107 protein-coding genes, 2 tRNA genes, 1 pseudogene and 1 riboswitch (2 of these 111 running past the window's edge) are annotated in these 112,662 nt (G+C 70.4%); of the genes and pseudogenes, 47 read left to right on the forward strand and 63 right to left on the reverse strand.

The window, feature by feature from the left end; all coding sequences use genetic code 11:
• Together purE and AQJ46_RS17030 are read right to left on the reverse strand one after the other, a co-directional pair.
• Positions 1-305: the 5' portion of a 5-(carboxyamino)imidazole ribonucleotide mutase gene (gene purE, locus AQJ46_RS17025; RefSeq protein WP_208612891.1), read on the reverse strand. Its footprint begins 217 nt before the window's first position; the window shows 305 of its 522 coding nt (coding positions 1-305); the start codon lies at positions 303-305; the stop codon falls past the left edge of the window.
• Complete coding sequence (locus tag AQJ46_RS17030) at positions 302-1,441, reverse strand: 5-(carboxyamino)imidazole ribonucleotide synthase (RefSeq protein ID WP_059206406.1); 1,140 nt, start codon at positions 1,439-1,441, stop codon at positions 302-304. The genes purE and AQJ46_RS17030 overlap by 4 nt, the downstream gene beginning before the upstream one ends.
• A 165-nt stretch (positions 1,442-1,606) precedes the next feature.
• Here AQJ46_RS17030 and AQJ46_RS17035 point away from each other — a divergent pair, with 165 nt between their 5' ends.
• The gene (locus tag AQJ46_RS17035; RefSeq protein ID WP_059206407.1) at positions 1,607-2,125 is read left to right on the forward strand and encodes a GtrA family protein; all 519 of its coding nucleotides are present in this window, start codon (positions 1,607-1,609) and stop codon (positions 2,123-2,125) included.
• Positions 2,126-2,288: 163 nt separating this feature from the next.
• On the opposite strand, the gene AQJ46_RS17040 is transcribed toward AQJ46_RS17035, so the two are convergent.
• Both AQJ46_RS17040 and AQJ46_RS17045 read right to left on the reverse strand, forming a co-directional pair.
• A complete protein-coding gene (locus AQJ46_RS17040) occupies positions 2,289-3,563 on the reverse strand; it encodes an ATP-binding protein (protein WP_059206408.1) in 1,275 nt (424 codons plus the stop codon).
• Positions 3,564-3,592: 29 nt separating this feature from the next.
• Positions 3,593-4,270 (reverse strand): response regulator transcription factor, encoded by a 678-nt coding sequence (locus tag AQJ46_RS17045; protein WP_057611579.1) that lies wholly within the window; start codon positions 4,268-4,270, stop codon positions 3,593-3,595.
• A gap of 296 nt (positions 4,271-4,566) precedes the next feature.
• Between AQJ46_RS17045 and AQJ46_RS17050 the strand changes: the two genes are divergently transcribed.
• Positions 4,567-6,111, forward strand: coding sequence for a peptide MFS transporter (locus tag AQJ46_RS17050; RefSeq protein WP_059206409.1), 1,545 nt, complete (start codon positions 4,567-4,569; stop codon positions 6,109-6,111).
• Positions 6,112-6,209: 98 nt separating this feature from the next.
• Here AQJ46_RS17050 and AQJ46_RS17055 read toward each other — a convergent pair whose 3' ends face one another.
• The 5 genes from AQJ46_RS17055 to AQJ46_RS17075 all read right to left on the reverse strand — a co-directional run bounded on the left by AQJ46_RS17055 (position 6,210) and on the right by AQJ46_RS17075 (position 10,716).
• Positions 6,210-7,529, reverse strand: coding sequence for a hypothetical protein (locus tag AQJ46_RS17055; RefSeq protein WP_404828447.1), 1,320 nt, complete (start codon positions 7,527-7,529; stop codon positions 6,210-6,212).
• Between the two features lie 2 nt (positions 7,530-7,531).
• Entirely contained in the window at positions 7,532-8,623 is a 1,092-nt protein-coding gene (locus AQJ46_RS17060; protein WP_059206411.1) for a hypothetical protein, read from the reverse strand.
• 164 nt (positions 8,624-8,787) lie between these two features.
• Positions 8,788-9,483 carry an LPXTG cell wall anchor domain-containing protein gene (locus tag AQJ46_RS17065; protein ID WP_059206412.1) on the reverse strand — a complete coding sequence of 232 codons (696 nt, stop codon included), beginning with the start codon at positions 9,481-9,483 and terminating at the stop codon, positions 8,788-8,790.
• A gap of 132 nt (positions 9,484-9,615) precedes the next feature.
• A complete protein-coding gene (locus AQJ46_RS17070) occupies positions 9,616-10,110 on the reverse strand; it encodes an ATP-binding protein (protein WP_057611584.1) in 495 nt (164 codons plus the stop codon).
• 225 nt (positions 10,111-10,335) lie between these two features.
• Entirely contained in the window at positions 10,336-10,716 is a 381-nt protein-coding gene (locus AQJ46_RS17075; protein WP_059206413.1) for an STAS domain-containing protein, read from the reverse strand.
• A gap of 250 nt (positions 10,717-10,966) precedes the next feature.
• Between AQJ46_RS17075 and AQJ46_RS17080 the strand changes: the two genes are divergently transcribed.
• Both AQJ46_RS17080 and AQJ46_RS17085 read left to right on the forward strand, forming a co-directional pair.
• Entirely contained in the window at positions 10,967-11,869 is a 903-nt protein-coding gene (locus AQJ46_RS17080) for an RNA polymerase sigma factor SigF (protein ID WP_107104841.1), read from the forward strand.
• A 166-nt stretch (positions 11,870-12,035) separates the two neighbouring features.
• Entirely contained in the window at positions 12,036-13,547 is a 1,512-nt protein-coding gene (locus tag AQJ46_RS17085) for an RICIN domain-containing protein (protein ID WP_059206414.1), read from the forward strand.
• 27 nt (positions 13,548-13,574) lie between these two features.
• Here AQJ46_RS17085 and hutI read toward each other — a convergent pair whose 3' ends face one another.
• From hutI to hutU, 4 genes are read right to left on the reverse strand one after another with little or no spacing between them, the layout of a single operon-like run.
• Positions 13,575-14,864: an imidazolonepropionase gene (gene hutI / locus AQJ46_RS17090; protein WP_059206415.1), complete on the reverse strand. Its 1,290-nt coding sequence runs from the start codon at positions 14,862-14,864 to the stop codon at positions 13,575-13,577.
• Positions 14,861-16,198: a formimidoylglutamate deiminase gene (locus AQJ46_RS17095; RefSeq protein WP_059206416.1), complete on the reverse strand. Its 1,338-nt coding sequence runs from the start codon at positions 16,196-16,198 to the stop codon at positions 14,861-14,863. The genes hutI and AQJ46_RS17095 overlap by 4 nt, the downstream gene beginning before the upstream one ends.
• Positions 16,195-17,397: an allantoate amidohydrolase gene (locus AQJ46_RS17100; RefSeq protein ID WP_208616954.1), complete on the reverse strand. Its 1,203-nt coding sequence runs from the start codon at positions 17,395-17,397 to the stop codon at positions 16,195-16,197. Before AQJ46_RS17100 ends, AQJ46_RS17095 begins: the two co-directional genes overlap by 4 nt.
• Positions 17,398-17,453: 56 nt before the next feature.
• Positions 17,454-19,118, reverse strand: a complete 1,665-nt coding sequence (hutU, locus tag AQJ46_RS17105; RefSeq protein ID WP_057611591.1) for a urocanate hydratase — start codon at positions 19,116-19,118, stop codon at positions 17,454-17,456.
• Between the two features lie 168 nt (positions 19,119-19,286).
• Between hutU and AQJ46_RS17110 the strand changes: the two genes are divergently transcribed.
• The 5 genes from AQJ46_RS17110 to AQJ46_RS17130 all read left to right on the forward strand — a co-directional run bounded on the left by AQJ46_RS17110 (position 19,287) and on the right by AQJ46_RS17130 (position 23,135).
• A complete protein-coding gene (locus tag AQJ46_RS17110) occupies positions 19,287-20,657 on the forward strand; it encodes a type III PLP-dependent enzyme domain-containing protein (RefSeq protein ID WP_059206418.1) in 1,371 nt (456 codons plus the stop codon).
• A 169-nt stretch (positions 20,658-20,826) separates the two neighbouring features.
• Complete coding sequence (locus tag AQJ46_RS17115) at positions 20,827-21,243, forward strand: hypothetical protein (RefSeq protein WP_059206419.1); 417 nt, start codon at positions 20,827-20,829, stop codon at positions 21,241-21,243.
• Positions 21,240-22,181 (forward strand): hypothetical protein, encoded by a 942-nt coding sequence (locus AQJ46_RS17120; protein ID WP_059206420.1) that lies wholly within the window; start codon positions 21,240-21,242, stop codon positions 22,179-22,181. Before AQJ46_RS17115 ends, AQJ46_RS17120 begins: the two co-directional genes overlap by 4 nt.
• Positions 22,182-22,215: 34 nt before the next feature.
• Positions 22,216-22,740: a roadblock/LC7 domain-containing protein gene (locus AQJ46_RS17125; protein WP_059206421.1), complete on the forward strand. Its 525-nt coding sequence runs from the start codon at positions 22,216-22,218 to the stop codon at positions 22,738-22,740.
• Between the two features lie 20 nt (positions 22,741-22,760).
• A complete protein-coding gene (locus AQJ46_RS17130) occupies positions 22,761-23,135 on the forward strand; it encodes a roadblock/LC7 domain-containing protein (protein WP_059206422.1) in 375 nt (124 codons plus the stop codon).
• A 16-nt stretch (positions 23,136-23,151) separates the two neighbouring features.
• Here the strand turns inward: AQJ46_RS17130 and AQJ46_RS17135 are convergent, their stop codons facing one another.
• The 3 genes from AQJ46_RS17135 to AQJ46_RS17145 form a co-directional block, all read right to left on the reverse strand.
• On the reverse strand, positions 23,152-23,745 hold the full coding sequence (locus AQJ46_RS17135) for a hypothetical protein (RefSeq protein WP_225887342.1): 594 nt from the start codon (positions 23,743-23,745) through the stop codon (positions 23,152-23,154).
• An 83-nt stretch (positions 23,746-23,828) separates the two neighbouring features.
• Entirely contained in the window at positions 23,829-24,680 is an 852-nt protein-coding gene (locus AQJ46_RS17140) for a MurR/RpiR family transcriptional regulator (protein WP_057611598.1), read from the reverse strand.
• Positions 24,677-26,209, reverse strand: coding sequence for an aromatic amino acid ammonia-lyase (locus AQJ46_RS17145; RefSeq protein WP_059206424.1), 1,533 nt, complete (start codon positions 26,207-26,209; stop codon positions 24,677-24,679). Before AQJ46_RS17145 ends, AQJ46_RS17140 begins: the two co-directional genes overlap by 4 nt.
• A gap of 141 nt (positions 26,210-26,350) precedes the next feature.
• On the opposite strand from AQJ46_RS17145, the gene AQJ46_RS17150 reads away from it, so the two are divergent.
• From AQJ46_RS17150 to AQJ46_RS17170, 5 genes are all read left to right on the forward strand, one after another.
• Positions 26,351-27,388: an ABC transporter ATP-binding protein gene (locus AQJ46_RS17150; RefSeq protein WP_059206425.1), complete on the forward strand. Its 1,038-nt coding sequence runs from the start codon at positions 26,351-26,353 to the stop codon at positions 27,386-27,388.
• Positions 27,385-28,026, forward strand: coding sequence for an ABC transporter permease (locus tag AQJ46_RS17155; protein ID WP_057611601.1), 642 nt, complete (start codon positions 27,385-27,387; stop codon positions 28,024-28,026). Before AQJ46_RS17150 ends, AQJ46_RS17155 begins: the two co-directional genes overlap by 4 nt.
• Position 28,027: 1 nt before the next feature.
• Complete coding sequence (locus AQJ46_RS17160; RefSeq protein WP_059206426.1) at positions 28,028-28,690, forward strand: ABC transporter permease; 663 nt, start codon at positions 28,028-28,030, stop codon at positions 28,688-28,690.
• A gap of 10 nt (positions 28,691-28,700) precedes the next feature.
• Positions 28,701-29,630, forward strand: a complete 930-nt coding sequence (locus tag AQJ46_RS17165) for an ABC transporter substrate-binding protein (protein ID WP_059206427.1) — start codon at positions 28,701-28,703, stop codon at positions 29,628-29,630.
• Positions 29,631-29,710: 80 nt separating this feature from the next.
• Positions 29,711-30,142 carry a hypothetical protein gene (locus AQJ46_RS17170; RefSeq protein WP_059206428.1) on the forward strand — a complete coding sequence of 144 codons (432 nt, stop codon included), beginning with the start codon at positions 29,711-29,713 and terminating at the stop codon, positions 30,140-30,142.
• Positions 30,143-30,539: 397 nt separating this feature from the next.
• On the opposite strand, the gene AQJ46_RS17175 is transcribed toward AQJ46_RS17170, so the two are convergent.
• Positions 30,540-31,928 (reverse strand): cystathionine beta-synthase, encoded by a 1,389-nt coding sequence (locus AQJ46_RS17175; RefSeq protein WP_057611682.1) that lies wholly within the window; start codon positions 31,926-31,928, stop codon positions 30,540-30,542.
• Between the two features lie 162 nt (positions 31,929-32,090).
• Here AQJ46_RS17175 and AQJ46_RS17180 point away from each other — a divergent pair, with 162 nt between their 5' ends.
• The 3 genes from AQJ46_RS17180 (at position 32,091) to AQJ46_RS17190 (ending at position 35,594) form a co-directional block, all read left to right on the forward strand.
• Entirely contained in the window at positions 32,091-33,122 is a 1,032-nt protein-coding gene (locus AQJ46_RS17180) for an SGNH/GDSL hydrolase family protein (protein WP_059206429.1), read from the forward strand.
• Positions 33,123-33,309: 187 nt separating this feature from the next.
• Positions 33,310-34,530, forward strand: a complete 1,221-nt coding sequence (locus tag AQJ46_RS17185; RefSeq protein ID WP_059206430.1) for an acetyl-CoA C-acetyltransferase — start codon at positions 33,310-33,312, stop codon at positions 34,528-34,530.
• 269 nt (positions 34,531-34,799) lie between these two features.
• Positions 34,800-35,594, forward strand: coding sequence for a hypothetical protein (locus AQJ46_RS17190; protein ID WP_059206431.1), 795 nt, complete (start codon positions 34,800-34,802; stop codon positions 35,592-35,594).
• Between the two features lie 3 nt (positions 35,595-35,597).
• Here the strand turns inward: AQJ46_RS17190 and AQJ46_RS17195 are convergent, their stop codons facing one another.
• The gene (locus AQJ46_RS17195) at positions 35,598-35,909 is read right to left on the reverse strand and encodes a hypothetical protein (protein ID WP_079072314.1); all 312 of its coding nucleotides are present in this window, start codon (positions 35,907-35,909) and stop codon (positions 35,598-35,600) included.
• 104 nt (positions 35,910-36,013) lie between these two features.
• Between AQJ46_RS17195 and AQJ46_RS17200 the strand changes: the two genes are divergently transcribed.
• Positions 36,014-36,244: a DUF4287 domain-containing protein gene (locus AQJ46_RS17200; RefSeq protein WP_007382546.1), complete on the forward strand. Its 231-nt coding sequence runs from the start codon at positions 36,014-36,016 to the stop codon at positions 36,242-36,244.
• Positions 36,245-36,309: 65 nt separating this feature from the next.
• On the opposite strand, the gene AQJ46_RS17205 is transcribed toward AQJ46_RS17200, so the two are convergent.
• The 6 genes from AQJ46_RS17205 to AQJ46_RS17230 form a co-directional block, all read right to left on the reverse strand.
• Positions 36,310-37,203, reverse strand: a complete 894-nt coding sequence (locus AQJ46_RS17205) for a Bax inhibitor-1/YccA family protein (RefSeq protein WP_059206433.1) — start codon at positions 37,201-37,203, stop codon at positions 36,310-36,312.
• A 148-nt stretch (positions 37,204-37,351) separates the two neighbouring features.
• Positions 37,352-38,527, reverse strand: a complete 1,176-nt coding sequence (locus tag AQJ46_RS17210) for a 4-hydroxybenzoate 3-monooxygenase (protein ID WP_059206434.1) — start codon at positions 38,525-38,527, stop codon at positions 37,352-37,354.
• A gap of 153 nt (positions 38,528-38,680) precedes the next feature.
• Positions 38,681-39,355, reverse strand: coding sequence for a hypothetical protein (locus tag AQJ46_RS17215; protein ID WP_059206435.1), 675 nt, complete (start codon positions 39,353-39,355; stop codon positions 38,681-38,683).
• Between the two features lie 71 nt (positions 39,356-39,426).
• A complete protein-coding gene (locus AQJ46_RS17220) occupies positions 39,427-41,358 on the reverse strand; it encodes a zinc metalloprotease (protein ID WP_059206436.1) in 1,932 nt (643 codons plus the stop codon).
• 104 nt (positions 41,359-41,462) lie between these two features.
• Complete coding sequence (locus AQJ46_RS17225) at positions 41,463-41,681, reverse strand: hypothetical protein (RefSeq protein ID WP_007382551.1); 219 nt, start codon at positions 41,679-41,681, stop codon at positions 41,463-41,465.
• Between the two features lie 52 nt (positions 41,682-41,733).
• Positions 41,734-41,949, reverse strand: coding sequence for a hypothetical protein (locus AQJ46_RS17230; protein ID WP_225886303.1), 216 nt, complete (start codon positions 41,947-41,949; stop codon positions 41,734-41,736).
• Positions 41,950-42,181: 232 nt separating this feature from the next.
• Here AQJ46_RS17230 and AQJ46_RS17235 point away from each other — a divergent pair, with 232 nt between their 5' ends.
• Together AQJ46_RS17235 and AQJ46_RS17240 are read left to right on the forward strand one after the other, a co-directional pair.
• Entirely contained in the window at positions 42,182-42,574 is a 393-nt protein-coding gene (locus tag AQJ46_RS17235; RefSeq protein ID WP_059206437.1) for a helix-turn-helix domain-containing protein, read from the forward strand.
• 656 nt (positions 42,575-43,230) lie between these two features.
• Positions 43,231-43,491 (forward strand): hypothetical protein, encoded by a 261-nt coding sequence (locus tag AQJ46_RS17240; RefSeq protein ID WP_225886304.1) that lies wholly within the window; start codon positions 43,231-43,233, stop codon positions 43,489-43,491.
• 49 nt (positions 43,492-43,540) lie between these two features.
• On the opposite strand, the gene AQJ46_RS17245 is transcribed toward AQJ46_RS17240, so the two are convergent.
• Positions 43,541-43,624: transfer RNA gene (locus tag AQJ46_RS17245), tRNA-Leu, on the reverse strand.
• A gap of 390 nt (positions 43,625-44,014) precedes the next feature.
• On the opposite strand from AQJ46_RS17245, the gene AQJ46_RS17250 reads away from it, so the two are divergent.
• The 3 genes from AQJ46_RS17250 to AQJ46_RS59035 are packed head-to-tail and all read left to right on the forward strand — an operon-like array spanning position 44,015 to position 47,713.
• Positions 44,015-44,785 (forward strand): ABC transporter ATP-binding protein, encoded by a 771-nt coding sequence (locus AQJ46_RS17250; RefSeq protein ID WP_057610363.1) that lies wholly within the window; start codon positions 44,015-44,017, stop codon positions 44,783-44,785.
• Entirely contained in the window at positions 44,785-47,313 is a 2,529-nt protein-coding gene (locus tag AQJ46_RS17255) for an ABC transporter permease (RefSeq protein ID WP_059206438.1), read from the forward strand. Before AQJ46_RS17250 ends, AQJ46_RS17255 begins: the two co-directional genes overlap by 1 nt.
• A gap of 55 nt (positions 47,314-47,368) precedes the next feature.
• The gene (locus AQJ46_RS59035) at positions 47,369-47,713 is read left to right on the forward strand and encodes a hypothetical protein (RefSeq protein WP_079072315.1); all 345 of its coding nucleotides are present in this window, start codon (positions 47,369-47,371) and stop codon (positions 47,711-47,713) included.
• A 113-nt stretch (positions 47,714-47,826) separates the two neighbouring features.
• Here the strand turns inward: AQJ46_RS59035 and AQJ46_RS17260 are convergent, their stop codons facing one another.
• From AQJ46_RS17260 to AQJ46_RS17330, 15 genes are all read right to left on the reverse strand, one after another.
• A complete protein-coding gene (locus AQJ46_RS17260) occupies positions 47,827-49,125 on the reverse strand; it encodes an SAM-dependent methyltransferase (RefSeq protein WP_059206843.1) in 1,299 nt (432 codons plus the stop codon).
• Between the two features lie 202 nt (positions 49,126-49,327).
• Positions 49,328-50,704, reverse strand: a complete 1,377-nt coding sequence (locus AQJ46_RS17265) for an NAD(P)/FAD-dependent oxidoreductase (RefSeq protein ID WP_059206439.1) — start codon at positions 50,702-50,704, stop codon at positions 49,328-49,330.
• Positions 50,705-51,137: 433 nt separating this feature from the next.
• The gene (locus AQJ46_RS17270; RefSeq protein ID WP_059206440.1) at positions 51,138-52,079 is read right to left on the reverse strand and encodes a Ppx/GppA phosphatase family protein; all 942 of its coding nucleotides are present in this window, start codon (positions 52,077-52,079) and stop codon (positions 51,138-51,140) included.
• Positions 52,076-52,606, reverse strand: coding sequence for a DUF501 domain-containing protein (locus AQJ46_RS17275; protein ID WP_057610367.1), 531 nt, complete (start codon positions 52,604-52,606; stop codon positions 52,076-52,078). Before AQJ46_RS17275 ends, AQJ46_RS17270 begins: the two co-directional genes overlap by 4 nt.
• A gap of 30 nt (positions 52,607-52,636) precedes the next feature.
• Positions 52,637-53,113: an FtsB family cell division protein gene (locus AQJ46_RS17280; RefSeq protein WP_059206441.1), complete on the reverse strand. Its 477-nt coding sequence runs from the start codon at positions 53,111-53,113 to the stop codon at positions 52,637-52,639.
• Between the two features lie 100 nt (positions 53,114-53,213).
• A complete protein-coding gene (gene eno, locus AQJ46_RS17285) occupies positions 53,214-54,500 on the reverse strand; it encodes a phosphopyruvate hydratase (RefSeq protein ID WP_057610369.1) in 1,287 nt (428 codons plus the stop codon).
• A gap of 292 nt (positions 54,501-54,792) precedes the next feature.
• Positions 54,793-55,473, reverse strand: coding sequence for a LysM peptidoglycan-binding domain-containing protein (locus AQJ46_RS17290; RefSeq protein WP_059206442.1), 681 nt, complete (start codon positions 55,471-55,473; stop codon positions 54,793-54,795).
• 3 nt (positions 55,474-55,476) lie between these two features.
• Positions 55,477-55,644: riboswitch (cyclic di-AMP (ydaO/yuaA leader) on the reverse strand.
• 205 nt (positions 55,645-55,849) lie between these two features.
• A complete protein-coding gene (locus AQJ46_RS17295) occupies positions 55,850-56,839 on the reverse strand; it encodes a LysM peptidoglycan-binding domain-containing protein (protein WP_059206443.1) in 990 nt (329 codons plus the stop codon).
• Between the two features lie 192 nt (positions 56,840-57,031).
• Positions 57,032-58,360, reverse strand: a complete 1,329-nt coding sequence (locus tag AQJ46_RS17300; protein WP_079072316.1) for a cytochrome P450 family protein — start codon at positions 58,358-58,360, stop codon at positions 57,032-57,034.
• A complete protein-coding gene (locus tag AQJ46_RS17305; protein WP_059206445.1) occupies positions 58,357-59,382 on the reverse strand; it encodes a nucleoside triphosphate pyrophosphohydrolase in 1,026 nt (341 codons plus the stop codon). The genes AQJ46_RS17300 and AQJ46_RS17305 overlap by 4 nt, the downstream gene beginning before the upstream one ends.
• Positions 59,383-59,527: 145 nt before the next feature.
• Positions 59,528-60,175 (reverse strand): SurA N-terminal domain-containing protein, encoded by a 648-nt coding sequence (locus AQJ46_RS17310; protein ID WP_059206446.1) that lies wholly within the window; start codon positions 60,173-60,175, stop codon positions 59,528-59,530.
• A gap of 144 nt (positions 60,176-60,319) precedes the next feature.
• On the reverse strand, positions 60,320-61,147 hold the full coding sequence (locus AQJ46_RS17315) for a glycoside hydrolase domain-containing protein (protein ID WP_059206447.1): 828 nt from the start codon (positions 61,145-61,147) through the stop codon (positions 60,320-60,322).
• A gap of 146 nt (positions 61,148-61,293) precedes the next feature.
• Positions 61,294-62,784 carry a serine/threonine-protein kinase gene (locus AQJ46_RS17320; RefSeq protein WP_263972874.1) on the reverse strand — a complete coding sequence of 497 codons (1,491 nt, stop codon included), beginning with the start codon at positions 62,782-62,784 and terminating at the stop codon, positions 61,294-61,296.
• A gap of 38 nt (positions 62,785-62,822) precedes the next feature.
• Entirely contained in the window at positions 62,823-63,398 is a 576-nt protein-coding gene (locus AQJ46_RS17325; protein ID WP_059206449.1) for a hypothetical protein, read from the reverse strand.
• Positions 63,399-63,492: 94 nt separating this feature from the next.
• Positions 63,493-65,670 carry an N-6 DNA methylase gene (locus AQJ46_RS17330; RefSeq protein ID WP_059206450.1) on the reverse strand — a complete coding sequence of 726 codons (2,178 nt, stop codon included), beginning with the start codon at positions 65,668-65,670 and terminating at the stop codon, positions 63,493-63,495.
• Positions 65,671-65,881: 211 nt separating this feature from the next.
• Here AQJ46_RS17330 and AQJ46_RS17335 point away from each other — a divergent pair, with 211 nt between their 5' ends.
• Together AQJ46_RS17335 and AQJ46_RS17340 are read left to right on the forward strand one after the other, a co-directional pair.
• Positions 65,882-66,568: a hypothetical protein gene (locus tag AQJ46_RS17335; protein ID WP_059206451.1), complete on the forward strand. Its 687-nt coding sequence runs from the start codon at positions 65,882-65,884 to the stop codon at positions 66,566-66,568.
• A gap of 107 nt (positions 66,569-66,675) precedes the next feature.
• Positions 66,676-67,470 (forward strand): hypothetical protein, encoded by a 795-nt coding sequence (locus tag AQJ46_RS17340; RefSeq protein ID WP_059206452.1) that lies wholly within the window; start codon positions 66,676-66,678, stop codon positions 67,468-67,470.
• Positions 67,471-67,536: 66 nt separating this feature from the next.
• Here AQJ46_RS17340 and AQJ46_RS17345 read toward each other — a convergent pair whose 3' ends face one another.
• Positions 67,537-68,280 (reverse strand): GNAT family N-acetyltransferase, encoded by a 744-nt coding sequence (locus AQJ46_RS17345; protein ID WP_059206453.1) that lies wholly within the window; start codon positions 68,278-68,280, stop codon positions 67,537-67,539.
• A gap of 81 nt (positions 68,281-68,361) precedes the next feature.
• Entirely contained in the window at positions 68,362-69,084 is a 723-nt protein-coding gene (locus AQJ46_RS17350; protein ID WP_404828460.1) for an HNH endonuclease family protein, read from the reverse strand.
• A 193-nt stretch (positions 69,085-69,277) separates the two neighbouring features.
• On the opposite strand from AQJ46_RS17350, the gene AQJ46_RS17355 reads away from it, so the two are divergent.
• A complete protein-coding gene (locus tag AQJ46_RS17355) occupies positions 69,278-69,463 on the forward strand; it encodes an antitoxin (RefSeq protein ID WP_059206455.1) in 186 nt (61 codons plus the stop codon).
• Positions 69,464-69,517: 54 nt separating this feature from the next.
• Here AQJ46_RS17355 and AQJ46_RS17360 read toward each other — a convergent pair whose 3' ends face one another.
• Both AQJ46_RS17360 and AQJ46_RS17365 read right to left on the reverse strand, forming a co-directional pair.
• Entirely contained in the window at positions 69,518-70,132 is a 615-nt protein-coding gene (locus AQJ46_RS17360) for a nucleotidyltransferase family protein (RefSeq protein ID WP_059206456.1), read from the reverse strand.
• An 18-nt stretch (positions 70,133-70,150) separates the two neighbouring features.
• A complete protein-coding gene (locus AQJ46_RS17365; protein WP_059206457.1) occupies positions 70,151-71,065 on the reverse strand; it encodes an SCO6745 family protein in 915 nt (304 codons plus the stop codon).
• 115 nt (positions 71,066-71,180) lie between these two features.
• Between AQJ46_RS17365 and AQJ46_RS17370 the strand changes: the two genes are divergently transcribed.
• The gene (locus tag AQJ46_RS17370; RefSeq protein ID WP_059206458.1) at positions 71,181-71,783 is read left to right on the forward strand and encodes a TetR/AcrR family transcriptional regulator; all 603 of its coding nucleotides are present in this window, start codon (positions 71,181-71,183) and stop codon (positions 71,781-71,783) included.
• Positions 71,784-71,846: 63 nt separating this feature from the next.
• Here the strand turns inward: AQJ46_RS17370 and mfd are convergent, their stop codons facing one another.
• From mfd to AQJ46_RS17385, 3 genes are all read right to left on the reverse strand, one after another.
• Positions 71,847-75,377, reverse strand: a complete 3,531-nt coding sequence (mfd, locus tag AQJ46_RS17375) for a transcription-repair coupling factor (protein WP_059206459.1) — start codon at positions 75,375-75,377, stop codon at positions 71,847-71,849.
• A gap of 288 nt (positions 75,378-75,665) precedes the next feature.
• Complete coding sequence (locus AQJ46_RS17380) at positions 75,666-78,245, reverse strand: ABC transporter permease (RefSeq protein WP_059206460.1); 2,580 nt, start codon at positions 78,243-78,245, stop codon at positions 75,666-75,668.
• Positions 78,242-79,030: an ABC transporter ATP-binding protein gene (locus AQJ46_RS17385; RefSeq protein ID WP_059206461.1), complete on the reverse strand. Its 789-nt coding sequence runs from the start codon at positions 79,028-79,030 to the stop codon at positions 78,242-78,244. Before AQJ46_RS17385 ends, AQJ46_RS17380 begins: the two co-directional genes overlap by 4 nt.
• 415 nt (positions 79,031-79,445) lie before the next feature.
• Between AQJ46_RS17385 and AQJ46_RS17390 the strand changes: the two genes are divergently transcribed.
• The 3 genes from AQJ46_RS17390 (at position 79,446) to AQJ46_RS52220 (ending at position 81,767) form a co-directional block, all read left to right on the forward strand.
• Positions 79,446-80,948: an MFS transporter gene (locus tag AQJ46_RS17390; RefSeq protein WP_107117277.1), complete on the forward strand. Its 1,503-nt coding sequence runs from the start codon at positions 79,446-79,448 to the stop codon at positions 80,946-80,948.
• 404 nt (positions 80,949-81,352) lie between these two features.
• Complete coding sequence (locus tag AQJ46_RS58450) at positions 81,353-81,418, forward strand: DUF5753 domain-containing protein (protein WP_263972875.1); 66 nt, start codon at positions 81,353-81,355, stop codon at positions 81,416-81,418.
• 136 nt (positions 81,419-81,554) lie between these two features.
• Complete coding sequence (locus AQJ46_RS52220; RefSeq protein ID WP_079072317.1) at positions 81,555-81,767, forward strand: DUF397 domain-containing protein; 213 nt, start codon at positions 81,555-81,557, stop codon at positions 81,765-81,767.
• Here AQJ46_RS52220 and AQJ46_RS17395 read toward each other — a convergent pair.
• The 3 genes from AQJ46_RS17395 to AQJ46_RS17405 form a co-directional block, all read right to left on the reverse strand.
• A complete protein-coding gene (locus AQJ46_RS17395) occupies positions 81,739-82,017 on the reverse strand; it encodes a hypothetical protein (RefSeq protein WP_059206463.1) in 279 nt (92 codons plus the stop codon). The two genes, AQJ46_RS52220 and AQJ46_RS17395, sit on opposite strands and share 29 nt — an antisense overlap.
• 87 nt (positions 82,018-82,104) lie before the next feature.
• Positions 82,105-82,458: a hypothetical protein gene (locus AQJ46_RS17400; protein WP_059206464.1), complete on the reverse strand. Its 354-nt coding sequence runs from the start codon at positions 82,456-82,458 to the stop codon at positions 82,105-82,107.
• Positions 82,459-82,656: 198 nt separating this feature from the next.
• The gene (locus AQJ46_RS17405) at positions 82,657-84,315 is read right to left on the reverse strand and encodes a hypothetical protein (RefSeq protein ID WP_059206465.1); all 1,659 of its coding nucleotides are present in this window, start codon (positions 84,313-84,315) and stop codon (positions 82,657-82,659) included.
• Positions 84,316-84,448: 133 nt separating this feature from the next.
• Between AQJ46_RS17405 and AQJ46_RS52225 the strand changes: the two genes are divergently transcribed.
• A protein-coding gene (locus AQJ46_RS52225; protein WP_225887344.1) for an IS5 family transposase occupies positions 84,449-85,275 on the forward strand; the annotation gives its coding sequence in 2 pieces (ribosomal slippage) (positions 84,449-84,766 and positions 84,769-85,275; 825 coding nt in all).
• Between the two features lie 141 nt (positions 85,276-85,416).
• On the opposite strand, the gene AQJ46_RS17415 is transcribed toward AQJ46_RS52225, so the two are convergent.
• Entirely contained in the window at positions 85,417-85,815 is a 399-nt protein-coding gene (locus tag AQJ46_RS17415; RefSeq protein ID WP_059206467.1) for a nuclear transport factor 2 family protein, read from the reverse strand.
• Between the two features lie 210 nt (positions 85,816-86,025).
• Entirely contained in the window at positions 86,026-86,277 is a 252-nt protein-coding gene (locus AQJ46_RS17420; RefSeq protein WP_059206468.1) for an RHS repeat domain-containing protein, read from the reverse strand.
• Between the two features lie 249 nt (positions 86,278-86,526).
• On the opposite strand from AQJ46_RS17420, the gene AQJ46_RS17425 reads away from it, so the two are divergent.
• Both AQJ46_RS17425 and AQJ46_RS17430 read left to right on the forward strand, forming a co-directional pair.
• On the forward strand, positions 86,527-86,934 hold the full coding sequence (locus AQJ46_RS17425; protein ID WP_059206469.1) for a DUF485 domain-containing protein: 408 nt from the start codon (positions 86,527-86,529) through the stop codon (positions 86,932-86,934).
• Positions 86,931-88,538 carry a sodium/solute symporter gene (locus AQJ46_RS17430; protein WP_059206470.1) on the forward strand — a complete coding sequence of 536 codons (1,608 nt, stop codon included), beginning with the start codon at positions 86,931-86,933 and terminating at the stop codon, positions 88,536-88,538. Before AQJ46_RS17425 ends, AQJ46_RS17430 begins: the two co-directional genes overlap by 4 nt.
• 148 nt (positions 88,539-88,686) lie before the next feature.
• On the opposite strand, the gene AQJ46_RS17435 is transcribed toward AQJ46_RS17430, so the two are convergent.
• The 3 genes from AQJ46_RS17435 to AQJ46_RS17445 all read right to left on the reverse strand — a co-directional run bounded on the left by AQJ46_RS17435 (position 88,687) and on the right by AQJ46_RS17445 (position 93,864).
• Positions 88,687-89,574, reverse strand: a complete 888-nt coding sequence (locus tag AQJ46_RS17435) for a hypothetical protein (RefSeq protein WP_059206471.1) — start codon at positions 89,572-89,574, stop codon at positions 88,687-88,689.
• 223 nt (positions 89,575-89,797) lie between these two features.
• The gene (locus AQJ46_RS52230; protein WP_079072318.1) at positions 89,798-92,866 is read right to left on the reverse strand and encodes an SUKH-4 family immunity protein; all 3,069 of its coding nucleotides are present in this window, start codon (positions 92,864-92,866) and stop codon (positions 89,798-89,800) included.
• 8 nt (positions 92,867-92,874) lie between these two features.
• Entirely contained in the window at positions 92,875-93,864 is a 990-nt protein-coding gene (locus AQJ46_RS17445) for an SMI1/KNR4 family protein (protein WP_079072319.1), read from the reverse strand.
• A gap of 324 nt (positions 93,865-94,188) precedes the next feature.
• On the opposite strand from AQJ46_RS17445, the gene AQJ46_RS17450 reads away from it, so the two are divergent.
• Positions 94,189-94,761, forward strand: a complete 573-nt coding sequence (locus AQJ46_RS17450) for a YwqJ-related putative deaminase (RefSeq protein ID WP_208616942.1) — start codon at positions 94,189-94,191, stop codon at positions 94,759-94,761.
• Between the two features lie 91 nt (positions 94,762-94,852).
• Complete coding sequence (locus AQJ46_RS17455) at positions 94,853-95,347, forward strand: SUKH-3 domain-containing protein (protein WP_059206472.1); 495 nt, start codon at positions 94,853-94,855, stop codon at positions 95,345-95,347.
• Positions 95,348-95,384: 37 nt separating this feature from the next.
• Here the strand turns inward: AQJ46_RS17455 and AQJ46_RS17460 are convergent, their stop codons facing one another.
• Positions 95,385-96,692 (reverse strand): sensor histidine kinase, encoded by a 1,308-nt coding sequence (locus tag AQJ46_RS17460; protein ID WP_059206473.1) that lies wholly within the window; start codon positions 96,690-96,692, stop codon positions 95,385-95,387.
• A 167-nt stretch (positions 96,693-96,859) separates the two neighbouring features.
• On the opposite strand from AQJ46_RS17460, the gene AQJ46_RS17465 reads away from it, so the two are divergent.
• The 8 genes from AQJ46_RS17465 (at position 96,860) to AQJ46_RS17500 (ending at position 103,330) form a co-directional block, all read left to right on the forward strand.
• Positions 96,860-97,720 (forward strand): hypothetical protein, encoded by an 861-nt coding sequence (locus tag AQJ46_RS17465; protein WP_059206474.1) that lies wholly within the window; start codon positions 96,860-96,862, stop codon positions 97,718-97,720.
• A gap of 23 nt (positions 97,721-97,743) precedes the next feature.
• A tRNA-Gln gene (locus tag AQJ46_RS17470) sits at positions 97,744-97,818 on the forward strand.
• Positions 97,819-97,930: 112 nt separating this feature from the next.
• Positions 97,931-99,379 (forward strand): bifunctional UDP-N-acetylglucosamine diphosphorylase/glucosamine-1-phosphate N-acetyltransferase GlmU, encoded by a 1,449-nt coding sequence (gene glmU, locus AQJ46_RS17475; protein ID WP_079072320.1) that lies wholly within the window; start codon positions 97,931-97,933, stop codon positions 99,377-99,379.
• Positions 99,380-99,454: 75 nt separating this feature from the next.
• Positions 99,455-100,435, forward strand: coding sequence for a ribose-phosphate diphosphokinase (locus tag AQJ46_RS17480; protein WP_059206476.1), 981 nt, complete (start codon positions 99,455-99,457; stop codon positions 100,433-100,435).
• Positions 100,436-100,620: 185 nt separating this feature from the next.
• Positions 100,621-101,214, forward strand: coding sequence for a 50S ribosomal protein L25/general stress protein Ctc (locus AQJ46_RS17485; RefSeq protein WP_059206477.1), 594 nt, complete (start codon positions 100,621-100,623; stop codon positions 101,212-101,214).
• Positions 101,215-101,337: 123 nt separating this feature from the next.
• A complete protein-coding gene (pth, locus tag AQJ46_RS17490; RefSeq protein WP_057610403.1) occupies positions 101,338-101,940 on the forward strand; it encodes an aminoacyl-tRNA hydrolase in 603 nt (200 codons plus the stop codon).
• Between the two features lie 52 nt (positions 101,941-101,992).
• On the forward strand, positions 101,993-102,496 hold the full coding sequence (locus tag AQJ46_RS17495) for a hypothetical protein (protein WP_059206478.1): 504 nt from the start codon (positions 101,993-101,995) through the stop codon (positions 102,494-102,496).
• Between the two features lie 138 nt (positions 102,497-102,634).
• The gene (locus tag AQJ46_RS17500; RefSeq protein ID WP_059206479.1) at positions 102,635-103,330 is read left to right on the forward strand and encodes an LPXTG cell wall anchor domain-containing protein; all 696 of its coding nucleotides are present in this window, start codon (positions 102,635-102,637) and stop codon (positions 103,328-103,330) included.
• A 63-nt stretch (positions 103,331-103,393) separates the two neighbouring features.
• On the opposite strand, the gene ppc is transcribed toward AQJ46_RS17500, so the two are convergent.
• Complete coding sequence (gene ppc, locus AQJ46_RS17505) at positions 103,394-106,135, reverse strand: phosphoenolpyruvate carboxylase (RefSeq protein ID WP_059206480.1); 2,742 nt, start codon at positions 106,133-106,135, stop codon at positions 103,394-103,396.
• A 307-nt stretch (positions 106,136-106,442) separates the two neighbouring features.
• On the opposite strand from ppc, the gene AQJ46_RS17510 reads away from it, so the two are divergent.
• Together AQJ46_RS17510 and AQJ46_RS17515 are read left to right on the forward strand one after the other, a co-directional pair.
• Complete coding sequence (locus AQJ46_RS17510) at positions 106,443-107,453, forward strand: acyl-CoA desaturase (protein ID WP_059206481.1); 1,011 nt, start codon at positions 106,443-106,445, stop codon at positions 107,451-107,453.
• Entirely contained in the window at positions 107,450-108,130 is a 681-nt protein-coding gene (locus AQJ46_RS17515; protein WP_057610408.1) for a TetR/AcrR family transcriptional regulator, read from the forward strand. Before AQJ46_RS17510 ends, AQJ46_RS17515 begins: the two co-directional genes overlap by 4 nt.
• Positions 108,131-108,196: 66 nt before the next feature.
• Here AQJ46_RS17515 and AQJ46_RS52235 read toward each other — a convergent pair whose 3' ends face one another.
• The 3 genes and pseudogenes from AQJ46_RS52235 to AQJ46_RS17525 form a co-directional block, all read right to left on the reverse strand.
• Positions 108,197-108,370 carry a CsbD family protein gene (locus AQJ46_RS52235; RefSeq protein WP_079072321.1) on the reverse strand — a complete coding sequence of 58 codons (174 nt, stop codon included), beginning with the start codon at positions 108,368-108,370 and terminating at the stop codon, positions 108,197-108,199.
• A gap of 106 nt (positions 108,371-108,476) precedes the next feature.
• A pseudogene (locus tag AQJ46_RS17520) lies at positions 108,477-108,652 on the reverse strand (glyoxalase); the annotation flags it as partial.
• On the reverse strand, positions 108,652-109,452 hold the full coding sequence (locus AQJ46_RS17525) for a trans-aconitate 2-methyltransferase (RefSeq protein WP_059206482.1): 801 nt from the start codon (positions 109,450-109,452) through the stop codon (positions 108,652-108,654). The gene AQJ46_RS17525 and the pseudogene AQJ46_RS17520, both read right to left, overlap by 1 nt.
• Positions 109,453-109,541: 89 nt before the next feature.
• On the opposite strand from AQJ46_RS17525, the gene AQJ46_RS17530 reads away from it, so the two are divergent.
• Entirely contained in the window at positions 109,542-110,039 is a 498-nt protein-coding gene (locus AQJ46_RS17530) for a MarR family winged helix-turn-helix transcriptional regulator (RefSeq protein ID WP_007382615.1), read from the forward strand.
• Here the strand turns inward: AQJ46_RS17530 and AQJ46_RS17535 are convergent.
• Complete coding sequence (locus AQJ46_RS17535) at positions 109,998-110,765, reverse strand: LuxR C-terminal-related transcriptional regulator (RefSeq protein WP_059206483.1); 768 nt, start codon at positions 110,763-110,765, stop codon at positions 109,998-110,000. The two genes, AQJ46_RS17530 and AQJ46_RS17535, sit on opposite strands and share 42 nt — an antisense overlap.
• A 272-nt stretch (positions 110,766-111,037) precedes the next feature.
• Here AQJ46_RS17535 and AQJ46_RS17540 point away from each other — a divergent pair, with 272 nt between their 5' ends.
• Positions 111,038-111,496, forward strand: a complete 459-nt coding sequence (locus AQJ46_RS17540; RefSeq protein WP_079072322.1) for a GNAT family N-acetyltransferase — start codon at positions 111,038-111,040, stop codon at positions 111,494-111,496.
• On the opposite strand, the gene AQJ46_RS17545 is transcribed toward AQJ46_RS17540, so the two are convergent.
• Positions 111,486-112,274, reverse strand: a complete 789-nt coding sequence (locus AQJ46_RS17545) for a hypothetical protein (RefSeq protein ID WP_059206485.1) — start codon at positions 112,272-112,274, stop codon at positions 111,486-111,488. The genes AQJ46_RS17540 and AQJ46_RS17545 overlap by 11 nt on opposite strands.
• Before the next feature lie 88 nt (positions 112,275-112,362).
• On the reverse strand, positions 112,363-112,662 hold the 3' end of the coding sequence (gene galK, locus AQJ46_RS17550) for a galactokinase (protein ID WP_059206486.1). The gene runs 855 nt beyond the window's last position; 300 of the gene's 1,155 nt are visible here — the last part of the coding sequence; its start codon lies beyond the right edge, outside the window; it ends in the stop codon at positions 112,363-112,365.

The raw sequence follows: 112,662 nt of genomic DNA on the forward strand, positions 1-112,662 counted from the left end.
ATGGAGAGCAGCGAGTCCATGCCGTCGAGGTACTTCAGCGGGACCGGGACGCCGATGACCGGGAGGGGGGTGACGGAGGCGAGCATGCCCGGCAGGTGGGCGGCTCCGCCGGCCCCCGCGATGATCACCTTCAGACCCCGCTCGGCCGCCTGCTCGCCGTACGCGATCATCTCGCGCGGCATGCGGTGCGCGGAGACGACGTCCACCTCGTACGCGATCTCGAACTCGTCGAGCGCCTGGGCGGCGGCCTCCATGACGGGCCAGTCGGAGTCCGACCCCATGACGATGCCAACAACGGGGCTCATTCGGTGATCGTGCCTCTCAGGTAGCCGGCAGCGTGACGTGCGCGTTCGAGAACGTCGTCCAGGTCGTCGCCGTAGGTGTTGACGTGGCCGACCTTGCGGCCGGGCTTCACGTCCTTGCCGTACATGTGGATCTTCAGCTTGGGGTCGCGGGCCATGCAGTGCAGGTACGCGGAGTACATGTCGGGGAAGTCGCCGCCGAGGACGTTGACCATCACGGTCCACCTGGCGCGGGGGCGCGGGTCGCCGAGCGGGAGGTCGAGGACGGCCCGGACGTGGTTGGCGAACTGGGAGGTGATCGCGCCGTCCTGCGTCCAGTGGCCCGAGTTGTGCGGGCGCATCGCGAGCTCGTTGACGAGGATGCGGCCGTCGCGGGTCTGGAAGAGCTCGACGGCGAGGTGGCCGACGACGTCCAGTTCCTTGGCGATGGACAGGGCCATCTGCTCGGCCTTGAGGGCCAGGGTCTCGTCGAGGTCGGGCGCGGGGGCGATCACGGTGTCGCAGACGCCGTTCACCTGCTGGGACTCGACGACCGGGTAGGCGACGGCCTGGCCGTGCGGCGACCGTACGACGTTGGCGGCGAGCTCGCGGACGTAGTCGACCTTCTCCTCGGCGAGGACGGGGACGCCGGCCCGGAAGGGGTCCGCGGCCTCCTCGACGGAGTCGACGACCCACACGCCCTTGCCGTCGTAGCCGCCGCGGACGGTCTTGAGGACGACGGGGAAGCCGTCGCCCTCCGCCGCGAAGGCCGCCACGTCCTGGGGATCGCTGACGATGCGGTGCCGTGGGCACGGGACGCCGATCGCGTCGAGCCGCGCGCGCATCACGCCCTTGTCCTGGGCGTGCACGAGCGCGTCGGGGCCGGGGCGCACGGGGATGCCGTCCGCCTCCAGGGCTCTGAGGTGCTCGGTGGGTACGTGTTCGTGATCGAAGGTGATCACGTCGCACCCGCGCGCGAAGTCGCGCAGCGTGTCCAGGTCGCGATAGTCGCCGATGACGACGTCGCTCACCACCTGCGCCGCGGAATCCTGAGGGGTGTCACTGAGGAGCTTGAACCTGATGCCGAGCGGGATGCCTGCCTCGTGTGTCATACGAGCGAGCTGGCCTCCGCCGACCATGCCGACTACGGGGAACGTCACGACCCCAGGGTATCGGTCACGCCACGGCGGCCGGATTCAGCGCCTCTTACCGGTCCTCTTACCAGCTTGTTTCCCTGTCTGTGAGTTCGTCCACAGGCAATGGGCCAGAGGGGTGGTTAGCATGGCTGAGTTGACGAAACCAATCGACTGGGGGCCTGTACGACCATGGGACATGGTTCCTCAGGGCTGCGAAGGATCGTTCGCGAGGTCGCCAAATTCGGTGCGGTCGGCGGCGCCGGTCTGCTCGTCAACCTCGTCGTGTTCAACCTCGTACGGCATCTCACCGAGCTTCCGGTGGTCCGTGCGAGCGTCATCGCCACGGTGGTGGCGATCGTCTTCAACTACATAGGGTTCCGGTACTTCACGTACCGCGACCGCGACAAGAGCGGCCGTACGAAGGAACTGACGCTGTTCCTGCTGTTCAGCGTGGTCGGCCTGGTCATCGAGAACGGCATCCTGTACGCCGCGACCTACGGCTTCGGCTGGGACAGCTCCCTGCAGAGCAACATCTTCAAGTTCGTCGGCATCGGCATCGCCACCCTCTTCCGCTTCTGGTCCTACCGCAGCTGGGTCTTCAAGACCCTCCCCGCCCGCGAGGCGGTGGCGAGCGCGGAGTCCTTCCTGGAGGAGGCGGACCAGACGGCGGTCAGGAAGCCGTCCCCGCCCAGGCAGCGAGTCCTCTGACCCGGCCCAGCCCGCGCAGCTCCCCGCACCAACGGCTCGCCGTCGACCTCCGCCGGCCTCCGCCCCGAGCAGCGGATCCTCCGACCCGGTCGGCCTCCGTCCCGAGCTCCGGGTGCTCTGACACAGACCCCTGACCCACCGCCCCCGGCTCAGCCCGCGCAGCTCACCGCACCATCGGCTCGTCGTCGTCCAGCACCGCCGACTTCAGCGGGGTGCGGGAGAGGAACAGGCCGAAGACCGGGGGCTGGGCCTGGAGCATTTCCAGGCGGCCGCCGTCGGCCTCCGCCAGGTCCCGGGCGACCGCGAGGCCGATGCCCGTGGAGTTGCGGCCGCTGATGGTGCGCTCGAAGATCCGCGCGCCGAGGTCGGCGGGGACGCCGGGGCCCTCGTCGGTGACCTCGATGACGGCCTGGTTGCCGGTGACGCGGGTGCGCAGCGCCACCGTCCCGCCGCCGTGCATGAGGGAGTTCTCGATCAGCGCGGCCAGGACCTGGGCCACGGCGCCGGGCGTGCCGACGGCGGTGAGGTGCCGTTTGCCCGAGCTGACGATCGCCCGGCCCGCACTGCGGTACGCGGGCCGCCACTCCGCGAGCTGCTGCTGGATGACCTCGTCGAGGTCGAACGTGACGGCGTTGCCGGCCCGGGGGTCGCGGGAGTTGGTCAGCAGCCGCTCGACCACGTCCGTCAGCCGCTCCACCTGGGTCAGCGCGACGTTCGCCTCCTCCTTCACCGTGTCCGGGTCGTCGGTGAGGGTGATCTCCTCGAGGCGCATCGAGAGCGCGGTCAGCGGCGTACGGAGCTGGTGGGAGGCGTCGGCGGCCAGGCGCCGCTCCGCCGTCAGCATGCGCGCGATGCGCTCGGCGGAGGAGTCCAGCACATCGGCGACCCGGTCCAGCTCGGGGACGCCGTACCGCTTGTGCCGGGGCCGTGGGTCGCCCGAGCCGAGCCGTTCCGCGGTCTCGGCGAGGTCGGTCAGCGGTGAGGCCAGCTTGTTGGCCTGGCGGATCGCGAGCAGCACCGCGGCGATCACCGCGAGCAGCGCCACGAGGCCGATGATCAGCAGCGTCCGGCCGACCTCCCGGGTCACCGAGGAGCGCGGCTCCTGCACGGTGACCGTCTCGCCCTCCTCGCCCTTCTCCGTGGAGCTGATGACCTGGCCGACCGGCCTGGAACCGACCTCGATCGGCGGCTTTCCGGGGATCCGGATCACGGCGTACCGTTCCTGCGCGACTTGGTCGCGCAGGATCTCCGCGGTCACGTCCTCCGCGGCGAACAGCCGGCTGTCCACGATCCCGGACAGCCGGATCGCCTCGGAGTCGACCCGCTCCTGGGCGCTGTTGCTGATGGTGCGGGTCTCGACGATGACGAGGGAGACGCCGAAGACGGCGATCACCACGAGCACTACGGCGAGCGTGGACTGGATCAGTCGACGGCGCATGTCCTCTTACCTAGCCGATACCCGGGGATTCAGCTCTTCTCGAAGCGGAAGCCCACTCCTCGTACCGTCGCGATGTACCGAGGGTTGGCCGCGTCGTCGCCGAGCTTCTTGCGGAGCCACGAGATGTGCATGTCGAGCGTCTTGGTCGACGACCACCACGTGGTGTCCCAGACCTCACGCATCAGCTGGTCCCGGGTCACCACCCGGCCCGCGTCCCGCACCAGCACCCGCAGCAGGTCGAACTCCTTCGCGGTGAGCTGGAGTTCCTCGTCGCCCATCCACGCCCGGTGCGACTCGACGTCGATGCGCACCCCGTGGGTGGCCGGCGGCTGGGCCGGCTCGGACGCCCCGCGTCGCAGCAGGGCCCGGACCCGGGCGAGCAGCTCGGCGAGCCGGAAGGGCTTGGTCACGTAGTCGTCGGCGCCCGCGTCGAGACCGACGACGGTGTCCACCTCGTCGGCACGTGCGGTCAGGATGAGGATCGGTACGGCGTGGCCTTCGGCGCGCAGTCGGCGGGCCACCTCGAGGCCGTCCATGCCGGGCAGACCCAGGTCGAGGACGACCAGGTCGATGCCGCCCTGCATTCCGGCGTCGAGTGCGGTGGGGCCGTCCTCACGCACCTCGACCTCGTACCCTTCCCGGCGCAGGGCGCGGGCCAGCGGCTCCGAAATGGACGCATCGTCCTCGGCGAGCAGTACACGGGTCATGAGCTGATGGTAGACCGCTCTTGAAAGATGCTGTGGTGTGATCGCAACCCAGTGGTTCTTACCTTTTATGGATGTGGTGTGAACCTGTGAGTGTGGGGTGCCAATCCCGTGAGGACCTTAGAAACAGGGTGTACGGTTCCTCGACCACCTGTGATTCACGTCTCAAGTCCTTTCATTTCCGACCGTATCCTGCCGTATGGTGAATCAATGCCTGTCGCATCGTGGGGGCCTTTGGCGCATATCTGTCGCTGAAGGTCTCTTTTGTGTGCGGTAATCCCCACCAGCAAGGAACGACCATGGCGTCCAGCCTGACGAAGGACTCGGTGACTCCGGGCACCCCCGGTTCCGACAAAACCTTCTTCGGCCACCCCCGCGGACTGGCCACACTCTTCATGACCGAGATGTGGGAGAGGTTCTCCTACTACGGCATGAAGGCCCTGCTCACCGTCTACCTGCTCTCCGGCGGCCCCGACGCCGGCAAGGGCAGCATGGGCGGCGGCCTCGCGATGGACCTGGCGACCACCACCGTGATCGTCTCCGTCTACTCGGCGATGGTCTATCTGCTCGCCATGCCCGGCGGCTGGCTCGGCGACCGCGTCTGGGGCCCGCGCAAGACCGTGGCCATCGCGGCCGTCACGATCATGTGCGGCCACCTGGTGCTGGCGCTGCCCGGCGGCCAGGCCCCGTTCTTCGCCGGTCTCGCGCTCGTCGCGGCCGGTTCCGGTCTGCTCAAGGCCAACATCTCCACGATGGTGGGCCACCTGTACGACGGCCCGGACGACCCGCGCCGCGACGGCGGCTTCACGATCTTCTACATGGGCATCAACGCGGGCGCCTTCTTCGCCCCGCTGGCCATCGGCACCGTCGGCCAGGAGGTCAGCTGGCACCTCGGCTTCGGCATGGCCGCGGTCGGCATGGCGATCGGTCTGGCCGCGTTCCTGCTCGGCACCCGCAACCTGAGCCCGCAGAGCAACCTCGTGCCCAAGCCCCTGGCGGCCGAGGAGCGCGCGGCCTGGCTGCGCAAGGGCCTGTTCTGGGTGATCGCCGCGACCGTCTTCTACGGCGTCGTCGGCTTCACCGGCCACTTCACGCTGAACTGGGCGATGATCCCGCTCACCGTCATCGGTCTGGTCGTCCCGGCGGGTGTGCTGCTGCGCATCAAGCGGGACAAGGAACTGACGACCGCCGAGCAGTCGAAGATGTCCGGCTACATCTGGTTCTTCGTCGCGGCCGCCGTGTTCTGGATGATCTACGACCAGGGCGCGTCCACGGTCCAGGCGTTCGGCTCGAACGACCAGAAGACGGCCGGCTCACTGCTCGGCTTCGACTTCCCGACCTCCTGGTACCAGTCGCTGAACCCGCTGTTCATCATGGCGCTGGCCCCGGTCTTCGCCTGGCTGTGGGTGTGGCTGAACCGCAAGGGCAAGGAGCCCGGCACCATCGTGAAGTTCGCGATGGGCCTGGTCCTGGTCGGTGTCTCGTTCTTCTTCTTCCTGGTCCCGATCGCCATGGCGGCGAACGGCACCGCGGTCAGCCCGATGTGGCTCGTGGGCATCTACTTCATCCAGACCGTGGGTGAGCTGTGCCTCTCGCCGGTCGGCCTGTCGGTGACGACGAAGATGGCTCCCGCGAAGTACGCCTCGCAGATGATGGGTGTCTGGTTCCTCGCGGTCACCGCGGGCGACTCGATCACCGGCCTGCTGTCCAACCCGGCGATCGCCGGGGTCGACCTCAGCGGGACGCCCGCGGTGTTCGGGGAGGCGGCGCTCGCGGTTCTCGCCGGGTTCGCCGTGTGGATGTACCGGCGGAAGGTGAAGTCGCTTATGGGGGACGTTCGTTAGGGCCGGTCTGAAGCGACGGGGCCGTTGGAATCCGGGTGGGTTCTGACGGCCCCGTCGGTTTCACCGCTGTGCGCGGTTCCCCGCGCCCCTGAAGCGGGTTACCTGGTCCGCCTTCCAGGCATGAACGTGAAGACCGCCCCGCCCAGCAGCACCGCCGTTCCCGCCACCAGGCCCAGTGCCTTCAGCGCCGCGTGGTCGTCCGCGCCCGTGGCCGCCAGGCCGCCGCTCGTCGACGTACCGGACGAGGAACCGCCGGAGGACGACGAACCGCCCGACGCCCCGCCCTCCTGCTCCTTCGTGGTCAGGGTCAGGGAGACCTGCGTCTTGTCCGGCTTGCAGGTCGTGGTCGTGCCCAGTGCCTCGATCGTCAGGACACCCGGCGACAGCGTCGACTCACCCGTCGCACCCGGCTTGTACGTGCCCGTCATGTCCGGGATCTCTATCGGGTCGCCCGACTTGATGGCCTCGGAGTTGGTGGGGCCCTCGACATGGACCGAGCCCTTGTCGTCGCCGCCCAGAACCACGTCCATGGAGGGCTTGACCGAGTCCGCGGGGATGTCGGCGGGGCTGTCCATCGGGGAGTTCTTGAACTGCACGGTGAGGCCGTAACTGCCGCCGTTCTTCTTGGCGTTGATCTGGATCGTGGAGGTCGCCTTCTTCTCGCCGAGCGGTGACTGGCAGGTGTAGGGGATGTCGACCGCCTTGCCGGTGAAGTCGGTCTGGCCGTCGTCCGACGCGGTGGAGGTCGGGCTCGCGGTGTCCGTCGGGCTCGCGCTGCCGGTCGGCGTGGCGCTGTCGGTCGGGTCCGGGGACTGGGACTCCGTCCCGGTCGGCGTGGGTGTCGACGTCCCGTCGCCCGCCGCCACGGTGACCGTCGCCCCCTTCGGCACCGTCTCCGTCGGCGTGCACACCGTGTTCGTCCCCATCGCGTTCACCGTGTACGGGCCCGGCGTCAGGGTGAGTTCCCCGGCCGCCGTCAGCTTCAGCGTGCCCTTCATGTCGGACAGCACCATGTCGCCGCCCTTGGGGATCGCCGGGTTCTCACGCGGCCCGGTCATCGCGATGTCGGCGGTCTGCGCGCCCGCGGCCTTCAGCGTGCCGGTCGGCTGGACGGAGTTGGCGGGCAGATCGATGATGTTCGGGTTCTTCGACGCGGCCTGCGTGAACTTCCACACCACGTCGATCTCGTCGCCGACCTTCGCGGTGGCCGGCGCGGTGATCTCGACCTTGGTGGTGCCGTCGACGGGGTCGAGTCCGACACCCGCGGGCGGCACGCACCGGGTCGCGAACGACACCTCGGCCGCCTGGGCGGGCCCGGCGGCCAGGCCGAGCACCACGCCCGCCCCGGCCAGCACCAGCGCCGCACCCGCCGCGCCCGCTCTTCTCGGCCCGTCGGCCGGGGTGACTCTCCTTCGCATGCTCACGGGGATCCCTCTCTGGTGGGAGTCGTCGGACTCGTCGGGCTGTCGTCGTGCGGTGCGGAGAGCCGGCCACCGGCCGCGCCCGGATCCGCGTCCGGGGTGAACCACGGCAGGGTGGACGTCGGGGTGGCCGCGTGCGCGGCCGTGGAGGGCTTGAGGCCCGGCAGGCGCAGGGCGAGTTCGGGCAGCCGCAGTCCGCGGTGCCGGATGCCTCCGGCGGGCCGGGGCCGTACCCGGTCCACCACCGCCATGCCGATGCGGAACAGCGCGGCGGGCACCACCAGGCAGACCAGGACCCAGAACAGGGTCACGCCCCAGGGCCGGCCCACGTCCCAGGGCTGCTCGGCCAGCACCTTGCCGCCGTACTTCAGCGACACCGTGTACTCGCCGTGCGCGCCGCCCGTCAGCTCGACGGGCAGTTCGAGCCGCGCCTTTTTGCCCGGCTGGATCGTGCCGCGCCACTGCTGTTCCTCCCACTGCGGGGCGAACACGCCGTGTGCGGTGCCGACCTGGAAGACCGGGTTCTTGACGGCGGAGGTGCCGACGTTGCCGACGGTGAACACGAGGGTGCGGGCGGGGGGCGCCCCGAACCAGGTCAGCAGTCCGCCCGAACCGTCGAGCCGGGTGTCGGTGAGGACGGACAGCCGCCCGCCGTCCGTCTCGGCGGGCAGCGGCTCCATGGCGTGTCCGGCCACCTGGAAGATCGCGTCGGCCTCGGCCTTCGCCCCGGTCACCGTGGCCACGTGCACCACACAGGGGCAGGGCACCGGCGGCTCCGCGACGGGCAGCTTCCTGCTGAAGCGCCCCTTCGAGTCCGTGGTGACGGCCCGGCCGTCCGCGTTGGCACAGGAGTTGGTGCCTCCGGGCACCCCGCGCGACGGGACCGCCTGTCCGCAGATCAGGATCATCAGCAGCGCCCGCTGACGCCATCCGTCGCCGCTCACGGTGATCGAACTCCCGGTCCCCGCCTGGGACTTGGACAGCTTCACACTCGGCTTCTCCGCCGCGGCCGCCGTCCCCGCCAGGGGCGCGAGCAGCAGCGTGAGCACTGCCACCAGCGCCGCCCACCGCACCCTGCCGCTCGGGCTCACGTCGTCACTCCCGTCAACTCGGCCTCCGTACACGGGGATTCGGGCCCGTTTGGCGCGCCGGGCCACCCGTCGGCGGCGCGAGCCGGCGGGATCGGTGCGGGCAGGGCACGGGCGGTGGACGGCATGGGCGGCTCCAGCTGTCGTACGAAAGCGGTCCGGGCCGCTCAGCGGCGTGCGCGGGCCGCCTGGTTGCGCCGGGTCAGCCACAGCGCGCCGGCCGCACCCGCGAGCAGTACCGTGCCGCCGAGCGTGCCGAGGGCGATCGCCGAGTCCTCGGGACCGGTCTGCGGGAGGGCGGAGCCGTTGTCGGACGTGTTGCTGTCGCTCTGGGTGCCGCCGGAGGAGCCCGAGGCGGCGGTGACGTCCAGGGTCAGCGAGGCGCCGGGGCTGTTGGTCGGCGTGCAGGTGGTCGTCGTTCCGAGCGCCTTGATGGTGAGCACGCCCGCCGTGAAGGTGACCTTGCCGGACTTCTTCGGGGTGTACGTCCCGGTCAGGTCACTGATCTTGATGGGGGTGTTGGCGGGGACGGTCGCCTGGTTGGCCGGGCCCGTCACGCTCAGGGTCCCGCTGTCGGCGCCGCCCAGCTTGATGGTGGCGCTCGGGTTCATCGCGCCCTTGCCGAGATCGACCGGGCTGGACGAGACGCCCTTCTGCCAGGACATGGTGAGCTTGTAGCCGCTGCCGCTCTTGACGCCCTTGATGTCGATGGGCGAGACGGCGCTCTTGTCACCGATCGGCGTCTTGCACTGGTAGTTGACGTTCACGACCTCGGCACGGGCAGCGGGGGCGGCCATCAGCACCGCCGAGCCGGCCAGAGCCGCGACGGACGCGAGCGCGGCGGTTCGTTTCGGGTACGACACGGTTCCGCTCCCCTTACTCGTTCCTGACGGCACATCAGATCGGCCGTCAAGGTACGCCGGGGCAACGGAGGAAGGAAGAGAAAGTAAGTGTCGGAACTGTGGGGACACCGCCGGGAGAGCGCCGGGCCGGTGCTAGGCGGGTGCCCCGAGCTCCGCCCACACGGTCTTGCCGGCCATTCCGGGGGCCCGTACGACTCCCCAGTCAAGGCAGAGCCGCTGCACGATGAACATCCCGTGCCCGCCCGGCCGTCCGGCCCGGTGGGGAGTCCGCGGCGCCGGCTGCCCGGCGCCCTTGTCCGAGACCTCGAGGCGGATCACCTTGTTGTCACAGGAGATCCACAACTGGTCCGGGCCCTCCGCATGCAGACAGGCGTTCGTCACCAGCTCGGAGACGACGAGCAGCACGTCCTCCGCCACGGCCCGCCGGTCGGCGGACGCCGCCGGCAGCCACCCCCATGCGTACAACGCCTGCCGGGTGAAGTCGCGTGCGAGCGGGACGACCCCGCTCTCCCCCTCGAAGCTCAGCCGACGGACCTGCCGTCCCGTCGGCACCTCGGCTTCGCCGCCAGGCTCCACGCTGGGCTCCGGGTCACGGTCGCCCGGCGAGTAGGGCCGGGTGGTGCTCATCAGCGCTTCACCTCACCGATTCACCGGTTCACGATTCAAAACGTCACTGCATGGTCGCTCACCGAACAGTCAGTACGGATGTCTCCTGCCCGAGCGGACCGGTAGAACACCCCTCCACTGGGGACGTATGTCCGGTACAAGGGGTGTGACACCCGATGGGGACCGGCCGGAGGAGACGAGCGGGGCGCGAGCAAGGACACCGGGACCACCACTCGTCTCGCCCCCTCAGCCGCCGGACTCTTCGGCCAGGGCCTCGTCCAGGGTGTCGTGCACGGTGAAGACCGCATCGGCCCCCGTGATCTCGAAGACCCGTGCCACGACCGGCAGCATGCCCGCAAGGTGCACGCCACCTCCCGCCGCCTCAGCTTTCAGCCGCGCCCCGAGCAGCACATTCAGTCCGGTGGAGTCGCAGAACTCCAGCCGTGTGCAGTCGACGACAAGCCGGTTCTTCCCCTTGGCGAGGCAGTCCTCGAGTGGCTCACGCAACAAATCGGCCGTGTGGTGATCCAACTCACCTGCTGGAGTCACGACGGCACTGGAGCCCTCTTGCCGCACCTCAACCAGAAGCCGGCCAGACTGTGCGCTGCCGACCGTCCCGCGGTCCATGCCGTCTCTCTCTCCCGACATCGTGGCTGCTGATGACGCCCTCGAACATTACGCCTTCTCCACACCCTCCGACACCCGAACAATCACCCACAAACAGACATAACCGCACAGAACACACTTGCGGTCGTGTCGGGAAACCGGGTAGGGCTAGTAGAGACACGTACTCGACACGGCCGGCTTTGGAGGCGCCGCACACCGCAGTGCACGGACTGGCTTCGGCAGCCTTATGCCGAGAACGATGGAGGACATCATGTCACCCCGGCTCGACGCCTCGCATACCCATCAGGCGACGTCGACATCCCCCCCGGAACATCTGAATCCCATCGAGCAGGACGGCGACGACGATGTGCTCGCCGGGCTCCCGGACATCCCACCCTTCGAAGAGGTGGGGGCCGTGGACGCGCGAGCCCTCTCCAAGACCCTCTTCGCGAGGCTGGAGTCGCTGGAGGAGGGCACACACGAGTATTCGTACGTCCGCAACACGCTCGTCGAGCTGAACCTCGCCCTGGTCAAGTTCGCCGCCTCCCGCTTCCGCTCCCGCAGTGAGCCGATGGAGGACATCATCCAGGTCGGCACCATCGGCCTGATCAAGGCGATCGATCGCTTCGAACTCAGCCGCGGTGTGGAGTTCCCCACCTTCGCGATGCCAACCATCGTGGGCGAGATCAAGCGCTTCTTCCGGGACACGTCCTGGTCGGTGCGGGTGCCGCGCCGCCTCCAGGAGCTCCGGCTCGACCTGGCCAAGGCCGGCGACGAGCTGGCTCAGAAGCTCGACCGCGCCCCGACGGTGGGCGAGCTCGCCGAGCGTCTGGGGCTGTCGAAGGACGAGGTCGTCGAGGGCATGGCCGCCTCGAACGCGTACACCGCCTCCTCGCTGGACGCCCAGCCCGAGGAGGACGACTCCGAGGGTGCGCTGGCGGACCGGATCGGTTACGAGGACCACGGCCTGGAGGGCATCGAGTACGTCGAGTCCCTGAAGCCGCTGATCGCCGAACTCCCCTCCCGGGACCGCACGATCCTCTCGCTGCGCTTCGTCGCGGGCATGACCCAGTCGGAGATCGGCGACGAACTCGGGATCTCGCAGATGCATGTCTCGCGGCTGCTGTCGCGGACTCTGGTACGGCTGCGCAAGGGGCTGACCGTCGAGGAGTGACGCGTCGGCACTACTGACCTGCGCGTGTGCCCGGTGTCCGGTCGGACACCGGGCACCGTGCGTTCGGGGTGGCTCGTGGTTACTCGGAGAAACCCTTTCCCCAACGGTTCACTTCCCCCACTATGGTCCCTCACAGACTGGCCGGTACGTCAGGAGGAGGGTGCGCATGACTCGCCCCGACGGGGCGTCCGACGCCCGGCTCACGGAGCTGCTGCGCGCCGACACGGTCACGGCGTACGCGGCCCTGCTGGAGCTCCGCGCCCGCCACCAGCCCTCGGTCCTGGCCTACGCCCGCCTCTGCACGGCCGGTGAGAGCGCCGCACGGCAGCTGGCCGCGCAGGCCTTCACCCTCGCGGCCCGGGAGACGGGCCGCGGGGTCGACCCCGGCGTCCCGTGGCGCCACCGGCTCCTGCTGCTGACGGCCCGGTCGGCGGCGGCGTGGGCCGGGGACGAGCGGGCGGCGGGCCTGGACCCGAGCGTCCTGCTGCTCCTGAACACGGCGGGGCCCGGTGGCCCGGTGCCGCCCATGCTCACCGCCTTCGAGTCCCTGCCGGCCCGCACCCAGGGCCTCGTCTGGTACGGCCTGGTGGAGGCCGAGCCGGAAGCCCGCACCGCCGACCACCTGGGCCTGACCCGCGAGGACGTGGTCTACGGCATGGAGGGGGCCCTGCAGTCCCTGGCCCGGACGCGTCTGAGGCTGCGCCTCGCCGCCTCGGACGACTCCCGCTGCGCGGACTTCCGCCGCCTCATCGAGGAGTCCGTACGTCCGGACAGTCCCCGCGCCAGCACCGACCTGCACGCCCACATGGTCCACTGCCCGCACTGCGCGGCGGCACACGAGGAACTGTGCGCGCTACGGGACACTCCGCGACCGGCACTGGCGGAGGGGCTGCTGCCGTGGGGCGGGACGGCGTACGTGGGGCGGAGCACGGCCGAGCCGGAGGCGCGACCGCGGGCGGGGTCCCGTACAGGGTCCGGCACCTGGCCCCGTCCGCGTCGGCTCGTCCTGGCCTCGGCGGCGCTGGGGGTGGCTCTGGCGCCTCTGCTGCTGTTCCTGGTGTCGCAGGGAGGTGACTCCCCGACGGGCGCTTCGGCCTCGGTTTCGGCCTCGGCCTCCGCGGGCGGGGTGCTGCCCGGCCCACCGCAGGTGACCGTGACGACGACGGTCTCGCCCTCGCCCTCCTCGACCAGCAGGCCACCGTCCCCCTCCGCTTCCCCTTCCGCGACCAGGAGTTCGGCACCGCCCCGGAGGACGAGCCCGCCCCCGTTCCGCCCGCCGGGCGGCTCCTACGCCCAGGTGGTCAACGTCTCCACGGCCCGCTGCCTGGACGTCGCCGGCGACTTCGGCAACGGCACCGACGTCGTCACCGCCCCCTGCTCCTCGGCCCGCTCCCAACGCTGGCGCGTCGACTCCGACCGGGGAGTCCTCCAGTCCGCTGCCGACCCCGACTTCTGCCTGGACAGCCGCGGCGACGTCGACAAGGGCCTCGGCATCTGGTCCTGCGACTCGGTCGAGGGCGACAACAGCGACAACCTCCGCTTCACGGTCGACCCCGACGGGGTGATCCGCCCGGCGATCGCCATCGCGACGGGGATGACACCCGGGGGCGGTGACGGTGTCTCACTGGAGCCGCTGACCGGAGGTGCGGAGCAGCGGTGGCGGGCGGGGGCGACGTGATCGTCGCGGCCGGCTCGTGCGGCCGGCTCAGGCCACGCGAGCGCCGCGCCGCCACACCCCGCTGACCAGCGGCACGCCCGGCCGGTAGGCCAGGTGTACGTGGCTCGGGGCGTCCAGGAGGATCAGGTCGGCGTAGGCGCCCGGAGTGAGACGGCCGATGTCCTCGCGGCGCAGAGCGGCCGCACCGCCCGCCGTGGCCGACCAGACGGCCTCGTCCGGAGTCATCCCCATGTCGCGTACCGCGAGGGCGATGCAGAAGGGCACCGAGGAGGTGAAGGAGGAGCCCGGATTGCAGTCCGTGGACAGGGCGACGGTGACGCCCGCGTCCAGGAGGCGGCGGGCGTTCGGCCACTCGGCGCGCGTGGAGAACTCCGCGCCGGGGAGCAGCGTGGCGACCGTACGGCTGTTCGCCAGGGCGTCCACGTCCTCGGCGGTGAGGTGGGTGCAGTGGTCGGCGCTGGCCGCGTCCAGCTCGACGGCCAGCTGAACGCCGGGGCCGTAGGAGAGCTGGTTGGCGTGGACGCGGGGGTGCAGGCCCTTCGCCCTGCCCGCCGTGAGGATCGCGCGGGCCTGGTCGCCGTCGAAGGCGCCCTTCTCGCAGAAGACGTCGATCCACCGGGCGTACGGGGCGCAGGCGTCGAGCATCTCGCCGGTGACGAGGGAGACGTAGCCCGCCGGGTCGTCCGCGTAGTCCGGCGACACGATGTGGGCACCGAGATAGGTGACCTCGTCGGTGTGGGCGGCGGCGATGCGCAGGGCCCTCGCCTCGTCCTCGACCGTCAGGCCGTAGCCGGACTTGGTCTCGAAGGTCGTCGTGCCCTGGCGCAGGGCCTCGGCCAGGTAGCGGGTGAGGCCCGCCTCCAGTTCGGCGTCCGTGGCCGCGCGGGTCGCGGCGACCGTGGTACGGATGCCGCCCGCGCTGTAGGCCCGCCCCGACATGCGGGCGTTGAACTCCTGCGTGCGGTCGCCCGCGAAGACGAGGTGGCTGTGGGAGTCGACGAAGCCGGGGAGGACCGCCCGGCCGCCCGCGTCGACCCGATTGTCAGTGGCGGGTGCTTTGCTTTGATCACCGGTCCACACGACGTGGTCGCCCTCGATGACGACGGCCGCGTCCTGGATCAGTCCGAGGGGAGATCCGTCACCTAGGGAGGGGTCGTTGGTGACCAGGGCGGCGATGTTGGTGATGAGCGTGCTTGCGGTGCTCGCGGAGTGGGCGGGACTGACGGTCGTCGCGTTGCTCATGGCGTCCTCGGTGGCCTGGTCGGCGGTGGGGGCGGGTTCGGGGGCCGGCCGTGGGGGCGGGCGGCCCGGGGTCATCCGTGCAGCGCTGCGACGGCGTCCGCGAGGGCTCCCGGCACATCCGGCACGAGCGCGTGCACCCCGTCCCGTACGACGTGCCGGCCTCCCACGACCGTGTGCGACACGTCTGCTGCCGACGCGGCGAATACGGCCGTCTCGGCCCCGAGCCGCGGAAGCGGCCCTGCCGTCCTGACCGAGTCGAGGGCGATGGTGGTGAAGTCGGCGAGCGCGCCGGGCTCCAGGGTGCCGGCGCCGTCCCAGCCGAGGGCCGCGTGGCCGTCGGCCGAGGCCGCCCGCAGGAGGGCCGCCGCCGTCCAGTGACCTCGCGTGCGGGTGCGCAGGCGCTCGTTGAGCTCCATCGCGCGGGCCTCTTCGAGCAGGTCGATGACGGCGTGGCTGTCGGAGCCGAGGGAGAGCGGTGAGCCCTTGCGCTGCAGGGCGACCGCCGGTCCGATGCCGTCGGCCAGGTCCCGTTCCGTCGTCGGGCACATGCAGGTGCCGGTGCCGCTGTCGCCGATCAGGGCGATGTCCTGGTCGGTGAGGTGGGTGTTGTGGACGCCGGTGGTGCGCGGCCCGAGGACACCGTGCTCGGCGAGCAGTTCGGTGGGCGTGCACCCGTGGGCCTCGCGGCACGCGTCGTTCTCGGCGGTCTGCTCGGACAGGTGCACATGGAGCGGCGCCCGCCGTTCCTCGGCCCAGCGGGCGACGGTCGCCAACTGGCCGGCGGGCACGGCCCGTACCGAGTGGATCGCCGCACCGATCCTCGCGTGATCCCGGTCCTTGAGAACTGAACAGCGTTCGGCCCAGGCGTCCGCGCTGCCGTCGGAGAAGCGGAGCTGGTGGGTGGTGGGCGGCTGCCCGAAGCCGGAGGAGAGATAGGCGGTGTCGAGGAGGGTGATGCGGATACCGGCCTCGGCGGCGGCCTCGATCAGGGCCTCGCCCATGGCGTTGGGGTCGGCGTAAGGGGTGCCGCCCGGGGCGTGGTGCAGGTAGTGGAACTCGCCGACCGCCGTCACGCCGGCCAGCGCCATCTCCGCGTACACGGCACGGGCGAGTGCGTGGTACGTCTGCGGGGTCAGCCTGTCGGCGACCGAGTACATGACCTCGCGCCAGGTCCAGAAGGTTCCGGAGCCGACCTGGACGGTGCCGCGCAGGGCCCGGTGGAAGGCGTGCGAGTGGGCGTTCGCCAGGCCCGGGAGCGTCAGTCCGCGCAGGATCTCGGCGCCGGGGGGCGGGGTGTCGGTGTCCGTACGGACGGCGGCGACGCGGCCGCCCTCCACGTCCACGGCCACGCCGGGCTCGACGTGGGTGTCGAGCCAGGCGTGCTCCAGCCAGTAGGTCTTCGGTGTCACCTGCAGGCCAGCCCTTCCAGTACGTCGGCGAGCGCGAGGACCCCGGCCACGCAGTCGTCCTCGGCGGCGGATTCCGCCGGGGAGTGCGAGACACCCGTGGGATTGCGCACGAACAGCATGGCGGTCGGGATGCTCCCGGAGAGGATCCCGGCGTCGTGTCCGGCGCCGGTACCCAGGACGGGCACCTTGAGACCGGTGTCGGTGCCCAGGATGCGGGCGAGTTCGTCGCGCAGGGCGTGGTCGAACTCGACGACGGGGGTGAAGGACTCCCGGACGACGTCGAGGGCGATGCCGTGCGCCTGCGCGTACTCCCTGGCGGCCTTCTCGATCCCGCCGACCACCTGGTCGAGGCTCTCCTGGTCGGCGGCGCGGGAGTCGAGCCAGCCGCGCACCAGGGAGGGGATGGCGTTGACGCCGTTCGGCTCGACGGCGATCTTGCCGAAGGTGGCGACGGCACCGGCGAGTTCGGCCTCCCGGCGGGCGGCGAGCACGGTCTCGGCGTACGACAGCATGGGGTCGCGCCGGTCCACGAGGCGGGTGGTGCCGGCGTGGTTGGCCTCGCCCCGGAAGTCGAACCGCCAGCGGCCGTGCGGCCAGATGGCGCTGGCGATGCCGACCCGGTCGCCGGAGAGGTCCAGCGACCGCCCCTGCTCGACATGCAGCTCGACGAAGGCGCCGATACGGGCGAGCCGCTGCGGGTCGGCCCCGATGCCGTCGGGGTCGTGTCCGGCGGCTTCCATGGCCCGCGGGAGCGTGACCCCCTCCCCGTCGGTCAGCCGGTGCGCCTGCTCGACGGTGAGCTGCCCGGCGGTGAGCCGGGACCCGACACAGGCGAGCCCGAACCGGGCGCCCTCCTCGTCCCCGAAGTTGACGATGGCGAGCGGCTTGGTGAACTCGGCCCGCCGCGCCCGCAGTTCATCGAGCGCGGCGAAGGAGGACACGACTCCGAGGGGCCCGTCGAAGGCGCCCCCGTCGGGCACGGAGTCGAGGTGCGATCCGGTGACGACGGCGTCCCCCTGGGCGGGGTCCCCCAGCCAGGCCCACTGGTTTCCGTTCCGGTCGACCTCGTAGGTCAGTCCGCGGGCTTCGGCCTGCTCCTTGAACCAGGCCCGGCACTCGGTGTCGGCCCCGGTCCAGGCGAAGCGCCGGTAGCCGTGGGAGTCGGGGTGCCGGCCGATGGGGAGCAGCTCGCGCCACATCTCCTGGAAGGAGGCGGTGCCGTGGCGCTGGACCGTTCCGGAGGTGCCGCGCTCCGTCACGCCGAATCACCTTCACGCATCGGCACCCGCACACCCCGTTCGTCGGCGACGGACTCGGCGATGTCGTACCCCGCGTCCACGTGCCGGATGACACCCATGCCCGGGTCGTTCGTCAGCACCCGCCGGACCTTCTCCCCGCCCAGCTTCGTGCCGTCGGCCACCGTGACCTGCCCGGCGTGGATGGACCGACCCATCCCCACGCCACCGCCGTGGTGGAGGGAGACCCAGGACGCGCCCGACGCCACGTTGACCATCGCGTTCAGCAGCGGCCAGTCGGCGATCGCGTCGGACCCGTCGAGCATGGCCTCGGTCTCGCGGTACGGGGAGGCGACGGACCCGGCGTCCAGGTGATCGCGTCCGATCGCCAGCGGCGCGGCCAGCTCTCCGCTCGCCACCATGTCGTTGAACCGGTCCCCGGCCTTGTCCCGCTCGCCGTAACCGAGCCAGCAGATACGCGCGGGAAGGCCCTGGAAGTGGACCCGCTCGCCCGCCATCTTGATCCAGCGGGCGAGGGACTCGTTCTCGGGGAACAGTTCCAGGATCGCCTTGTCGGTCTTGGCGATGTCGGACGCCTCACCGGACAGCGCGGCCCAGCGGAAGGGTCCCTTGCCCTCGCAGAACAGCGGCCGGATGTAGGCGGGGACGAACCCGGGGAAGGCGAACGCCCGCTCGTACCCGGCGAGTTGGGCCTCGCCCCGGATCGAGTTGCCGTAGTCGAAGACCTCGGCGCCGGCGTCCATGAAGCCGACCATGGCCTCGACGTGCCGGGCCATCGACTCACGGGCGCGTACGGTGAACCCGGCCGGGTCCTTGGCGGCGGCGTCGGCCATGTCCTCGAAGGCGACACCCACCGGCAGATACGCCAGCGGGTCGTGGGCGGAGGTCTGGTCGGTGACGATGTCGATGGGCGCGCCCTCGGCGAGCATGCGCGGCAGCAGCTCGGCCGCGTTGCCGAGCAGACCGATGGAGAGCGGGCGGCGGGCGTCCCGGGCCTCGACCGCGAGTCGGAGGGCGTGCTCCAGGCTGTCGGCCCGGACGTCGAGGTACCGGTGCTCGATACGGCGCTCGATGGCGCGCGGGTCGACGTCGATACAGATCGCGACGCCGTCGTTCATGGTGACGGCGAGCGGCTGGGCGCCGCCCATGCCGCCGAGGCCGGCGGTGAGGGTGATCGTGCCGGCGAGGGTGCCGCCGAACTTCTTGGCGGCGACGGCGGCGAAGGTCTCGTAGGTGCCCTGGAGGATGCCCTGGGTGCCGATGTAGATCCAGGAGCCGGCGGTCATCTGGCCGTACATGGTCAGACCGAGGGCCTCCAGGCGCCGGAACTCCTCCCAGTTCGCCCAGTCACCCACCAGGTTGGAGTTGGCGATCAGGACGCGTGGGGCCCACTCGTGGGTCTGCATGACGCCGACGGGGCGGCCGGACTGGACCAGCATGGTCTCGTCCTGCTTGAGGGTGCGCAGCGTGCGGACCATGGCGTCGAAGGAGCGCCAGTCACGGGCGGCCTTGCCGGTGCCGCCGTAGACGACGAGCTTGTCGGGGTGCTCGGCGACCTCGGGGTCGAGGTTGTTCTGGAGCATCCGCAGGGCGGCTTCCTGCTGCCATCCCAGGGCGCTCAGTTCCGTACCGCGCGGCGCTCGTACGGGGCGGGGTCCTGACATGGTCTGCCTCCTGGGGCTCTGCTCCGGCTTGTTGCTGTCGATATTCACATCCTGGCTTTCTGAATAGAACTAGTCAATACGTTCTGGCGTCAGCATCGGTAGGGCAGGGATGTTTCGTTCGGACATCCGAACGCGGCGCGACGGCAGGGACGACGAGTAGGAGTCGTGGTGGACGAGTACGGCAACACCGGTGAAGGGCGGGCCGCCCGCCGGGACGAGGCGGTGCGCGCGGCCGTGGAGCAGGGCCTGCTGGGGCCGGACTCCCCCATCGTGGGACTTCTCGACGTCACCGGGATCCGGGAGTCGGCGGCGGAGCTCCGCGCGGCCTTCGCCGAGGTCACCGCGCCGGGCACCCCGGTGCTGCACGCGTTCGCGGTGAAGGCGACCCCGCTGGTGCCGGTGCTGCGGCTGCTGCGCGAGGAGGGCATCGGCGCGGAGGTGGCGAGCCCGGGCGAACTCGCGCTGGCGCGGGCGGCGGGGTTGTCGCCGGCCCAGACCGTCCTGGACTCGCCCGCCAAGACGCCGGCCGAGCTCAGGGAGGCGCTGGCCCTGGGGATCGCCGTCAACGCGGACAACCCGCAGGAGCTGGCCCGCATCGACGGCCTCGTGCGGTCGGCGGTCAGCCGCTCCCCCCTCGGAATCCGGGTCAATCCGCAGGTGGGCGGCGGCTCCATCGGGGCGACCTCCACGGCCACGGCGACCTCGAAGTTCGGGGTGGCGCTGCGGGACGAGGGGGCGCGCGAGTGGGTTGTGCGCGCCTACCTCGACCGGCCCTGGCTGAGCCGGCTGCACGCGCACACCGGCTCGCAGGGCATCCCGCTCTCCCTGATGGCCCAGGGGGTCGCGGAGACGTACGCGCTCGCCGAGGAGATCAACCGGAGCGTCGGGCGGCCGCAGATCGACACCATCGACATCGGCGGCGGGCTGCCGGTGAACTTCGCCTCGGACGCGACGGCACCGACGTACGCGCAGTACGCGCGGGCGCTCAGGGAGGCGGTGCCGGGGCTGTTCGACGGGCGGTACGGGCTGGTCACCGAGTTCGGGCGGTCGCTGCTGGCCAAGCACGGCACGATCGTGGCGCGCGTGGAGTACGCCAAGAGCGCCGGCGGGCGGGCGGTCGCGGTGACGCACGCGGGCGTGCAGGTGGCGACGCGGACGGTGTACGTACCGGGGTCGTGGCCGCTCAGGATCACCGCGTACGACGGCAAGGGACGGCCCAAGAGCGGGCCCGAGGTGGTGCAGGACGTCGCCGGTCCCGCCTGTTTCGCGGGCGACCTGCTGGCCGAGGGGCGCGCACTGCCGCTGCTCGACCAGGGGGACTACGCGGCGGCGCTGGACACGGGCGCGTACTACTTCGCGCACCACTACGCGTACAACTCGCTGGCCCGGCCGGGCATTTACGGCTTCGTCCCCGACCGGGCGGGAGGCGTGCGCTTCGCGACCGTGCGCGATCCGCAGACGCTCGCCTCGATCGTGACCGAATCCGGAGGGGCGCACGCCGGTGCGCTCACCACCCTCCACGCACCCGGGAGCCATTGACAGGCGGCAGTGAACCCACTGATCAATTGGCCCGCAAACAAGGCAAGTTGACCCACTCTAGCCATCCCGAGCATGTTCCACCGGAAAATGCCAGATCCCTCACCCGTCGCGCACACGTTGCGTAGTTTCGGCGTCACTCAGCCGAACCCCAGGCGGGAGGGGAGCCACGGTGCAGGGAATCGACGAGTGCCTGCTGGAAGCCATGCGACTGCCGGGTGCGCGGGGGGCCGCGCTGGTCGACTGGACGAGCGGGCTGGCCCTGGGCGCCGTCGGGGAAGCCCCCGGCGGCGACCAGGAGGCGGCCGCCGCGGAGGCCGCCGAACTCGCCCGGCTCGCCGCCGAGCAGGGCGCCTTCGCCTCCGAGAGCTCCCGGGCCGCTGAGGCGGCGGCGCCCGGGGACGAGCCGGAGCCGCCGGTCGAAGATCTCATCCTGAGCAACCGGGACAGCTACCACGTCCTGCGGTTCGTGCCGACGTCCTTCGACAGCAGCGTGTTCCTGCATCTGTGGCTGGCCCGCGCGGAGGGCAATCTCGCGCTGGCCCGGATCCGGCTCGGCGAGATGGCCGGACGGCTGGAGCTCGGATGACGACGGTCCGCACCACCACGCCCGCCACCCCGCCGCCCCGGCTGCCGGTGCGCGACAAGGCGGCCGCCCTGGACCGCGGCTGGGGCGGTGTCTCGCCGATGCTGACCCGGCTGGCCGCCGAGCGCGCCACCGGCATCCTGGTGCGCGAGCGCGGCACCCTGCACCTCGCCGACGGCAAGGTGGTGCACGCCGAGAGCCCGGCCGCCCCCGGCGCCGACGTCCTCCTCGCCGCCCACGGCACGCTGGACGCCGACGTCTGGCGGCAGGCCCTGGCCGAGAGCGTCGCAAGCACGGGGAGCGCCGGCACCGGCGCCCGCCGCCTCACCGGCGCCGAGGCCGTGCACCGGGCGGGCCGCCGACTGGTCGCGGGCGGACTGATCACCGCGGGCGCCCTGGAGGTGTGCCGGCTCACCGCGCTGTACGACGCGGCGTACTTCGCCCTCGCCCCGAGCAGCACCCCGGGCCGCTTCCGCTACGGCAGCGAGGACGGACCGCACGAGCCGGCCGTCGAGCCCCGGGATCCCGACGCCACCCCGGGCGGCCCGCGCCCGGTCCTGGTCGCCGACCTGGAGCGCGAGACCCTGCGCCGCCGCGACCTGCTGCACCACATCTGGCCGGACGCCCTGCCGGACGAGGTGCCGCTGACCCGGGAGCACCGCCCCGCGCCCCCGCTGCTCCCGGCCCGGCGGCAGGCGGTGCTGGCCCGTGTGGACGGCATCCGCACGGCGTCGGAGATCGCGCGCGAGCTGGGCCGTCCGGCCTTCCACACCCTGGTGGACGTACGGCGGCTGGTGGCGGCCGGAGTGGTCGCGCCCCGCCCGCCGGTGTCCCTCACCGAGCCTCTGCCCGGGCCGCCGGGCGACGGTCCCCTCGTCGAGCCCGTCGATCCCCACATCACCTTGCTGAAGAGGCTCAGGGATGCGCTGGAGGCCCTTTGAGCGGCAGCGGATCCGCGCCGAGAGGAGAGACCTGATGGCAGCAGCTCAGGACGGGATCCTGGAGGAGCTGCGCCGGCTCAGAGCCAGGGTGCCGCAGCTCACGGGCGCCCTCGCGGCGGACGCCGACGGTCTCGTCCTGGCCCAGGACACCCCGGGTGTCGATCCGGAGGCCGTGGCCGCGCTCACCGGGTCCACCCGGGCGCTCGCCGCCCAGCTGGCCGACAAGACCGGCCAGGGCGACCTGCGCGAACTGCTCGTGCGGGGCGTCTACGGCTACGTCGCCACGTACGCGGCGGGCGCCGGGGCCGTCGTCACGCTGCTCGCGCAGGACCGGGTCAACGTCGGCCGCCTGCATCTCGAGGGCCGCCGGGCGGGTGCCCGGATCGGGGAGCTCGTCGACAGCGCGGTCGCCGAGCACACAGAAGCCATCACGAAGGCGCCCGCAAAGCCCGCTCCGGCACGTGCCAGAGCGGCTCGCACGTCCCGGGCCAAGCCCGAGGACCCGCGCGCCGCGGCCACCGCACCGACGGCGGCCCGCACCACCACCACCGAAAGTTAGAGAACCGAGGAGACACAGTCATGGCCAACACCGAAACCGCGCTGAAAGAGGCTCTCGCCTCCATCGAGGGCGCGACCGGCGTCGCGCTCGTCGACTACACCAGCGGCATGGCGCTCGGCACCATGGGCGGCAGCAAGACCTTCGACCTGAACGTGGCCGCCGCGGGCAACACCGACGTGGTCCGCGCGAAGATGCGCACGATGGAGCACCTCGGCCTCAAGGCCCAGATCGAGGACATCCTGATCACCCTGTCCGACCAGTACCACCTGATCCGCCTGATCAGCGGACGCGGTGGCAACGGCCTCTTCCTCTACCTGGTCCTGGACGCCAAGCGGTCCAACCTCGCGATGGCCCGCCACCAGCTCAGGCAGATCGAGAGCGACCTGGAGGTGTGACCCGGGAGCACCGGAACTAGACGAGTGCCGCGGTGCGGCGGCGCGCTCCTCCCGGGGCCGCGTCGCCCGCCGCGATACCCGTGCTGCGGTACGCCTTGACCGCCTTGCCGGCCGGGTGGCCGCCGTTCGCGGCGAGCCAGTCGACCCGCACCCACAGCAGCGCGTCCTCGGCCCGCTCGAGCCGCCCGAGCCAGGCGGCCTTGAGCCTCAGGCCCGTACCGCACCCGGCCAGCAGCATGCCGCCCGCGACGGGCACGGCGAACGAACTCGCCAGCGCGACCAGCCAGGCCAGCAGCAGCCACCAGCGGTGTCCGCGACGCCAGTTGCGCACACTGACCGCACGGTCCTGGAGCACGTCGTGCTTTCCCGCGCGAGCGGCCGCCCGCCCCAGCGTCGTGTATCGCTTGCGACGGCTGTACGACACCACGGCCACGGCGACGATGAACAGCGCCGCGCCCGCCATCACCCCGATCCGGCGCCCGGTGAGGCCCGGGATCAGCAGCCCGACGCCCGCCGCGAACAACCCGAGCCACCACAGCGGCGCCGCCCCGGCGCGCACGACGACGGCCACCCGAGCCAACCCCTGAGCCCTGCGATCTGCGCGTGCCACGTCCCGCCTCCTCGTCGTCCTGGCACAGTCCTGCCGGTCGGGGAGAGTAGCGAGCGAACGTGAGACGCGTCTGAAAAAACGCCCTACTCCACGAAGAGTCCTCGCGCCGCCGCCCGCGCGTCGAACTCCTCCAGCCGGGCCTGCGCGTCCGGCAGGTCGTCGCACATCGCCTCCAGCAGCACCCGGCCGAGGAGCATCGGCGCGCAGGCGGTGTCGAAGGCGAGGCCGGTGCCGACGGCGGCGGGCAGCAGCAGGTCGGAGACCTTAGCGACCGGGGCGAAGGCGGAGTCGGCGACCGTGACGACGCTCAGGCCCGCCTCCTTGGCGTAGGCGAGGGTGTCGACGACCTCACGGGGATGCCGGGGCAGCGCGAAGCACAGCAGGGTCGAGGCGCCCGCGCGGACGGCGGCGTCGATGCGGTCGTGGATCATCGTGCCGCCCTCGTTGAGCAGCCGTACGTCCGGATGGACCTTGGCGGCGAAGTACGCGAAGCCGTACGCCTGGGAGGCGGCGGCCCGCAGACCGAGCACCGGCAGGGGGCGGGAGGCGGCGAGCAGCCGGCCGGCCCTCTGCACCGGCCGCGGGTCGGCGAGGATCTCCGCCAGATGCCTCAGGTTCTCGATCTCGGCCTCGACGGCCTGCTGGTACTCGTTGTACGACGCCGAGGCCGCCGACTGTTCGGCGGGCGCGACCTCGCGCAGGTGCCTGCGCAGGGCGGGGTAGCCGTCGAAGCCGAGGGCGACGGCGAAGCGGGTGACGGAGGGCTGGCTGACCCCGGCCAGTTCGGCCAGTTCCACGCTGGACAGGAACGGCACGTCCCCGGCCCGCCGCACCATGCTGTGCGCGATGCGCCGCTGGGTCGGCGTGAGCCGGTGCCCCTCGAACAGTGCCTGCAGCCGTCCCGCGGGAGTGTCCACCCCGCCCGTGTCGCTCATGCCTCGCTCCCCCTCCAGATGTCCGTGAACCGGTCGAGCAGTGCGGCCGCCGCCGTCACGTCGCCCGTGAGCGGCCGGTCGGCCGGGTCCTCTTCGAGGACCGCTTCGGCAAGCTCCAGCGCGCGGCCCACCGGGAGGTCCGGGTCGGGCCTGAGGTCGCGCTGGCGCAGCGCCCGTACGGCGGCCACGAGTTCGCAGCCGACGACGAGACGGTACGCGCCGCACGCCCGCAGTGTCTGACGGGCGGCGAGCGAGGCGAAGCTGGCCTGTTCCTCGACGCCTCGGGAGAGTACAGCGTGGCCGAGCGAGGCGGGCGCGGAGAAGGCCCGCAGGTCGCCGAGGGCGGCTCCGGCGGCGTACTCCAGGATCATCACGCCGGAGGAGGCGGGCTCCTGGTCGGCGAGGAACGGCCTCAGGCGGGTGAAGGCGGGCTCGTTGAGCGTGGAGAGCCGGGACGTGGACAGGCGGGCGACCTGGGTGAGGGCCAGCCTGAAGTGGTCCAGAGCCAGGGCGAGTTGGGCCTGATAGAAGCCGCCGTGGTGGTAGGCGGCCATGTCCTGGGGGGAGATGAGCGGGTTCTCTGCGGCCGCGTTGATCTCGATCGCCAGGACCTCCTCCAGGGTGTCGGCGGCGTCCTGGGCGGGCCCGTGGATCTGGGGCAGACACCGGAAGCCGTACGGGTCCTGGATCCGGCCGAGCGGTGGGGTGGGCCGGTCCTCAGCCCCGATCAACTCCCGCATCCGCCGCGCCACTTCGACGGACCCGCGGTGCGGCCGGGCGGCGTGCACGGGAGCGGCGTACGCCTCGTGCGACCCGTCCACGGCCAGCAGCGACAGCGCCCCGACGACCTGCGTGGCCTCGATGAGCCCGCGCAGCTCGTGCAGCGCGAGGGCGGCCTGGCCGAGGGTGAGGGCGTTGCTGCTGATGAAGGCGAGGGCGTCGTTGTTGTCGAGGAGCTGGGGCTCGGGGGCACGCCCGGCAGCACCGTCCGCCCCTCGCCAGGGATGCTCCCCCGCCAGCGCCAGCCCCGCCTGGGCCAGGGCCGCGATGTCCCCCGTGCCCACCGAGCCGAACTCGTTGACGACCGGATACGCCCCGCTCTCCAACGCCTCGCACAGGGCCGTCACGACGGTCGGCCGCAGCCCCGCGCCCCCCGCGAGCAGTTGGTTGGCCCGCACCGCGAGCATCGCCCGGACCTGCCGGGCCGGGAGTTCCTCGCCGATCGCGCCGGCGTGGCTGCGCAGCAGCCGCAGACCGTGCTCGGCGGCCGCCTCGGTGGGCACGTCCTCGTTCCGGTTGGCGCCGACACCGGTCGAGCGGCCGTAGACGCGTCCGGTCGCGGCGATCTGGCGGGCGGCGTCCCAGGACTCCGTCACGCGCTTCGTCGCCTCGGTCCCGGGCACCGGTCGCGCGCTCCCGTCGGCGAGGCGGACGACGTCCGCGACGCCGAGACCGATCCCGTCGAGGATCACCAAGCCCGTGTGCCCGACCCTGACGGGATCAGGAGTGTCCACGATCCGAGACGACATCTAGCTCAAACTCCCCTCAAAGCGGACATTTGATCTTGCCTGGCGGTCATCCGTTACCTCGGATTAACACCGAACCGTTGACAACCTATTCAGCTACCGAGAACTCTGCATGACGTTATACAGCCGGGCAAGGGACATCTCATGATCCAGTTCGACACGGTCCACAAGCGCTTCCCCAACGGCACGACAGCAGTGCACGATCTCACCCTCGACATGCCGGAAGGCGGCGTGACCGTCCTCGTCGGATCCTCCGGTTGCGGCAAGACGACCACCCTCAGAATGATCAACCGGATGGTCGAGCCGACCTCCGGCACCATCAAGGTCGGCGGCAAGGACGTCACCCGGCAGGACGCGGCCGAACTGCGCCGCTCCATCGGGTACGTCATCCAGCAGTCAGGCCTCTTCCCGCACCGCACGGTGCTGGACAACATCGCCACCGTCCCGCTCCTGCTCGGCCACGGCCGCAGGAAGGCCCGGGCCCGGGCGGCGGAACTGCTGGAGACCGTCGGCCTGACCGCCGAGGCCGGCAAGCGGTACCCCCACCAGCTCTCCGGCGGCCAGCAACAGCGCGTCGGCGTCGCCCGCGCCCTCGCCGCCGACCCGCCGGTGCTCCTCATGGACGAGCCCTTCGGCGCCGTCGACCCGGTGGTGCGCACCCAGCTCCAGGACGAACTGCTCCGGCTCCAGAAGGAGTTGAACAAGACCATCGTCTTCGTCACCCACGACGTCGACGAGGCCGTACGCCTCGGCGACCGCATCGCGATCTTCCGCACCGGCGGTCACCTCGTCCAGTGCGCCCCGCCCGCCGAGCTCCTCGCCCGTCCGGCCGACGACTTCGTGGCCGACTTCCTCGGCGCCGAGCGCGGCCTGAAGCTGCTCTCGCTGAAGACCCTGGCCGAGGTCCCGCAGGGCCCGGCCCCGGACGGCGGCGCCTGGACCCTCGTACGCGACGAAGCCGGGCAGCCGACGCACTGGCGTTCGGCAGACGCCCTCGAACTGCCCGTACGGCCCCTCAAGGACGGCGACTCCCTGCTCGCCGCCCTCGACGAGTCCCTCGCCTCCCCCACCGGCCTGGTCGCCCGCGTCGACGCCGACGGCGTCCTGACCGGTGTCACCTCCCGCGACGACATCCACCGGCACGCGGGACGCGCCCACGCGGAAGCCCGGGTGGCCGCATGACCATCGACTGGTCGTGGATATCCGGCCACACCGACGACCTGACCACCCTCACGGTCTCGCACCTCCAGGCAGCCCTGAGCGCCGTCTTCTTCGGCCTGCTGATCTCGCTGCCCCTCGCGGTGGTCGCCCACCGGGTCCGCCCCCTGCGCGGCTTCCTGCTCGGGCTCTCGAACGTCCTGTTCACGATCCCGTCCATCGCGATCTTCGTGCTTCTGCTGCCGGTCAGCGGTCTGACCCGCACCACGACCGTGATCGGCCTGACGGTCTACACCCTGGTCGTCCTGCTGCGGAACACGGTCGAGGGCCTCGACTCGGTCCCCGCGAAGACCAAGGAGGCCGCGAAGGCGATGGGCACGCGCCCCCTGCGCACGCTCCTCACCGTCGAACTGCCCCTGGCACTCCCGGTGATCATGGCGGGCGTGCGGATCGCGACCGTCATGTCGATCTCCCTGGTGTCGGTCGCCACCTACATCGGTGACGGCGGCCTCGGCCAGCTCTTCACCGACGGCTTCCAGCGCGACTTCCCGACCCCGGTGATCGTGGGCGTGGTCCTCACGCTCCTGCTCGCCGTGGTCGCGGACGCCCTGCTGGTGGCACTCCAGTACGTCCTGACCCCGTGGCGGCGGAGGCGAGCCTGACATGTACGAACTCTTCAAGAACCTCGGCTCCTGGCTGACCAGCGGCTCCCATTGGACGGGAACCGACGGCATCGCCCATCGCCTCGCCGAGCACCTCCAGTACTCGCTCCTCGCGACCCTCGTCGCGGCCGCGATCGGCCTCCCCCTGGGCCTGCTGATCGGCCACACCGGCAAGGGCGCCTTCCTGGCGATCAACCTCGCCTCCTTCGGCCGCGCCCTGCCGACCGTCGGCCTGGTCGTCCTGGTCTTCCTGGCCGGCGGCCTGTCCATGCTCCCGGTCTACGTCGCCCTGGTCGCCCTCGCGGTCCCGGCGATCGTCACCAACACCTACGCCGGCATGACGGCCGTCGACCCGGACGTCAAGGACGCCGCCCGCGGCCAGGGCATGCGCGGCCACCAGGTCCTGTTCCAGGTCGAACTGCCGCTCGCCCTCCCCCTGATCATGACCGGCCTGCGCCTGGCACTCATCCAGGTCGTCGCCACCGCGACCATCGCGGCCTACGTCTCCTTCGGCGGACTGGGCCGCTACGTCTTCGACGGCCTCGCCCAGCGCGACCTCGTACAGGTGCTCGGCGGAGCGGTGCTGGTCGCCGTCGTCGCCGTGGCCCTCGACCTGCTGCTGTCCGGCCTCCAGCGCTTCCTCTTCCGCCACCGCACTGCCTAGGGACCTTTCGATGAACCGACGCACTCTCCTCGGCGGCCTCTTCGCAGCGGCCTCCGTCCCCGCCCTCGCCGCCTGCTCCAGCGGCGTCACCTCCCTCGACGGCCAGGGCAGCTCGTCCGGTGGCGGCGGCTCCAGCAAGGGCGGAGTCACCATCGGCACCGCCAACTTCACCGAGAACCAGGTGCTGGGCTACCTCTACGCGGCGGTGCTCCAGCAGGCCGGCGTGAAGGTGAAGGTCCGCCCGAACCTCGGCACCCGCGAGATCGTGATCCCCGCGCTCAAGGCGGGCGACATCGACCTGCTGCCCGAGTACCAGGGCGCCCTGCTCAACTACCTCGCCCCGAAGGACGCCTCGGCCGAGCCGGGCACCATGCAGAACGCGCTCACCCTGGCGCTGCCCGGCGGCCTCCAGGTGCTGCCGTACGGCCAGGCGGCCGACTCCGACTGCTTCGTCGTCACCCGGGCGACCGCACGGAAGTACGGCCTGGCCTCCCTCGCCGACCTCGCCAAGCAGAACGGCGAGCTGGTCATCGGGGCAGCGCCCGAGGTGAAGAAGCGCCGGGTGGGCGCGGTCGGGCTGAAGGACGTGTACGGCGTCGAGTTCAAGGAGTTCAAGTCCCTCGACTCGGACGGCCCGCTGGTCAAGGGCGCTCTGAAGAAGGGGGACGTGGACGTGGCGAACCTCTTCACCACCGACACCGACATCGCGGCCAACGGCTGGGTGGTCCTGACCGACCCCAGGAACCTCATCCCCAGCCAGCACATCGTCCCCCTCATCGCCGACCGCAAGGCCGACGACACGGTCCGCAAGGCGCTCGCCCGTCTCGGGAACGTCCTCACCACCGAGCAGCTCACCCAGCTCAACAGCCAGGTCGACAACGACAAGAAGGACCCGGAGGACGTGGCGAACGCGTACGCGAAGCAGCACGGGCTGGCCTAGGAGGGACCCCCGCCGCAACAGGGGGGCTAACCCCAGTGCAGCGGGGGTTTCGGCTGCCTACCGTGGGTTCCATGACGCCTATGGATGCGCGGGACCCCGAACTCAAGAAGGAACTCAACGCCACCCTGCAGGCCCGCAGGGAACTGGGCGAGGAGTACGAGTCCGCGCTGGTCGACTCGTTCCTGGAGAAGGTCGACCAGCGGATCGACGGCGCCGTGGACCGCCGCCTGCGCCGGCAGCTCGCCGAGCAGCAGATGGTGACGGCCCGGGGCGCCCGCTCGCCCAAGTCCACCGACTCCTTCGGTGAACGCTACGGCTTCGGCATCGTCTCCATGGTCCTGGCGATCCCGCTCTCCGCCATCGGCGGCGGCCTGGCCAACCTCCCGGGCCTCCTGGTCGCGTGGGCCGGCATCGTCGGTGTCAACGCCTTCCAGGCCGCGCGCACCAACCCGGACCTGTTCCGGGGGCGGCGCCACCGCAGGTCGTCCCAGGACAGCGATTGGGAGGGCTGACTCCGGCTCGGGGTCCGTCGGCCGTGGCTCGACGGTGGCGGACAGGCACGGTGTCGGACGCGGCCCGGAAAAAAATAATGCGCGGGGACCGCCGCACCCCCGTTACCGGGGGGCGGGACGACGGCGGTCCCCGCGAAGGACGTCGACCGGGTCAGGCCAGGTCTCACGTCCGGCGTCCATGGAGGTCCGGGAGCCGCTCCGGAGGTCCTTGGACGTTTCGGTGCCGGCTGGGGCGGGGAGCCGCTCCCGCCCTGCCGACATCCACTAATGTGCCGGACCCGTGTTAAGCGTGTGCTGCGCGGACGTGACACGCTCGTACCAGTTCCGCGAAGTCCACCCTTTCGGTGGGAAACCGCAAGTTCGCCGCCGTCACCAGGGGTTCACCGGACGTTTCCCGCTACTTCCCGCCCTTGGCGAGGAAGGCCAGCAGATCCTGCCGGCTGATGACGCCGGTGGGCTTGCCCTCCACGAGGACGATGGCCGCGTCCGCCCGGCCGAGGACCGACATCAGGTCGCCGACCGGCTCGCCGGAGCCGACCTGGGGAAGGGGGGGCGACATGTGCTTCTCCAGCGGGTCCTCCAGTGAGGCCCGCTGGGTGAACAGGGCGTCGAGCAGCTCGCGTTCGACGACCGAGCCGACGACCTCCGCGGCCATCACGTCCGGGTGACCGGCGCCCGGCTTGACGATCGGCATCTGCGAGACGCCGTACTCGCGCAGGACCTCGATGGCCTGGCCGACGGTCTCGTCCGGGTGCATGTGGACGAGGGAGGGGATGGCGCCGTGCACCTTGTCGTTCAGGACGTCGGCGACGCGGGCGCTCGGGCCCTCGTCCTCCAGGAAGCCGTAGTCGGCCATCCACTCGTCGTTGAAGATCTTCGAGAGGTAGCCGCGCCCGCTGTCCGGGAGCAGGACCACCACGACGCCGTTCTCGTCCAGGCGCTCGGCGACCCGCAGGGCCGCGACGACGGCCATGCCGCAGGAGCCGCCCACCAGCAGGCCCTCCTCCTTGGCCAGCCGGCGGGTCATCTGGAAGGAGTCCTTGTCCGACACCGCGACGATCTCGTCGGCGACGGTCCGGTCGTAGGCGGTCGGCCAGAAGTCCTCGCCGACGCCCTCGACGAGATACGGCCGCCCGGACCCGCCGGAGTACACGGACCCCTCGGGGTCGGCGCCGACGACCTGGACCGTGCCGTCACTGGCGTCCTTCAGATAGCGGCCGGTGCCGGAGATGGTGCCGCCGGTGCCGACGCCCGCCACGAAGTGGGTGATCTTCCCCTCCGTCTGCTCCCACAGCTCGGGGCCGGTGGAGTGGTAGTGGGAGAGCGGGTTGTTGGGGTTGGAGTACTGGTCGGGCTTCCACGCGCCGGGCGTCTCGCGCACCAGCCGGTCGGAGACGTTGTAGTAGGAGTCCGGGTGCTCGGGGTCCACGGCGGTCGGGCATACGACGACCTCGGCACCGTAGGCCCGCAGGACGTTGATCTTGTCCGTCGACACCTTGTCGGGGCACACGAAGATGCACTTGTACCCCTTCTGCTGCGCCACGATGGCGAGCCCGACCCCGGTGTTGCCGCTGGTCGGCTCGACGATGGTGCCCCCGGGCTTCAGCGCCCCGCTCTCCTCCGCCGCCTCGATCATGCGCAGGGCGATGCGGTCCTTCACGGAGCCGCCGGGGTTGAAGTACTCGACCTTGGCCAGGACGGTCGCCTTGATGCCCTTGGTCACGCTGTTGAGCCTCACCAGCGGGGTGTTGCCGACGAGGCTGATCATCGAGTCGTGGAATTGCACCGTTGTCTCCGGATGCTTGCAAAAGAAGTGGACCTGGTGGTCCGGCCAGCCTATGGCCTGATCGGGCGCCATGACGGTCGTTCACTCCCTGTTGGGATTGGGCCACGGTCCGTGCGGGGCAAGGAGTGGGTGTAGCGGGTTCTACGGAGGTGGCGGCGACGTATGACGAGCATGTCGAGGGCGAGGACGGCCAGGCGGATCGCGGCCGGCGCCGCGTACGGCGGCGGCGGAATCGGTCTGGTCGGCGCGGCGGCCATGGGGCTGCTGCTGGCGGAGGTGCGGCTGGCCAGGCGGCAGGTGGGCAACGGCACGACGCCGCACGTCCCGCAGGCCGAGGGCCGGTACGGCCACGTCTACGCCACCGTCGGCGAGCCGCCCCTGCGGCTGGTGATGCTGGGAGACTCCACGGCCGCGGGTCAGGGGGTGCACCGGGCGGGCCAGACGCCGGGCGCCCTGCTGGCGTCCGGCCTGGCGGCGGTGGCGGAGCGCCCGGTGGAACTGCGTAATTTCGCCCTCCCCGGCGCCACCTCGGACGACCTGGACCGTCAGGTGGCGCTGACGCTGGCGGACCCCGAGCGGATCCCGGACGTCTGCGTGATCATGATCGGCGCGAACGACGTCACGCACCGGATGCCGGCGACGCGTTCCGTGCGCCATCTGTCGTCCGCGGTGCGGCGGCTGCGCACGGCCGGTGCCGAGGTCGTGGTCGGCACCTGTCCCGACCTGGGCACGATCGAGCCGGTCCAGCAGCCGCTGCGGTGGCTGGCCCGCCGGGCCTCGCGCCAGCTGGCGGCCGCGCAGACGATCGGCGCGGTGGAACAGGGCGGCCGCACGGTGTCCCTGGGCGACCTGCTGGGCCCGGAGTTCGAGGCGAACCCGCGGGAGCTGTTCGGCCCCGACAACTACCACCCCTCGGCGGAGGGCTATGCGACGGCGGCGATGGCGGTGCTGCCGACGGTGTGCGCGGCCCTGAGCCTCTGGCCGGCGGACGAGGACCGCCCGGACGCCTCCCGCCGCGAGGGCTTCCTGCCGGTGGCGCGGGCCGCGGCGGAGGCGGCGTCGGAGGCGGGCACGGAGGTCGCGGCCGCGATGCCGACGGGCCCGAAGGGGCCTTGGGCCCTGCTCAAGCGGCGGCGCAGGCGGCGGGTCAAGGAGACGGAGCCGTCACCCACCAGCGCGACGGGCGTCCAGTGACGGGGCACAAAGCAAGCGCTTAGACAAAGGTCACACCGCCATCCCCGTGACCCAGCCCATACGTACGGGTAACTTCCCAATCAGCCACGACCCGAAGACCGAAGAACACCCTCGTACTCCCACCCGCCACCCGACCACCGCCCCTCAACGAGGCGCTACGCGCCACCCCTTCTTGTTTGGAGCCGTGATGCCCGAAGCCGTGATCGTCTCGACCGCCCGCTCCCCCATCGGCCGCGCCTTCAAGGGCTCCCTCAAGGACCTGCGCCCGGACGACATCACCGCCACGATCATTCAGGCCGCCCTCGCCAAGGTCCCGGAACTGGACCCCCGCGACATCGACGACCTGATGCTCGGCTGCGGTCTGCCCGGCGGCGAGCAGGGCAACAACCTCGGCCGGATCGTCGCCGTACAGATGGGGATGGACCACCTCCCCGGCTGCACGGTCACCCGCTACTGTTCCTCCTCGCTCCAGACCAGCCGCATGGCTCTGCACGCCATCAAGGCCGGCGAGGGCGACGTGTTCATCTCGGCCGGTGTCGAGATGGTCTCCCGCTTCACCAAGGGCAACTCCGACAGCCTCCCGGACACGCACAACCCCTGCTTCGCCGAGGCCGAGGCCCGCACCGCCGCCGTCGCGCAGCAGGAGGGCACGACCTGGCACGACCCGCGCGAGGACGGTCTCGTCCCGGACGCCTACATCGCGATGGGCCAGACCGCCGAGAACCTCGCCCGCTCCAAGGGCGTCACCCGCCAGGACATGGACGAGTTCGGCGTCCGCTCGCAGAACCTCGCCGAGGAAGCCATCAAGAACGGCTTCTGGGAGCGCGAGATCACCCCGGTCACGCTCCCCGACGGCACGGTCGTCTCCAAGGACGACGGCCCCCGCCCCGGCGTCACGCTCGAAGGCGTCCAGGGCCTCAAGCCGGTCTTCCGCCCCGACGGCATGGTCACCGCCGCCAACTGCTGCCCGCTCAACGACGGCGCCGCCGCGCTCGTCATCATGAGCGACACCAAGGCCCGCGAGCTCGGCCTCACCCCGCTCGCCCGCATCGTGTCGACCGGCGTCTCCGGTCTCTCCCCCGAGATCATGGGTCTCGGCCCGGTCGAGGCCAGCAACCAGGCCCTGCGCCGCGCCGGCCTCACCATCGACGACATCGACCTGGTCGAGATCAACGAGGCGTTCGCCGCCCAGGTGATCCCCTCCTACCGCGACCTCGGCATCGACCTCGACAAGCTGAACGTCAACGGCGGCGCGATCGCCGTCGGCCACCCCTTCGGCATGACGGGCGCCCGCATCACCGGCACGCTCATCAACTCCCTCCAGTTCCACGACAAGCAGTTCGGTCTGGAGACCATGTGCGTGGGCGGCGGTCAGGGCATGGCGATGGTCATCGAGCGCCTCAGCTGACGGAACGTATCCAACCGGCAACCCGGTGCCACCCTTTGGCCCAGAACCGAGGAAACTCCAAGGTTCTGGGCCGATTTGTGATCCAATCTCCCCCAGGATGTGACCTATATCGCTCGCGCCGGAATTTCCGCAGGTCACGCCCTTCCACCACTAAACCCCGGACCCAAAGACCTGTCCGATTCGTGACGTTACGCACTGACAGCTGGATAGTCCGCCCTTCAAGCTGATGTAGGAAGTCGGGGGTCGACTTTGAAACCGGGAGTACGTCAGTGAGCGCCATGCCGATCGCCTTGTTGGTCACCACGGCCGCCACGGGCGCCGTGGGCGTCGCCGTCCTGCGCACCCTCATGGTGTTGCGGCGACAGGTCGCCGCCCTGCACGCCGAGCTCGCCAGGAACAACACCGCCCCCGTACGAGGCTTCGTACCGGCCGCCCGCCCCGCCGCTGACGTCGACGAGATACGCGCCGCCGTGGCTGAGGCCCTCGCCGAGGAACGCGAGCGTGAACTCGCCGAGGCGCGGGCCTTCTGGGCCGCCCAGGAGGCACGTGACGGCTCCGACGCACCCTCGCTGCTCGGACTGCCCGACAGCGACCTGTTCCTGCCCCGGCAGGCCGATTTCGTGGGCCTTGAGCCGGTGTCGGAGCCTTCGGCCGACGCGGACGAGTTCGCCGGCGGTACCCCCGGGGACAGTCCCGAACTGGCCGCGGCCCGTCGCCGCCACCCCTCCCACCCGGACTTCGTCCCGGTGGGCTCACCGGTGGTGGGCGACCACGAACGCACGGTGGCGACCCTGGAGGAACTGGCCGCCTCCGGCACCGAACTGGCCGACGTCCGCCCGGGCCCCCTCGGCACACTGGACGTCTACGTCTTCGCCGACGGCACGACCCTCTGCATGACCCCGGGCCACCGCGAGACGGCCGAGCGCCTCTCCGCGGCCCTGCGCGCGGGCGAGACCCCGGTGCTGCTGGGCGGCTCGGGCGTCTCGGGCGCGTACACGCTGACGTTCGCGTGCGGCGAGGAGAACGTCTACATCCTGGCGGACCGGGTCATAGCCTCCCTCTAGGAGTCACACTCCGGCACGCTGCTGGGCCTGTGCCACCAGTTCCATCGCTTCTTCCACTTGGCTCTCGTCCGTCAGGACGAGAGCCAAGTCATGCACGGCCACGGTGATCTGGTCGGCGGCGGCGAACATGCCCGCGTCCGGCATCTCGCGAAGGTCGGTCCCCGGCTCCTCCAGAACCTGCGTCCGACGGGCGAACTCCCGGGCCAGTCCCAGCGCTTCGGCGGCGGCGCCCCGTTGCAACCGGCTCTGCGGCGCGGCCCGCAGACGGTCGGCGAAGTGGTCCACAGCCCGGGTCAGACGCGATGTATCAGCCACCCGGCAACCGTACGCGTCGCACCGGGACTGTTGCCAACAGGCGAACGCTCAGGCACGGTGACCTGAAGGACCGGCTTACATCCCCTTTGCGTCCGGAGGCGCCGATGTCCCACGTCCTCTCCGAGGAGACCCACCGCAACCTGCTCGCCCGCATCCCCCACTGCACCGGTCGTGAAGTCTCCGACTGGCTCCGCACCGTCGACGAAGGCCCCGCCCTCTTCCGCTTCGAGGAAAAGGTCAGCTGGCTCCGCCACGAACACAACCTCGCGTACGGCCACGCCAAGGCGATCATCCACGAGTACGACCTGAGGAGGGCCGCGCGCAGGTACTTCTGAGCTGCGCACATGCCGAAGGGCCCCCGGTCGGAACCGGGGGCCCTTCGCCGTACGACCGTCGAGGACTAGTCGTTGCTGTTGAGGATCGCGATGAGCCGCAGGAACTCCATGTAGATCCACACCAGCGTCAGCGTGAGACCGAACGCGGCCAGCCACGCCTCCTCGCGCGGGGCGCCGTAGGCGATGCCGTCCTCGACCTGCTTGAAGTCGAGGGCCAGGAAGCACGCGCCGAGCAGGACGCCGATGATGCCGAACAGGATGCCGAGGCCGCCGCTGCGGAAGCCGAGGCCGTCACCGCCGCCGAAGGCGGCGAACAGCAGGTTGACCACCATCAGCAGCATGAAGCCGAGCGCGGCCGCCATCACGAAGCCGTAGAACCGCCGGTTCACGCGGATCCAGCCGGCCTTGTACGCCACCAGTACCGCGGCGAAGACCGCCAGGGTGCCGATGACGGCCTGCATGGCCGCACCGCTCGCGATGCGGTTGTCGACGATGCTGGAGATGACGCCGAGGAACACGCCCTCGAACGCGGCGTACGACACGATCAGCGCGGGCGTGGCCGTGCGCTTGAAGGACTGCACGAGCGCCAGGACCATGCCGATCACCGCGGCACCGATACCGATGCCGTACGAGCGGCCGATGTTGGCGTCGTCGACGGGCAGCAGCGCCCAGGCGAGCGCGGCCGTGACGATCAGGATGCCGAGCGTGGTGCCGGTGCGCATGACGACGTCGTCCATCGTCATCCGGCCGGTGGTCACCGGGGTCTGCGGCGGTGCGCCCTGCTGCAGGTCCTGCTGGGCATAGGGGTTGGTCGCGTACGGGTTGCCCTGCGGCTGCGCGTAGGGGCTGCCCTGCGTGCCCACGGCTGCGCCCCCGGCCTGCGGCGCGGTGTTGAAGCCCGCGTAGCCGTTGTCGCGGCTGAACCCCCGTCGCGAGAAGACCGGGTTGCTGCTCCTCATTTCACTCCTCCATGGCCACCGTCTGTGGACCTTGCCCTCAAGAGTAATGGGTAGGCAAAGGAATGACCCTAGTGCTTGAGGAGGATCTTCCCTCGATGTGCTGGCCAACACGCTACGCGTACGCGTGATTCCCGGCACCGGAGGGGCCTCACCCGAAGGGGAAGCCGGTGTACCCCTCGGCGAGGTCGGTCTCGGCGGCCCGCGAACCGGCGATCCGCTCCAGCCGGGCCAGCTGCATCCGGTCCTCGAAGGGAGTGGCGTCGGGTGCCCGGTGCAGGAGGCTCGTCATGTCGTACGAGAACCGTTCGGCCTGCCACACTCGGCGCAGGCAGGTCTCGGAGTACGCGTCGAGGCGTTCGGCCGAACCGGTCTCCTTCCGGTGCGTCAGCGCCCTCGCGAAGGTCACGACGTCCCCCACGGCGAGGTTCAGGCCCTTGGCGCCGGTGGGCGGGACGATGTGCGCCGCGTCGCCGGCGAGGAAGAGACGGCCGTGGCGCATGGGCTCGTGGACGTAGGAGCGCATGGGGGTGACGGACTTCTGGGTGATCGGGCCGCGCTCCAGGGTCCAGTCGTCGTCCGTCTCGAAGCGGCGCTCCAGCTCGTCCCAGATCTCCTCGTCCTCCCAGCTCCCGGCATCCGTGCCCTCGGGCACCTGGAGGTAGAGGCGGGAGACGGACGGGGAGCGCATGGACAGGAGGGCGAAGCCGCGGTCGTGGCGGGCGTAGACGAGTTCGTCGTGGGAGGGCGGGACGTCGGCGAGGATGCCGAGCCAGGCGAAGGGGTACGCCCGCTCGAAGACCTTGGTCAGTTCGGCGGGGATCGCTTTCCTCGCCACGCCCCAGAAGCCGTCGCAGCCGACGACGTACTCGCACTCCAGGACGTCCTCGCGGCCCTCGTGCCGGAAGCGGACGCGCGGGGTGTCGGTGTCGGCGCCCTCGACGGCCAGGGCCTCCGCCTCGAACAGCAGGGGGCCGCCGTCCTTGAGCTGGAGGGCGATGAGGTCCTTGCAGACCTCGGTCTGGGCATAGACCATCACGGAGCGGCCCCCGGTGAGGGCGGGGAAGTCGACGCGGTGGCGCTTCTTGTCGTGGCGCAGCTCGATGCCGTCGTGCGGGAGTCCCTCGCGGTCCATGCGCTCCCCGGCGCCGGCCGCGCGCAGCACGTCGACCGTGCCCTGCTCCAGGATCCCGGCGCGCTGGCGGTGCTCGACGTAGGCGCGGTCGCGGCTCTCCAGGACGACCGAGTCGATGCCGGCGTTGTGGAGGAGCCGGGCGAGGAGGAGACCGGCGGGGCCGGCTCCGATGATGCCGACGGTGGTACGCATCGGGCGTTCCCTTCGGAGACCTTCATGTTGTTCGTCTGGTGAAATTTATTTCACTTTCGTGTGCCGAGTCTGCGCCGGGAGTCTGCCGATGTCAACGGTCTGTGCGGCCGCCGGGCCCGCGGAAGGCTGCCGCGGGCCCGGCGGCCGGACGGGTCAGCGGCCGGGCCAGCCGTCCAGGTGGCGGTGCATGGTGACGTCGTCCTGCGCGTCGCCCTTCGGGGCGTCGGCCACGGCGTCCTGGAGGACGGTGTTGACCTCGGCGGCCAGGGCGTCGGCCCGGGTCCGCAGGTCGGCCGCGGGGATCCGGGAGCGGGTCAGGCTGTCCAGCCGACGGTGGATGTCGGCGAGTTGGCGGCGGTGGTCGGAGTCGAGGGTGAGCGGGGTGGGCGTGGAGACCACGAACTGGTAGGCGCCGGCCAGGGTCTGGCAGCCGGTGCAGCTCTTGTTGGTGGCGTCGCTGAGGTTCACGGCGTTCAGGCGGGTGTGCTCACCCGCCATGGTGACGATCTGGAAGGACAGCGCGACCGAACGGCAGGCGTCGTCGGCGGTGCAGCCCGACGAGACCGCGTTGGCCTGGTTGCGCACGGAGGCGGCGTTCACCTTGCCGAACTGCCGGATGGTGAACGAGTCCTTCTGCTCCGTGTGGTCGAGACGGTCGGCATGACTGAAGACATGGTCCGACGCGACGGCGACCTTGGTCGCCCCGCCGGTCGCGGCCTGCGCCGGCACGGCGGTCGCCACACCGGCGACACCGGCGGCGAACAGCCCCACGCGAACGGCACGCCGGGTGAACGGGGTGGAGGTACGGGGTTTTCGGTGGCTGTTCAAGGGAGCTCCCTGAATGGATGGATGAGTACGGATGCGGGGGGCGGCAGTGGCGGCCGGACCGGCCGGGGTGCTCAGGACGCCCCAGGTGAACCGCTGGCCGGCGGTGGGGACGAGGCCTCGGTGGGTGAGGGCGGGATGCTTTCCGACGGGGTCGGGGGCGAGGCGGGGGTGGAGGGGCCCGCTCCCGTGCCCGGGGACGACGGCTCCGGGGCCGCCGATGTGCCCTGCGTCGGGGACGCGGGCCCGCGGGAGGAGCCCCCGGTCGCCGAGCCCGGTGCCGTCGCGGACGACGCCGGTGAGGCGGAAACCGACGCGTCGGTGGATGCGGAGGTGGGAGCACCGGAGCTGGTGGAGCGCCCCGCCGCCGAGGGTGGAACCGCGCCGGGGCCCGTGCCCGCCGGGTCGTCCGAGGCGTCCTGGTCCGAGGTCGAGGCGTTGCCGTCAGGTGTCGTGGCCTGGCGGGGCTGCGGTTCCTCCGTCGACACCCCGGGCTGCAGGATCGGTGCGATCGGGGGCTTCTTCGGCAGCGGCTGGGGCGTCAGTCCGGACGTCCATGCGTAGCTGAGGCCCGTCAGTCCGGCGAGGAGCACCGCGCACAGCGCCACCCGCAACCGGGGCCGCCCCGCCGTGGACTTCTTCGCGGCACGGACGATCCGCCCGCCGATCTTCACGGTGAGGTAGACGACACCACCCATGGGGATCAGCAGCATCAGACAGCCCAGTACGCCGACGAGCCCGTCGACGAGCTTCCCGTCCGCGAAGGCCGACCCGGTGCCGGAGAACTGCTCGACCATGGACCGGGTCATCGTGGCGATGATCCTGGGCAGGTTCCACAGCCCGTAGCCCAGCTCGCCGATGATCAGCGGCACCATGGTCAGCACCCAGGTGGCCACGATGATCCGGGCCGACTTCTTCAGCCCGGCGACCTCCCTGCGCGCCGCCCGCCCCTTCCTCCCCGGTACCAGGCTGAGCAGGATGGGCTTGATCTTGCCGTAGAGGTCCGGCACTCCGGCGAGGTCGCCCAGGATGTAGTAGCCGTCGAGACGCACGGCCGGCATCAGCTGCTCGAGGATCTCGAAGTGGCCGAGATAGACCGCGGCCAGGAAGAACGGCTCCCCCGTGGCGAAATACAGCCCGGCCATGCCGAGCATGAAGACCACGTTGAAGTAGACCCCGCCCAGGTCGGTCCTGATCCGCCCCCCACGCCCGATCCGGTAGACGTCGGTGACATCGGTGTACATCGACGGCCAGATGAGAAAGATCCCGCAGCCGATGCACCCGGGCCGGGCGCCGCCGTATCTGCACGCGGAGGCGTGGCCGAACTCGTGGAAGACGAGGGAGGCCACCGTCAGGAGGAAGACGACCAGGATCAGCACCGGCTGGTCGAGGACCTCCAGGACCGGCTCGATCGCCCCGTAGAACCCGAACAGCCACACGTCCATGGCCACGGCCGACAGCAGCACGACCGCGACCACGACCGGCCGGTGCAGCCAGGCGAACATCCCGGCGACCCGGGCCGCGCGCCGCTCGTTGAAGATGACCCGGTGCCCCTTGAGGGCGAGCAGCAGGTCGGAGCGCGGTGCGTCGACCTCGTCGCTCTCCTGGCCCTCGGGAACTGTCACCCCGAGCGGTTCGAGTTTCTTCTCCACCAGGTAGCGGATGTTCTCGCCGCTGACCTCGCGGCCGAATCTCGCGCTCACCCGGTGGGCGATCGACTCGGTGTCGCGTACGCCGTCGACGGACGACGCCACGAGATACAGCAGCCGTGACAGCTGCACGACCTGCCCGTCCCCCCGGCGGGCGATGTACTTGGGCTCGGTGAAGCCCGATCCCTGGTACTCCCCGTGCAGTCGCAGTCCCGCGCTCAGCCGCGGCACCAGCGGCGCTTCGACGACCGGCAGGCTGCCGGTGGCCACCTGCTCGTACGTCACCGGCCAGCCGCCGGGCCCGGGCACCGGCCCGGGGTCGTACAGCGTCGGGGGCCCGTCTCCGAGCACTGTCATATGTGGTCTCCCCCCACGTCCCGCTTCCCCCCTTGCATGGCCGTCGGGGTGGACCGCACCGCTGGTACGGGCGGTCCACCCCGACGGCCGTGGTCAGGCCGGCGCTACTGCTTGACGACGATCGACTGCGAGGCCTGCGACTCGGCGACCGAGTACGAGGAGTGGTCGTTGAGCGCCGCGGACTGGTTGTCCGCCTGGATGTTGGCGATGTGCTTGGTGACGTTGGTCGTCTTGTTGAAGCTGAACTTCAGACGACCGAGGGCCTCCCGGCCCGGCAGCAGCTCGGCGGACTCGGTCTCCAGCTCGTGCATGTCCATGCTCATGACGGACGTCCTTTCAGGTGATGTGGATCGGGTACGAGGTGGTGCGCGGGTGTTACTGGGTGACCGTGATGCTCTGGCCCGCGCTGGAGGCGGCTGCCGACGCGAAGGAGTGGTCGTTGACGGCCAGGGACGAGTTGTGGGCCTCGACGTTGGCGATGTGCTTGGTGACGTTGGTCGTCTTGTTGAAGCTGAACTTCAGACGACCGAGGGCCTCGCGGCCCGGCAGCAGTTCCGCGGACTCGGCCTCGAGCTCGTGAGCGTCCATCATGATCAATTCCCCCTCAGGGATGGGCATTTCCGGTCGGACCGAGTCAGGTTCCCCCCACACTCTGTCCAACCTGGTCGGACGTGCTGTCCAACGAGATTGGACACTAGGGCCTGGCGGGGCCGGTGCGCAACCCGTTCGGGGAATCACCCTTTCGGCGGCGGGAGGGGCCGCCCGTAGAATCGGCTGCGACATGGACGGTTCCGCCGAGCGGCGAGCAGGAAGTGACCCACCCGTGGCCAACGCACTGCAGCAGTTGATCCGTGAGCGCCTGGACCGCAAGGGCTGGTCCTACGGCGACGTGGCGCGCCGCGGCGGCATCCCGCGCTCCACCGTCCACCACCTGGCGACCACCGACCGCGTCGTCCGCATGCCCCAGTCGACCACCCTGGAGGGCCTGTCCAAGGGGCTGGAACTGCCGTTGGACACCGTCCGCCGCTCCGCCGCCGAGGCCTGCGGCATCCATGTGTACGGCTCACCGGCCGGCCAGGACCCCGAGGGCACGACCCGCCCGGCCGACCCCGAGGTGGACCTGCTCATCGCCAGCCTCCAGAAACTCTCGGCCGACGACCGCCGCCACGTGACCGCACTCGTGGAGTCCCTGCTGGACCGCACCCCGAAGAAGTAACCACCCGCCCGGGCCCGAGCGTCGCCCTGGAGAACGGCCCCGCCCCAGGCGAGCGGCCCCCGCGCACTGACTCACCCGCGCCCTTCACGGCCCTGGCACTGCACCACGCAATCGGCCACCCGGGCGCCGGCTCACCCCGCGGACGCGCCCTTCACGGCCCCGACGCCACGCGAGTGGCCGGCCGACACCCCACCCCACCTCACGCCAAGCGGGCGCCCGAGCCGACCCACCCCGAAAGCGCCCCTCCGGTCCCCTGCTCCGCACCACGCGAGCCCCCGAGGGACGACCCGCACCGGCAAACACCGCCCGACACGCACCCCGGACCGCACGAGCACACGGCCCTCCCCAGGGAGCGACCTTCCGGGCCCCGCCCCCGCACCACGCCCCCGGAGGCCCACCCCGCACCACGCACCCTCCCGGCCGCACGCACAACCACCCGGGACCCCGGCCCACCTCGCGCCCCCACCACCCCACCCCTGGCCAAGGAAGTGACCGTCCGGAAGCATGTCCCGGCGGTCCGCGACCGCGGATGTTCACTCTTCCGTGGAGTCGGAAAAAGAATTTCGACTGTGGCCGAAAGCACCGCATTCCCCCGCTAGTCTCTCGTCCTGCCCGAGGAGCGAGAGCCGCACGACCCCGGGCTCCCAGGGGGGAATGTGTTGTTCGTGCATGGCGGGCCGGCCACGGCCGTGGTCCGCGGGCCCGCCGGTGAATCGGTCGTTCTGCTCTCCGGCGAGCTGCCCGAGGTACTGACCGATCAGTCAGTGACCGACCTCGTGGAACTGGCCGCCGCCGTCCTGGACGCGGACGAGCTGCCCCTGTTCCACACCTGTCTGAGAACACTGCGCCGCGACGGCATGCGCGCCGGCCGCCGGATCGAGATCGACGGCGCCGTACTGACCGTCTACGAGGGTTGACGGCGGAGCGCCAGCCCACGCGTGAGAACTCACTGCGTGGGCGGGAAAGTGCCCGGAGCCGGACTTGAACCGGCACGCCCGCGAAGGGGCAGCGAGGTTTAAGCTCGCCGTGTCTGCATTCCACCATCCGGGCAGGCCATGGGCTCCGCGTCGAAGGTCCGAGCCTATCGGGGTGCATCCCCCGAACTGCGGACGGGCGGACCGATGTTGTCTTATTTTATTGACGTCTGAGGGTGCATCAGGCCACGGAACACGCCATCCGCACTTGCCAATAGCGTTACGTGGGACACCTGGCCGTGCATGCGGAATGACGGAATTTCACCGCCCGAACGAGGACGCTCCACCTGTTCTCTGCACTTGCCCCGATCAGGGGCCGCCGTCATCCCCAGGTATGACACCGAGCGGCGCGGTCCCTCCGAAGTCTGCCTTCGGAACCAGAACTGCGGCTGACTACACGGCGCGCTGCGGCCACCACGATGGAAGACGTCCTTCAACGATGTCGTCCCGCTAGGAGTTCCATCCCGTGACCACCACACCCGTCGCCGGCCGGACCACCACCGTGGCCGCGCGCGCCACGGATCTGTCGAAGATCTACGGACAGGGCGAGACCCAGGTGGTCGCCCTGGACCGGGTCACCGTCGAGTTCCACCAGGCCGAGTTCACCGCGATCATGGGCCCCTCCGGCTCCGGCAAGTCCACGCTGATGCACTGCGTCGCCGGCCTCGACACCTTCTCCTCCGGTTCGGTCCGCATCGGCGAGACCGAGCTCGGCTCCCTGAAGGACAAGCAGCTGACCAAGCTGCGGCGGGACAAGATCGGCTTCATCTTCCAGGCGTTCAACCTGCTGCCGACCCTGACGGCCCTGGAGAACATCACCCTCCCGATGGACATCGCCGGCCGCAAACCGGACAAGCAGTGGCTGGAGTCGGTCATCCAGATGGTCGGGCTGCGGGACCGCCTCAGCCATCGGCCCGCCCAGCTCTCCGGCGGCCAGCAGCAGCGCGTCGCCGTCGCCCGCGCACTGGCGTCCAGGCCCGACATCATCTTCGGCGACGAGCCGACCGGAAACCTCGACTCACGCTCCGGCGCCGAGGTGCTGGGCTTCCTGCGCAACTCCGTTCGGGAGCTGGGGCAGACGGTCGTCATGGTGACGCACGACCCGGTGGCCGCGGCGTACGCGGACCGGGTGGTGTTCCTCGCGGACGGCCGGATCGTCGACGAGATGTACCAGCCCACCGCCGACAACGTCCTCGACTTCATGAAGCAGTTCGACGCGAAGGGCCGCACCTCCTGATGTTCCGCACCGCCCTGCGCAACGTACTCGCGCACAAGGCCAGACTGCTCATGACCGTGCTCGCCGTCATGCTCGGCGTGGCGTTCGTGTCCGGCACACTCGTCTTCACCAACACCATCTCCGAGGCCTACCAGAAGAGTTCGGCCAAGGGCTTCGACCAGGTCGACGTGGCCGTCACCGCCGAGTCCCGGGAGGACAAGGGCAACACGATCGGGAAGAACCCCGACCTGACCCAGGCGCTGCTCGAGAAGAGCGCCGGGGTTCCGGGGGCCTCGAACGCCATCGGTGTCGTCAGCGGTTTCACCGCCATCGCCGACAAGGACGGCAAGCTCATCGGCGGCGGCTTCCAGTCGCAGGGCGGCAACTACTACGGGGACAAGGACCCCCGGTACCCGCTGTCCGAGGGCGCCGCACCGCACGGCGCGAACCAGGTCGCGATCGACTCCGAGACCGCGAAGCGGGCCGGCTACAAGGTCGGCGACACCGTGCGCCTCTCGGTCGACGGCCCGGTCCTGAAGCCGGTCGTCACCGGCATCTTCACCACCGACGACGGCAATGTCGCGGCCGGCGGCAGCCTCGCCCTCTTCGACACGGCCACCGCCCAGAAGCTGTTCGGCAAGCCGGGGACGTACGACGAGATCGACGTGAAGGCGGCCTCCGGTACCTCCCAGACCGCGTTGAAGGCCGCGCTGGACAAGGCGCTTCCCGCGGACCTGGTGGAGACCGAGACCGGCAAGGAACTCGCCGACGAGCAGGCCGAGATGATCTCGTCCTCCATGAGCGGTCTCAAGCAGGGACTGCTGGTCTTCGCGGGCATCGCGCTCTTCGTCGGCACCTTCATCATCGCGAACACGTTCACCATGCTGGTCGCCCAGCGCACCAAGGAGCTGGCGCTGCTCAGGGCGGTCGGCGCGTCCCGCAGGCAGGTCACGCGGTCGGTGCTGATCGAGGCGTTCGTGGTGGGCCTGGTCGCCGCCGTGACCGGGCTCGTGGCCGGTATCGGCATCGGCGCCGGGCTCAAGTCCCTCATGGGCACGCTGGGGGCGACGGTCCCGGACGGGCCGCTCGTCATCACGCCGGGCACGGTCGGCGTGGCCCTCGCGGTCGGCGTCCTGATCACCATGCTGGCGGCCTGGCTGCCGGGCCGCAGGGCGGCGAAGATCCCGCCGGTCGCGGCGATGAGCAGTGTGCACGCGAAGGCGACGACCAAGTCGCTGGTGCTGCGCAACACGCTGGGCGCGCTGTTCAGCGGGGCCGGTGTCGCCGTCATCCTGGCGGCCACCACCATGGACGGCTCGGACGGCCAGGCCCCCATGGGCATGGGCGCGGTCCTGCTGATCATCGGTGTCTTCATCCTCACCCCCCTCCTGTCCCGCCCGCTGATCGCGGCCGCGGCACCGCTCCTGCGCGTCTTCGGCATCTCCGGGAAGCTGGCCCGCCAGAACTCGGTGCGCAACCCGCGCCGTACGGCCGCCACCGCCTCCGCGCTGATGATCGGGCTCACCCTGATCACCGGTATGACGGTGATGGCGGGCAGCCTGCAGAAGTCGATCGACAAGATGGCCTCGGCTGCCGTCAAGGCGGACTACGTCGTCTCCATGGCCAACGGCAACGAACTCTCGGCGGACGTCGAGAAGAAGCTGGCGAAGGTCGGCGACGTCACCGCCGTCAGCCCGCTGCGCAACGCGGCCTCCCGTATCGACGGCCATACCGAGTACCTGACCGGCGTCAACGGCTCCGCGATCGGCGAGCTGACCGACCTCAAGGTGGACGACGGCGCGTTCAAGGTCGGCGGCAGCCAGGTGGTCGTGGACCAGGACCGGGCCAAGTCCTTCGGCTGGAAGGCGGGTTCGACCTTCACCGTCCACTACGAGGACGGCAAGGCGCAGAAGCTCACGGTCGCCGGGGTCTACGAGGGCAACGAACTGATCAGCGGCATCATGCTCGACACCGCGACGCTCAATCCGCACCTGAGCGACCCGTCCGACATGCAGGTCATGCTGAAGACGTCCGACGGCGCCTCCGCCACGACCAAGGACAAGCTGGAGAAGGCCCTCGGCTCCAACCCGGCCATCAAGGTCCAGGACAAGAAGGATCTGTCCGACTCCATCGCGCAGATGTTCACGCTGATGCTGAACATGCTCTACGGCCTGCTCGCCATGGCGGTGATCGTCGCGGTCCTCGGAGTCATCAACACCCTCGCGATGTCGGTGTTCGAGCGCTCCCAGGAGATCGGCATGCTCCGTGCGATCGGCCTGGACCGCAAGGGAATCAAGCGGATGGTCCGTCTGGAGTCCCTGGTCATCTCCCTGTTCGGCGGGGTGCTGGGCATCGGCCTGGGCGTCTTCTTCGGCTGGGCGGCCGGTGAGCTCCTCGGCACGAAGATGGCGACGTACGAACTCGTCCTGCCCTGGGCCAGGATGGCGGTGTTCCTGCTGCTGGCGGCAACGGTGGGCATCCTCGCCGCCCTCTGGCCGGCCCGCCGGGCGGCCCGCATGAACATGCTGGCGGCGATCAAGGCGGAGTAAGACCGAGCAGCCGTACGGCACGAGGGGCCCGCCACTCGGCGGGCCCCCTCGTTCATTGGCCGACGCCCCGGACCTGGCCAACCTGCCGGGCATCGATCAGTTCCCGATGTGGGCCGAGCTGTACGTCGAGCACGAGTGCGAGGCCATCGCCCTGTCCTGGTACGACGCCCGCCCCGCCGACCGGCACGGGATCCGCGCCCGGCAACCAGTCGCACCAACCACTCCGGCCGACCTGCGCACCACGCAAGACCGAGCAGCCCTACCGCACTTGGGACCCGCCGCTCGACAACGGGCCACCCATTCCTCCCCAGCGCCCCGCCGACCGCAGCGGAATCCGCGCACCGCGCCCGGTCACCGACCCGTCGCACCAAGCACTCCGGCCGACCTGCGCACCGCGTAACGCCGCGCAGCCATACCACCGTTGGGGCCCGGCAACGAGCCCCTCCTTCCTGCCCCGGCGGGGCCGCCCGCGCCGCCGTCACGGATGGCGATGTCCGGCGGCTCCCCCGGGAGTCAGTTCCAGGTGCGGGATCTCAGCGGTAGCCCGGACGCGCCGGATTCGGTGGTTCTGACGGCGAGTACCTGGTTGACGCCGATGCGGTTGCGTTCGAAGGCGAGGGCGCTCGCGGCCATGTACAGCCGCCATACACGGGCCCGCCCGGGCCCGGCGAGCCGGACCGCGCGCTGCCACTGCGCCTCCAGGTTGGTGACCCAGCGGCGCAGGGTGTGGGCGTAGTGCTCGCGGATCGACTCCACGTCCCGCACCTCGAACCCGGCCCGCTCCAGCATGGTCACGGTGGTGCCGAGAGGAGCGAGTTCGCCGTCGGGGAAGACGTAACCGTCGATGAACTCGTCGAGGTCGTACGCCGACTCGTCGCGGTGCGGGCGCCGGGCGATCTGGTGGTTGAGGAGCCGTCCGCCGGGCTCGAGGAGCTTCAGCAGGACCTCGGCGTACTCCAAGTACCGTTCCGCACCGACGTGTTCGGCCATGCCGATGGAGGAGACGGCGTCGTACGGTCCGTCGCTGACGTCCCGGTAGTCCTGCACCCGGATCTCGACCCGGTCGGTGAGCCCCTCGTCGGCGACGCGCTTGCGGGCGTAGGCCGCCTGCTCCTGGGAGAGGGTGATGCCGACGACGCTCACGCCGTACTCGCGGGCGGCGTGGATGGCCATGGAGCCCCACCCGCAGCCCACGTCGAGGAGTCTCTGCCCGGCCCGCAGATCGAGCTTGCGGCAGACGAGGTCGAGCTTGTCGCGCTGGGCGCGCTCCAGGGTTCCGTCGGGTTCGGGTGCCTCCCAGTAGGCGCACGAGTACACCATCGACGGTCCGAGGACGATCTCGTAGAAGCCGTTGCCGACGTCGTAGTGGTGGCCGATGGCCCGCTTGTCGCTGCGCCTGGTGTGCAGATGGCCGCGGGCCCGGCGGATCTCCTCGGGCGGCGGGGCGGGCGGCAGCGGTGGTCCGGCGAGGGCGACGAGCCCGCGGACGGCGGAGCGCACCTCGGGGTCGCGCAGTGCCTGGAAGAGGGTCCTGGCGTCCTCCCCGCGCTCCCACACGAGCCCCGAGATCAGGTCGAGGGCGGTGTAGAGATCACCGTCGATGTCCAGGTCTCCCGTGACCCACGCGCGGGCCAGCCCCAGCTCACCCGGCTTGAACAGCAGTCGGCGCACGGCACGCCGGTTGCGCACGACCAGCGCGGGCGCGTCGGGCGGGCCGGCCTCCGAACCGTCCCAGGCGCGGATCCGCACCGGGAGTGGCACTCCCAGCAACTGTCCGACGAGGTCCCTGAGCCGCAGCGCGGCATCTGCCATGGCGTACACCTCCGTGACGAGGATCCCGGAATTGTCCACCTGGGTAAACAGCGGCATGCCGGGGCGCAGTCCCTTCTGCGGGTTACGTCCGGGAAAAAACATGCAGCAACCACGTACACCCGGTGGGCGCGGGAACGCCGAAGGACCTCCCGCACCACGGATGGCGGGAGGTCCTTCGGGGTGGATCAGCGACCGGAGCCGGTCAGGAGGCCTTCGCCTCGGTCTTCTTCGGCTCGGCGGCCGGCACGGGCCTCGCGGCCTCGTAGAACTCCTCGCGCGGGTGCTCCATCGCGCCGAGGGAGACGACCTCGCGCTTGAGGAACATACCGAGGGTCCAGTCGGCGAAGACGCGGACCTTGCGGTTCCAGGTCGGCATGGCCAGACCGTGGTAGCCGCGGTGCATGTACCAGGCGAGACGGCCCTTGAGCTTGATCTTCATCTTGCCCATGACGATCATCGCGACGCCCTTGTGCAGGCCGAGCCCCGCGACAGCACCCTTGTTGGAGTGGCTGTAGTCCTTCTGCGGGAAGCCCCGCATCCCGGAGATCACGTTGTCGCCGAGGACCCGCGCCTGGCGCAGCGCGTGCTGGGCGTTCGGCGGGCACCATGCGTTCTCGACCCCGGCCTTGCGGGCGGCGACGTCCGGGACCTGGGCGTTGTCGCCCGCGGCCCAGATGTAGTCGGTGCCCGTGACCTGGAGGGTCGGCTGGGCGTCGACGTGGCCGCGCGGGCCGAGCGGGAGGCCGTAGCGGGCCAGGACCGGGTTCGGCTTGACGCCGGCGGTCCACACGACGGTGCTGGAGTCGACCTCGAGGCCGTTCTTGAGGACCACGTGGCCGTCGACGCAGGAGTCCATCGACGTGGAGAGGTAGATCTCCACGCCCCGGCTCTCCAGGTGCTCCTTGCCGTACTGGCCGAGCTTGGGGCCGACCTCGGGCAGGATCTTGTCGGCGGCGTCGACGAGGATGAACCGCATGTCCTCGCGCGAGACGTTGGAGTAGTACTTGGCCGCGTCGCGGGCCATGTCCTCGACCTCGCCGATGGTCTCCGCACCCGCGAAGCCACCGCCGACGAAGACGAAGGTGAGCGCCTTGCGGCGGATCTCCTCGTCGGTCGTGGAGTCGGCCTTGTCGAGCTGCTCAAGCACGTGGTTGCGCAGGCCGATGGCCTCCTCGATGCCCTTCATACCGATGCCCTGCTCGGCGAGGCCGGGGATCGGGAAGGTGCGGGAGACCGCGCCGAGCGCGATCACCAGGTAGTCGAAAGGCAGCTCGTACGCCTCGCCGACCAGCGGGGCGATCGTGGCGACCTTGCGGTCCTGGTCGATGGTGGTGACCCGGCCGGTGAGAACCTCCGCCTTGGGCAGCACGCGTCGCAACGGGACGACGACGTGGCGCGGGGAGATGTTGCCGGCGGCGGTTTCGGGGAGGAAGGGCTGGTAGGTCATGTACGACCGGGGGTCGACGACCGTGACGGTCGCCTCGCCGTAGCGCATCTTCTTGAGAATGCGCCGAGCTGCGTACAGGCCTACGTACCCACCGCCTACTACGAGGATCCTGGGACGCTCCGTGGTGCTCATGCCATCGAGTATCCACCCGCCCCAGGGGGGTCGCTCGTGCGCCCCTTCACAAGCTCTTGCAGAGGGTGTGTTATCCTCCGCGACTCGCGTGATCCAGGTCATGGCGCCAGAGGGGAACCACCGTGTAGGGCGACCCGTTGTCAATGCCGCGTGAGCTGCCTCTCTGCGCCGGAAGCCCTCCTGTGAGAGGGCCGTGCAATCCCCTCGCACACCCCTCGCCCGAGGTCCGCATCCCCCCGTTTTGAACGTGTTCACAGGGGTGTTGGGACCCCGGAAGGGTCAACCGGGCCAGATTCGTCGTCCGACAGGGCCCAATTCCTTGTGAAGAACTTCACGAACTTTCCCGGCGACACGTCAGAGAGGGGCCCCGAAGGGCCCCCCGCACGCGCTCATTCGTTGTTCTCCCTGCTCAGCAGAGGTGCTCGGCGGAGTCCTACGCGACCGACCACGCGATGCCGTCGAGGATGTCGTGCTCGCTCACGACGACCTCCTCGGCGCCGATCCGCTCCATGATCGACAGGAGGACGAGGGCCCCGGCGGCGATGACGTCCACGCGCCCGGGGTGCATGGAGGGCACGGCCGCGCGCTCGGCGTGGGTGGAGTGCAGCAGCCACTCGGTGATCTCACGGACGCGGTCGCGGGAGACCCGGGAGTGGTGGATGGCCTGCGAGTCGTACTCGGGCAGCTCCTGCGCGATCGCCGACACGGTGGTGACGGACCCGGCGAGCCCCACGAGCGTGCGCGCCTCGCGCAGCGGGACGGTCTCCTCCGCCAGGTCGAGAGCTGCCTCGATGTCGGCCCGCATGGCGGCGATCTGCGCGCCGGTGGGCGGGTCGCTGACGACCCCGTCCCGCACGAGGTGCCGCTCGGTCATCCGCACACAGCCCACGTCGACGGAGCGTGCGGCGCGCACATGGTCGTCGCCCACCACGAACTCCGTCGAACCACCGCCGATGTCCACCACGAGGTAGGGCCTGGCCAGGTGGTCGCTGCCCTTGAGCTCCTTGGTCGCCCCGGTGAAGGAGAACTCCGCCTCCTGGTCCCCGGAGATGACCTCGGGCTCGACCCCGAGGATGTCGAGGACCCCGCGCACGAACTCGTCCCGGTTCTCCGCGTCCCGGGAGGCGGAGGTGGCGACGAACCGCAGCCGCTCGGCCCCGTGCTCCTTGATGACCGCCGCGTACTCCCGGCACGCGGCGAACGTCCGCTCCAGCGCCTCGGGGGCGAGCCGCCCGGTCCGGTCGACGCCCTGCCCGAGCCGCACGATGGTCATACGACGGTCCAGCTCGACCAGTTCGCCGGTCTCGGGGTCGCAGTCGGCGACGAGGAGACGGATGGAGTTCGTACCGCAGTCGACGGCGGCGACGCGGGTCACTGGGCGTCCTCCTCTGCGAGGGACACGCAGGCGCCCTTGCGCCACCACTCCGGCAGCATCGCGATCGCCTCGTCGCCCAGCGGGTTGACGCCCGGGCCCGCGGCGAGCGAGTGGCCCACCAGGACGTGCAGGCACTTCACCCGGTCCGGCATGCCGCCCGCGCTCGGGAAGCCCTCCAGCACCTCGATGGCGTCACGGCGGGCGAGGTAGTCCTCGTGCGCGGCCCGGTACGCCGCCGCGAGCTCCGGGTCGGTCTGCAGCCGCTCCGTCATCTCCTTCATGACGCCGTTCGCCTCGAGGGTGCCGATCGCCGAGGCGGCGCGCGGGCACGTCAGGTAGTACGTCGTCGGGAAGGGCGTGCCGTCGGGGAGGCGGGGGGCCGTCTCCACCACGTCCGGCTGACCGCAGGGGCAGCGGTGCGCGATCGCCCGCAGTCCGCGCGGCGGCCTGCCGAGCTGCTGCTTGAAGGCCTCGACGTCCGCGTCGGTCGGCTCGGTTCGCGGAGTGGAGGGCGGAGGCGTTTCCATGCCTGTCTTTCTATCGGTCCATCGGTCGGTTCACTGGTCGGAGGCGTCGGACTTGTCGACCCCGTCCCAGACGTTCGCGTACCAGGGGCGGTCCGCGGCCCCGAGGTCGGTGTGCGACTGCTTGGCCGCGTTCGGGTCGACCACGATGAAGCCCGTCTCGCCCGGCATCACGTAGTGCAGCCGCTGCCGGATCTGCTGCTCGGCGTAGGAGTCGTCCTGCCAGCGCGCCTTGAGGTCGCGCAGCCTCTCCACCCGCTCGGCGGCCCGCGCCTTCTCCCGCTGCAGGTCGGCGATCTCGGCGCGCTGGGAGACGTACTGCCTTATCGGGTACGCCAGCGCCACCACCAGCGTGCACAGCACGAGCGCGAGCAGCGCGGCCCGGCCGGTCAGCCGGGAGCGGCGGGCCTGTCGCTTGGTCTGGGAGCGGTAGACACGGGCCGCGGTCTGCTCGCCGAGCAGTCTGATCCTGGTCGCGGTGGAGAAACGGTCCCGGTCCTTCACAGCCATCGGCTTCCGCCTCCCCTTCTACGTGCGTACGTCCCCGCACACGGTACGGGACCGGTACGGGGACGTACGTACGACTGGCGAAGGCTTAGCCCTGTACGGGTCAGCCCTTGAAGCGCGGGAACGCGGAGCGTCCGGCGTACACGGCCGCGTCGTCGAGGATCTCCTCGATGCGCAGGAGCTGGTTGTACTTGGCGACGCGCTCGGAGCGGGCCGGGGCGCCGGTCTTGATCTGGCCGCAGTTGGTGGCCACGGCGAGGTCGGCGATGGTGACGTCCTCGGTCTCGCCGGAGCGGTGGGACATCATGCACTTGAAGCCGCTGCGCTGGGCGAGCTCGACGGCGTCCAGGGTCTCGGTGAGCGAGCCGATCTGGTTCACCTTGACGAGCAGCGCGTTGGCGGCGCCGTCGTCGATGCCGCGGGCCAGGCGCTCCGGGTTGGTGACGAACAGGTCGTCGCCGACGATCTGGACCTTGTCACCGAGCTTGTCGGTGAGGACCTTCCAGCCGGCCCAGTCGTCCTCGAACAGCGGGTCCTCGATGGAGACGAGCGGGTAGGCCGCCACGAGCTCCTCGTAGTACTCCGTCATCTCGGCGGCGGAGCGGTCCTTGCCCTCGAACTGGTACTTGCCGTCCTTGTAGAACTCGGAGGCGGCGACGTCGAGCGCCAGGGCGACCTGCTCGCCGGGGATGTAGCCGGCTTCCTTGATGGCCTCGAGGATGAGGTCCAGGGCGGCGCGGTTGGACTCCAGGTTCGGCGCGAAGCCGCCCTCGTCACCGAGGCCGGTGGACAGGCCCTTGCTCTTCAGGACCTTCTTGAGGGTGTGGTAGACCTCGGTGCCCCAGCGCAGGGCCTCGGAGAAGGACTCCGCACCGATCGGGGCGATCATGAACTCCTGGATGTCCACGTTGGAGTCGGCGTGCGAGCCGCCGTTCAGGATGTTCATCATCGGCACCGGCAGCAGGTGCGCGTTCGGGCCGCCCAGGTAGCGGAAGAGCGGGAGGTCGCTGGCCTCGGAGGCGGCGTGGGCGACGGCGAGGGAGACGCCGAGGATGGCGTTGGCGCCGAGCGAGCCCTTGTTGTCGGTGGCGTCCAGGTCGAACATCGCCTGGTCGATCAGGCGCTGCTCGGTGGCGTCGTAGCCGACGAGCTCCGGGCCGATCTGCTCGATGACGGCCAGGACGGCCTTCTCGACACCCTTGCCCTGGTAGCGGTTCGGGTCACCGTCGCGGAGCTCGATGGCCTCGAAGGCGCCCGTGGAGGCGCCGGAGGGGACGGCGGCACGACCCGTGCTGCCGTCGTCGAGGCCGACCTCGACCTCGACCGTGGGGTTGCCTCGGGAGTCCAGGATTTCCCGGGCTACGACGACGTCGATGGACGGCACGAGCATCTCCTTCTTGGGGTGTGACACGGTCCGCCGGGACCGCGGTGGGTTCTGCGAGACCGAGCCTAACCGGCTCCGGGGGATCGGCCACCGTGTGGACCGCCCCGTGGACAGAACCGAGAGTAAATTGTTTCTGAACTGAACAAAGACGTCCCGCGGCGGCACATGAAAAACCCCGCTCCGGTGCGTACGGGGGAACACGCACCGGAGCGGGGAGCCCGTGGGGACGGGGGGGGACCCTCACGAGGCCTTCATCATGAAGGACACGGATGTGAGGGCGCTGTGGTTCGGCTGGGTCTTACTTCAGGTGCAGCTGCTGGCCCGGGTAGATGAGGTCGGCGTCGGTGATGATGTCCTTGTTCAGCTTGAACAGCTTCTGCCAGCCGCCCTTGACGTCGTGCTTCTCGGCGATCGAGCTGAGGGTGTCACCCTTGACGACCTTGTACTCGCCGTCGCCCTTCTTGACCTTCTTGCCGGTCGGGGTGGTGACGGTCTTCTTGGCCGCCGGGCGGTCGGTCGAACGGGAGGCGCTCTGCTCCTCGGTCGAACGGCTGCTCGTGTTCGAGGAGCTGTTGGACGAGGACGAGCTGCTGCCGCCGCTGTACGTGGCGCTGGACAGGCCCGTGCCGCAGACCGGCCAGGCACCCTTGCCCTGCGAGGCGAGGACCTTCTCGGCGACGGCGATCTGCTGGGACTTGCTGGCCTGGTTGGCCTGCGCGGCGTACTGCGTGCCGCCGTACGCGGCCCAGGTGGAGGCGGAGAACTGCAGACCGCCGTAGTAACCGTTGCCGGTGTTGATGGACCAGTTGCCGCCGGACTCGCACTGGGCGACGGTGTCCCACTCGGAGGCGGTGGCGGCGGAGGCGTTGCCGGCCGCCATCAGCGGGGCGGCGATGGCGACACCGGTGACACCGGCAAGCGCGGCGGCGCGGGTGGCCTTGGACGGACGACGGTGCTTGCCCTTACCGGAAAACAGCATGGTGGATCCCCTCACCGACGCCTGCGAGGTGAGCTGTCGGGTTCGGGCCGGTTGAGTTGCCCGGTCGCACACCCTGCGGTGCGCGGCTTCACCCCAAGCCGGTCCAGCGTGAACTGCTGGGCCCGGCGCTTACCTTGGGTCCCCCGCTCCTGCCTACGGCGCTTGACGCGACGACTGTTCCCGTACGGCCGCTGGCAGGATTCGGCGTTGCGACAGACGGGGCTCGGGTTGCCGAGCGGTCACGACCGTAGACACGCGTTCGGCGGAATTTCAAAGACGATCAGGGCTTCTGAGACTCATCCCACACTTTCACCAAAGTGGACATTAGGTGCGAAGTGTGACGTGAACTCCCGCTGTTTTTCTGGGCTTTTCAGCCCTATTCAGCCCCTGTGTCGAGCGTCTGACCGGCGACGATGTTGCTCGGATCGACCCCGATGCGGTCCTTGTTCTCGGCGTAGAGGGCGCGCCATCCGCCGTCGAGGCCAAGGGAGTCGGCGATGGAGGCGAGGGAGTCGCCCTCCTGGACGGTGTAGGTGCGGTCGGCATGGCGGCCGGCCGCGGAGGAGGCCGCGCTCTTCGTCGCATTCTCCTCGGCGCTGCCGCCCCGGTGCTTGCCGGAGCCGAGGGCGCCGACGTCCACGAGGGCCGAAGAGCTGCCCTCCTGCCACGACTTGTCCGCTTCGTCCTCTTCTGGGCTCACCACGGGCGAGATATCCGAGGGCTGCGCTTCTTCCGTGGCGGAGCCCTCGGAACCCGAGGAGTTCTTTTTGTCCGACTTGCCGGAACCATCGTCACCGCTGGAGGGCGTGGCCGACGGCGACGGAGTCGCGGACGAACCGTCCAGCGCGCCGAGCAGACCGGAAGACTCCTCGGAGCCCGACGAGTTGGAGGAACCGGAGGAACCGGAAGAACCGGATGATTCCGACGAGCCGGACGCCGAGGCCGAGGGCGTCCCGCTCTCCAGGCCCGTGTCGACATCGGCCGAGCTCGAGTCCTTGCTGAGACCGTTGAGCAGACCGCAGGTCGGCCACGCGGCGATGCCCTGGTCCGCGAGGAGCTTCTCGGCCACGGCTATCTGCTGGTTGCGGCTGGCCAGGTCCGCGGTCTTGGCGTATTCGAGGCCGCCGTACTTCTCCCAGTTCTCCTGGGACATCTGGAGGCCGCCGTAGTAGCCGTTGCCGTCGTTCGCGCTCCAGGAGCCGCCGCTCTCGCACTCCGCGACCCGGTCCCAGGTGGTGCCGGTGGCGGCGCTCGCTCCGGTCGCCCCGAGCAGTGGGATCGCGATGGCGGATCCCGTCACACCGGCCGCGATGAGGAGAGCCGGAGCCTGACGGGGGCGACGGTGACGACCGTTCCCGGAGAGCATGAGGGGACCTTTCCCGAGAGAGCAGGGACCTGCGCGGCGGGTGGTGCACGGCACCGCGCTGGTCCGTGAACGTATAGGGGTTCGATCACTTGTCACAAGTTAATGCCGCGTAGATCACGTGAAGATCACAGACTTGAGGGCGCGTCATGTTTACGCGGCCCCGCGCGGGGATAGGCCGGACCCCTCGGTCGATTACCGGACGGGCGTGAACTCCACGGGCAAACTACGCAGTCCACGCATGATGAGCCCCCCACGCCAGCGCAAATCGGCTGAATCCACCGCGAGTTGCAGGTCGGCGAGACGGGTGAGGAGGGTGGCGAGCGCGGTCTGCCCCTCCAGGCGGGCGAGCGGGGCACCGAGGCAGTAGTGGATGCCGTGGCCGTAACCGAGGTGCTGATTGTCACGGCGGGACAGATCGAGCACATCGGGATCGGCGAACCGCTCGGGATCCCGGTCCGCCGCCGCGAGCACGACGAGCACCGGGTCGCCGGCCGCGATGTCCTGACCGCCGATCCGCAGAGGCTCGGTGGCGAACCGCCAGGTGGCCAGCTCGACCGGGCCGTCGTACCGCAGGAGCTCCTCCACACCGGTCTCCAGGAGGCCTCTCTCCCCGTCGGCCAGGGACTGCTGCAGCCGGTTCCGCTGCTCGGGGTGGGTGAGGAGGGCGTACACGCCGTTACCGATGAGATTGACAGTGGTCTCGAAGCCGGCGAAGAGAAGGATGAAGGCCATTGCCGCGGCCTCGTTCTCGGTGAGGTGCTCGCCGTGGTCCGAGGCGCGGATCAGTCCGGAGATGAGGTCCTCGCCCGGGGCCGGTTCCTCTGGCAGCGCTTCCCGCTTCCGGTGGATGAGCTCGGCGAGATAGCCGCGCATCTTCTTCACGGACCGCGCGACCCCGCCCCGCGGGCCTCCTCCATGACGGATCATCATGCCCGCCCAGTCCCGGAAGTCGTCCTGATCCTCGCGGGGGACGCCGAGCAGGTCGCAGATCGCGTAGATGGGGAGCGGGAAGGCGAAGTCGTGGATGAGGTCGGCGGTGCCGGTGGCCGCGAACCCGTCGATGAGGTGGTCGGTCAACTCCTGCACCCTCGGCGTGAATTCGGCGACCCTCCTGGGCGTGAACGCCTTGCTGACGAGCCGTCGGAGCCTGGTGTGGTCCGGCGGGTCGATGTTCAGCAGATGCGTCATCAGCTCCGCCTTGCGCTCCCCCGGGATACCCGTCTTGCCCTTGGCGTGCGCGGGCTCGTCGTGGTGGGCCGGGTTCTTGCTGAGCCGCTGGTCGGCGAGAGCCTGCTTGGCATCGGCGTACCGGGTGACCAGCCAGGCCTCCACCCCGCTGGGCAGCCGGGTCCTGTGCACGGGGGCGTGCTCGCGGAGCCAGGCGTAGGCGGGGTAGGGGTTGGTGGCGAACTCCCAGGAGAACAACTCGGGGGCGGGAGTCGCGGCGGCGGGGACGGCAGGACACGCGGGGGTGCCGGGGGTCGCAGGGCCTGCGGGGTTGGCTCGGGGCTGGTCGGTCACTCCTTGACGTTATCCGGCGGCTGGGGTGCCTCGACCTCCCGGATCGCGTCCCGGTACAGCCGAGCCGCCGCGCGCAGGGCCGCCTCGGGATCGACGCCCTCCGCCTCGGCGCGGGCGGCCAGGACGAGGAGTTCGTAACCGATGCCCTCGGTCTTCGGGAGCGGGACGTCCAGCCCCGCCATCCGCACCCGCGACGCCAGCTTCGCCGCGAGGGCGAGGCCGGGCTGGCCGAGGGGGATGCCTTCGGTCACCGAACTGCGCTGCTTCTCTATCGCCTTGGTGCGCAGCCAGTGCGCCTTGACCTCCTCGGGGGTGCTGGCCGTCTCGTCGCCGAAGACGTGAGGGTGACGGTGGATGAGCTTGGCGACGATGCCGCCTGCGACGTCGTCGACGGAGAAGGGGGCGTCCGGGTCCTCCTCGGCGATACGGGAGTGGAAGACGACCTGGAGCAGGACGTCTCCGAGCTCCTCGCGCAGTTCGTCGCGGTCGCCCTCCTCGATGGCCTCGACGAGTTCGTACGCCTCCTCGATGCCGTACTTGGCGAGGCCCTCGTGAGTCTGCTGGGACGACCACGGGCACTCGGCGCGGATCCGGTCCATGACCTGGACGAGGTCGAGGAGCCGGGCACCGGGCAGGTCGTAGGAGGCGGGGAGCAGCTCCAGCTCTGGCATCTGTATGCGTCCGGATCCGGCGAGGCGTGCCAGACCGTCCGTGAGGGCCGGCTCGCCCTCGCCCGTGGCGACGACGACCACCGTGTGTCCGCCCGCACACGCTCCGACCAGTTCCTCAGCGGTCGGGGACGTCTCGTCGACCGCTATCCCCGCCTCCCGCAGATACGGCAGCTGGGGGTGGGCTCCGTCCGCGCACAGGACCCGGTCGGCGGCGTGCAGCGCCTGCCAGGCGGGCCAGGACAGCAGGCCGGGGGCGACGCGGTGGCTGGTGGTGAGCAGGACGATGCGGCCGGGGGCGGACGCCGTGTCGGGGTCCTGGTCAGGGGCGGGCTCGAAGCCGGTTGCGTTCACAGTTCGAAGCTAACGCACGGCGCCGACGGGGCGATCAGTTTGTCCACAGGCGGGGGGTGGCGGGTGATCGTACGATCATCCGCCTGCCGTGCGGGCTGCCCGCGGTGTGGGCTGCCTCGGTCCGGCTACGCGCTCTGCTCGCTTCCTACGCGCTCTGCTCGCTCCCCGCCGTCGTGACCTCTCGCACCCACGGGGTCTTCGCGTCGACTCGTGTGCTCTTCGCGACGTCCCAGGTGCCGTAGCGCGGGTTGAGGTCGACGTCGAGTTGCTTGGACGCCTTGCTGAGGGCGTTCCAGAAGGCGGGGTCGCCGGTGTCGGTGCCGAGCTTTCCGGCGAGTTTCTGCGCCTCCAGCTGGAGCAGGAGGTTCTCGTCCAGGCGCTCCGGGGCGATGCCGTACTGCTGGAGCCACGCCTTCTCCAGGCCCTTGGAGCCGCCCGCCTGCTCCTCCAGGCCGGAGCGCAGCTCCTGGACCTCCTTGCGGGTGACGGACACGCCCGCGTTCTCCGCCGCCCGGTGCAGCACCCGGTCGAGGACCATGCCGTGCAGGACGTCGCGGGTGAGGGTGCCGGTCTTGGCGATGGCCTGCGCGTACTGCGCCTCGTCGGTGACGGCCTCCCGCTGCGCGTCACGCACCTCGGTCACCCGGTTCTCCAGCTGCGCGACGGTGATCCGCTGCCCGCCCACGACGGCCGCGGCGCCGGGATGCGCGTCACTTCCGCACGCGGTGAGCAGGGGTGCCGCGGCGGCGAGCGCGGCGGAGAGGACGAGCGCGGTGCGACGACGGCGGTGCAAGGAGGCCTCCCGAGGAGATTGTGCGACGGTGCACAAGGTCTTGCGGTGATCGATGGTAGGCAGGGGACCGGCTCTGGCCAACCCATTCGACCAACGATTCACCAGGACTTCGGGCACCGCCGCGCCACGCGCGCGTGGTTGCCGTCAGCCGGTGATGGCCACCGGCCCGTCCCAGGCGTCCCGGTCCACGGTGATCGTGTAGCCGTTGCGCGACTCCTTGCTGTTCACGAGGTACTGGTGGCCGCGGCTGTGATCCCTGTACTGCGTGGCACCGAAGGGCCAGTCCGCGGTGGTGGTGTTCTGCTTGTCCCACAGCGCGTACCAGAGGTTGCCCGGCAGGTCGGTCTTGTCGGTCGCGTTGGCGATCGCCTTGGCGCTGGAACTGGTGAAGCCGTAGAAGCCCGCTCGGTACGTCTTCGCGCGCAGGGTCTTGTCGAAGGCGCGCACATAGGTGAGCACGGCGGTGTTGCACGCCTTGTTCGTGATGTCGTACGCCTCCATGTCCAGGTAGATCGGGCTGCCGGCCTTCATGCCGAGCGCGGAGGCCTTGGCCACCGCGTCCGCGCCGTCCGTCGCGCCCAGGGAGGCGGCGGTGGTGGCGGTGAGCTTCTCCGGGTTGGAGCCGCTCTGGCAGGGCGGCTGGGCTCCGACGTAGAGCGGGATGAGCTTCCAGCCGACCGAGGTGACCGACTTGACCCAGGAGGCGGTGAGGTTGGGCTGGGAGCAGCCGCGGTTCTTGCCGCCCACGTAGACGGCGGCGGCGCCGTAGAGGCCGCCGTGCCAGGCCTTCATCGCGGAGAGGGAGGGGGCGGCACAGGTGTCGAATGCGCGGCCGGTGTACGTCTTCTGCGCGGGCCAGGTGGTCGCGGCCATGGAGCTCTGCGCGGCGAGGCCCGCACCGGCGACCACGGCGGCCCCGGCGACGCCCCACGTGAGGTATCTGCGCTTCTTCGACTGCCGATGGCTGGACATGGACGACCCCACCCCTTGGTTGTGCTGTGTGTGTTGTGCGTGGCGAAACGAGCAAAGGTATCCAGCGCCGGTTCTGCCTTTCGGAAACTCAATCCCCTGAAGGGGACAAGTTTCCCTCTGGGCACGGCAAAGTCTGACAGCTCGCCCTAGCGCACCTGGCCCAGCCACTGGAGAGTCCGGCGGACCTCCCCCGCGAGCGGGTGCGCCGGTCCGTGCAGCCGCTCCACGTCGTGCAGCAGCCGCGCGAGTGTGTCGTGGGCGGCGGCGCGGTCACCGAGGGCGAGCAGGAGGTGGCCGATACGGCGGCGGACGTCGTGGGCGAGCTGGGGGTCGCCGGCCACGTACTGGTTCTCGTAGTACGGCAGCAGGGCGCGGTATTCGGCCAGCGCGGCCGCGGGTTCGCCGAGTTGTTCCAGACACTGGGCCGCGTCGTAGCGGAAGCGCAGGGACTGCGGGTCGGCGTGACCCGCCTCGGTGGCGCGTTCGTCGGCGAGGCGGCGCAGTTCGGGCAGTGCGCGGCGATACTGGCCGTCGTCCATGAGGGTGGCGGCGTACTGCTTGCGCAGGGTGCGTACGACCGGGGAGTTCACGCCGTGCTGTTCGGCGGCGGCGGGCAGGATCGCGCCGAGGATGTCGACGGCCTGGGTGATGCGCCCCTCGCCGAGGAGCCGCTTGACCTCGTCGACCGCGCGCGCGACGTCCGGCTTCCCGGTCGCCTCGGGGGCCGGCGTGACCGGGGCGGGCTGAGGTGCGGGCGTGCGCGCGCGGTCCGGCCAGGGGGCGTGCGGGCGGAGGAAGGGGCGGGTGGGATCGAGGGGCGCTCCGGTGGGCATCCCGCGCGCGGGCAGGAGCAGGGCCAGGTCCTCGTAGACGTCCTGTGCGGAGGCCGGGCGGTGCTGCGGGTCCTTGGCGAGGAGCTTCAGGACGAGCGCTTCGAGGGCCTCGGGGACTTCGGGGCGGGTGCGGCGCACGGGCAGCGGGGGTTCGTACAGGTGCCGGTGCAGCACGCCGAGTGCCGTGGAGCCGGCGAACGGGACGTCTCCGCTGAGGAGTTCGTGCAGCAGTACGCCGAGTGCGTACAGGTCGGTGTACGGACCGACCGCGCCGCCCATGGCCTGCTCGGGTGCCATGTAGGCGGGCGAGCCGATCGGCGAACCGGTGTGGGTGAGGCGGGTGGTGTCGGTGTCCATGACGGAGGCGACACCGAGGTCGAGCACGGTGACCGTGCCGTCCTGCTTCACCATCACGTTGCGGGGCTTGAGGTCGCGGTGGACGATCGGCACGGCGTGCACGGCGCTCAGGACGGCGCACAGTTGCGCGGCGACCGCGACCGCCCACTGCCAGGGGTACGGGTCGTGCTCGGCGAGATGGTCGGAGAGGTCCGCGCCGTCGACGTACTGCATGACGAGGAACAGCTCCTCGCCCTCGCTGCCCGCGTCGTGCACGGTGACGAGCCCGGGGTGGTCGACCTGCGCGGTCACCCGGCACTCCCGCACGAACCGGCGGCGCAGTTCGTCGGCCTCCTGCCCGGCCACCTTGTCGGGGCGCAGCAGCTTCACCGCCACGCGCCGGTCGAGCCGCTGGTCGTACGCCGTCCACACCTGGCCCATGCCGCCCTGTCCGATGAGCGTGGACAGTTCATAGCGGCCGGCGACGACCCGCCCTGTCGCCACGGTCACCTGCCGCCCTCGGGGTTGCCGTCGTGCTTGCGCAGATAGTCGCTGAGCTCGTCGAGTTCGGCGCGCACCTGGTCGATCCGGGCGGGCGCGGGGCGCTGCGGCGGCGGGGGCGGGACGGCACCGGGGGCGGCGACCGGCGGAGCCGGCGGCTGCGGCAGGAGCGTGGACGTGTATGGCGGCGTCGGCTGCGGATAGCCGTAGCCGGTGTGGACGGTCGGGCCCTGGGGCGGCGGGTGGCCGGCGAACCGCCGCTGCTGGTGCACCCGGATGTCCATCACGAGGAAGTACACGCTGCTGAAGAGGCCGAGGAGCAGGACCAGCGACATGGCGACGTCGGTCCTGCGATCGCTCTCGGGCAGTGAGCCGACCACCGCGAAACACGCGATGGACAGCGGAAGGCTCGCCCAGGACAGCACCCAGTCGACCGACCGCCCGCGCAGGAAGGCGATCCGGAACAGCGGAGCGCAGGCGAGCAGGCCGCACGAGAGGAAACCGGCGGCGGCGAACAGCACGCGCAAGGTGATGACGGTGCCCGAGCTGCGGGCGGGCGGCACCGCGCCGTGGCCGTACATGAACGCTCCTGAACCGGGATTCGATGTGGGGTTCGAGCGTATAGGCCGATACCGACAACCGGTCACGGGTTGTACCGAACCGTTGTCGTCCTGATCAGTCGGGCGCGACCGTTCCGTCGGTGAGCCCGTCGTACATCCCCCGCACGAGCTGCTCTCCGAGCCGGCCGGCTCGCCTGAGCGCCCGCTCGAACTCGTCGAGCACACGGAAGCGTTCGCCGTAGCGCCGTTGCTCGTCTAGCGGGAGCCTGGGCAACTGGAGCCTGCGCACGTCCAGGCGGGTCGCGGTGGAGGCATAGCTGCTGGCCTGGCGGTTGTTGGCGGTGCCGCGCAGGAAGCCGGCCAGGAACCAGGGGTCGAGCGCTGCGGGATCGGGGCGCAGCAGCACGAGGTTGCGCCCCAGGGCGGCGCCCCCGGTCGTCGCGTCGATCACGCGCGCCACCGAGCCCCCGCCCAGCACCGGTACGACGACATCGCCCGGTTCGGTCAGTACGGCCTCCTCCTCGCTCTCGGGAAGCGTCCCGGAGGGGTCGGCCCCGAAGAGGACGTCGTGGTCGGTGAGCACGGGCACGCGTGCGTGGCCGCCGTTTCCGCCCGTGCGCAGCATCAGGGCTCCCCCGCGCGCGAGTTCGCCGATGGTGGTGAGCGGCCACCGCGCGGGGTGCGCGGCGTCGGCGCGCGGCGGGGTGAGGTCGGTGGTCAGGCGCAGGGTCTCGCCCAGGTGCTCGCGCACGGCCGTGAGCTGTTCGGCGCCGTCGGCCGCCGTGGGGGGTGGCAGGTGGCGGGCGGGAGCGAGGTCCACATCGTCGTCGAGGAGTTCGATGACGGGCAGCGCGCGGGCCAGTCCGGGCCGTTCGGTGAAACGGCCGGGCCGCCCGAAGGCCTGCCAGGCGTCGAGAACGGCCTCGCGCACGGCCCGCCAGTCGGGCCCGCCGCGCCCCTCCCCCGCGAACTGCCCCACGTCGACGAGGAGCACCTCCGGCTGCGCGGGCGCCTTCTCCGGGCGGCGCAGCACCCACAGGTGCAGCGGGATGTTGTACGGCGGTGCCGCCCCGACCGGCAGGGCGATCACGGCGCGCAGGGCACCGCGGCGCAACAGGTCGGCGCGGATACGGCGGCCGGAGCGGCGGGAGGCGGCTGCGGGCGGCATGAGCAGGACGCCGGCGCCGCCGTCCTTGAGGCGGGCGAGTGCGTGCTGGACCCAGGCGAGCTCGGACTCGGTGCGGGCCGGGAAGCCGTACTCCCAGCGGGGGTCGTAGGCGAGTTCGTCGTGGCCCCAGTTGCGCTCGTTGAACGGCGGGTGGCACAGGACGGCGTCGGCTCGCAGCCGCGGGTGGGCGTCGGTGCGCAGGCTGTCGCCGACCGCACCGTGCACGGTGGACCAGGTCTGCAGGGCGAGCCGGAGCGTGGTGAGCGCGGCGAGTTCGGGGGCGCTGTCCTGGGCGTGGAGCTCCTGGTCGGGGCGGGTGGCGGCGGCCCGCAGCAGGGCGCCGGTGCCGCAGGCCGGGTCCAGGACGGTGCGGGCGGGGCCGGCGAGGTCGGCCATGAGAGCGGCCAGGTCGGCGGGGGTGAGCGTGTACTGGCGCGGGTTGGCGTCGAGATGCCGGCCGAGCAGGAACTCGAAGGTCTGCCGGGCGCCCAACTCGGCGGCCAGCTCGGCGACGCCCCGCAGGAGGGGGGCGGAGGGGAGGAGTTCCGGGCCGGTGGGGAGGTGAAGGGCGGGGTGGGTGTTCACAGCGGAGGGGGTGTGAACGCCGGAGGGAGTGTGAGCATCTGAGGGGGCGTGAGCGACGGAGACGGGGGGTGCGGCATTCACGACATCTGCGGTGTTCACGGCGGGCGGGGTGTTCACAGCGGGCGCGTTGTTCATGGCCGACTCGGGGCCGAATCGCGGTGTGAACACCTCCCGCAGCGCCCCCGGCAGCATCTTCGAGAGGCGCTCGTCCGAGCCGGCGCTCACCTCGAGCCAGACCGTCGGGCGGTCGTGGATCAGCAGCAGGAGGCAGCCCGCGTGGGTGAGGGCGGTGACCGGGCCCTCAGGGTGGCCGGAGAGCTGCTGCCAGACGCGTTCCCGCAAGGGGACCTCAGCGAGTTTTCCCTGTTTGCGCAGCCAGGACTCGACCTCGGCGAGCGCGAAGGACGGGCTGGTCTCGGTGCCGCCGACAGGCCTCGGGAAGTCGGCGTGCCGACGGCGCCAGTTGCTGACGGCCGCGCGGCCCACGCCGGCCAACCGTGCGATACCGGCAGCGGTCACCTCAGTCGCGTTGTCCTGCATCCGCCCGCTCCCCTCGTCGTACCGCACCAGCCCTGCGCCACGCGTGTGACGCCGAGCATACCGATGCATGCAAGATCTACCCCTTCACGGCCGTGTACACAGCCATACTTGTGAATCGTGTTGACTCGGTTCACAGGCTCTGCTCTCATTGACCCAGCGAACGAGCGACCGCCGAGCAGCGGTGGTCGCCGCGTCGGAGGGGGATACAGCCATGGGCATGAAGGGCAAGGTCGCGCTGGGCGCCGTCGTGGGAGTAGTCGTCATCGGAGTCGTGTCGGCGAACGCCGGGAACAACGGGGACGGCGGCACCGACAAGGGCTCTTCGGCGTCCGCGGAGCGCGAGGCCGGGGGCAAGAAGGGCGCCAAGGACACCGGCAAGGCCGAGGTCGCCGAGAAGAAGGCCGCGTTCGCGGGGGACGGCGACTTCCAGGTCGGTTCGGACATCAAGCCCGGCACGTATCGCACCACCGGCAACAGTGACGGCATGTGCTACTGGGAGCGGGCCAAGGACGCCTCGGGCGAGATGGACTCGCTGCTGGCCAACGACAATGTCACCGGCACCAGTTACGTCACACTCAAGGCCACCGACAAGCTCTTCAAGTCGAGCGACTGCAACGACTGGGAGGCCGTCGGCGAGAAGGCGCAGGGCTCCCCCGCCGCCCGGATCTCCGGTGACGGCGGAATGTTCGCAGTCGGCGCCGACATAGTCCCGGGCACCTACAAGTCCACCGGCAACACCGACGACTCCTGCTACTGGGAGCGCACCAAGGACGCCGGGCACGGCGTCGAGTCGATCCTCGCGAACGACAACGTCAACGGCACGGCCGTCGTCAGGATCAGCGCCTCGGACGCCTACTTCAAGACCAACGGCTGCAAGGACTGGAAGAAGACCGGCTGAGCCGGCCGACCCGCTTCCGTCTCCTTTCGCTCACCACCGGCGGCGCGTCCCACGCACAGCGCGCCCCGCACCTCATCACCTCACCGCATCCCCACCAAGGAATCACCATGCGTCGTACCGCACTTGCCGCTCTCTGCATCGCCGCCGCGGCCACCGCAGGACTCACCGGCTGCCAGCCGGACCAGGACAAGGCGGACAGCAGGACGAGCGCGTCCAGCGCATCCGCCGAGCCGGGCAGGTCGGCCGCGCAGAAGGAACCGTTCGCCGGGCTGACCGGCGCCGAGATAGCCGACCGGGCCACAAAGGCCACGACCGGCGCCTCTTCGCTGCGTGTGAAGGGTGCCATCCCCGACGACGAGAGCGGCGGCACCATCAGCCTCGACGTCCTCGTGAACAAGAAGGGCGAGTGCGCCGGCACCATCGGCATGGGCGGCCACGGCAAGGCTGACCTGATCAAGACCGGCGACATCGTGTACATGAAGTTCGACGAGGCGCTTCTGCGTGAGCAGAGCGAGGGCGAGTCGAAGGCGGACACCGAGGCGGCCGTGGCCATGCTGGCCGGCAAGTGGACCAAGACGAAGGCGACGGGTGAGGACGCCAAGGAGTTCGAGGGCTTCTGCGACCTGGGCGCGGTGCTCGACGGCGCCGAGGACAGCAACTCCGACGCGAGCCGCGGCAGCACGACCACCGTCGACGGGGCGCCGGCGATCACCCTGCACGAGAAGGACGGCAAGGACCGCTACACGTTGTATGTCGCCACCGAGGGCAAGCCGTATCTGCTGCGGATCGACAGCACGGCCGGAGCGGACCAGGGGTCGGTCACCTTCAGCGACTTCGACGAACCGGTCCCGGCGGGGAAGCCGGCCGGAGAGATCCTGGACCTCGACGCCCTGGGCGGCTGAGCCACCGGGGCCTGCAGTGCCACGCCGAGACGCGGGGCACCAGGACGCGCCATGGACGCGGCACGCTCAAAGGGCGTGCCGCATCCACACGTTGGGCTCGACGTACACCGCATACCCGCGCTCCGGCTCGCACCGCACCGGCACCAGCGCCCCGGGCACCTCGATGTCGCCCTGGGCGTCGAAGGGCAGTCCGGTCCAGCGGCGCCACTGCTCCAGGGAGCCGGACACCGTCATGGAGGCCGGTGCCACCGCGTGGACGACGCCGCCGGCCCGGGCGTGGACGCGCAGCCAGGGGTCGTACGGCAGACCGTCCTGGCGTACCCGGTAGGCGTACTCCTGGATCGCCGTGTGCGGTTCCAGGTGCTTGGCGCTGGGGCGGACCGGCGCGACGACCTCGCTGAAGCCATGGGCGCGGGCGTTGTCACGCATCGCCGAGAGCATCCGGGCGGACAGGCCGTGGCCCTGAAGGCGCGGGTCGACGACGACCGAGATCGCGCTGACCGTGTCGGGCGGTACGCCATGACGCAGATCTTCGAACGCCCACACCAGCACCTCGTCCCAGCCCCGGGCGGGCAGTTCACCGCGGTCCTCGGTGTGGAGGGCGAAGGGGACGCTGTGGGCGTGTGCGATGATCTCGCCCCGCTCGTCCTCGGCGTACAGCACGTGTTCGGGCAGTTCGGCGGAGATCCGTCCGTAGTGGGCATTGCCCACGGGGTCCTCGGTCACGAACTCGGGCCAGCTGTTGGCCATGCCGAGAACGCGCTCCCGCACCTCGGGACGCTCGGCGAGACTCGACACCTTCAGCTCCATGCGGTCACCGTAGGCGCGGGCCCGCCCGCCGGAAAGCGCATTTCCCGCGCGCCCCGGCCCACGACCGCTCGGCGCGAGCCCTCAGTCCGCGTGGAACCGCGGCGGCGCCGCCGTCGGATTGCCGCCGGCCGGGAGCCTCTGGCCGGGGCAGCCCGAGAGGACCTTCTCCATCGCGGACTTCTCTGCGGTCGTGACCCACAGGCCGTACTTCTTCTTCACGGCGACCTGGGCGGCCACATACGTGCACCGGTACCTCTTGTTCGGCGGCAGCCAGGTCGCCGTGTCACCGTCCCCCTTGGAACGGTTGGTGCTCGCGTCGACGGCGAGGAGGTTGAGGGGGTCGTTGGCGAGAGCTATCCGCTTGCTGGGCTCCCAGTACTTGGCCCCCTTCTGCCAGGCGTCGGAGAGTGCGACCACGTGGTCGATGTCGACCTGGCTGCGACCACGCCGGTAGGTCACCTCCTTGCCCGAGTACGGGTCCGACTCGAGCACGCCGTAGGACACCTTGCAGTCCCCGCGGGTGAACTTCACGTCCTCCAGATCGCGTTTGAGTATGTCGTCGCGGGTGTCGCAGTCGTTCGAGTCCGTGTCCGCCCACGCGGTGCCGAACCTGTCGCGCTCGTAACCCGTTTTGGGCGCCCGCCCCTTCACGGTGAGCGACTCGGCGGCGGTGAGGGCCGCGCCCGAACCGACCGCACCCCCGGTCTCCTCCGGCCCGCCGGACCCTGTGGTCGTCTCCGCCTTGCACCCGGCCACGGCGAACACCAGCACGACGGCGGCCGCGGCCCCGCCCCTCAGACGCATCACGTGCGCCCCTCCCCTTGAAACCCGGTCCGGCCCCCGCAGGGAGCGCCTTCCCCCGTACGGCGTCTCGCACACCGTAGCGAGCGGGCGCACCGCGGCATACAGGAGGTCCAGACCACAAGCCTTTCAAGTGGCCATTGGGAACATATCGGCCGTATCGTCGTTGCTGAGTCACCTCCGGAAGGAGCTCTGGATGGGCATCTTCGACAGGTTCAAGAGCAACCGCCAGGCGCAGGACAAGGCCAAGGACATGTCCGACATGGCGGAACGGAAGGCCAACGAGCGGACGGGCAACAAGCACGAGAGCCAGGTCGACGACGCACAGCGGAAGATCGAGGGGTCGCTCGGCATGGATCGCGACAGGCCCGACCAGCCGTAAGCACCGAAGACTCACGGAGGACCGTCCGCGGAGATCCGTCTCCCGCGGGCGGCTTCACGTCCCGGAGGGCGCACCCGTAGGCCATGGCAGCACCCTGAGCTCCGGCCATTCCTCCTTCCAGCGCGCGGCCTTGGCCTCGTAGACCTCTCTCGGAGCGAGCACGGGGTTGGGGCGGACCACCAGGTTGAACACGTCGGACAGCCCGTGGGGTGCGTAGACGCGCCACGTCCCGTCGGGTTCCGGCCGCACGCCCAGACAGCAAGTCGTCGCGGCGAAGCAGTCAATGGCGGACTCGGTGGAGTCGTACGGCGGGCAGGGCACTCCGAACTTCTGCTCGTACCAGAGGTGCACCCGGGCCTCGTTGCGGATCTCCACCTCGGCCCGCAGGCCTTCGAACACTTCCTGCCCCGCCTTGATGACGGCGTCCTCGGCCTCCCAGGAGAGATCGGTGTCGTCGAAGTAGAAGATGTCGTAGTCCCTGATGCCCCGGGTCGGGGGTCTGCCGGTGACCACGTTCCACACGGTCTGGAACAGGCAGCCCGCCGTCACGTACCAGCCCGGCAGGTCAAGTGTCGCCGTCCTGGCCATCACCTCGGCCAGGGTCTCGTTCTGGCCGAGCGCGGAACGGAACGCGTCCAGTTGTTCCTCAAGCGGAAGTCGTCCGAGCATCCGTCCTGACTATCACGGTCAGACCTTGCCGATGCCCAGGGTCGTCTCCGACGGAAGCAGCCCGGAGGACAGCACCGCGACCCAGAAGTCACCGAGCAGGTCCGCGAGCCGGTCCGTGTCGACCGTCCCGAGCAACTGCCATGGCGTTGCGGCGAGTTGGTCGGTCTGGTGTTCCACGCGGTGGCGCAGGTCGCGGCCGGTGTCCGTGGCCTCGCCGTTCTCGTCGAGCAGGCCACGGGCCGTCAGACGCTCACGCGCGGACCCCCATTCCGTCGCACTCCAGCCTCGGCTCTCGAAGCGCTCCACCGACGCGGCGCCGATCGCGGCGAAGGAGACCAGCGACTCGACCGGGTCGAGGCCGGCCACGAGCAGGGCCGCTATGTGGCCGTCGCCGCGGTGCTCGCGCAGGATCGTGGCCGCCTGCCACAGCTGGAGGTGAGGGGCCTCGGGCCACTCCAACACGGCGTTGGCCGCTGCGAGCGGACGGCCCGCGGTGTTCACCGCCTCGGCCGCGCGCCGGGCCAGGGCGGCGGCCTCCACCAGCTCGGGGCTGTCGACCCGGCCACCGAAGATCGCGCGGTAGGCCCGGTCGATCCCCCGCAGCCTCGCCGCCAGGATCGCACCGGGCTCGGCGGTCGCCCACGCGGAGTCGATGTGCTCGGCGACCATGCGGGGGCTGAAGCTGTAGAAGGCGGACGCCACCCGCTCGGCACCCACCGGCCCCAACGGCGCGGCACGCAGGGGAAAGTAGCTCGGCCAGCGCTCCTTCGTGTCGTACCCGAGCGCTGCGGCCTCCTCGAAGACCTCCGGCGCGTAGTAGAGCACCGCGTGCAGGGGTTCCAGCAGGTGCCAGAGCCGGCGCACACGGGCCGGCTCCACAGCGTGCGCCACGTCGCCGGTCTCCACCTCGGTCCTGCCGTCGTGCTTCGACATGACATGCCTCCCCGTCGTCGGCGAAGTCCCTCTAACCCACTCGGAACTTGACACTGACTAGATTGCCTGGGCGACTTGAACTTGTCAATGCCTAGATCGGGCGTACGCTCTGTCCATGGCATCCGCGGAAACCGACAAGCCGAACCGCTCCGACAAGCAGGACCGCCGCTACCACCACGGCGACCTCCGCCACGCGATCCTCACCGCCGCCCTCGACGTCATCACCGCCGACGGCCCCGCCGGGCTGAGCCTGCGCGACCTGGCCCGCCGCGCCGGTGTCTCGCACGCGGCCCCGGCCCACCACTTCAGGGACCGCACCGGGCTCCTGACGGCGATCGCCGCCGAAGGCTTCGCGCTGCTCGCGGCCGCCCTCAACGACGCCTCGGACCTCAAGGACGCGGGCGGGCGCTATGTACGCTTCGCCCGCGAACACCCGGCCCACTTCCAGGTGATGTTCGCGCCCGGACTGCTGCGCGCCGACGACCTCGAACTCACCACGGCCCGCGCCCTGGCCACCGACGCCCTGCGCACCTCGGTCTCAGGCGTACACGCCGAGGACTTCGGCATCGACAGCCGCCTCGCGGGAGTCGCCGCCTGGTCCCTGGCCCACGGCTTCGCCACGCTGCTCCTCGGCCACAACCTTGACGGCCCGGTCGGCGACCGTGACCCCGAGGAGGTGTTCCGTACCCTCGCGACCACGTTGTTCCGTACGCCCTGACGTCACCCGGTGGCCCGACCGCGGCTCACACCGTGGAGGCCACCCGGTCACGGTCCCCCGCCGTCACGACCCCAGGATCGACGTGAGGAACTCCCCCACCCAGCCGAGCAACTCCCGCCCGACCAGCGGCTTTCCGCCCACCTTCGCCGTCTTCGGGCGTGGCACCAGCACCTGGTGCACGGCCGGCTTGATGACGGTGCCCGGGTAGAGCCGCTTGACCCGCAACTCCTGCGACTCCCGCAACTCCACCGGCGCGAAGCGGATGTTGGTGCCCTGGAGGACGATCTCGCCGACGCCACACGCGCGTGCGAGCATCCGCAGCCCCGCCACCAGCAGCAGGTTCTCCACCGGTTCGGGCAACTTGCCGTAGCGGTCGACGAGTTCCTCCCGTACGGCCTTGACGTCCTCCTCGGTGTTCACCGAGGCGATGGCGCGGTAGGCCTGCAGACGCAGCCGCTCGCCCGGCGCGTAGTCGTGCGGGACGTGCGCGTCGACCGGGAGCTCGATCTTGACCTCCAGCGGCGGCTCTTCCTCGACACCGCCCTCCAGGGAGGCCCGGTAGTCGGCGACGGCCTCGCCGACCATGCGGACGTACAGGTCGAAGCCGACGCCCGCGATGTGCCCGGACTGTTCGCCGCCGAGGAGGTTGCCCGCGCCGCGGATCTCCAGGTCCTTCATCGCGACGTACATGCCCGCGCCCATCTCCGTGTGCTGGGCGATCGTCGCCAGGCGCTCGTGCGCCGTCTCCGTCAGCGGCTTCTCCGGGGGGTACAGGAAGTAGGCGTAGCCCCGCTCGCGGCCACGCCCCACCCGGCCGCGCAGCTGGTGCAGCTGGGACAGGCCGAAGTTGTCGCCGCGCTCCACGATCAGTGTGTTCGCGTTGGAGATGTCGATGCCCGACTCGACGATCGTGGTCGACACGAGCACGTCGAACTTCTTCTCCCAGAAGTCGACGACGACCTGCTCGAGGGCCTGTTCCGACATCTGGCCGTGGGCGGTGGCGATGCGCGCCTCGGGGACGATCTCACGCAGGCGCGCAGCCGCCCGGTCGATCGACTCGACGCGGTTGTGGATGTAGAAGACCTGGCCCTCGCGCAGCAGTTCACGGCGGATGGCCGCGCCGATCTGCTTCTCCTCGTACGGCCCGACGAAGGTGAGCACCGGGTGGCGCTCCTCCGGGGGCGTGGTGATCGTCGACATCTCGCGGATGCCGGTGACCGCCATCTCCAGGGTGCGCGGGATGGGGGTCGCGGACATGGTCAGCACGTCGACGTTGGCGCGGAGCTTCTTCAGCTGCTCCTTGTGCTCGACGCCGAAACGCTGCTCCTCGTCGACGATGACCAGGCCGAGGTCCTTGAACTTGGTCTCGGAGGAGAACAGCCGGTGGGTGCCGATGACGATGTCCACCGAGCTGTCGCGCAGCCCCTCCAGGACGGCCTTCGCCTCGGTGTCGGTCTGGAAGCGGCTGAGCGCCTTCACGACCACCGGGAACTGCGAGTACCGCTCGGAGAACGTTCCGAAGTGCTGCTGCACCAGCAGGGTCGTCGGTACGAGGACGGCCACCTGCTTGCCGTCCTGTACGGCCTTGAAGGCGGCCCTGACCGCGATCTCGGTCTTGCCGTAACCGACGTCGCCGCAGACCAGGCGGTCCATGGGGATCGACTTCTCCATGTCCTCCTTGACCTCGGCGATGGTGGTGAGCTGGTCCGGCGTCTCCGCGTACGGGAAAGCGTCCTCCAGCTCGCGCTGCCACGGGGTGTCCGCACCGAAGGCGTACCCCGGGGCGGCCATCCGCGCGCTGTACAACTTGATGAGATCCGCGGCGATCTCCTTGACCGCCTTCTTGGCGCGCGCCTTGGTCTTGGTCCAGTCGGCGCCGCCCAGCCGGTGCAGCGTGGGGGCCTCGCCGCCGACGTACTTGGTGATCTGCTCCAGCTGGTCGGTGGGGATGTAGAGCCGGTCGCCGGGCTGGCCGCGCTTGGCGGGGGCGTACTCGACGACGAGGTACTCGCGCGTGGCGCCCTGCACGGTCCGCTGGACCATCTCGATGTAGCGGCCGACGCCGTGCTGTTCGTGGACGATGTAGTCGCCCGTCTCCAGGGTGAGCGGGTCGATCGTCTTGCGGCGCCGGGCCGGCATCCGGGCGCCGTCCTTGCCGGCCGCCTTCTGGCCGGTCAGGTCGGTCTCGGTCAGCACGGCGAGTCTCAGCGCCGGGTCGACGAAGCCGTATTCGATCGAGCCGCACGCCACGTGCACGACGGACGGGCTCAAGGACGCGAGCTCCGCGTCGAGGCGGGCCGCGATGCCCTCGCCACCCAGCACCTCGACGGTACGGGCCGCGGGGCCGTGCGCCTCGGTCACGAAGACGGTGCGCCAGCCGTCGGCGAGCCAGCCCTTGGTGTCGGCGAGGGCCTTGGCGGTGTCGCCGCGGTAGGTCTCGGGGGCGTGCATGCCGAGCTGGAGGGTGTCCGCCTCCAGTTCGAGATCCGCCGCGAACGGCGACACCGACCACCACATCATGTCCAGCTCACGCGCGTGCTCGCGGACATCGGCGATGGACCACAGGGAGGCCGCGCCGACGTCGATGGGCGCCTCGCCGCCGCCCGCGGTGGCCGCCCAGGACGCCTGGAGGAACTCCTGCGAGGTGGCCACGAGGTCGGACGCGCGCGTGCGGACCCGCTCCGGGTCGCACACGACGGCCATGGCGCCCTTGGGCAGGACGTCGATCAGGAGCTCCATGTCGTCGACGAGGACGGGAGCCAGGGACTCCATGCCCTCCACGGCGATCCCCTCGCCGATCCTGCCGAGCAGGTCGCCGAGCTCGGGGTGCTCCTCGGCGAGGGCACGCGCGCGTGCGCGTACGTCGTCCGTCAGGAGCAGTTCGCGGCAGGGCGGGGCCCACAGGCCGTGTTCGGCGACCTCCAGGGAGCGCTGGTCGGCGACCTTGAAGTAGCGGATCTCCTCGACGTCGTCGCCCCAGAACTCGACGCGCAGGGGGTGTTCCTCGGTGGGCGGGAAGACGTCGAGGATGCCGCCTCGTACGGCGAACTCGCCGCGCTTCTCGACGAGCTCCACGCGCGCGTACGCGGCGGCGGCGAGGGCCTCCACGATCGTGTTCAGGTCGGCCGTCTGCCCGGTGCGCAAGGCGACCGGTTCCAGGTCGCCGAGGCCCTTGACCTGCGGCTGGAGCACGGACCGTACGGGTGCGACGACCACGGAGACCGGGCCGGTCTCGGGGTCGTCGGGGCGCGGGTGGGCGAGGCGCCGCAGGACGGCCAGGCGGCGGCCGACGGTGTCGCTGCGGGGGCTGAGGCGCTCATGCGGGAGGGTCTCCCAGGACGGGTACTCCACGACCCCCTCCGAGGGGAGCAGGGAGCGCAGGGCCGCGGCCAGGTCCTCCGCCTCGCGGCCCGTCGCCGTCACCGCGAGCACGGGCCGGCCGGCCTCCCGGGCGAGGGCGGCGACCGCGAAGGGACGGGCCGCCGGTGGGCCGACCAGGTCGACGTGCATGCGGTTGCCGTCTTGGGCCGCCGTGATCGCTTCCGCGAGGGCGGGGTCCTTGACGACGGCGTCGAGCAGACCGTGCAGGCTCATTCTGGGCGGCTTTCGTCCGGGGGGGTTTCTGGGGGGTGGACAACGCGAAGGGCCCGACACAACGAAGGGCCGGGGGGTCTCCAGCCTACGACGGCCTCGGCCCGGCCGTCGGAGCCTGTGGACAACCCCGCCCCACCCGCGGCCGCCTGTGGACAGCGAAGAGCCCGCAAGCCGCCCCCCGTGGACAACGAAGAACCCGCAAGCCGCCCCCCGTGGACAACGAAGAACCCGGCGCCGAGAAGTCCCCCGTGACTTCTCGGCGCCGGGCGTTCCCCGTCCCCAGGGTGGCTATTCGGTCGCGATCGCCTTCAGGACGTTCATCCGGCCCGCCCGGAACGCCGGGATCAGGGCGGCGAACAGGCCCACGAAGGCCGATCCGACGAAGACGCCGATGATCGTCGGCCAGGGGATCTCCAGGACCTTCAGGCCCTGCAGGGCGAGGAGCTTCTGGGCGGTCGCGCCCCAGCCCATGCCGAGCCCCAGGCCTAGCAGGGCGCCGAAGAGCGCGATGACCACCGACTCCATGCGGATCATCCGTCGCAGCTGGCGCCGCGAGAGGCCGATCGCGCGCATGAGGCCGATCTCCCGGGTCCGCTCGACCACCGAGAGCGCCAGGGTGTTCACGACACCGAGGATCGCGACGATGATCGCGAGGGCGAGCAGGCCGTAGATCATGTTCAGGAGCTGCCCGATCTGGTCCTTGAAGGCTTCCTTGTAGTCGGTCTGGTCGCGCACGGTGTACTGCGGATAGTCGTGCAGCGCCGACTTCAGGGACTTGTACGCGGCGTCCTGCTGCCCGTCCTTGGCGTTGGCGAAGACCAACTGGTCGAGCGGCATCTTGTCGGCCGGCACGTATTTGGCGAGCGTGGCGATCGAGATGTACTTCGAACCCGCGTCGATGACGACGTCACTGCTGGTGATCGCCCGGACCGTCAGCTCGGCGGTCGCACCGTCCTTGAAGGCGACCTTGATCTTCGAGCCCAGGTGGATGCCGTGCGCCTTGGCGAACTTCTCGTGCACGGACATCGAGTCGGGCCGGTAGGCGTCGGCGAGCTTCCCCGCGACGGTCTTGGTCTGCAGGTCGGTCGCGTAGGACGGGTCGGCCGCCGTGATGTCGGTGTCCTTGAGCGTCTTGCCGTCGGGGGTCGTGTAGTCGGCCTCCGTGATCCTGTACTCGGTGACCCGCTCAAGGCCGGGCGTCTCCTTGACGGCCTTCACCGCGGCCGGCGTGACCAGCTGTCCGCTGTCGGACTGGATGATGAAGTCCGTACCGACCGTCTTGTCGAGCTCGTCCGTGGCCGAGGCGACCATGGACGAACCGACGACCGACAGACAGGCGACCAGCGCGAGGCCGATCATCAGGGCGGCGGCCGTGGCTCCGGTACGACGCGGGTTGCGCAGGGCGTTGCGCTCGGCCATGCGGCCGACCGGGCCGAACACCCTGAGGACGACCGCGCCCAGGACGCGCACCACGCCGCCGGCGAGGAGCGGGCCGATCACGACGAAGCCGATCAGGGAGAGCACCACGCCGAGGCCGAGCCACAGGGAGCCCTCCTTGGCCTTGTCCGCCTGGGTGACCAGGTAGAGCGCGCAGGCGCCGCCACCGGTCAGGAGGGTGCCCAGCAGGGCCCGTACGCGGCCCGCCTTGGCGTCGGCGGGGGCGCCCGCGTCCCGGAGGGCGGCCATGGGCGAGACCTTGCCCGCGCGGCGGGCCGGCAGCCAGGCGGCCAGCACGGTGACGACCACGCCGAGGAGCAGTCCGACCACGGGGGTCGTCCAGGCGATCGTCAGGTCGCTGGTCGAGAGGTGTATCCCCAGGGAGCTCATGAGTTTCATCAGGCCGACCGCGAGGCCGACGCCGGCGCCGACCCCGAGCACCGAACCGGTGACGCCCAGCAGCAGTGCCTCGACCAGCACGGAACGGTTGACCTGCTTGCGGCTGGACCCGATGGCCCGCATCAGGCCGATCTCACGGGTCCGCTGCGCGACGAGCATCGAGAAGGTGTTGATGATCAGGAAGATGCCGACGAGGAAGGCGATCCCGGCGAAGCCGAGCATCGCGTACTTCATGACGTTCATGAAGCCCTCGACGTCCTTCTGGTTGGCGTCGGCGGTCTCCTTGGCCGTCTGCACCTTGTAGCCACCGCCGAGCTCGGCGGCGACGTTCGTCTTGAGCTGAGCGTCGGTCACCCCGGAAGCGGCCGTGACGTTGACGTTGGTGTACACGCCCGTCTCGCCGACCAGGCTCTCCTGAGCGGTCTTGGTGTCCAGGTAGAAGATCGCGGCACCGGGGTTGGTGACCTGGAACTCGGCGACGCCGGAGATCTTCGCGGTGTGCGTGCCGACCGCACTGATCACGCCGATCTCGTCACCGAGCTTCAGGTGGTGCTTGTCGACGGTGTCCTTGTCGACCATGATCTGGCCGGAGTTCTTCGGCGCCGTACCGGAGGTGATCTTCATGGTGCGGGCGTCGTTGCGGTTCCAGTTGCCGACGATGGTCGGGCCGCCGCCGGACGGCGAGAGGCTGTCCTTTTCGGCGTCCACGACGGTCACCGAGGTCGAGAAGACGGTCCCCTCCGCCGCCTTCACGCCCTGCGCCTCGCGCACCTTGCCGAGCACGGAGGCCGGCATGACCGGCGGCTTGCCGTTGTCCGAGGTCGTCTCGCCGCTGTCGGAGGCGCCCTTGGCGCTCACCGTCACATCCGAGGACGTGGCCGCGAAGAGCTTGTCGAAGGTGGTGTTCATCGTGTCGGTGAACACCAGTGTCCCGCAGACGAAGGCGACCGACAGCAGGACCGCCACGGCCGACAGTGCCATGCGTCCCTTGTGCGCGAAGAAGTTGCGCATGGAGGTCTTCATGACGGTCATGACGTACGCCCCCGGGCGTCGAAGTCCTTCATGCGGTCCAGGACGGCCTCCGCGGTCGGCTTGTACATCTCGTCGACGATCCGGCCGTCGGCGAGGTACAGCACACGGTCCGCGTACGAGGCGGCCACCGGGTCGTGCGTGACCATCACGATGGTCTGCCCGAGTTCGTCGACGGACTTGCGCAGAAAGCCCAGGACCTCGGCACCCGCGCGCGAGTCGAGGTTTCCGGTCGGCTCGTCACCGAAGATGATCTCGGGACGCGCCGCCAGGGCGCGGGCCACGGCGACACGCTGCTGCTGTCCGCCGGAGAGCTGGGTGGGCCGGTGCCTGAGCCGGTCGGAAAGTCCCACGGTGTCCACCACGCGTGCGAGCCACTGCTTGTCGGGCTTACGGCCGGCGATGTCCATGGGCAGCGTGATGTTCTCGAGCGCATTGAGCGTCGGCAGCAGGTTGAACGCCTGGAAGATGAATCCGACCCGGTCCCGGCGCAGCTGTGTGAGCTTCTTGTCCTTCAGGCCGGTGATCTCGGTGTCGTCCAGGTAGATCTGACCGCTCGTCACGGTGTCGAGTCCGGCGAGGCAGTGCATGAGAGTGGACTTGCCGGACCCCGAGGGGCCCATGATCGCGGTGAACTGCCCGCGAGCGATGTCCACGTCCACATGGTCGAGGGCGACGACACGGGTCTCACCGGACCCGTACGCCTTGACGACCTGCCGCGCCCGCGCGGCAACGGCCGTACGCCCTCCAGTGCCCCCGTGCCTGGTGATGGTTACAGCCGATGTCACGGTATTTCTCCTATGTCGGTCAGCGAGTCAACAGCCGATCTGTAGGGCGATCGGTTCGTTGCTTGGGTACGGCGTTCAGTCTGGTGCCGCGAGACGGTCCGGCGCGCTGGTGCTCAGCACCCTCTTCTACGGGGGAAAACCCCACCCCCGTCGATCCGGTCGTCCCCTCCCCCACCGCTCCCCAGCGGCGTAAAGCCAGGTTAAGGACGGACCATGGCCCTTCTCCTCCTCCGGCGGTACGAACCCTCCCTGAGCCGTAGTACGGAGGTACCCCTAGGGGCAGTCCACCGCCAGGTGGAGGCGATCCCGGAGTACGGCTCCACCCTCCGCTGCAGCGAGGCTGCACCCTGCCGTCGCGTGAGGTGCAAGTGGGAGAGTGGTCGCCGGCAGATAGATGCAGGGGGAAGGAATCCGCGTGGACGACACGAAGCCGGCGATACGGGAGCCCGCGCGGCACGTCTCCACGAACCGGCGCGGGGCTGTCGTAGCGGCCCTGATGCTGGCGATGGCCCTTGCGGCCCTGGACGCCACCATCGTCTCCACGGCGGTCCCGCAGATCGTCGGCGACCTGGGCGGCTTCTCGGTCTTCTCCTGGCTGTTCTCCGGCTATCTGCTGGCCGTGACGGTGACGCTGCCGGTCTACGGCAAGCTCTCCGACACCTTCGGGCGCAAGCCGGTGCTGATCGCGGGCTCGGTGGTGTTCCTGCTCGGCTCGCTGCTGTGCGCGGTGGCGTGGAACATGGGGGCGCTGATCGCGTTCCGGATCGTCCAGGGGCTGGGCGGCGGCGCGCTGCAGGGCACGGTCCAGACGCTCGCCGCCGACCTGTATCCGCTAGAGGAGCGCCCGAAGATCCAGGCCAAGCTGTCCACGGTGTGGGCGGTGGCGGCGGTCGCGGGACCGGGCATCGGCGGGGTGCTCGCCGCGTACGCGGACTGGCGGTGGATCTTCCTGGTCAACCTGCCGATCGGCGCGGTGGCGCTGTGGCTGATCGTCCGTCACCTGCACGAGCCGCGGCGCGCCGAGAAGACCTCCACGCGCGCGCGTGTCGACTGGGCGGGCGCGCTCGCGGTGTTCGCGTGCGGGGGCGTGCTGCTGACGGCGCTCGTGCAGGGCGGGGTGGCCTGGGCGTGGCTGTCGTGGCCGTCACTGGGCCTGTTCGGCACGGGGCTCGCCCTGGTGGCCGCCGTGGTCCTGATCGAACACCGGTCGGCGGAGCCGATCATCCCCGGCTGGGTGTGGCGCCGCCGCACGATCGCCGCGGTGAACCTGGCGCTGGGCGCCCTGGGACTCCTCATGGTCGCCCCTACGGTCTTCCTGCCGACGTACGCCCAGTCGGTGCTCGGTCTCACCCCGGTCGCCGCCGGATTCGTGCTGTCGGTATGGACGTTGAGCTGGCCGGTGTCGGCGGCCCTGAGCCAGCATGTGTACCGGCGCATCGGGTTCCGCAACACGGCGATGCTCGGCATCGGCATGGCAGCCCTGATCCTGTTCGCCTTCCCCTTCCTCCCCTACCCGGGCGCGGCCTGGCAGCCGACCTTGCTGATGCTGCTCCTGGGCGCCGCGCTGGGACTGTTCCAACTCCCCCTGATCGTCGGGGTCCAGTCGACGGTCGGCTGGGCGGAACGCGGCACGACCACGGCGTCCGTCCTCTTCTGCCGCCAGACCGGCCAGACGGTGGGCGCGGCGGTCTTCGGCGCGGTGGCCAACGGTGTGCTGGCCGCCCGCCTGGGCGGCGCGAGCGACCTCGACTCCGTCACGCGCGCGTTGGACGCCGGCACGGCCCCGGAGACGACCCGCGCGGCCATCGCGGACGCGGTGCACACGGTGTACGTGGGGGCGGGGTGCGCGGCGACCCTGGCATTCGTGGTGCTGCTGGTGCTGGCGCCACGGCGGTTTCCGGTGCTCGAGGAGCGGTGAGCCTACGCACGCGTGCACCTCGGACACCGGCACGGCGGGAAGCGGCCCGCCAGGTCGATGGGCGCGTCCTTCCACGTCGGGCGGTACGTCACCGTGGGTCCCCAGGTGCGATCCCCGTCCCGCGAAACTGGAGGGTGATCTGCGCCCCGGCCATGCCCTCTTCCTGCTCTTTCGTGAGGTCCACGCCATCACCTTCACTTTCTGTGCTGATGCATGCACAGAGTGACGTGACGCTGGGTACGCTCGGAAGGTAGCTGAGCGTGACAACGGGGTCCGCACGAGGGGGAGTTGATCGGTGGCGATCGAGGACAATCCGCTGACGAGGCAGCAGTACGGCGCCGAGCTGAAACGACGCCGGGAGGCGGCCGGTGGCGACGGAAATCCGGGATTACGCCCCCAAGTTGGTGCCCGGCATCCTTCAGACCCCGGCCTACGCGCGCGAGGTGCTCAGCTCGGGTGCGGCGCCCTAGAGCGACGACGAACATGTGCTGCCCTTCTCCTTCGGCTACCACGCCCTCATGGAGGGCTTCGTCTCGCTGATGTGGTTCGAGAACCTGCCTCCCATCGCCTATGCATTGATCAGGTCAGTCGCAGAGGATGACGAGCATGAAGCGCAACGAGCACAGCATCCCTGACGCCTCTGCCCTGACCTCGTCCCGCTACAGCGGCGGAAGCAGCGGCGACTGCCTCGAAGTGGCCGACACCGCCCGCCCGTTCGTCCCCGTCCGCCACAGCAAGAACCCGACCGGGCCGGCGATCTTCGTCTCGATCCCGGCCTGGCAGAGCTTCGTCACTTCGCTCGGTCGAACCACGCCGTAGTCTCCGGCAGGAACAGCAGGACGACCACGGGCAGCCCGAGCACGATCCGCAGGGCGGCGTCCACGAACTCCGAGGGCGCCGTCGCGCCGAGCGCCTGGTTGAAGGACGAGACCAGGACGAACACCATCACCACGACGGTCGTGACCCGGATCCCGCCCCGCGCCCTGCCGTCGTAGGTCAGAGCCAGCAATGCGCATACCCAGACGAGAATCCAGGGCGCCATCAGATCACCCAGACCGTAGGACGTCATCCCTTCCTGCAAGGCAAGGATGACCACCATCCCCCGCGAACGCCAACCCCCACACCAGGACTTGCGCCGCGCGGACCTGGCGGGGCATCACGGCTGCTCGTCGATCCGGTCGGATCCCATCGGCGGCCCCGCATGGAGGAACTGCCGATAAACAAGGTCGAGCAGCGCCGCGTACGCATGGTGCGAGCGGGCCACGACCTGGTCAACGCCTGACACAGAGTCACCGAGCCGGTCAATTCGACGCATCAAGTCCTGAAGCATCGAGAGAACATCGACCGGCGCCGGCTTGAAGATCCCGCGTTCCACGTATCGGATCACGGTTGTCACATACTCGTCGATTTCCGCGAGGTCACTATGCGTGAGGATCAGTTCCTTGCTTGACCCACTCCGAGGGAACGGCAAGTCGCGCCACAGCGTGTAGGCGTCCGTAAATTCGAGCATCACACTTCCCTGCCCCTAGTGAGCCTCGTCGCATCAGAAGGAAACAACTCGCCCGTTCGGGCCGATGATCCCACCCTTGCCGCCGCCAGGGTCCGAGTATTTCACGCCCCACTTACCGTCATCGAACGGCATCCTCTTTGCGTTGTAGCCCTTCTTTCCACCCGGCTCGGCGAGTTCCTTCGCCCAGTCGTCGGAATCCTACAAGTACTTCTCGGGCATGATATTCAATGGCTCGCCATGCTTTTTCCAGTGGTACTCGAAACTATCTGCTGGATTTTCGAACGTGCCCTCATGCCAGACGTCGTCAACCCCGCCAGGGCACCCTTCCGAATTGTGCACCAATACCGGCGTCTCGCCCGCCAGTACATAATACGCGTGCAGGTCATCCGCCTTCTTCTCGCCCTTCTTGACCAGCTTCTTCATCAGCGTCTTGGCAAGGCCGCCAATACCGGTGAGCCAGCCCGCCACCTCGGCCGCGTCGTCGCCGGAGTCGTACGCCTGGGAGTCCTTGTCGACGCCCTTGCCCTCGACGAACTCGTCGAACATGTCGGTGGGTGCGCCGCGGTCCTGGAACCAGCAGCTCGGGGTGAGTTCGGCCATGGCCTCCCAACCCGACAGCAGGTTGTGGCCCGAGCCCGCCAGGAAGTCCTTGAAGGACCCCTCGGCTCTCGGGTCGGCGGCCATCCAGCTCAGCCCGGCCGTCGTCCGCACCGCGACGCTCTGGCCGCCGTGGGTGTAGTAGCGGGTGGCCGCGACCTTGCCGCCGGCCTTGTCGAGGCGCAGCTCGGTTTCGCCCAGGTAGAGCGTTGTGCCGGCGGCGTCCCTGCGGATGAGCCGGTTGCCGTCGGCGTCGTTCAGGAACTCCGTGGTCGTCCTGTCGGCCTCGGTGACCTTTCCAGGCTGCCTTCGACGGAGAAGTCGAGGTCCTGGGTCTTGCCGCCGATGGTGCGGGTGTCGGTGTTGCCCGAGGCGTCGTAGCGGTATTCGGCGCGGGCACCGACCGTGCCGTCCGCCTTCTTGGTCTCGGTGGAGGCAAGGGCGTGCGGGCGGGGCTGGTCGGCCGTCTTGTAGACGTACGACGTGGTGGCGCCGGTGAGGTGGTCGGTCGCCGTCTTGCGGTTGCCCGCGCTGTCCTAGGCGAACGACTGCCAGTACTTGCCCGGCCCGCCCACATTCGCCTGGGCGGGCGCGGTGGCGCAGTCGGCCGTGGTCGACCATTGCGGACTTCAGACGGCGGTGACCGTCGTAGGTGAAGCACTGCCGGTCGGTGGGGCTGGTGGCCTTGTCCTCGATCTCGACGGGGTTGCCGGCCGGGTCGTAGCGGTAGCACACGTCCGCGTCGGTGCCGGTGTGGGTCTCGGACACCACGCTCTGGCGAGCCAGGCGCTTGGTGCCGGTCTCGTAACTGCGGTTGATCTCCGTCCAGTCGGCGGACGACGAGACGCCCAGCGTGGTGCGGATCTGTTCACCGGCGGGCAGGTAGTCGGTGTTCTGGACGATGCCCGTCAGGCCCTCCAGGGTGTCCGGCATCCGCTGCTCGGTGTAGCCGTACTTGAGGACCTCCTGGCCGAGACCGCCCATCGCGGGGATGGTCCGCTTCTGCAGGGTGCCGTCCAGGTTGTAGGCGTTGGTGATGGTCCACACGCCGTTGGCGCCGGCCAGCTCCCCTTCGGGCTTGCTGATCGTGTACTGCTCGTTCAGGACCCGGTAGAGCTTGTCGTACTTGGCGTTGGTCAGGGCATAGGCGTTGCCCGCCTTTCCGCCGACATAGCGGATGGCGGAGGTGAGCCGGCCCTTGGCGATCGTGTCGTAGGACCAGCGTGCGAGGTACTTGGAGTCCTCGGGTGCGGGAGCCACATTCACGACGGGTACGCGGCCGTCGAGCTTGCCCGTCGTGCGGCCGAGCAGGTCGTACGAGCTCGTAACACGATCTTGTTGAAGTGCTCTGGTCGGGCGTGACCGATGTGACGATTCGGCCGTTCGGGAGGGTGTGAGTACTCGGCCGTGGATCGTGGATGACGACTTGTGGGCGTTGATCGAGCCACTGCTGCCGCCCTGGCCGGAGCGGGCGCCGGGGCCGCGGCCGGTGGCGGACCGGCTGTGTATGCAGGGCATCCTGTACGTCCTCTGCAACGACATAGCCTGGCAACTGCTGCCGCTGGAGCTGGGGTTCGGCTCCGGGCAGACCTGCTGGAGGCGCCTGGAACGGTGGCAGCAGGCCGGTGTCTTCGACCAGCTGCACCGCTTCCTGCTCGCCGGGCTGAACGCGGCCGGCGAACTCGACTGGTCGCGCGCGTGCGTGGACGGCTCCCACATCCGCGCGAAAAAGGGGGAGCCGACACCGGTCCGTCGCCTGTCGACCGGCGGAAGACTGGCAGCAAGCACCACCTCATCTGCGACGGACGCGGTACCCCGTTCAAGGTCATCACCACCGCGGCGAACGTCAATGACGTCACCCAGACCCTTGCCCTCATCGACGGCATCCCGCCCGTGGCCGGACGGCCCGGCCGCCCGCGCCGCCGCCCCGACTCACTTCTCGGTGACAAGGGCTACGACTCCAACCCCAACCGGCGTGAGCTGCGCAAGCGGCGGATCCTGCCAGTCATCTCCCGCAAGGGCGCCCCCAACATCAAGGGCCTGGGCAAACTCCGCTACGTGGTGGAGCAGACCTTCGCACTCCTCCACCAGTTCAAGTGCCTCGCCGTCCGCTGGGAACGCCGCACCGAACTCCACGACGCCTTCGTCTCCCTCGCATGCAGCCTCATCTGCTGGAGACGCCTCAAGAAGCACAGTCATGACCGTGCTACGAGCTCATAGCGCCCTGTGTCCACGATTCCGGGGGCGGGGCGACCCGGCCGTCAAGGTGCTCGATATGCCGTGCCGAACGAGGAGGATTGAGCCCGGTGCGGTGCACCACATCAACCCAAGCTGAAAAGCCGCAGCCGGACCGCCCCGCGGTCAGGGCTGGTCATACCAGGCAAACGCTGCGATCCGCCAGCCCTCGGAGGTCCGGACGAACTGGATGGTCTTGGTCCCGTCTCCCTCGAACGGCTCACCATCCAAGATCCCGGACTTGCGGTACTCGCCGAACCGCGACGCGATATCGCCCGCGATCTCTGTCCGTTCAGAGGTCTCCCACTCGGAGAACTCGACCAGCCGACCGTCGGTCAGCAGCCGCTGGCGAGGCTCGATGAACTCGTCCACGGTGTAGACCGTGAACTCCGGGCCGGTCTTGACGATCACGCCACCCGGAAGAACCAGCCGGCGGATCCGGGCCACGTCAGCAGCCTTGCCGCCCCGGTTGTCAAAGGCCTCGAAGAACTCGGCGGTCACCACGTCTATCTCGATCTTGGACATGGCGCGACAGTAACAGCGAAGGGGTGCCGGACATCGTCGGTCTCGACAGGCTGCGGAATGTCGTCGAGGCAGACCGTCGCGCGCCAGTTCAAGCGCCTCGCAGTCCGCTGGCAGACGGCTCGACCTCCACAACGCCATAGTCGCCCTGACCTGCGGACTGATCTGCTGGAGACGACTCAACAGCCCTTCACCATGATCGTGTTACGAGCTCTACGTGAAGCCGATCGTCTTCGGGCGGGCGTCCGTCGCTGCCACGACCTGGTCCAGCTCGTTGCACTCGGAGGACGCGGCACCCGAGTCGGGGTCGACGACGTCCGTCTCACGGCCGAGGAAGTCGTAGCCGTTCGACCAGGTGTTGCCCTCGTCGTCCTTGACCGTGGCGAGCTGGTCGGCATGGTCATAGCCGTAAGTGAGGCGACTAAAGCGCTGCCGGGCCTTGTTCCCGTCGTACTCCAGCTTCAACAGCGTGTAGTCGATGTGGTGACACGCACCGGGCGTAAGGGTCCGAGCACGCTGCGATGAGACCAAAAGTCTGAGTTAACGGGGGTAACACCGCAGGTCAGAGAAGTAAGCGCATACCGACCGATCAGTTTGTCGAAAGGGGTGTACAACTCCGAACCGCCGAGTAACGTGCGGGGCTCCGCTCCCCTGTCCACCCCCCAACTCCCTGCGGTCCGCCGCGCCGGACCCGAGCCTCGCAAGGAGCACCGGGTGTCTTACGACCCGTCACAGCCGTATCCCACCTACCCCTGGCAGCCACCCCCCGCGCCGCCCGAACCGGCCACCCGGCACTCGCGCCACCGCGCCCCGCTCGGCCACCACAGCGACCTGCGGATCCTGCGCAGCGCCTACCGGTGGCAGCGGCGCACCGCCACGCTGACCGCGCTCGGGTACTTCACGCTCTTCCTGGTGCTGTCCGCGTACGCGCCGTCCTTCATGGCGAGCAGCGTCACCGACGGACTGCCCATCGGCCTGCTCCTCGCCCTGCTCCAACTGCCCGTCACCTGGCTGGCGATCGCCGTGTACGAGCACACCGCGCGCCGCTACGTCGACCCGCTCGCGGACCGCATCCGCAAGCAGTCCGAGGTGGACGCCAGGCGAGAGGTGGGCGGCCGATGACCGGCTTCAGCGACTCCGCACAGGCGATGAGCCTGGTGGCGTTCTCCGCCGTCGCCACCATCACCCTCCTGCTGTGCGTGATGACCGGCCCGGACCGCGACGACCTCGACGAGTTCTACACCGGCTACAGCTCCCTGTCCGCCATGCGCAACGGCCTCGCCATCGCGGGCGACTACATCTCCGCCGCGACCGTCCTCGGCACCGGCGGGGTCATCGCGCTCTACGGCTACGACGGCATCGTCCTCGCGCTGAGCACGGTCCTGTCGCTGATGCTGCTGATGTTCCTGCTGGCCGAACCCCTGCGCAACGCGGGCCGGTTCACCATGGGCGACGCGCTCGCGCGCCGGATGCCGGGCCGTGCGGTACGCATCGCCGCATGCCTGGTCACCCTCGCCGCGCTGATGCCGCTGATGCTGGTACAGCTCGCCGGCACCGGCCAACTCCTGGCGTTCATCCTCGGATTCTCCGGCGACTCCCTGAAGACGGGCTTCATCATCGGCCTGGGCATCCTGATGATCAGCTACGCGGCCATCGGCGGCATGAAGGGCACCGCCCTCATCCAGATCCTGAAGATCGTCATGCTCCTCGGATCCGGCGCGGTGGTCGCCGTACTGGTCATGAACCGCTTCGACTGGAACCCCGCGGCGCTGTTCGACACGGCGGCCCGGCAGAGCGGGGTGGGGCCGGACTACCTGCGCTCCGGCCTGGAGTTCGCGGGCGGGCCGTACCCGCGCATCGACATGATCACCTCGCAGCTCGCGGTCGTCATCGGCGGGGCGTGTCTGCCGCACGTCACCATGCGCATGTACACCGCGTCCAGCGCACGTCAGGTGCGCCGTTCGATGTCCTGGGCGGTGTCGTCGGTGGCCGTGTTCGTCCTGGTCATCACGGTCGTCGGGGTCGGGGCGACGGCGATGATCGGACGGACCGTGATCGCGGAGGCGGATCCGCAGGGCAACACGGCGTATCTGCTGGGCTCCCGGGCGGTGTTCGGGCCCGAGGTGTCGACCGGAGAGACGTTTCTCTTCACCACCGTCACCACGGCGCTCTTCCTCACCCTTCTCGCCTCCGTCGCCGGCATGATCCTCGCCTGCGCCAACTCCCTTGCGCATGACGTGTTCGCGGCGCGGGCACGGTCGATGCCGGCGCACCGCGAGATTCTGCTGGCCCGGCTGTCCGCGCTGGCGGTCGGCGTCCCCACGATCTTCCTCGCGACGCTGATCCAGCACCGCAGTCTGCAGCCGCTGGTGATCCTGTCCTTCTGCGTCGGCGCGTCCGCGCTGGCGCCGGCGCTCGTGTACAGCCTGTTCTGGCGGCGTTACACGCGGACGGGGCTGCTGTGCACGCTGATCGGCGGCACGCTGACGGTGCTCTTGCTGATGCCGGGCACGAATCTCGTGTCGGGGTCGCCTGTGTCCGCGTTCCCCGAAGCCGACTTCAACTGGCTGCCGTTCACGACGACGGGGCTGGTGTCCATTCCTGCGGGCTTCTTGTTCGGATGGCTGGGGACGGTGATTTCCGGGCGGCGGAAGGCGGAGGAGCAGCGGCGGCAGTACGAGGCGGTGGAGGGGTGGATCTTGGCGGGGGCCGTGCGGAGGGGGTGAGCCCGGGGTCGTCTGTCGGGTGCGGGTCGGTGGGAGCTGGTCGCGCCCGCGCGGCGGTAGCCGCAGATCGATACAGCCCCGCGTCCCTGAGTGGGTGCAGGCAGCCGGCGCCAGGCCTGCGCCCCTGCCTGCCCGGCCGCCCCGGCTGTCACTCCGTCGCTGCTGTGCCCGTGAGCGCCGTCAGGCTGCTGCGTACGTGGTCCATCTGTGCCTGTACCTCGTCCCGGCGCTCCTCGTGCTCCCGCAGCACCCGCTCCGTCTCCACGGCGATCCGCTCCTCCTGGGCCCGGGCCTCCGCGAGGATCTCCGCCGCACGCGCGCGTGCGTCCTCCTCTCGGCGTCCCACCGAGGCCTCCGCCTCCGCGAACTCCCGCTCCGCGTCCGACAGAGCCGCCTCCGCCCGCGCCAACCGTTCGGCGCCCCGCGCGTCCGCCTCGGCCGCCCGTTCCTCCTCGGCCCGCTCCACCTCGGCCCATCGCTCCGCATGCTCATTGGTCTGCTCGGCGAGCATCCCGATGGTGCGCCGTCGTACGTCGCGCAACGCGGCGAGCGCCTCCCCGCGCCCCGCTTTCACCTCACGCCGGGCGGCGACACGGATCTCGTCGGCCTCGGCGCGCGCGGCGAGCAGCCGCTGACGGGCGCGTTCGTCGGCCTCGGAGAGCACGGTGTCGGCGTGCGCCTGCGCGGCATCCCGTACGCCGTCGGCGTGCGCCTGAGCCTCGTCCGCGAGGCGCTGCGCCTTCTGCCGCGCCCTCTCCCGGACGTCCGCGGCCTCCTCCTGCCCCAGTTCGAAGAGCCGCCGCGCACCCTCGCCGAGCGCCTCGTACGCCTGCGGGGCCAGGCCCGCCACGACCTCCCGCAGGCACACCAGCTCCTCCTCCATCTCCCGGGCGAGCACGGTGAGCCGAGCGGCCCGTTCCCAGGCGGCGTCACGGTCCTGGGACAGGGCGGCGGCATACGCGTCGACCTGTTCGGGACGGTAGCCGCGCCCTCGTACGGCCACGAACCCCTGCGGCGACACCCATGCGCTGCTCATCCTGGAACCCCTCTCCGCCGAAACAACACGAACGGACGCGAAATGATGATTTCGCGCACATCTTGATGTATCGGACAGAAATGTTCATAACGCGACACTCCGCGTACAGGTCCCGGTAGGTCTTGGTCACGACGGTCGTCGATCGCGCACATGCGAAAGGGCCGAGCCCGGTCACACGACCGGCCCGGCCCTCCACGCACACGTGCGGATCAGCGGCGGGGCGTCACAGCAGCCCGTCCCACATCTGCTCCAGCAGCACCGACCACCAGCTCTCCGGCGAACCCAGCGCCGCCGGATCGAGCGAGGCCAGCTGGGCCTGGAAGTCGACGGTCCAACGGCCCGCCTGCTCCTGGTTCAGACCGAAGCGAAGCCGCCACATCCGGCCGAGCAGCGCGAGGCAGCGCTGGAACTCGGGCAGGCCCGTGTTCACGAACTGCGGCGGTACGGGGGCACCGCCGGGGCCCGCCTCGACGGGTACGGCGACGATGTTCGCCGTCCCGTACTGCACGCAGATCGCCTTGCCGAAGTCGCTGCCCATGACGAGGTACGAGCCCGCGTCGGAGGCCGGCTGCACCCCGCGCTCGGCCGCCAGCTCGGCCAGCGTCGGCACCGGACGCCCCGGCTGGGCCTGCGCCCAGAAGAACGGGCCCATGTCCAACGGCAACCCCGCCACGACCAGGGAGTGCGCGACGACCGGCGGTACGCCCTGGCGGGACACCGCGGCCTGCTCGAACCGGAAGATGCCGGGGCCGAAAGCCCCCGCCAGCTCCTGCGCCACGCCCTCCGGCGGGATCGGCGGCGCGGCCTGGACGGGCGGCAGCGGCGCGCGCACCGGCGCCGGGCGGGCGGGCCCGTCCGCCACCTGGTGCAACTCGCCTTGGTGCGCCAGCAGTTGCTGCATGCCCTGCTGCCGGCTCGCGTGATCCGTGCCGTACGGCGCGATGCTCGCGATCCGCGCCTGCGGCCACTGCTCCCGGATCATCCGCGCGCAGTACGCCCCCGGCAGCTCGCACGACTCCAACTCGGTGTGCAGCTCCAGCACTTGGTCCGGGGGCACGTTCATGCCACGCAGCTCGTGGAAGATCTGCCACTCGGGGTGCGGCGTCCCCGGCGCCGACCGCCGGATCAACTGCTGCTCCGACCCGTCCTGCGCACGGTAGCGAAGGACGGCCTGATATCCGGGCCCGACGGTGGGCTGCGTCTGCTGGGGGTAGCCGTAGGCCGGCGCGGGACCGGGCACGGGTTGTCCGGGCGAGGACTGAGCCGAGGCGGGCTGTCCCGGCACGGACTGTCCCGACATCGGCTGCCCCGACGGGGCCTGTCCGGGCGCGGGCTGGCCCGGCAACGGCTGCCCGGACAGAGACTGCCCCGGCACGGGCTGTCCCGGTGTGGGTTGCCCCGGCAACGGTTGCCCGGACGGGAACTGCCCAGGCGCGGGCTGTCCCGGCAACGGCTGGCCGGGCGGGGGCACCGGGCCCGGGGACGGTACGGCACCCGGAGGCGGGGGCGGCATCGTGCCGGGCGGCATCGGCTGCGGAGCGCCTGGAGCCGCCGCGGGGACGCCGGGGGTTCCAGGGGCCCCCGGGGCGCTGGGATAGCCCGGGGTACCGGGGGCGCCAGGAGAGCGGGGGGCTTGCGGCGGCGGAGGCATGCCGGGGCCACCCGCCGGGGGCGAGGACAACACCGTTTCCTCGTGATGCACGGCCCCAGGCACGGTCCGTGGAACACCAGGGGCACCAGGAGGCTGCGGCGCGCTGGGAGCACTAGGCACACCCGGAGCACCGGGCGGCCGCGGAGCACCAGACCCACCCGGCCCACCCGGGAACTGAGACGACCCCTGGCCACCCGAAGCACCCGGGAACCCCGGCCCGCCGGACGCATTCGGCATACCCGGAGCCCCAGGTGGAGGCGGAGTCGGCGCACCACCAGGCGCGAACGGTGTGCCCGGAGGCTGCGGTGCTCCCGATCCCGAAGGCCCCTCGACACCCGGCGCCGACACGAACTGCGTGGGCACATACCCGCCCCCCGGCGCACCAGGAGCGGGCGGCGGAGTCGAGCCCGCCGGCTGCGCACCCGGTACCCCGGGGGGACCCGGCGGAGGCGGCGCGGTCGGTCCCCCGGCCTGCGCCCCGCGCGAGGGGGGCGCCAACTTGCTGGTGGCGACATCGGCGATGTCCCCGGCACTCGGCGCGGGCCCCGGAGCACCGTGAACGCCGGCCACACCCGGCGGCTGAGGCGCCCCAGCGCCACCACCGGGCGTCTGCGGATACCCGTACGAGGACGCCCCTGGCGCAGACGGAGGACCAGCCGTACCCGAAGCCTGCGGGTACCCGTACGAAGACCCACCCGGCGCAGGCGGAGGAGCAACCGCACCCGAAGCACCAGCACCAGCACCAGCACCCTGCGGATACCCGTACGAAGACCCACCCGGCGCAGGCGGAGGCGTGACACCAGCCCCCGGCCCACCCGCAGCAGCCGCACCCGCCGCACCGGCCCCCTGCGGATACCCGTACGAGGACGCACCCGGCGGCGTAACCCCCCGCGCCCCCTCCTCCTCACGCACCCCGGACGACGACCGGGCACCCCCCGAAATCCGCGCGGTCCTGGAGTCCGAGATCTCCGAGGCCTCCGAGACCTCCTGGAGGTCCACGCCCTCGGAGACCTCCACGACCTCCGAGCCCTCCAAGGCCGACGAAGCCCCCTCCTCCGTACCGCTACCGCCACCGCTCACCGGCGCCGAGAACACCGTCTCCGGCAACGCCACGGAGAGGTCCTCACCCCCGTTGGTGTCGGTCCCGGTCCACGGCCTCGCCCCGGCAGGCACCCCCGGCGCGGCACCCGAACCAGCACCGGACCCCGCATCGCCGGCCCCACCGTCCCGAGCCCCCGAGGAAACCCCCGCCCCGTCGCCGCCGATCCCCAGCTTGTCCGCCGCGTCCTGCAACCACTCCGGCGGTGTCAGAAGAAACGACGTCTGGTTCAGATCGACCCGGGACGCCGCGGACGCGCCCCCCGCATCCTCGACCCCGTCCTCGCGTCCGTACGTCTCCTCGTACCGGCGGATCACCTCGCCCACCGGCAGCGAGGGCCACAGCGTGGCCTCCCCGCTGTCCCGGGCGATCACCAGCCGCTGCGCACCGCCGTCCGAACGCGGCCCCTCCGCGCGGTCCTCGGCCCACACCACGAACCCGAGGTCGAACTCCCGCACCCGCACCTCACGATGCTGGTACGACGGCACATCCCCGTTGATCCACTCTTCCGCGCGCTCCTGCGCCTGCGCGAACGTCACCATCGGTCAGTTCACTCCCCCACCGAGGACACCGGAACGGACCGCGCGAAACCGCCGTCCACCATCAGGTTCGCCACCGTCTCCAACTCCGGTGGATTACCGGCCAGTCGGGACAGGAACACATCGAAGTCCGCACCGCAGGGCAGCAACAGCCGCTGCACGCGCTCGGCCGGCGGAAGCGAAGGATCGACGTCCCGCGCGTCGTCGTAGGCGCAGAACCAGACCGATCCGGTCCCCTCGCCCCGCACCTTCACGGCCAGCAGACCGCCCTGGACGAAGCCGACACCGAGGTAGTCCTTCGTCAGGTGGTCACGCAGGCACTTGTTGACGTACACGAGGTCGTTGACCGCCGCCTCGTCCCGCACCGTGAAGAACGGCTGGTCGACCAGGAGTCCCAGCTCCGCGTCCAGCGCGGCCCCCACCGGCGCCGACCCGCCCGCCGCCTTCAGGAACGACCGGTACGCGCCCGGCAGCCGGTATCCGAGATCCTCCTCGACCCCCTGCACCTGCGACTCCGTCACCGCCACCGACGACTTCGGCAGCCCGAAATGCGCCGGACGTGTCTCCTGCAGCGGCCGCGTCCCCCGCTTGTTCTGGTCGACACGGGTCGTCGCGATCCCGCCGTGATGCCGCAGCAGGGCCTTCACCTCGACCGGGATCAGCTCGAGCCTCCGCGACCCCACCACGTGATGCCACGTCCAGCCGTGCGGCGTCGCCACCGCCGGCACCGTGTCCCACAGCTCGTGACCGGTCGCCGACAGTGCCGCGTTCGCCGACACGTAGTCGGTCAGCCGCAGTTCGTCGACCCCGAAACCCTCCGGCGGATCGGCGATCTCGGCGGCGGCCCGCGCGTACGGCGAGAAGTCGGGGTAGCCATGCTCGTCCACCCGCACCCCTCTGGGATGACGCGTGGCCCGGACCGGATCCGGGAAATGCACGACCTGCCCGGCATAGGCCGCGTTCGGCGGCGCGGCTTGTTGCCCGAGCCGACCTGTCGTCATGGCGAAAGCCCCCTGCGGCGCTCTGGTACGACCCGCGGCGACCCCTTCGGCAAAGCAGGGCCGCCACGCGCCGTATCGACTGTCTCGTCCGTCTCCACGCGTCAACCGCGCGCATCGCGGCGACCACTTGGATCGCGGTGCCGACAGCCTATGCGGTACGACGACACCGGTCACCGGGCACCGGTCAGCCCCCCTCCGCTTCCGTGACCAGCCGTCACCCCGCTGTGACAGCCCGCCCGAACCGGGCGTGTCGCACCGCCCCAGCTTCCGCACCAGCCCCGCCGTTTGGCAGTCTGTGACCTCCGGGGGGATGCTCGGGAGGGGATGACGATCATGAACACGACGCAGACGGGACCGCAGACAGGACCGCACACGGGCACGACGACCGGCGCGAACGGCAGCCCGCACGCCGGCCTCAACGGCGATCCCCGCATCGGCTGGAGCAGCGCCGAGAGACCCCACGCGCCCGCTCTCCGCCACCGCCGCGACGGCATACTGCCCACGGTCGCCGCCGCCCTCTCCGTGCGCGGCGCCACCCTCACCTCCACCGCGGCCCGCGGCGACCAGGCCCCGCCGCTGCACCCGCTCGTCCAGGACTTCCTCGACACCCTCGGCAGCGACCGGCGCGACCGCTTCACCGGACGCTGCGCCGAGACCATGCTCATATCGCGGCACATCGCCGCCGCGGACGCCGCCCGCAGCAAGCGCGCCGGCCGCAAACCGATGACCAACGGCGAGGCCCGCCGCGCCCTCAAGCAGGCCAAACTCACCGCCCGCCGCATCCGCGAGGACGGCGACCCGCTGCACGGCAGCTTCGCCGCCCCCTGCCGCGCCTGCGCCGCTCTGAGCGCCCATTTCGGCGTACGCATCGTCGACCCGACGACGAACGGCGGCTGACACCCCCACCCGTACGACCCGTACCCCCTGTACGACGGCGCCGCCGCGCACCACGGAGCCGACCCATGACCTCGACGAACGCGAAGGGCAGATGCACCCCGACCGCACCGGCACCACCCGTTTCCCCGTCCCCGTCGACGCCGTTCTGCGCGCCGCCGGCTGGCAGCCCGGACGCTGGGACATAAAGCAGGCCGAGATCTGGGCCGACGCCCTGCGCGAGCACACCTCACCGGCCGGACACCGGCACGCCGTGTTCCCGGCCGCGGTCGAGGCCTGGGCCGAGTTCGGCGGACTGCACCTGACCCCCACCGGCCCCGGCCGCCAGGTCGCCCCCGCCCACCTCCACCTCGACCCGCTGCACGGTCTCCACATGGCCCGCACCCTCGCCGACCTCGGCCGCGCCCTCGACACCGAGGTCTGCCCGCTCGGCGCCGAGACCGACTCCCAGGCCATCCTCTGCATCGACACCGAGGGCCGCGTCTACGTCCTCGACCACACCGGTGACTGGTACCTCGGCCCCGACATCGACCAGGCCCTCGCCGGACTCGTCTCCGGCATCGAACCGACCCGGCTCATCACGGGCTGAGCCCCCGGGGCCCGGAGGACCCGGGTCCCCGCGACGGTCACGCCGCCGGAATCACCGCCGACACCCGGAAACCCCCCGCCTCCGTCGGCCCGGACACGAACACTCCACCCAGCGCGGAGACCCGCTCCTTCATCCCGACCAGGCCGTTGCCCCCCGACGGCAGCCGCGCCGACGCCAGCGACGGCACCTCCGGCGGCGGTTCGTTCTCCACCTGCATCGCGATCTCCGACTCCCGGTGCGCCAGCCGTACGTGCGTCTTCGCGCCCGCCGCGTGCTTGTGGACGTTCGTCAGCGCCTCCTGCACCACCCGGAACGCCGTCTGCTCGATCTGCGCGGCATACGACCGCAGGTCACCCTCCACCGACAGATCCACGGCCATCCCCGCCGCCGCCGACTGCCCGATCAACGTCTCCAGATCGTCCAGACAGGGCCCGTCGGCCTCCTCCACGACCCGCGAGGCCGCCACGGCCGCCGCCACCCCCACCGCGACGAGTGGCACCGCGGCCCGCTCCTGCCGCCCGAAACCGTCCCCACTGCGCAGCACCCCGAGCATCTCCCGCAACTCGGTGAGCGCCTGCCGTCCCATGTCCCCCACCAGCGCGGCGTTCTTGACGGCCTTCTCGGGATCCTTCCGGGCGACGGCCTGCAGCGCGGCCGCGTGCACCACCATCAGGCTCACCCGATGCGCCACGACGTCGTGCATCTCGCGGGCGATACGGGTCCGCTCCTCGTTGCGCGCCCACTCGGCCCGCTCCTCGGCCCGCTCGGCGAGCAACTGAAGCTCCCGCTCCAGATCGTCGGCCCGCTCCCGCAGGCTCTCCATGAGCCGGCGCCGAGCGCCCACGTACAGCCCGAGCAGCAGCGGCGGCGCGGTCATCCCGATGGCCGTCGTGATCGACGCGAAGGGGACGAACCAGTCCCCCAGGTCCAGTTCGCCGTGCGCCATGTCCTGGCGTACCCGCACGAACATCACGATCAGCATCCCGACCAGTGACATTCCCGCGAGCGAGCCGATGATCCGGCGCGGCAGCTCGGACGCGGCGAGCGTGTACAGGCCGACGATGCCCATGAGGTAGCCCATCTGGGCGGGCGTGATGGCGATCGAGACGAGCACGACGGCGATCGGCCACTTGCGCCGGACGACCAGCACCGACCCCGCCAGCACACCGAACACGATCCCCGCGGTCATCGGGATCCCGGCGTCCTCCGCGAACCGGATCCCCTCGAACGCACACTCCACCGCGGACGCCGACGCCAGGCCTGCGTCCAGTACCGCACTACGCCACCGTGCCCACCACCACGGCCCCGTCTGGGCCGCGGTGAAGTCTTCCCCCGTCGTGGTCATGCCTCCAGCCTACGTTCGGCGGTGGGAGGTTTTCCGGTGCATTTCGACGACTGACCTACACCACCTTGAGTGACCGATCGACCACGAAACCGCCCGATATCCCTCGAACTGCTGAATCGCTCAGCGTTCGAGGGCGGAAGGTCGCATTCCGCCCGGACGGTATACCCATGGCACATCCACGAGGCAAGTACGCGGACTTCGAGGGGCTGCGGGAGCGGGCGGTGGCGCTTCGGCGCCGCGGTTACAGCCTTCGACAGATCCGCGACGAACTGCAGGTTCACAACAAGGAGACCCTTCAGCGCCTCGTCGAGGGTGAGCCGCCCCCGGAATGGACGAAGCGGCCGCGGGCGAAGGACGATCTGCGCAAGAGGGCGCGAGAACTACGGACGCCGGGCTGGACGTACGGCCGGATCCAGGCGGAGCTGGGGTGCTCGAAGAGTTCGGTGTCGCTTTGGGTGCGGGATCTGCCGACCCCGGAGCCCAAGTGCACACCAGAAGAACAGCAGGCGCGCATGAACGCCGGGCTGGCACGCCTGCGCAACACCCAGGACCAAGAGCGTCAAGCGACTAAGGCAGCTGCAGAAGCGGCCGTCGGCGAACTGTCGGACCGCGAACTCTTCTTCACAGGCGTGGCCCTTTACTGGGCCGAGGGCGCCAAGGACAAGCCGCACCGTCGGACCGAGGTGCTGCAGTTCATCAACAGCGACCCCAACGTGATCACACTCTTTCTGCGCTGGCTCGAGTTCCTCGGAGTGCGACGGGAGCGCCTGACCTTACGCGTCAGCATTCACGAGACCGCAGACGTGGAGGCCGCCGAGAGGTTCTGGGCCGCCATTGCCGGGGTCGACACGTCAGCATTCAGCAAAGCGACCCTGAAACGGCACAACCCCCGGACGTTTCGCAAGAACACCGGAGACACCTACCACGGCTGTCTCGTGATTTACGTCCGGCAGAGCGCCGATCTGTACCGTCGCATGGAGGGCGCCTGGTACGGCATAGTAGGAGCCGCCACTCGGCGACCTGGCTAAATGTCCGGTTTAGTCGAACTTATTCCCCCGTGGTGTAATTGGCAGCACTGTGGCTTTTGGTGCCATCTGTCCGGGTTCGAGTCCTGGCGGGGGAGCCACACCCTGTTCGGGCCCTGACAGCACTGTCAGGGCCCACTCTCATGTCGCCCGGGAAACGCCCCGGTATCCTGCGGATGTCACCCCACCCCCTCCACAGCCGAAGGGCATCCCGTGAGCGCCATTCGCCCGGCAGCCGTCGTCGTTCTCGCAGCGGGTGAGGGCACCCGTATGAAGTCGGCCACACCCAAGGTCCTGCACGAGATCTGTGGCCGCAGCCTCGTCGGACATGTGCTCGCCGCCGCCCGCGAGTTGGACCCCGAGAACCTCGTCGTGGTCGTGGGGCACGCCCGGGAGCAGGTCATCGCTCACCTCGCCGGCACCGACGCCGACGTACGAACGGCCGTGCAGGCGCAGCAGAACGGCACCGGGCACGCCGTACGGATGGCGCTGGAGGAGCTCGGCGGACGTGTCGACGGGACCGTCGTCGTCGTGTGCGGGGACACCCCTCTGCTGACCGGCGAGACCCTCAACGCCCTTGCCGCCACGCACTCCACGGACGGGAACGCGGTCACCGTGCTGACCGCCGAGGTGCCGGACGCGACCGGGTACGGGCGGATCGTGCGGGACACGGTGTCCGGTGCGGTGACCGGGATCGTCGAGCACAAGGACGCCTCCGAGGCGCAGCGGGCCATCCGTGAGATCAACTCGGGCGTCTTCGCCTTCGACGGGCAGCTCCTCGCCGACGCGCTGGGCAAGGTGCGGACGGACAACTCCCAGGGTGAGGAGTACCTCACCGACGTTCTCGGGATTCTCCGGGAGGCCGGGCACCGCGTCGGCGCCTCCGTCGCCGTCGATCACCGTGAGATCGCCGGGATCAACAACCGCGTGCAGCTCTCCGAGGCGCGGCGGATCCTCAACGACCGGCTGCTGACCCGCGCCATGCTCTCCGGTGTGACCGTCATCGACCCGGCCACCACCTGGGTGGACGTCACCGTCACCTTCGGCCAGGACTCCGTCGTCCACCCGGGCACGCAGCTGCACGGCTCGACGCATGTCGGTGAGGGCGCCGAGGTGGGCCCCAACAGCCGGCTCACGGACACGCAGGTCGGCGCGGGGGCACGCGTCGACAACACCGTCGCCTACAGCGCCCACATCGGCGACCACGCGAGCGTGGGACCGTTCGCCTATCTCCGCCCCGGCACCCGGCTGGGTGCGAAGGGCAAGATCGGGACGTACGTCGAGACGAAGAACGCGAGCATCGGAGAGGGGACGAAGGTCCCGCATCTCTCCTATGTCGGTGACGCGACGATCGGTGAGTACTCGAACATCGGTGCCGCGAGCGTGTTCGTGAACTACGACGGCAAGGACAAGCACCACACGACGGTCGGGTCGCACTGCCGCACGGGTTCGGACAACATGTTTGTGGCGCCTGTCACGGTCGGGGACGGCGCGTACACCGCCGCAGGGTCGGTGATCACGAAGGATGTGCCGCCCGGTTCGCTGGCCGTGGCCCGAGGCCAGCAGCGGAATATCGAGGGCTGGGTGGCCCGGAAGCGTCCGGGGAGCGCGGCGGCGAAGGCTGCCGAGGCGGCTTCCCGGGAGGGCGCGAGCGAGGACTGACCGGAAACAGGTGCGCCGAAGTCGTCGTACCGTGATAACTGCACACCCAGTTGAAACACCTCTGAGGAGACAGCTGTGACCGGGATCAAGACGACCGGCGAGAAGAAGATGATGTTCTTCTCCGGCCGCGCCCACCCCGAGCTTGCCGAGGAGGTCGCCCAGCAGCTGGGTGTCGGGGTCGTCCCGACCAAGGCCTTCGACTTCGCGAACGGCGAGATCTACGTCCGCTACCAGGAGTCGGCACGCGGTGCGGACTGCTTCGTGATCCAGAGCCACACGGCTCCGATCAACCAGTGGATCATGGAGCAGTTGATCATGATCGACGCTCTGAAGCGTGCGTCGGCCCGCTCCATCACGGTCATCGTGCCGTTCTACGGTTACGCGCGGCAGGACAAGAAGCACCGCGGCCGTGAACCGATCTCGGCGCGGCTGATCGCGGACCTGATGAAGACGGCGGGTGCGGACCGCCTCCTCACCGTCGATCTGCACACCGACCAGATCCAGGGCTTCTTCGACGGGCCGGTCGACCACCTCTTCGCCCTTCCGCTGCTGGCGGACTACGTGGGCCGGAAGGTCGACCGGGACAAGCTGACGGTCGTGTCCCCGGACGCGGGCCGGGTGCGGGTCGCGGACCGCTGGTGCGACCGGCTGGGTGCGCCGCTGGCGATCGTGCACAAGCGGCGTGACAAGGACGTGGCGAACCAGGTGACCGTCCACGAGGTCGTGGGTGAGGTCAAGGGCCGGGTGTGTGTCCTGGTCGACGACATGATCGACACGGGCGGCACGATCTGCGCCGCCGCGGACGCGCTGTTCGCGCACGGTGCGGAGGACGTCATCGTGACGGCCACCCACGGTGTGCTGTCCGGGCCGGCCGCGGACCGGCTGAAGAACTCCCGGGTGAGCGAGTTCGTGTTCACGAACACCCTGCCGACGCCGGGTGAGCTGGGCCAGGACCTGGACAAGATGACGGTCCTGTCGATCGCGCCGACGATCGCGAGCGCGGTGCGTGAGGTGTTCGAGGACGGTTCGGTGACGAGCCTGTTCGACGAGCAGTAAGGGTTCTGCGGAAGATCCTTTTGGGTACGGCCTCCCTCTCCGAGTAGACTGCCCCAGTTGCTCGGCGAGGGAGGCCGTACCTGTTCGCGCAGGTGTCGGCGGTCCGTTATCGACGCGCTCTTCGTAGCAGGCCGTTCGTGGCCGGGTGACCACGTCCGCCGCTGTTTCCACGAGGAGTGATCCGCATGTCCGAGGTCAAGATCGTCGCCGAGACCCGTTCCGAGTTCGGCAAGGGTGCCGCCCGCCGTATCCGCCGTGACAACAAGGTTCCCGGTGTTCTGTACGGTCGCGGTTCCGACCCGATCCACCTGACCCTCCCGGGCCACGAGCTGCTGCTCGCGCTGCGTACGTCGAACGTCCTGATCTCCCTGGACATCGACGGCAAGACCAACGAGCTGGCGATCCCGAAGTCCGTGACGCGTGACCCGATCAAGGGCTACCTCGAGCACGTCGACCTCCAGCTGGTCAAGCGCGGCGAGCAGGTCAACGTCGAGATCTACGTCCACACCGAGGGCGAGCTGGCCCCGGGCGGCTTCCTGCTGGAGCACGTCCTGAACGCGCTTCCGGTCGAGGCCGAGGCCACGCACATCCCCGAGTCGGTCACCGTCTCCGTCGAGGGCCTGGCCGCCGGCGACTCCGTCCTCGCCAAGGACATCACCCTGCCGAAGGGCACCACGCTGGCCGTCGACGGCGACACCGTCGTCCTGCAGGTCCTGGCCGCGCAGGCCGAGGAGTCCGAGGGCGAGGCCGCCGAGGGCGAAGAGGCCGCGGAGGCCTGACCGGCGGTCCGGCCGTAGCCGTCGTGCCACCGCTTCCCCGGCGCCCGGCACCGCGGTAGCGATATACGCTCCAGCCGTCGCCCCTGTCCAGGGGGCGGCGGCTGCGGCATGTGCAGAGGAGAGATGGACGTGACTACCCCCGCCAACGGCCCCTGGCTGATCGTCGGCCTCGGCAATCCGGGGCCCGAGTACGCGGGCAATCGGCACAACGTCGGCTTCAGGGTGGCCGATCTGCTGGCCGAGCGGGTCGGGGGCCGGTTCAAGCGGGCCGGGAAGGCGCAGGCCCAGGTCGTGGAAGGGCGGATCGGGCCGCCGGGGCCGGGGAACCGGCGGGTGGTCCTGGCGAAGCCGATGTCGTTCATGAACCTGTCCGGCGGCCCGGTGAACGCCCTCAAGGACTTCTACAAGGTTCCGGTCGCCAACATCGTGGCCATCCATGACGAGCTGGACATCGACTACGGCATCCTGCGGCTGAAGCTGGGCGGCGGGGACAACGGGCACAACGGGCTGAAGTCGATGACGAAGGCGTTCGGGGCGGAGTACCACCGGGTGCGGTTCGGGATCGGACGTCCTCCGGGCCGTATGCAGGTCGCGGACTTCGTGCTGAAGGACTTCTCGTCGAGCGAGCGCAAGGAGCTCGACTACTTCGTGGACCGGGCGGCCGACGCGGTGGAGGCTCTGGTGATCGAGGGTCTCGAGCGGGCGCAAAGCACGTACAACTCCTGACTTGTCCGCCCGGCGGCCGGGACGGAGTTGACCACGCGCAGGACCATGGCCAATGATCCCCGCCATGCCTGCCACAGCCCTCACCTCCCACCAGGCCTCGGTCGCCGCACTGCGGTTCGGACGGCTCGCGTCGATGGGGGCGGTCACGGTGCTGATCCTGATCGCGGGGGTGTGGGCGTCCTGGGGCAGCGCGCAGTACGTGATGCTGACCAAGGGGCGGGAGCGCGGCACGATCGAGGTGGCGCGGTGTGCGCAGGACGCGTGCAGCGGTCCGTACTCGCCGTTGTCGCACGGGTCGCAGGCGCGGGGCCGGGTCGTCATCGAGAAGACGGTGGCCGTGCGGAAGGGGCGGACCTACACGGTGGTGGTGAAGCCCGGCACTGCCGATGTCGTACGGTCCGGGCCGGCCGGGGTGCTGTACGCCTGGGTGCCGATGGGCGGGGCGCTGCTGCTCGCGTCGGTGGTCGTGGCGGGCGGGCTGCGCAGGACGCGGCTCGCGTGGGTGCTGGCGGGGTCGGGGATCGCGCTGCTCACGGCGGCTTTCGTGGCCATCTGACGGCTTTCGCCGTGCTCCGCTTCTGTGAAGAACGTGAGTGTTGTCTGTTCGTGATTGACCAGAGGTCAATCACGGCTGGAAGCTGAGCCGCCCCCTCCACATCTTCCCGTTTGACTCTCGAAGATGGATTACTGCCCCATGCGTACCCTCTCCCGCGTCGGCGCCGTGTGCGCCGTCGCTTCGGCGGCCTTTCTGGTCGCGCCGGTCGCCCACGCCACCGCTCCCGGTGACAACGGAACCGTGAAGATCCACGACGCCACCACGGGCGAAGAGCTCCGTAAGAACGAGCCGCACGTCTGCACCTTCTACCTCGACGCCTTCGGCTTCGACGCCGTCCAGGAGGTCGACTGGCACATCGAGGCCTGGGCCCCGACGGCCGACGTCAAGGGCGAGACCGTGAAGTCCGGCGAGATCACGCTGGACAGCGACGGTCACGGCCGTACGGACGACCTGTCGCTGCCCGACGGGCACTACAAGCTGTTCTGGAACTTCGAGGGCGAGAACTCCCAGGCCGCCAAGCACAAGGTGTTCTGGACGGACTGCGAGGACGGGGAAGGCGGCGGTACGACGGCCACGCCCACCACGTCGGCCTCCGGCACTCCCGGGTCGGGCGAATCCGCCTCTCCCAGCGCCGATCCCAGCGAATCCGCTGAGGCCGGGGCCTCCCCGTCGGCCTCTTCCTCCCCTGCTGCTTCCGCCTCCGCTTCCGCGCAGGGTTCCGCCGGCGACCTCGCGGAGACCGGGAACGTCGCCCCCGTCGGCCTGCTCTCGGGTGTCTCGGCGGCGCTGCTGGCGGCCGGCGGCTACCTCGTCGTCAGGCGGCGCCGGGCCTGACGGAGAACCGAAAAGCGGTGCCCCCGAGCCGGCCGGCTCGGGGGCACCGCCGTGTGCACCGTGTCAGCCGGTGTTGCGCAGACCCGCGGCCACGCCGTTGACCGTGAGCAGCAGGGCGCGGGAGAGCAGCGGGTCGGGCTCTTCGCCCGCGGCGGCCGCGTCGCGCTGGCGCTTGAGCAGCGTCACCTGGAGATACGAGATCGGGTCCAGGTAGGCGTCGCGGATGGCGAAGGTCTGCTTGAGGACCGGGGTGGCGTCGAGGAGTTCGGTCTCACCCGTGATCTTCAGAACCTCGCGGACGGTCAGCTCGTGCTCGGCCTCGATGTCGGCGAAGACGTGCTGGAGCTCGGCGGGGACGAGGGTCTCGACGTAGTGGCGCGCGATGCGCAGGTCGGTCTTCGCGAGCGTCATCTCGACGTTGGAGATGAAGTTCCGGAAGAAGTGCCACTGCTCGTGCATCTCGTCGAGCACGACGTCCAGGCCCGCCTCGCGCAGGGCCTTAAGACCGGAGCCGACGCCGAACCAGCCCGGGACGATCTGCCGGGACTGGGTCCAGCCGAACACCCACGGGATGGCGCGCAGTCCGTCGAGGGAGACGCCCGAGCCGGGGCGGCGGGAGGGCCGTGAGCCGAGGTGCAGGTCGGCGAGCTGGTCCACCGGGGTCGACGCGAGGAAGTACGTCGGCAGGTCCGGGTCCTCGACGAGCCTGCGGTACGCGGCGTGCGCGGCGTCGGAGACGACGTCCATCGCGGCGTCCCAGCGGGCCAGCGCCTCGTCGGACTGGCGGGGGGCGGTGTGCAGGGCGGACGCCTGGAGCGTGGCCGCGACCGTGAGTTCCAGGTTCTCGCGGGCCAGCGACGGCACGAGGTACTTGTCGGAGATGACCTCGCCCTGCTCGGTGACCTTGATCTCGCCCTCCAGGGTGCCCCAGGGCTGGGCCAGGATGGCGTCGTGGGAGGGGCCGCCACCGCGGCCGACGGTGCCGCCGCGGCCGTGGAACAGCCTCAGCCGCACCCCATGGCGGTGCGCCACGTCACGCAGCCGCCGCTGCGCCCGGTGGATCTCCCACTGGCTGGTGGTGATGCCGCCGAACTTCGAGGAGTCGGAGTAGCCGAGCATGACCTCCTGGACGTCCCCGCGCAGGGCCACGAGCCTGCGATACGACGGGTCGGAGAGCATGTCCTCCAGGATGGTGTCGGCGGCCTTGAGCTCGTCGGTGGTCTCCAGGAGCGGCACGATGCCGATCTTCGCCCAGCCGGCGTGCAGGTCGAGCAGGCCGGCCTCACGGGCGAGGACGGCGGCGGCGAAGACGTCGTCGGCGCCCTGGCACATCGAGATGATGTACGACTCGATGACCTCGGGTCCGAAGACCGCAAGAGCCCGCTTCACGGTCTGGAAGACACCGAGGGTCTTCTCGCCGGCCGCGTCGACCGGTGCGGGGGTGGGCGCGAGGGGCCTGCGGGAGCGCAGTTCCTTCGCGAGCAGCTTGGTGCGGTACTCGCGGGGCATGTCCACATACCGCCAGGACTCCTCGCCGAGCCGGTCGAAGAGCTGGCCGAGGGCGTGGTGGTGGGCGTCGGCGTGCTCGCGGACGTCCATGGTGGCGAGCTGGAGGCCGAAGGCGGACAGGGTGCGGATGGTGCGGTCCATCCGGCCGTCGGCGAACAGGCCGCCGCGGTGTTCCCTGAGCGAGGTCTGGATCAGGGTCAGGTCGCTCAGGAGCTCGCTGGTGCCGAGGTAGTCGCGGCCGTCCTCGTGCGGGATGCCCCTGGCCAGGCGGGTCTTGGTGTTCTCCAGCTTCTGCCGGATGCAGGTGGCCTTGAGGCGGTACGGCTCCTCGGCGTTGAGGCGCTTGTAGCGGGGGCTGATCTCCGGCAGGCGCTCCAGGTCGGCCTTCAGGGACTCCAGGAGCTCCTCGGTGGCGCCGGTGTAGCGGATGGAGTTCGACAGGAAGCCGCGCAGCTCGTCGATGAGCTCCAGGGCGTCGTTGATGCCGTGCTCGTGCTGGAGGATCAGGACGTCCCAGGTGACCTGGGGGGTGACGTTGGGGTTGCCGTCGCGGTCGCCGCCGATCCAGGTGCCGAAGGTGAGGGGGCGGGTGGCGTCGGGGATCCGGACGCCGACGCGCTCCAGCTCGGCCGTCAGGTCCTCCAGGACGTCGCCGACGGCGCCGGCGTGCAGCTCGTCGAGGTAGTAGATGGCGTTGCGGGCCTCGTCGGCGGGCTCGGGGCGGACGACACGCAGTTCGTCGGTCTGCCATACGAGGTCGATGTTCTCGGCCAGACGGGTGTCGTAGCGGCGGCGGTCCGCCTCGATGACCGGTGTCTCCAGGAGCGCGGCGATCCGGCGGAGCTTGTTCAGCACCGAGCGGCGCGCGGCCTCGGTCGGGTGGGCGGTGAAGACCGGGCGGACGTTGAGGTTGGCGACGCTCTGGCGCAGGTGCTCGGGGTCGGCGTCCTTGAGGCGGTCGGCCGTACGGGCGAGGAGTCCGCCCTCGGCGGCGCGTCTGGCCCGCAGTTCGCGGCCGCGGTGGACCTGCTCGGTGACATTGGCCAGGTGGAAGTAGGTGGAAAAGGCGCGCACCAGCTTGGCGGCGGTCTCCAGTTCGATGCCGCGCAGCAGCTCGGCGGCGGCCTCGCCGTCCTCACGGGTGAGGCGGCGCACCTTCTCGACGAGTTCCAGCAGCTCGGGGCCCTCCTGGCGGACGAGGGTCTCGCCCAGGAGGTCGCCCAGCCGGCGGATGTCGGCGCGCAACTCACTACTGGTCGACGTGGCGCTCGTAGTCAGGTCGTCGGCACTGCTCACAGGTGCGGCTCCTTGCAGTGTTGAAGCTCGTCCGGGAGGGGAACCCGGAGTGCGGTCCTGCGGCAGCCGCCGCATACGGGCCGGACATCCGGGAAGAAATCAGAGCGGACCGCGCTGTCCGACCGACTCCAAGGATAGGTGTCCATGCGGACGCGCAGACTCTCGGGCTCTTGCCGCCGGGCGCCGCGCTGCCATACTTACGATGCCGTAGGTTACGGAACCGTAGGGACCGTCGTAACGGAACCCGGAGAGGATTCCCGCAGCCCGGCACCTGTCTCCAATCCTCGAAACCCCACAGGGGACGCCCATGACCACGCGCTCCGATGTGATCGCAGACGCCCCGAAGGCGACCGACGGCTCGACACCACCCTCCGCGACGCTGGGCGGTGAGCAGAAGCGTTCGCTCGAACAGATCACGCTGCTCCTCTTCATCGCCGTCCCGTTCCTCGCCCTGCTCGCGGCGGTGCCGCTGGCGTGGGGCTGGGGTGTGAGCTGGCTCGATCTGGGCCTTCTGGTCTTCTTCTACTACCTCGGCTGCCACGGCATCACGATCGGCTTCCACCGCTACTTCACCCACGGCTCCTTCAAGGCCAAACGGCCGCTGAGAATCGCGCTGGCGATCATGGGGTCGCTGGCGGTCGAGGGGCCGCTGGTGCGGTGGGTGGCCGACCACCGCAAGCACCACAAGTTCTCCGACGCCGAGGGCGACCCCCACTCGCCGTGGCGGTTCGGGGAGACGGTCCCGGCGCTGATGAAGGGCCTGTGGTGGGCCCACATCGCCTGGATGTTCGACGAGGAGCAGACCCCGCAGGAGAAGTACGCGCCGGATCTGGTCAAGGACCCGGCGATCCGGGCGATCTCGCGTCAGTTCATCTTCTGGACGATGCTCTCGCTGGCCCTGCCCGCCGTGATCGGCGGTCTGGTGACGATGTCCTGGTGGGGCGCGTTCACCGGATTCTTCTGGGGCTCGCTGGTCCGGGTCTGCCTGCTGCACCACGTGACCTGGTCGATCAACTCGATCTGCCACGCGGTCGGCAAGCGGCCCTTCAAGTCGCGGGACCGCTCGGGCAACGTGTGGTGGCTGGCCGTGCTGTCCTGCGGTGAGTCCTGGCACAACCTGCACCACGCCGACCCGACCTCGGCACGGCACGGGGTGATGCGGGGCCAGCTGGACTCCTCGGCGCGGATCATCCGCTGGTTCGAGATGCTCGGCTGGGCGTACGACGTGCGCTGGCCGTCACGCTCGCGTATCGATTCCCGCCGGAACACGGACGGGGACGGCTCCCGGCGCAAGAAGGAGGCCGTCGAGGCGGCATGATGGACGCCGTGGCGACCGACTCCAGCAGTACCCCGAGCAACGAAGCAAAGCCGCGGCGTGCCCGGCGCACCCGGATGACGGGGGCCGAGCGCCGCGCCCAGTTGCTGGAGATCGGTCGCACGCTCTTCGCCTCGAAGGGCTTCGAGGCCACGTCGGTGGAGGAGATCGCGGCGAAGGCGGGCGTCTCGAAGCCGGTGGTGTACGAGCACTTCGGCGGCAAGGAGGGCCTGTACGCGGTGGTGGTGGACCGTGAGATGCGGCGCCTGCTGGACATGGTGACGAGTTCGCTGACGGCCGGCCACCCCCGCGAACTGTGCGAACAGGCGGCCTTCGCCCTTCTCGACTACATCGAGGAGTACACGGACGGCTTCCGCATCCTGGTCCGGGACTCCCCGATCCCGCAGTCCACGGGCTCCTTCGCCTCTCTGATCTCGGACATCGCCACGCAGGTCGAGGACATCCTGGGCCGCGAGTTCAAGAGGCGCGGCTTCGATCCCAAGCTGGCCCCGCTGTACGCCCAGGCCCTGGTCGGCATGGTCGCCCTGACCGGCCAGTGGTGGCTGGACGTGCGCCGCCCGAAGAAGGCGGAGGTGGCGGCGCATCTGGTGAACCTGGCGTGGCACGGCCTGGACGGGCTGGAGGCGAAGCCGCGTCTGATAGGCCGCCGGAAGAGCTGACCCGTCACCGGAACGTACGACGGCCCGTGCACCCAGGGGTGCACGGGCCGGTGCGTTCTCGGGCCGTCAGTGCTTGAAGGTGTCCTTGGCCTTCTCCTTGGCCTGGCGCGCGTCGCCCTTGGACTGCTCCATGCGGCCCTCGGCCTCCATGCGCTCGTTGCCGACCGCACGACCCATGGCCTCCTTGGCCTTGCCCTTGGCCTGTTCCTTCTTGCCCTTGGCCTTCTGGTCTCCTGCCACCGGTCTCACTCCCAGCGCTGGTCGACTCCGCTGACATCACAGCGGGTGACCCGGACCGCCCCGGTCAAACAAGGAACTCCAGCCGGTTCCCTACGGGGCAGGCGTCCTCGATCCCCAGGTGCAGCTCCACGGCCCCCGCCCGGAACCAGCAGTCGCCCCGGGCCGCGAGCACCGGCGGCTTGGGGTCTCGGTCATGCCGAGGACGTCGACGTAGTAGGCGCGCAGCAGGTCTTCGGAACCGCGCGGCACGGCGAGCTGCACATGGTCGACGGCCGTGAGCATCAGCCCGCCTTCCGGGCCACCGCGAAGATGCGGCGGAACGGGAACGGCGTGCCGTGCGGACCCGCCGGATACGCCTCGCGCAGGGCCGCCCGGTAGGTGCCCAGGAACTCCTCCCTGGCCTGCGGGTCGTCGGCCAGGGCGGTCAGGACCGGGCGCAGACCGGTTCCCTTGACCCAGTCCAGGACCGGGTCCCGGCCCTGCAGCAGGTGCACGTACGTCGTCTCCCACGCGTCCACCTCGCAGCCCAGGTCGGCCAGCGCCGCCAGATAGGCCTGGGGCGCTAGGACGGCGTCGTCGTGGCGCAGTGACTCGGCGAGGCCCATGGACCCGGCGATTTCGCGCATCAGCCGGTGGCTCGGGGAGTCGAAGTTGCCGGGCACCTGGAAGGCGAAGGTGCCCCCGGGTGCGAGACCGGCGATCCAGTCGGCGAAACGCTCCATGTGCCCCGGCACCCACTGCAGCGTCGCATTGCTGACGATGAGGTCGTACGGCTGTGCGGGCGTCCAGGTGCGCACGTCCGCGTGGGCGAAGTCGAGGTGCCCGCCGCCGGACGTGGGGCCCGCGTACTCGACCTGTGCCTTGTCGAGCATCTCGGCCGAGTTGTCGTAGCCGGTGATCCGGGCCGTGGGCCAGCGTGCGGCGAGCACCGCCGTCATGTTGCCGGGGCCGCAGCCCAGGTCGGCGATCAGGGGCGGGTCCCCCGGCAGGTCCGGGATGCGGGCGAGGAGGTCGGTGAAAGGGCGGGCGCGGTGGTCCGCGTGGCGGAGGTACTGGGTCGGGTCCCAGGTGGGGGTCGTCATGTCCCTCACCTTCCCCGCCTACTTATCTTGATGTCAAGAGACTCGACATCAAGAGACTTCATGTCGACACAACCACTACACTGATCGTCATGGAGGACGAGGTCGATCGGCTGGTCGCTGCGTGGCGCCGGGAGCGCCCTGACCTCGACGTGGAACCGCTCGAGGTGCTCAGCCGGGTGAGCAGACTGGCCCGGCACCTGGACCGGGCACGCCGGCTGGCCTTCGCCGAGCACAGCCTGGAGCCGTGGGAGTTCGACGTGCTGACCGCGCTCAGGCGCGCGGGGACGCCGTACCAGCTCTCCCCCGGACAGCTGCTGACACAGACGCTGGTCACCTCGGGCACGATGACCAACCGCATCGACCGCCTGGCCAAGAAGGGCCTGGTGGAGCGGCTGCCCGATCCGAGCGACCGGCGAGGGGTGCTGGTCAGGCTCACGGAGGACGGCAAGGACCGCGCGGACCAGGCCCTCGCCGGTCTGCTGGAACAGGAACGCGCGATCCTCGCCGAGCTCTCCCGCGCCCAGCGCGGGGAACTGGCCGGGCTGCTACGCCAGCTGACCGCCCCGTTCGACAACATCCCCGGCTAGGTCGACCGGCCCCACGCCCGCGCGGCGCGCCAGGGCGACGGCGGCCAGGGTGGAGTGGACGCCCAGCTTGCCGAGGACGTTCTGCATATGTGTGCGCACGGTGTGCGGGGAGAGGAACAGTCTCTCCGCGACCGCCTTGCGGCCGAGCCCGGCCACCATGCAGCGCAGCACCTCCCGCTCGCGCGGGGTGAGGGACTCCACCAGCTGCTCGCTCTCAGTGCGGTGCTTGCGGGCGGCGGTGAGCTCCCTGAGCACGCCGGTGAGCAGGGCGGGCGGCAGATGGGTCTCCTCCCGCAGCACCCCCCGGATGACGGTGAGCAGCCGGGACAGCGAGCAGTCCTTGGCGACCCAGCCCGAGGCGCCGGCCTGCAGGGCGAGCGCGGCCCGCCGCGGATCGTCCTTCTCCGCGAGCACGACGATGCGGACCGCCGGCTGCCCCGTACGGACCCCGGCGACCAGTGATATGCCGTCGACCAGCCCCTCTTCGTTGCCGTCCGGCACGGACACTGCGGGCCTGATGCCCTGGACGTTGCCGCCCAGATCTGCGTCGACGAGCAGCACGTCGAAACGGCGGCCCTCGGCGGCCGCGCGCTCCAGACTGCGCAGCGCGGCGGGACCGCTGCCGGCCGCGGAGACCTCCACGTCGGGCTCGGCCGCCAGTGCGGCGGCGAGCGACTCGGCGAAGATGCGATGGTCGTCGACGACCAGGACTCGGATGCGAACCACGAAACCCCCTTCCCCAAGCTCTCGAAGAGCAGGGGATACCCATCGTCATCGTCTGAGGACGACTCGGGAGACGACACCGCCGCGGGTACGACTCACGAAGCACGATGGCCGCACGGCCGTCGCCGTGCAAGAACTGCTACCCCCACTTCGGGCGCCGTACCCGACTGTCTCGCCCCCTGATCAGCACCGGCCCCCACCGGTGCTGTTCATCAGGGTACGGCCGGGGGGCAGGAGCGGAAGGTTATTTGCAGAACTGGCTGTCCGGTGCGTTTATGGTGAGCCGCATGTTTCGTCTGGAGACAGAAGTCGACAAAGCCCGACGCGATCTGCTGCGCTCCCGGCTGCGGGAGACGAACACGGCGGCCTCCCCGATCCTGCGAGCGCTGCGCGGAACCCCAGGTGAACGGGAACTTCCGCTCCACGTCTGGGCGTTGGACGACTCCGGCGCCGTCGCGGGCGGACTGGTCGGCCACACCTGGACGAGCTGGCTGCACGTGACCTACCTGTGGGTCGACGAACGGCACCGCGGCGCGGGCCTGGGTTCGCAGTTGCTCGCACGGGCGGAGCGCATGGCCCGTCGCGGCCGTGGCTGTACCGCCGTACGCCTGGAGACATGGGACTTCCAGGCGCCGGAGTTCTACAAGAAGCAGGGATACGAGGTGGTGTGCGTGATCCCGGACTATCCGCCGGGGGTCACGGAGTACACGCTGACCAAGCGGCTCAGCGTCTGAAGCGCCAGGAGCCCGGCTCGTCCGCCGGCTGCAGACCCAGCTCGCCTGCGATGCCGGCCGCGCGGCGATGGGAGACGTCGGGGTAGTGGCCGGGGTGGACCTCGACGAAGCCGTGCACATCGGCCGAGGCCGTGCGGAGGGCTTCGCGGAGTATGTGTTCCTGCTCCGCCAGCCGGGCCCGTTCCTCCCGCTGCCGTCCGACGATCGCGCCCCGGCGGGCCGTGGCCGCGACGATGCCGAGCGCGAGCAGCGCGAACGCGCCCACGCCCAGGAGGGTGCCGGTCGCGTCCGCGTCGCCGGGGGTACGGGGACGCAGCACGCCCTCGGGGTCCGCGAGCACCGTGACGGTCTGGCCGACGGCGAAGGTGCCGGACCGTGCCTGGAGGGCGGGGCCCCGGACCCTGGTGCCGTCGCGGCGCGCGAGTGCGTAGTCGTAGGTGTTGACCTCCCGCCCCTGGTTCGGGGCGAGCCACTCCCGTACGACGGTGGCGGTGATCCGCTCGCCCCGCCGCTCCAGGGTGAGGTCGTCGCGGGCCAGGTCGGCGAAGTACACCGCCACCAGGGAGGCGCCGACCACGACCAGCGCCGCGGAAAGGCCCGTCTCGTCCGCGGCGAGCTTCGTCAGCAGCACGGCCAGGAGCACGCCGTGCGCGATCCACAGGGGCACCAGGAGACCGGAGCCATGGTGGCCCGCCAGGAGGAAGAAGCCGGCGATCGCGGCCAGCGCGTAGCAGCCGATGCCGATCGCCGACAGGATGCGATGGCGCCCTCGACTCACGCTCCGACGTTACTGGGGCGTATGTCAGGGAGGGGCCCGGCTTTCCCCAAGTTCGGATCAAGCCGGGCAAAACAGCGGTCAGTCGGTCTCAGACCAGGCGCCGCGCGCCTGCCGAGGGCACCGCCTCGAACACTCGCGGAGCGGTGAAGTCCGCCGCGGCGAAGGCCTCTTGGACCGCCTTGGTGAGGGGCTCCACGTCGGCCGCCTCCGCCAGCACGATCGCCGAGCCGCCGAAGCCGCCGCCGGTCATCCGGGCGCCCAGGGCACCCGAGGCGAGGGCGGTGTCGACCACCAGGTCCAGCTCCGGGCAGGAGATGCGGAAGTCGTCTCGCAGCGAGGCGTGGCCGGCGACCAGCACGGGGCCGATCGCACGGGTCTCGCCCGACTC

The organism is Streptomyces canus, from assembly GCF_001514145.1.
GTDB lineage: Bacteria > Actinomycetota > Actinomycetes > Streptomycetales > Streptomycetaceae > Streptomyces > Streptomyces canus.

Excerpts from the sequence above, each read along its gene's own strand:
- AQJ46_RS17035 (WP_059206407.1), top strand. The coding sequence starts at position 1,607 with ATGGGACATGGTTCCTCAGGGCTGCGAAGGATCGTTCGCGAGGTCGCC.
- AQJ46_RS17040 (WP_059206408.1), bottom strand. The coding sequence starts at position 3,563 with ATGCGCCGTCGACTGATCCAGTCCACGCTCGCCGTAGTGCTCGTGGTG.
- AQJ46_RS17045 (WP_057611579.1), bottom strand. The coding sequence starts at position 4,270 with ATGACCCGTGTACTGCTCGCCGAGGACGATGCGTCCATTTCGGAGCCG.
- AQJ46_RS17050 (WP_059206409.1), top strand. The coding sequence starts at position 4,567 with ATGGCGTCCAGCCTGACGAAGGACTCGGTGACTCCGGGCACCCCCGGT.
- AQJ46_RS17055 (WP_404828447.1), bottom strand. The coding sequence starts at position 7,529 with ATGCGAAGGAGAGTCACCCCGGCCGACGGGCCGAGAAGAGCGGGCGCG.
- AQJ46_RS17070 (WP_057611584.1), bottom strand. The coding sequence starts at position 10,110 with ATGAGCACCACCCGGCCCTACTCGCCGGGCGACCGTGACCCGGAGCCC.
- AQJ46_RS17075 (WP_059206413.1), bottom strand. The coding sequence starts at position 10,716 with ATGGACCGCGGGACGGTCGGCAGCGCACAGTCTGGCCGGCTTCTGGTT.
- AQJ46_RS17080 (WP_107104841.1), top strand. The coding sequence starts at position 10,967 with ATGTCACCCCGGCTCGACGCCTCGCATACCCATCAGGCGACGTCGACA.
- AQJ46_RS17085 (WP_059206414.1), top strand. The coding sequence starts at position 12,036 with ATGACTCGCCCCGACGGGGCGTCCGACGCCCGGCTCACGGAGCTGCTG.
- hutI (WP_059206415.1), bottom strand. The coding sequence starts at position 14,864 with ATGACCCCGGGCCGCCCGCCCCCACGGCCGGCCCCCGAACCCGCCCCC.
- AQJ46_RS17100 (WP_208616954.1), bottom strand. The coding sequence starts at position 17,397 with ATGTGGCGCGAGCTGCTCCCCATCGGCCGGCACCCCGACTCCCACGGC.
- hutU (WP_057611591.1), bottom strand. The coding sequence starts at position 19,118 with ATGTCAGGACCCCGCCCCGTACGAGCGCCGCGCGGTACGGAACTGAGC.
- AQJ46_RS17120 (WP_059206420.1), top strand. The coding sequence starts at position 21,240 with ATGACGACGGTCCGCACCACCACGCCCGCCACCCCGCCGCCCCGGCTG.
- AQJ46_RS17125 (WP_059206421.1), top strand. The coding sequence starts at position 22,216 with ATGGCAGCAGCTCAGGACGGGATCCTGGAGGAGCTGCGCCGGCTCAGA.
- AQJ46_RS17130 (WP_059206422.1), top strand. The coding sequence starts at position 22,761 with ATGGCCAACACCGAAACCGCGCTGAAAGAGGCTCTCGCCTCCATCGAG.
- AQJ46_RS17140 (WP_057611598.1), bottom strand. The coding sequence starts at position 24,680 with ATGAGCGACACGGGCGGGGTGGACACTCCCGCGGGACGGCTGCAGGCA.
- AQJ46_RS17145 (WP_059206424.1), bottom strand. The coding sequence starts at position 26,209 with ATGTCGTCTCGGATCGTGGACACTCCTGATCCCGTCAGGGTCGGGCAC.
- AQJ46_RS17150 (WP_059206425.1), top strand. The coding sequence starts at position 26,351 with ATGATCCAGTTCGACACGGTCCACAAGCGCTTCCCCAACGGCACGACA.
- AQJ46_RS17155 (WP_057611601.1), top strand. The coding sequence starts at position 27,385 with ATGACCATCGACTGGTCGTGGATATCCGGCCACACCGACGACCTGACC.
- AQJ46_RS17160 (WP_059206426.1), top strand. The coding sequence starts at position 28,028 with ATGTACGAACTCTTCAAGAACCTCGGCTCCTGGCTGACCAGCGGCTCC.
- AQJ46_RS17165 (WP_059206427.1), top strand. The coding sequence starts at position 28,701 with ATGAACCGACGCACTCTCCTCGGCGGCCTCTTCGCAGCGGCCTCCGTC.
- AQJ46_RS17170 (WP_059206428.1), top strand. The coding sequence starts at position 29,711 with ATGGATGCGCGGGACCCCGAACTCAAGAAGGAACTCAACGCCACCCTG.
- AQJ46_RS17180 (WP_059206429.1), top strand. The coding sequence starts at position 32,091 with ATGACGAGCATGTCGAGGGCGAGGACGGCCAGGCGGATCGCGGCCGGC.
- AQJ46_RS17185 (WP_059206430.1), top strand. The coding sequence starts at position 33,310 with ATGCCCGAAGCCGTGATCGTCTCGACCGCCCGCTCCCCCATCGGCCGC.
- AQJ46_RS17200 (WP_007382546.1), top strand. The coding sequence starts at position 36,014 with ATGTCCCACGTCCTCTCCGAGGAGACCCACCGCAACCTGCTCGCCCGC.
- AQJ46_RS17205 (WP_059206433.1), bottom strand. The coding sequence starts at position 37,203 with ATGAGGAGCAGCAACCCGGTCTTCTCGCGACGGGGGTTCAGCCGCGAC.
- AQJ46_RS17210 (WP_059206434.1), bottom strand. The coding sequence starts at position 38,527 with ATGCGTACCACCGTCGGCATCATCGGAGCCGGCCCCGCCGGTCTCCTC.
- AQJ46_RS17220 (WP_059206436.1), bottom strand. The coding sequence starts at position 41,358 with ATGACAGTGCTCGGAGACGGGCCCCCGACGCTGTACGACCCCGGGCCG.
- AQJ46_RS17225 (WP_007382551.1), bottom strand. The coding sequence starts at position 41,681 with ATGAGCATGGACATGCACGAGCTGGAGACCGAGTCCGCCGAGCTGCTG.
- AQJ46_RS17230 (WP_225886303.1), bottom strand. The coding sequence starts at position 41,949 with ATGATGGACGCTCACGAGCTCGAGGCCGAGTCCGCGGAACTGCTGCCG.
- AQJ46_RS17255 (WP_059206438.1), top strand. The coding sequence starts at position 44,785 with ATGTTCCGCACCGCCCTGCGCAACGTACTCGCGCACAAGGCCAGACTG.
- AQJ46_RS17260 (WP_059206843.1), bottom strand. The coding sequence starts at position 49,125 with ATGGCAGATGCCGCGCTGCGGCTCAGGGACCTCGTCGGACAGTTGCTG.
- AQJ46_RS17265 (WP_059206439.1), bottom strand. The coding sequence starts at position 50,704 with ATGAGCACCACGGAGCGTCCCAGGATCCTCGTAGTAGGCGGTGGGTAC.
- AQJ46_RS17275 (WP_057610367.1), bottom strand. The coding sequence starts at position 52,606 with ATGGAAACGCCTCCGCCCTCCACTCCGCGAACCGAGCCGACCGACGCG.
- AQJ46_RS17280 (WP_059206441.1), bottom strand. The coding sequence starts at position 53,113 with ATGGCTGTGAAGGACCGGGACCGTTTCTCCACCGCGACCAGGATCAGA.
- eno (WP_057610369.1), bottom strand. The coding sequence starts at position 54,500 with ATGCTCGTGCCGTCCATCGACGTCGTCGTAGCCCGGGAAATCCTGGAC.
- AQJ46_RS17290 (WP_059206442.1), bottom strand. The coding sequence starts at position 55,473 with ATGCTGTTTTCCGGTAAGGGCAAGCACCGTCGTCCGTCCAAGGCCACC.
- AQJ46_RS17295 (WP_059206443.1), bottom strand. The coding sequence starts at position 56,839 with ATGCTCTCCGGGAACGGTCGTCACCGTCGCCCCCGTCAGGCTCCGGCT.
- AQJ46_RS17315 (WP_059206447.1), bottom strand. The coding sequence starts at position 61,147 with ATGTCCAGCCATCGGCAGTCGAAGAAGCGCAGATACCTCACGTGGGGC.
- AQJ46_RS17325 (WP_059206449.1), bottom strand. The coding sequence starts at position 63,398 with ATGTACGGCCACGGCGCGGTGCCGCCCGCCCGCAGCTCGGGCACCGTC.
- AQJ46_RS17330 (WP_059206450.1), bottom strand. The coding sequence starts at position 65,670 with ATGCAGGACAACGCGACTGAGGTGACCGCTGCCGGTATCGCACGGTTG.
- AQJ46_RS17335 (WP_059206451.1), top strand. The coding sequence starts at position 65,882 with ATGGGCATGAAGGGCAAGGTCGCGCTGGGCGCCGTCGTGGGAGTAGTC.
- AQJ46_RS17340 (WP_059206452.1), top strand. The coding sequence starts at position 66,676 with ATGCGTCGTACCGCACTTGCCGCTCTCTGCATCGCCGCCGCGGCCACC.
- AQJ46_RS17345 (WP_059206453.1), bottom strand. The coding sequence starts at position 68,280 with ATGGAGCTGAAGGTGTCGAGTCTCGCCGAGCGTCCCGAGGTGCGGGAG.
- AQJ46_RS17350 (WP_404828460.1), bottom strand. The coding sequence starts at position 69,084 with ATGCGTCTGAGGGGCGGGGCCGCGGCCGCCGTCGTGCTGGTGTTCGCC.
- AQJ46_RS17355 (WP_059206455.1), top strand. The coding sequence starts at position 69,278 with ATGGGCATCTTCGACAGGTTCAAGAGCAACCGCCAGGCGCAGGACAAG.
- AQJ46_RS17360 (WP_059206456.1), bottom strand. The coding sequence starts at position 70,132 with ATGCTCGGACGACTTCCGCTTGAGGAACAACTGGACGCGTTCCGTTCC.
- AQJ46_RS17365 (WP_059206457.1), bottom strand. The coding sequence starts at position 71,065 with ATGTCGAAGCACGACGGCAGGACCGAGGTGGAGACCGGCGACGTGGCG.
- AQJ46_RS17370 (WP_059206458.1), top strand. The coding sequence starts at position 71,181 with ATGGCATCCGCGGAAACCGACAAGCCGAACCGCTCCGACAAGCAGGAC.
- mfd (WP_059206459.1), bottom strand. The coding sequence starts at position 75,377 with ATGAGCCTGCACGGTCTGCTCGACGCCGTCGTCAAGGACCCCGCCCTC.
- AQJ46_RS17380 (WP_059206460.1), bottom strand. The coding sequence starts at position 78,245 with ATGACCGTCATGAAGACCTCCATGCGCAACTTCTTCGCGCACAAGGGA.
- AQJ46_RS52220 (WP_079072317.1), top strand. The coding sequence starts at position 81,555 with ATGAAGCGCAACGAGCACAGCATCCCTGACGCCTCTGCCCTGACCTCG.
- AQJ46_RS17395 (WP_059206463.1), bottom strand. The coding sequence starts at position 82,017 with ATGACGTCCTACGGTCTGGGTGATCTGATGGCGCCCTGGATTCTCGTC.
- AQJ46_RS17400 (WP_059206464.1), bottom strand. The coding sequence starts at position 82,458 with ATGCTCGAATTTACGGACGCCTACACGCTGTGGCGCGACTTGCCGTTC.
- AQJ46_RS17415 (WP_059206467.1), bottom strand. The coding sequence starts at position 85,815 with ATGTCCAAGATCGAGATAGACGTGGTGACCGCCGAGTTCTTCGAGGCC.
- AQJ46_RS17430 (WP_059206470.1), top strand. The coding sequence starts at position 86,931 with ATGACCGGCTTCAGCGACTCCGCACAGGCGATGAGCCTGGTGGCGTTC.
- AQJ46_RS17435 (WP_059206471.1), bottom strand. The coding sequence starts at position 89,574 with ATGAGCAGCGCATGGGTGTCGCCGCAGGGGTTCGTGGCCGTACGAGGG.
- AQJ46_RS52230 (WP_079072318.1), bottom strand. The coding sequence starts at position 92,866 with ATGGTGACGTTCGCGCAGGCGCAGGAGCGCGCGGAAGAGTGGATCAAC.
- AQJ46_RS17445 (WP_079072319.1), bottom strand. The coding sequence starts at position 93,864 with ATGACGACAGGTCGGCTCGGGCAACAAGCCGCGCCGCCGAACGCGGCC.
- AQJ46_RS17450 (WP_208616942.1), top strand. The coding sequence starts at position 94,189 with ATGACGATCATGAACACGACGCAGACGGGACCGCAGACAGGACCGCAC.
- AQJ46_RS17455 (WP_059206472.1), top strand. The coding sequence starts at position 94,853 with ATGCACCCCGACCGCACCGGCACCACCCGTTTCCCCGTCCCCGTCGAC.
- AQJ46_RS17460 (WP_059206473.1), bottom strand. The coding sequence starts at position 96,692 with ATGACCACGACGGGGGAAGACTTCACCGCGGCCCAGACGGGGCCGTGG.
- AQJ46_RS17465 (WP_059206474.1), top strand. The coding sequence starts at position 96,860 with ATGGCACATCCACGAGGCAAGTACGCGGACTTCGAGGGGCTGCGGGAG.
- AQJ46_RS17485 (WP_059206477.1), top strand. The coding sequence starts at position 100,621 with ATGTCCGAGGTCAAGATCGTCGCCGAGACCCGTTCCGAGTTCGGCAAG.
- pth (WP_057610403.1), top strand. The coding sequence starts at position 101,338 with ATGGACGTGACTACCCCCGCCAACGGCCCCTGGCTGATCGTCGGCCTC.
- AQJ46_RS17495 (WP_059206478.1), top strand. The coding sequence starts at position 101,993 with ATGATCCCCGCCATGCCTGCCACAGCCCTCACCTCCCACCAGGCCTCG.
- AQJ46_RS17500 (WP_059206479.1), top strand. The coding sequence starts at position 102,635 with ATGCGTACCCTCTCCCGCGTCGGCGCCGTGTGCGCCGTCGCTTCGGCG.
- AQJ46_RS17510 (WP_059206481.1), top strand. The coding sequence starts at position 106,443 with ATGACCACGCGCTCCGATGTGATCGCAGACGCCCCGAAGGCGACCGAC.
- AQJ46_RS17515 (WP_057610408.1), top strand. The coding sequence starts at position 107,450 with ATGATGGACGCCGTGGCGACCGACTCCAGCAGTACCCCGAGCAACGAA.
- AQJ46_RS17525 (WP_059206482.1), bottom strand. The coding sequence starts at position 109,452 with ATGACGACCCCCACCTGGGACCCGACCCAGTACCTCCGCCACGCGGAC.
- AQJ46_RS17530 (WP_007382615.1), top strand. The coding sequence starts at position 109,542 with ATGGAGGACGAGGTCGATCGGCTGGTCGCTGCGTGGCGCCGGGAGCGC.
- AQJ46_RS17540 (WP_079072322.1), top strand. The coding sequence starts at position 111,038 with ATGGTGAGCCGCATGTTTCGTCTGGAGACAGAAGTCGACAAAGCCCGA.